Raw genomic sequence first — 94211 nt, 5'->3', positions numbered from 1 at the left:
CGGTGATCTTAACATGATGGGCCAGCAATACTGAAGTTATTAACGGGCTAATTGCTGTCTTGATGATTTGGCATTGATTTCAAGCTAACCCGGTCAAAAAAATTTCTCTTGGAATAGGGGTAATTTGGATTGCCAAGTATGTCATGTACATGAAATTTCCCATTCATAACATGGGGGGTAAATTCCACACTTTAGATCGAAAGACAATTTTCTCAGAGGCGAAAGCGAAATTTAACTATCGGGCAAAAGGTAATGCGGTTTGCGGAATCACCCGCGTCGCACGTGGTATACGTCAAGTGCTTTATGATTCCCATTTTGCGATGGCCTGCTGTCGGCGCCAAAGCAAGTGGTGAAAGGCGTTGCGAGTCCACCGGGCAATTTTGAGGAGCGGACGTAAGCGGTTGCCGCGCACCCGTATAAGTGGGCGCGCTGCGAGCGGTGCGAGCTCACGGACCACAGCCTCCGGCGTTGTAAACAGTTGGAGACGCCAGTCCCAATAAAGCGGATACCGCAACAAAACTCCAGCTATCAGCATATCGAGAGAGAGGTGGCGCTGACGCCATGGAATAGCTTCGATTGCGTCGTGGGTCAAGCCCCATCCCGCGTAAAAAGGGAGACCATAGGTGTATACGGCTTTGCCTCGCAATAACGCATCAAAGCCAGCGAGCGATGAAAGAGTATGAATCTCGTCAGCTGCGTCGATTAGTGAAATCAGATCTGAGTCGACGTCGACGATATCGGCAAGACGCTGGGCATCGATAAGGCCGTTACGGTTGCCGGAAAGTACGTCGGGATGTGGTTTGTAGACAATGAACACATCTGGATGCCGCTCGCGTACTTCACGTAACAATGCATCGGCGGTGGAAATTGCGCGGGTACCGAGGCGAATGGAGGCGTCATCTGCTACCTGGCCCGGGACCAGAGCAATTCGCAATCCAACGGGCGCTTTCCATGTTGGCGCCCGCCGGCCCAGATTGTATTTGGTCAGGCCGGCCTGAATGATCTGATCGCGCAATGCTGCGGCCCGCGCGAGTTCTGCGTCGTCAAAGGTTGCTTCGTTGAGCAGCGACGTCAAGTCTCCAGGGCGACCTGGATCGAAATAGATGCCGCGCATATCGACCACCTGGCTGCGCGGGGCAATCATGTCTGAACCAAGTCCTGCCGAGTGAATGAAACCGTCTTCGATTCGTACGAGTCCCCCGCCTTCGGGTAGGCCGTCCGCGCTACGTGCGCCCCAGAGGGCTGCATGCTCGCCGGGGTGTATGTCTTTCGCTTTGCGGATCCAGCGCAAAGAGCCGCCGCCGGCGGTCAGGAAAGGTGTCGCAAATGGGCGCTTCCACCATTGAAAGTGTGTGCCGGCTACATTGCGCAGATTCCGGAAGCGGTGCGCGACGGCTCGCTGCAATTCCACGCTATTGAGGAAAGCATCGAGATTGCCTGGGGCGTGCGTTGTCGGGTCGAGATAACGTGAGAGGCGAAGGAGTGCGACGTCAAAAAGAGCCGGGAGGGTGGGGCGCGCGGTACGGCGTGACAGTTCGTCGTGGTCGTCAGTCAGTCCCCATCCGGCGTAAAACGGCGCACCGAATACATGTACCGAAACCCCTGCGAGCAGTGCATAAAATCCCTCGGATGCAGTGATCGTGTACACGTGATCGACGCGGCGCACAGCGGCGCAAACCGAGTATCGAGTGTCCAGGATTCGGGCATCAAGAGGGGGTAGGGATGCGCAAGCCGATAGCCATTTGCCGCGACCTTGGTTGGTCGTGCGGGCGAGCCAGAATTCGGCGTCTGGATACGCGGCGCTCGCGGCTTCGATCATGCGGCGAAATGTCTTGCGACGTTCGTGTGCGGTCGCGCTTGAACCGGGAGTACGCGCGCGTTCGTCGATAAGGAGTACTCGTATTCTGTAAGCCGGCTCGAGTAGATCGGGCGCGCAACAAAGCGACTGCTGGTCCGCGTCCATGGCGTTCGAGTCGAGCACGCGCTGAATCAGTGTTGAAACCTTTGGAGATTCCCCGGCGTGCGGGTCCGCCAGAAGTGCCTTATTGATTTCCTCGGCAATCGTTTGCTCAGGGATCTTCGAGTGCGGCACGACGAACCATGAAACGGGTGGCGCACTTCGATTCCTGCGCGGCAACAAGGGTCCCGATTGGGCCATATTGGTGACGATTTGCATCATTTTCGCTCTGAGTTAGGCGAGGCGACCCGGAAACCCATTATCCAGAGGCTATTTGATTGAATTCCTGACCAAGGGGAAAAAGCGCGTGCCCCGCAGTCATCTTTGGTTATACGCCGTGGAGGGGCCCAAGCCCTTGCGGAGTGCCTGGTCGACTCACCTGGTTCAGCGAATCCAGCAAGATGTCGACACGATCGAAATGGTCAGGCCACGAAGGGGCGCGAAAGCGTTCGATGCGCTTGACTTGAGCTTCGCGTTCCTGACTATCGGGCTGTGCGTATTGTTCGATCCGCGCGAGCCAGCCTGGGCCATCAAGAGGATCGAGGTAGTCTGGGATGTCCGATGCGATTTCGTGAAAGACACTTAGATCGCTAGCCAGCACGGGTACTTTCAAAGCAAGCGATTCGACGAGAGGAATGCCGTAGCCCTCAACGAAGGAAGGAAAAAGTAGTGCCCGGGCATGCTGAATCCACGCTTGAAGACGCTCGTCGGAGCAATTGCCTTCCTCGACAACCGCATCGCGGATACTGGAGCAGCGCTCAAGCATATCGACAACATTTTCACATTCCCATCCGCGGCGCCCGATTATTACCAGCTTTGGTGCTTCGCTTCCATATTTCTCGACTAAAGTGCGCCAGAGATGCAGCATAAACCAGTGATTCTTGCGTGGCTCTATGGTGCCAAGCATAACGAAATATGGTGTGTCAAGCGGACTGCGCAGTGGAGTGGCGGCGATCATACCCGACGCCAGGTGCGCAACCGTGCTGGGGGGAAGCGGTAGTCCGGCGCGATCTGCTTCGGCGGCGAGCGAATCCAGGGTGGCCTGCGAGTTGGCGATCAGGCCGTCGGCATACTGCAATGCTGTGTGGATCCGGGCTCGATGTACCTTATCGACATCTGGCCGGCAGTATTCTGCGTGCGTGAGGGGAATCAGGTCGTGCACCATGAATACCGAGCGGACACCTCGTTTCGCCATCGCTCGGTAATAGCGGGGAAACTCCATGCCATTGTGGCTTGTGTGCAGCAAAATCGAGCGTTCGGCGCTCTTTTCCAGCGGCCGATGAATGACGGCGCGGCTGATAAGACGGCGAATCGCGTTTTTGTTACGGTGGGATGAAAGAAGTAGTTCGAACGCTTGTTGTGATTGCGTTTCCCCTAAAACAACCGTGAATCCCCGCTCACTGAGCACTGCGCGCGCACGCGACCCATATTGCTCTATGTAGGCGAGCCCCACACGATCGACCCCAGTCGGCAGTAAGCCATCGTAGAGACGCGACACCAGGCGAGTAACGTCCAGAATGATCTTTGACACGGAATCGCAATATCTTGTTGTGGTCAACTCATGCTGTAGGACCTACCGCGCCGCTACAGTTGTATTTTTTAACGAACGCATTCTATTTCAAGTAGCAACGTGAGACAATTCAAGATCATCAAAAATCAAGAAATCTTTCAAGAAATGTCGCGTGTATCGGGTAGTGTGTTTTACGTCGCGTGTATCGGGGCAGTGGCTATGCTCGGAGGGTGCGCCGGGATCCCCACCTCCGGACCGAGCGGAGCACAGATCGAGCGGGCTGGGGAATCGTCGAATGTGTCCGGCATTCAAATCGTCGACATCACCGACGAGGTTGCTCGTAAGCTCATTACAGAACGCGATAACAGTGATTTCTCCGGGGCGTTAGGAAGTAGCGCTGCTTTCCAGCAACAATTCGGTATTGGTGACACGATCGAAGTGTCGATTTGGGAGGCACCACCCGCGTTGCTCTTTGGCGGAGGTCAGATCAATGCTGAAGGGGCACCGGGTACCGCGCATGTGACGGTGCTGCCGGATCTGGTGATAGACGGGCACGGCAACATCAGTGTGCCGTTTGCCGGCACGCTGATGGCGGCCGGGCTCACGCCGGGTGAGTTGCAGCGCGACATTGCCGGGCGTCTCCGCGGGATGGCGCACGATCCGCAGGTGTTGGTCAAGTTGTCGAAGAACGTGACGTCATACGTCACTGTCGTCGGTGACGTGACGGCGAGTAGCCGGATGCAACTCACCGCGCGCGGCGAGCGGCTTCTGGATGCCCTGGCGGCAGCAGGAGGCGTACGTCAGCCCGTCGACAAAATCACAATTCAGGTTACGCGCGGTAGCAAGGTAGTCTCGATGCCGCTCTCAACGGTTATCCGCGACCCGCGCCAGAACATCCCTTTGCACGCCGGGGATGTCGTCACCGCACTGTTCCAGCCGTATAGCTTTACGGTACTGGGTGCAACGGGCAAGAACGAGGAAGTCAACTTCGAAGCGCAGGGCATTACGCTCGCTCAGGCGCTTGCCCGGTCGGGTGGTCTGGATGATTCTCGTTCGGACGTTCGTGGCGTTTTCATTTTCCGCTTCGAGGATGCGGATGCACTGAACTGGCCTGTTACGCCGGTGCGTACGACGGCGGATGGAAAGGTGCCGGTGATCTACCGCGTGAATCTTCGCGATCCCAATTCGCTATTCGTTACTCAAAGCTTCATGATGGATAACAGGGACATGTTGTATGTCTCGAATGCTCCGGTGACCGAGATTCAGAAGGTCCTGAATCTGGTGTTCTCGGTTGTGTATCCGGTGGTAACGGGCGTTCAGACTTTCCGATAAGTGGATCAGAGAGGTCGGCGACCATAAGCAGGTGGTGCCCGGTTCCGATCCTCTGAGGCCATTTCGGCACATTCAGAAATTTCCAGAATCTGCCGGTGAATCTGGATTAAACGCTATCGGTCGTTCTTGCATCCGGATACAAGCGATGCATCACAATGACAGGTAGTAGGCGTTGCCTTCGTCAACGTCATCAAACAGCGTCAGTTTGCCGCGATCAAGTACGGCAACCTTTTCGCAGTGCTTCTTGATGAACTCTGCATTGTGGGAGACCATAATCATTGCCCGGTCTTTTCTGCGGGCAAACAACTCGTTTTCGCATTTCTCAACGAAGCGATAATCACCCACTGCGACAACTTCGTCGATCAGATAGCAATCGAACTCAACTACCATCGAGATTGCGAATGCCAACCGCGCACTCATCCCAGATGAGTAGTTTTTGATCGGCTCGCGGATATAAGGTCCTAGTTCGGCAAAATCCTCGACAAATGAAATAGCCTTGGTGAAATCCACGTTGTACGCACGGCAAATCAACTTCAGATTGTCTCGCCCCGTGAGCGAACTCTGAAACGCATCGCCGAACGCCAGCGGCCACGAAACCGACATGTCTCGCGATACACGGCCGGAGCTCGGACGTTCGGCGCCGCTGATCAATCGCACTAACGTGGACTTTCCGGCGCCGTTGCGCCCGAGAATGCCCCACTTCTCGCCGCGCATGATCCGGAAGTTGACATTCGATAAAACCTCTCTGTGCTCCCTGCCGTGACGGAGCGGGTATTTTTTCACCACATTCTGAATGTCAATCACGACGTTTCGATTCTCCGGATCGCTACTACCATCAACGATAAGGCAAAAAAAGTGAGGAACAAGTTTGCGACGATTGTGTAAGGAAGATCGAAATATGTCTTCATTGCGTCACCATAGTAGCCATATCGAAAGTACTCGACGCAGTCCACCAACGGAAACAGCAGCAGGTAATCTCGCAGTCCGGCTGGAATGATGGCCGTAGGAATGAATGCTCCTGATACGGGCAGCATGAAATACAGGATCACGTGAGAAATCTTGTCGATGACGTCATTCATCTCCGACAGGGCACCCATCACTAACACAAAGCCGAACGAAAACCATCCGATCATAAGCCATCCAAAGATCATCGCGAGCAGATCTCTGGGTGGATGCGCAATGCCGAAGACCACGAACGCAACAAAGATGATGAGAAACGTCGTGGTTACGCTGGCGAATTCGAGAATAATGCGCGAATAAAAGAAGTCCATCGGCCGGATCGGTCGATGGTGAAGTAATGGGCGGTTGACTTCAATTGCCTTGGTCACGCGCCCGGTCGTATTGCGCCACATGAGAATTGTCGGATAGCTGACAAGCGCGAATTCTGCAACGCTTCCGGTCGAGATAAGCCGGTGTTCAAAGACGCTCCACAGCAACACAATGCCGAGGATGAACATCAACGGCTCGACAAAGAACCAGAGTATTCCGATGTTTTCGCGGCCATAGCGCGTCACGATTTCCCGAAGCACCAGTGCCCAAAGAACCCGTAACTGCGTTTCCAGGGCGTTTGCGAAATCCGACGCCTTTAGTTGTTTACCGGTCATGATGCTCTTTGACGCCTGCTAGCAGAATGCTCAGAATTCCCCAAACGATTAGCCCAAGGAGAAACACGCCCCCGATGATGCGTAGCCGCTTCGGCTCCGTTGCTTTATCGGGCAGATTCGGTTGCACGATATATTCAATGTAAAGCTGCTTGCGACGAGCTTCGTTCCTGGCTTGATCGAGCGCGGCCATCGAGCTTCCGAGCATTTTGTCGGTGAATTCCTTGTTCAGTTCAAGGCGCTGAAAGGCCGCTGCCTTTTCTGCGAGAGAGCGATCGCCGCCTGCGACCCGTTGCGTTTCGGCCTCGATTTCGCTTTCCAATGCTTTCTCACGCAAGCGCAGCACGGGTAGCTGCGGATTGTCGCTGGCCAGCGTTTCGATCTGCATGATTTGCGTGCGGGTCGAAATCAGGTCGTCCTGCATTTTCCCAATCTGTTGCAAAGGAATGGACGACTGCTTCTCAGGGTCGATAACGTTGTTCTGATTCCGATAGTCTGCAAGCGCAAGCGTAGCGTCGTCCGATGCCTTCTTTGCATCTTGCACTTCCTGAAGCGCGTAACCAATCATGTCCTGTCGTGCTCGCTCGTTGAGCCTGTTGACCAGACTTTCAGCCATCGACAGCAACGTTCTGTTGATCTCGTACGCATCTTTTGCCGTGAACGCATTGGTGGTCAGCGTCGCTATGGACGATGTCGGGTCCTGCTTGACATTGACCATCTTCTTGTAATATTTAAAGAAGTCCTCATTACTCCGGTCTTGTCCGAGGCTTGCGAACCGGCTAAAAATATCGATGTTCTCTAGTGAGTATTTTTTCCTGAGCGCCAGCTTGCCATCGAGTTCCTGCAGCGCGTCGCGAGACAGGATAAAGTCCTGAACACTAAACGAATCGTCGTCGGACTTGGAGATACCAGCGTCCTTGAAAATCGATCCAAGCGGCGACGTTGTCTGTTTATCCGGCGTGCGGATGACGAAATGGGATTCCGAGACATAGATGTCAGAAGCCCAGAATCCAAAGTAGACGAGCGCAACCGAGGTGGGGATAAACGTCGTAACGATAAATAGTTTGTTACGAAATATTCCTCGAATCCAGTTGGATGTTATGGAAAAGAGATGAGTCAAGCTATTCTTCATGTTCGATCTTTATGCTGCAAATCCAGGTAGGGTTTGACCGGAGAGATGTCTATATGGCTTTGTGCCAGAAATATCTCCACAAACAAAACCCACATCTGTCATTTTCCAAAAAGCGGCAGACTTTTGCGCCACGATGCACGCCTGGCTCGATGTCGGTGCGGAATCCAGGTTCCCCACTTTGCCTCGTAAATTTGCTTATTCCTTGCAAATAATTGTCGACGCGCTTTCGTATCCATTTTCATGAACGACGCCGACAAGTGATGGTGAACAAACACATCCCGTGCGCAGACAACGCGCAATCCTAGCTTCTGCACACGCCTGCAATAGTCGTCATCTTCAAAGAAGCCCAATCCGTAGATCTCGTCCAGGGCGCCGACGCGTTCATACACGTCGCGCCTCAACATGACACAGAAGAAAGCCAAAGTGCGCAAATCAAAGATCTGACCGATGTGACTCCGTGTGTAGTCGGCAGACACACGATGCATGTCGCCCAGATCCTTGTATGCCACATCCACCTTCGCTTCATTTCCAATGTTGTTGGTCACCGGGCCTAGAAGTCCAATATCGGGATGCTGCTTGAGGTGACGTAGCATTGTACGCACCCAACCGGATGTCACTACGGTATCGTTATTCAATAGAACAAGGTAGTCACCAGTGGCGACGGCCATCCCCTGATTGTTAGCCGCCGCAAATCCCCTGTTGTCGTCGTTCAGGATGACATGACGGTTGGGGCCGGACGTCTGCCAATTTTGCAGATACGCTTGTGACCCGTCGCTCGATGCATTGTCGACAACAATGACTTCAAGGTTCGAGTGTCCACTGTGAGCGACCACACTATCGAGACATCGCCTGGTGAAGTCGAGATTGTTGAACGTAACGACCACGATACTTACCAGTGGCTCAGTTATCGTCTGCTCGGCGAAGTCGATCAGATCCGCTACCCGATGTTTCCAGGTTTGGCGTTTGGCGAACTGTTTGCGCGATGCTACAAGAGGCTCGGACTGAGGTGTCGCCAGTACATCGGCGATCCTGGAGATGAACTCTTCGCTGTTTTTTGCAACATGTACAAGTTCCGGAAACTCGGCCATTTCGGGTAGATCTACCGAGACCACGGGTTTCCCGGCGCTGAGGTATTCATAGACCTTGACGGGGTTGGTTGCCAATGTAAGGGGAATAATCTTGAATGGCACCAGGCACACGTCGAATGCATACAGAAAAAAGGGCAGGCGCCCGTATTCGACTTCCCCGACAAATCGAACGTTGGCATGGTGCCTGAGCTGCGCGCGCGCGCCGATCGTATCGGCACCGACCAGCAACACCGTACAGTGTGGGAAGTGCTCCGCCACGGACGCGATGAGATCCAGATCGAACCAGTTGGCGATTGCACCGTAGTAGCCGATGACAGGACGCCCTTCGGGATCTCGATACTGGGTTTCAACGTGATTGCTGAAAAAAGCGTAATCTGCCGCGTTGCGAATTACCTCGACCCGATCTGTGCGGGGGGCAGCCATTTCTTTCAGTTTGCCAGACGTGACGATCGTCATGTCAGCATGCCTGAATAACTTATCCTCGAGCGCCAGGACTTCGTCGGAACTGTTGCCGAATCCCGCGTGATCGTCGATGCAATCGTAAATGACGCGATTATTCGGTAACGAGGACGCGACCGGATACCAGAATGGATGCTGGACAATGGAGACGACGTTGGTCGACTTCGACCAGTTCAGGAGTTCACCGATATCCAGGCACAACTGTGACGCAGCTTTCTGGTCGGCCGTGGAGAAGTAGATGATTTGCGGTCGCCGCAAGAAAAGCTTGACCTGGTATAGATTTCCAAGGCCGTTCAAGTCCTCTGCGACAAACCCTGCTCTATGATCGGCCTGAAAATTCGACGATATGTAGAATACGCGGCGGCCGGCTGCAGCGAGTTCGCTCGCAAGGTGCTGCGGCCTTTGGTGCCGAAACTTCCAGTCGATGACGCCCCATACGATGTAATCCGGTAGCGGCTCTTTCTGAGCGATCGGAGTGCGTGCAGGCCTTTGAAACGGCACGATTGCCAGTGCGTATTTCCGCACATTGACGTACGGCTTGACTATCAGTCGCTTCTTGAGGAAACGAAAGGTCGCTGCCAGCTCGTTGATCAGCAACTGCCAGGAGCGGCCGTTCAAGTGTCGAGTTATCTTGCTCATGCAGTAGGTTCTTGGTCTCGCATCGCTGGGGTGAGCTTAATTGCCCTTGGCGCCCGCAGACATTCGTGCAGTCATTTGACGTATCGAAGATGGTAGTGGCGCCTGACTCGCGAGAAGCCAATCACGTCGATAGTGCATGCAGGTCGGGGCGCTATTCGCCAAGGCATTCCCCGATCCTGCAGAACAACCCATCAATCAGCCCTGATGATATCGGTGATGTCCATGCGGGGCGGAGACACACCGAAGCCCTCACGGGTATGCCTCCCATCTCGCTGTTATCGCCGGTTCCGGTCATCAGGGGGAGTCGGTCGTACTTACATCGCCTCCGCGTTGCTCTCCACCTGCACAAAGTAATTGCGAAGGATCTGCGTGATCCGCGCGGAACTTTGACCATCTCCATACGGCGACACGCCTCGCGCCATCTGGCTATAGGCAGCGGGGTTGTCGAGCAGTTCCTGAGCGGCGGTTACGATGGTCTCATAGTCGGTGCCGATCAGCCGCACGACACCTTGCTCGACTGCTTCGGGACGCTCGGTCTCTTCCCGCAAGACGAGAACTGGTTTGGCTAGCGCAGGTGCTTCCTCCTGAACGCCGCCCGAATCGCTAATAATGAAATGCGCGCGCTTCATTGCCGCAATGAACGGCGCGTAGTCCAACGGCTCGCAAAGCGTTACGTTGTCCAGTCCGCCGAGCATTTCGTGCGCCACGTTCCGGACGTTCGGGTTCGGGTGTACGGGGTAGAGGATCGCAACGTCCGGGTTGCGTTCCGCAACCGTGCGCAGTGCCCGGCAAATCGACTGGAACGGTGCGCCGAAATTTTCTCTCCGATGGGACGTGACGAGAATCATCCGCTTGTCCGGGGCGGGAGCAATCGCCAGATCAGTGGCCTGCGATGCTGTCATCAGCAGAGCGTCGATCACGGTATTCCCGGTGACGTAGACGTCGCTGCTCGCGGTACCTTCATTGGCGAGATTGCGGCGCGAGCTCTCTGTTGGAGCGAAGTGCCACTTGGCGAGTCGGCCTGCAATGACCCGGTTTGCCTCCTCGGGGAACGGGCTGCGAAGATCGCCCGTGCGCAGACCCGCTTCGACATGACCGAACGGGATGTCGTGGTAAAAGCATGCGAGCGCAACGGCCATTACGGTGGTCGTGTCGCCTTGTGCGAGTACCGCTGCTGGCTTTTCATCGAGGAAAACCTGATTTAACTCGACTAGCAGGCGTGCGGTCAGTTCCGTGAGGGACTGATTCGGGCGCATGATGTTCAGGTCGATATCCGGAACGATCTTGAAGTGATCCAGCACCTGATCCAGCATCCCCCGATGCTGAGCCGTCGCGAGGACCTTAACATCGGCCCATTGTTCCTCGCGAAGCGCCAGGATGACCGGAGCCATCTTGATCGCTTCCGGACGCGTACCTACTACGCAGATAATTTTCTTTTTCATTGTTTGGCACCAGAGATTTCGAAAGCTTTTTCCATTGCACGCGCACGTTCGATCCATGCGTTTTGATCTGCGAGTTGCGACAGCCGGGCTTTGAACGCTTTGTCGTCCTTGACCCGAAACGCGTTATCTATCGCGGTACTGAGGCCCTTGGCGGAGTTACCGGCGAAGACCTCCGGGAAGGCCACGCATTCGGCCATATCCGACGTAGCGACGACAGGCTTTTCGAGTGCAAAGTACTCGAACAGCTTCAGCGGTGACGTGGTCTTTGCAATCTCGCCGGGCGAGAAGGGGATAAAGCAGATGTCGAATTGACGCGCGTACGCCGGCAGGATTTTATAGTCGATTGCGCCAAGATAGAGGACATTGTCTCGAGTGGCCAGCTTGTCCACCCCACCGTAGTAGTCGGGGCCAATGAAGATGAAACCCAGATCCGGTCGCGCCTTTGTAAGATCTTCGATGGCCTCGTACCACAGCCACGGTGCGATAGCACCGAAATAGCCAACGACCTTCTTGTACTTCTTTCGGAATTGGGTCAACGACTCCGGCAGTACGGTCATCTGATGGGCTGGATTCCGATAGTGATCGGTGTCTACGCCATTTTGAGCAAGAATGACACGATCGACGCCCACGTCTCCTACGGCCTCTTCGTGCAGCTTCTTTGCCGAAGCCACGACAAATTGAGCGCCCCCTGAAAAGGCATAGTCCTTTAGCGCGACGAGTCGTTGGATGTTCTCGGCACTGCCGCTGATCATTGGATCGATATGGTCGATATATTCATAGACGACCACACCCCGTCGTGCCGCAGCTTCAATACGTTCCGGAGTGTTCGCATACGCAGTGCTATAGAAGGAGTACACGGCATTGTCAATCGAACTCGCTTCTTGTCGATTGGTAATCCAGACGTTCCTTTCGACCTGGCGGAATCCGCTTACGTTGTCACCGCCCCAGTTGTCGGTCCGGAAAATGACAAGATAACCAAGTCGACCAAAGGCAGTCGCAATATGCTGTGGTCGTTGATAGAGCGGCACGTTCCAGTCAATAACCAACTCCTGAATGAATACGCCCTTGTATTCATTTCGGCGCGCCAATATCTGGACCTGGAACTGCTCCCAGGAGAGATCGGTTGCGCGCGTGAGTTGCTCCAGTTGCCCGGTGGTCTCGGTCAGCATTTGCCGCGTGCCGGCCAGTTCTGCATCCCTTGCGGCTAGTTGCTGCTGCAACTCGGCGATGAGGCCGGCGTTACTTTCGATATCACGGCTTTTTGCTGCAATTTCACGCTCGAGACGCGGCATATACCGTGTAGTGGCCTGGCCGATCTCGGACAGACTGTGCTCGATAGCTCGCACTTTGTAGTGCGTTCTTTCAGTCCGCGGAGCGAGCCAACCGAGGAGGGGAACCCGGCTCCACTTTGCACGGCGGATGGTTTCATTCAGACGTGGAAGAACACGCCCGCTGGACCTTCCTTCTTCAGATGCGCTAATTTGCGACAAAATCTCAACCTTGCCCACACCCAACTGGAGCCGCCGGAAGTAGTATGACCTGCCGGCGTGATCCGGTTCGCGATCAAGAATGGCGCGATAGGCGGCATCGATGAACTGCGTGCCTTGCAGGGCCAACAGATCATCCACAGTCTTTACATTGTTATTCCCCATAACAGCGTCGTGCACTTTCATTCCCTCGATATCCAACATGTTTAGATAGTTATTCACACCTTGATAGTCCATGCCACTACTGCTTTCCGCGAGTGTCCCGCTGGTGCTTTGCAGCAGTGCTACTTCGACCGGATGCAACTTTGGAAGAGCCTGTCTCGTCCGGCGCGAAAAGCAGCTCAGCAAACGAAAAGCCAGGCTTGCTTCGACGACATATCGCCATTGCTCCAGCATTCCGACGTAGGAGATCAGCGCATGAAGGTTCTCGTCCTTCTGCACAATCATCTCGTTTAACTTAGCTTCACGCGTGCCATACATTTCGATCGCATGCGACTCGCGTGCCTCGAACGCTCCTTGCCTTTCGCGAGCTTCCTCCTGTTGCCGGAAATTGACTTTCTCCAGTTCGTCAATCCTGCCCCTTAGCTCGCTGGCCTGTCGTTCATGTGCATCCAGCTGCTTGTCCAGCAACTTCTGCCATTCGTCGTTTGTCTGCTTGGCCTCGTCTTGCACCGAGGTCAATCGCTCGGACAATTCGTGTTCACGCGCTGCGTATGCGCTTTCGAATTGCTGTAGTTGCCTTGTGAACGCCGCGCTTTGGTCGGCACAACGCTTCTCCGCCGACATCTGAATGAGCTCGACTTCTTGCGCATATGCCTGGGCTTGTTCGTATTGTTCGGTCTTATGCTTTTCTGCCGACAATCGAATAAGCTCAATTTCTTCCGCGTGCGCTTGCATCTGCTCACGCTGCTGCCCTTCCATCAAAACGCGCAAGTCGGCCACTTGTCGTTCAAAAGTCTCCGCCTGTTCAGTCTTTTCTTTCGCTAGTGACGATGCCAGCTGCTGGGTATGGATCAGCTTTTGTTGGAGAGCATTGTGCTTGGCTGCATACAGGCCATCCTGAGCACGGAGCTTACCGAACCACCGTTGTTCGGCGGAACGCAACTCGCCTTGTGCTTTCGACAACTCAGCCTGCAATGCCAGCATCTGGGCTATGTATTTTTCGGTGAATTCTCGCTCCCTGTGTGCAAGCGTATCGAGTCTCTGCGCGTGCTCGCTCGCGGCCGAGACATGATCTCGGTGAAGATCGCTGAGATTCGAGAGTGCGAATCGAATCTCTTCCAGGTAGCGATTCTCTTTTTCACTGGATCTCACATTCGACTCCGCAATCATCGATTTGAGGGAGGCGATCTCCGCATCGTTTGAATCGCCTTCGGTCGAACTGTCGCTCAATGTCAATTGCAGCGTGTCGCCCCAGTCCGTATCGATATACAGCAGGATGATCTGCTCCCCAGGCCAGTAGTTGTCTGGAATTGCCTTGCAATCAATGACTTTGGAAAATACAAGCCGAAATCTCTTGCCGAGGTTGATTGGTATGTTGTTCGGCGTGAACGTGAAAAAATGTTCAGAAATACGTGATACTTCACGATAAGGAAGCGCTAAAAAAATAGCTTTGCGTGCCCGGTTGCAAAGCACATTTAGCACCTTTTGAGGATCGTGAAAGTGCTCTATTACATTCGACGAGAAAACTATGTCGAACTGTTGATCGCCCGCGCAGTCAGTCAGCCAATCTTCTGCCAAAAAACGGACTTTCGGATATCGGTCCCTGGCTGTGCCAATCGCTACTTCGGAGAAGTCGATACCGGTAATTTGCTCGACCGGTGCGTAGGCCGCCCAGACGTCGGTCCCGTCTCCTTCGCCACAACCCCAATCTGCGATCGTCAAGTGGCTTCGACGTATCTCCCCCAGAAGCCATTCCGGCAATATGCGAAGTGCCAGATTTGAAAAAAAACGCGATTGAGCGGGTCCGTCGCATGCGTCCCAGTGCCCGCCGTATCTGCCATCCCAGTAGGCCTTTGAGTTAATGTCAGTCATGGCCGTTCTCCATGCGTACAAAGTCTGTATAGAATCGGTAGAGTTCGGCATCCATTTCGACAAATTGCTCGGGTATGACGCTCTCGTCCAGAAGGGTGTTCTCGGCCGTGTAATCGCCCCGATTCTCGGTCAGTACTTCAATTTGAAAACCAAGCAAATCACCTAGCCGGCGTACATCGGCTTCATAGCTATCAACGTCTCCAACGAAATCCAGATGCATTAGATTCTCTTTCGCCAAATCGAGATCCCGTTGGGTCAAGGTGCCGAGCGGGGCATAGTTCCATCGTCCAGAGAGGTAGCGGACGAGGCAGTTGTCGAAATACAGAAGTTCGTTTCTTTCGACAAATTCCCATATCGAATCGGCGTTGACGATTTCCGGCAAGCCAGGAGAATGCGGACTATCAAGTTCGGAGAAAAATTTGAAATCGTATCTGAGCTGCGAGATGAACCGCTTTCGCGGCTCTCGCAAAAAAGTAAACTCGAACGATTCTCGCTCGCCAAGAATGTGCCGATTGAAGCCGTAGGCAAAGTGCCCCATGACACAGTCCACGTCGTCTGGGTGGCGGGTGTACCTGATTCCCTCTGGAGGGTAATGCTCGTCTATCGCGCTGTAGTGTTTGCGCAATGCAACGCCAAGCGATGTCCCTGCAGTTTTGGGAATATGGATGAAGACTGCCGGCGTCACTTTCATATACGATTCCAATGCAACTTTTCCGTAGACATCCCAGAGCCGACAACAATGGGCACCGGCTGTTGCCGTCCCACTCTTTCGGGAACCTGCCTGATCAAATTTCAATGCCGCGCTTGTGTGTGTCACACCGTCGTCACGGCGCAAGAGCGGCAATATCTACCGTGTTAAGGCAAGGAGACGGGCATTTGCAATGCGCGGTGGGAGTCGTCAGGCGCGTGTACTCCGACGCGGAAAAGGGATGCCGCTCAACATGCAACAGTCGGGCGCAGACCGCTCGAGGCTTATGAAGGAACTATCGTCCCATTTGCGGCCCGCTTCCTGACGGAGATTTCATTGGTGACCGCGCTCTGGGCAGGTCAAACGGATACCTGGCCAGCGGACTGTCTGCGTATATTCGCGACAGTGAAATGTCTAAACGGTGGAAGCTGCGCATTTTTTATGGTAAGTGGCGCCCACTTTGAATCCCCGGGGGCGTTTGCTAGTTGTTGTATAGCTGGTGGCGGTACAGGATGAAACGTCCTCAAGCCGGAACGGAATATCGGCAACGAGCGCGAAATTATCACATATTCCGGTACTTGTGTTCGAGTTGAATGGGGCGGCTTACTATCGCGTTTTTGGCGAATTGCAACACTTGAGGTGTTGCCTCTTGTGGCTGCGTGAGCGGTGGAGTAATGGAGAAGTCGGGAAGAGAATATTGCATGCATATTCAAGCATAGTGACTGGATGCAAACGTTTGCTTTCCCGCTATTTGGTTTGCTTTCCGCCATTTATTCAGCAAAGCGCGCTTATCCGGCTGACCTGGAAGGGGCAAAGTCGTGGGTTGCATTCGAACCAGAGTTAGCGGTTCGGTGTAAGGACGATGAAGCTGGCGCTTCTCAACCGCGAATTGGTTGCACTACGCTAGAAGGGGCGGGGAGTATAGCGAGCTTGCGTGAATTCTGCCAATGCGTCGGGATCGAGAGGGCGCACTTCAAAAAATAGCTCTGTGCTTACATAGATCCAGTGTATTATCTGCCCCCTGACACGATCATCCAAATTTAAATAGATCTGCAGGTCTCATCGCGTCGCAGGCATCCCGGGGTTAGGATGCATGCTGGCGGAGCCCGTGCCCCTTTCAAAGAAGCAGATGTCTCGCTCATTCCTTGCCTTGCAAGGCACGGCTTCTCCCTTCTTTGGTGAGCTTGCCGTTGCGCTAAAAAAACGTGGTCACGCAATCCAAAAAGTCAATTTTTGCGGTGGCGATCTGCTCTATTCCGGCGCTGTTCCGGCGTGGAACTACTCTGACAAGGCTGGCAATTTGCACGAGTGGTATGGCAGGGTAGTGAAAGCCGGCAATTTCACCGACGTAATCATGTTTGGTGATTGCCGGCACGTTCATCTTCCCATGCATTCTGTCGCATCGGACGCAGGGATTCAGGTTCATGTCTTCGAGGAAGGTTATGTTCGGCCTCACTGGCTGACCATGGAGCGACATGGGGTAAACGGCCGCTCGCTATTGCCGCGCGATCCATCCTGGTATCTGGATCGGCGAGCTGCCACGCCGCAAAGTCCGCTCGGTCGGGCCACCGGCTATAACCTTTTCGAACGGGCATGTCACGACATCCGCTACCGGGCGGCAAACACCCTTTGCTCAATGCGGTTTCCGCATTACCGCAGCCACCGACCGAGAAACGGTTTTTTCGAGTATTCGGGTCTTGCATCGCGGGCGCTTCGACAGCGCAGTCATCACCGGGATGCCGAGCGAGTTACGCGGGATCTTCTGGATGCCGGCCGCAGGTATTATCTTTTCCCCCTGCAATTGAATTCCGACGCACAGATCGCCGTTCATTCGCCATTCGATGGCGTTCGAGAGGCGGTAACCAAGGTTATGCGCTCGTTTGCGCTCTGTGCGCCCGGGGATGCGTGGCTTGTAATCAAGAATCATCCCCTCGACACGGGTTTGATCGACTATGCCAGGTACGCTCAGCAACTCGCGGTTGAACTGAATCTGACTGAGCGCTTGCGTTTCATCGACGCTGGCCACTTGCCCACGTTGCTTGACCACGCACAGGGCGTAGTCGTAGTCAATAGTACGGTAGGCCTCTCCGCTCTCCACCACCGCCGCCCGCTAATCGCCCTCGGCACAGCGATCTACGACATGCCTGGCATGACATGGCAGGGTTCGCTCGACGACTTCTGGCGCCACGGTGAACCGCCAGATATGCACCTCTACCAGTGCTTTCTGGATTACATCATTCACCACACGCAGATCAACGGTGACTTTTATACGAAGACCGGCATCGAAATGGCGGTAGCCGGCTCCGTCCATCGCCTCGAGGCTGCCGAGCATGCGTAACGCGTCGTCGCCCCGCCACATCGCCATCACAGGCGCCAGCGCCGGCCTCGGCCGCGCGCTGGCGCTCGCCTACGCCCGTCCGGGCGTCGTGCTGGCCTTGAGCGGTCGCGACTCTGCCCGCCTCGAATCGAGCGCCGCCGACTGCCGCTCCCGCGGCGCTACTGTTGTGACTGCAACGATCGATGTCCGCGATGCCGCCGCCATGCAGCACTGGCTCGACAGCTTCGACGCCACTTACCCCATCGACCTCCTGATCGCCAACGCCGGCGCGGCCAGCACGCTTGCACACGCCACCGACTGGGAGCCGCGCGAGCGCACCGCGTCGATCGTCGATACCAACTTCTATGGCGCGATGCACGCCGTCCTGCCGGTTATCGACCGCATGCGAGCGCGCCGTCGCGGTCAGATCGCGCTCATCAGCTCGATCGCCGCGCTGCGCGGTATGGCCATTTCGCCGGCCTATTGCGCCAGCAAGGCCGCCTTGAAGGCGTGGGGCGACTCGGTGCGTCCGGTATTGGCGCGCGACGGAATTCGCCTCTCCGTTGTCTTGCCGGGTTTCGTCAAGACGGCCATGAGCGACGTGTTCCCCGGCGAGAAGCGCGGCCTGTGGTCCGCCGACAAGGCCGCGCTTCATATCCAGCGCGGCCTCGCGGCCCGGCGTGCCGAGATTGCATTCCCTGGCCTCCTGGCGCTCGGCATGCGCCTCTTGCCGCTTCTGCCGGCTGCTTTTGCGGACGCCATCCTCGGGCGCCTGTCTTACGTGCCGCGCGAGGAGCGATAGCGTGGCGTCCTCGATAACGGTCGCCTTTGCCGTTGCCATCCTCCTGTCATTTGCCGCGGATAGGATCGCGGTCCCGCGCGCCGGCTTTTTCCGCGCGTGGTCTGCGCTCGCCCTGCATGGGGTTAGCGTGCTCTTTGTCGCCTGTCTGATGCTCGCGCTCACGCGTCGGCCGGATTTCGCGGCGTTCGTTGCGCTCGCACTCGTTGCGCTCGTGAGCGCAGTCAGCAATGCCAAGTACGCCTCCTTGCGCGAACCTTTTGTCTTTACCGACCTGAGCCTCTTCAGCCAGTTGTTCGCGCATCCGCGTCTTTATCTGCCGTTTCTGAGCGTATCCACCGTCGTCGCCATTGCGTTGGGTGTCGTTGCGCTGGCCGGAGGCTTCTTCGCCGACAAGACGTTGCCGGCAGTCGCGGCACGCGATGCCGCCGGGGGCGCCCTCGCGTGCCTCGCGCTCGGCTACCTGCTCGCGCCGCGCCTGCGCCTCACGCTGGATCCGCTCGAGGACCAGCGCCGTCACGGCTTTTTTGCGGTCTTCGTGGCTTACCTGCTCAACGGCATGCGGCCCACCACGTTCCGCGCGTTCGCGAACGCCGTGTCGCAGGGGCCCTTCGCTCAAGAGTTCGATCCGCCAAGCCGGCCGGACGTGATCGTCATCCAGAGCGAGTCGTTTTTCGATCCGCGCACGCTCACGGACAAAATCGCGCTGGGGCTTCTCCCGCATTTCGACGAGGCCCGTCGCGAGTCCCTGGAACACGGCACGCTGAGCGTACCGGCCTGGGGCGCCAATACCATGCGCTCGGAATTCGCGCTGCTCACCGGCTTGCCTTCGTCGCGTCTGGGCTATGCGCGCTTCTATCCGTACGCTTTCGTGCGCCGCACCTGTGCCACGCTGGCCGGCTGGTTTCGCCGCGCGGGCTACCGCACGATTGCGGTGCACCCTTACTATGCGGACTTCTTTGGCCGCGATCGCGCTTTCCCGCTGCTTCAGTTCGATCGTTTCCTCGATATCCGCGCCTTCGAGCGCGCCTCGCGCGCCGGACCGTATGTATCGGACAGTGCCGTTCTCGATCGCCTCATCGCGCTGCTCGACGAAAACCGTGCGCAGCCCGCGTTTCTCTTTGCGATGACGATGGAGAACCACGGCCCGCTGCACCTCGAATCCGTCGAGCCCGGCGAGGCCGAGCACTATCACGCCTTGGGCGAAGATCCCGCGTGGCGCGATTTCACGGCTTATCTGCGTCACATTGCAAATGCCGACGCCATGATCGGTCGGCTCCTTGCCCATCTGCGCGAACGTCGTCGAGACACGATCCTGTGTTTCTATGGCGATCACGTGCCGGCATTACCCCATGTATTCGAGCGGCTCGGCAACGTACCGGGCCAAAGCCATTACTTCATCTGGCGGAATTTCGGAGACCGGCCAGCCAGGAAGCAAGACAGAGCCGTCGAGGATCTCGGCGCCGCACTGCTCCACGCCATGGGGCGGGCAGGCGGGCGCGGGGCATCGGCAGGTTCGTCGGAGAAAACAGCGCAGCTATGAATAACACCAAGATTGCAATTGTCGGCATGTCCTGCCGATTCCCGGGTGGGGTAACCGGGCCGGAAGCGTTCTGGCGTCTGCTCGAAGGCGAGCGCGACGTCGTCACGCAAATTCCTGCCGATCGGTTCGGCACGGAGTTCTATCAGCATCCCTCGAAGCGCGAGCCCGGCAAGGCTTATACGTTCGCAGCGGGCGTGATCGACGACGTGGCCGGCTTCGACGCCGGCTTCTTCGGCATTTCGCCGCGCGAAGCCACGCAGATGGATCCGCAGCAGCGCCTCTTGCTCGAGCTGACGTGGGAGGCGTTCGAGGACGCGGGCGTGCATCCGCAGGCCATGCGCGGCCGCAATTGCGCGGTTTATGTAGGCGTGGCCAGCACGGATTACGCCAATCGCAGCATGGACGACCTCAATTCGGTCGATCCGTATTCGGCCACGGGCCACACGCTCAGCATTGCGTCGAACCGCATTTCCTATTTGTTCGATCTGCGCGGTCCCAGCATGTCGATCGATACGGCGTGCTCGTCTTCGCTCGTCGCGCTGCATCAGGCCGTGAGCGCGCTGGAGTCGGGCGACGTCGATATGGCGCTGGCCGGTGGTGTGAATCTGCTGCTGCATCCGTTCGGCTTTGTGGGTTTCTCGAAGGCTTCGATGCTTTCGCCGCGCGGCCGTTGCCGCGCATTCGACGCAACGGGCGACGGCTATGTGCGCGCCGAGGGCGGCGCCGTGGTGGTGCTGAAGACGCTCGAGCGTGCACTGGCGGACGGCGACGTGATCCATGCCGTGATCGCCGGGACCGGCGTGAATTCGGACGGCTTCTCGCAAGGCGGCATCAGCGTGCCGGGTGCGGCCACGCAGGCCGCGCTGCTGCGCAAGGTCTATGCGCGCGCGGGCATCGATCCGCACACGGTCGATTATCTGGAAGCGCACGGCACCGGCACGGCGGTGGGCGATCCGATCGAGGCGCGCGCGCTGATCGAAGTCGCGGGCGCCGGGCGCCCGGCGGACAAGCCGCTCCTCATCGGTTCGGTGAAGACGAACGTTGGCCACCTGGAAACGGCTTCCGGTATGGCGGGGCTTTTCAAGGCGATTCTGTGCCTGAAGCATCGCGCCGTGCCGCGCACGCTGCATTTCGAGCAGCCGAATCCGAATATCGATTTCGAAGGCGGCCGCCTGCGCGTCGTCGATCGCTACACGCCGATCGGCGAGGACGGGCATTCGCTCGTCGTCGGTATCAATTCGTTCGGCTTTGGTGGCACGAATGCGCACGTGGTGCTGACCGAAGCGCCCGCGGTCGAGCGCGAAGCCGCGCCGGCCCAGCCGGGTTTCGAGCCGCTCGTGTTGTCGGCCCGCTCGAAGGCGGCGCTCGCCGCGCTTGCGGCAGACTACCGCGCGCGGCTGGACGCGGGTGTTTCGTGGAATGCGCTTGCGAGCGCGGCGGCGCATCGGCGCCAGTGGCTGGAAGAGCGCGCAATCGTTGCGCCAGCAAGCATCGAAGAAGCGCACGCGGGGCTCGCGGCGCTCGCGCTGCCACAGGGCGACGAGGTGTGCGCGGCCGTCGTGCATGGCGAGGCGCTGGAAGACGAGTCGCGTGTTGCGCTCGTGTTTTCGGGCAACGGCGCGCAGTGGGCCGGCATGGGCAAACAGCTGCTCGCGGAAGATGCAACTTTCCGCGCCGCCGTGGCCGAAGTCGATGCGTTCTGGTGTGCGGACGGCAGCCCCTCGCTGCTGGCCGCGCTGGAGGCGGGTGTCGATGCGGACGTGATTGCCGCGACCGAGCACGCCCAGCCGCTACTCTTCGCGATCCAGGTGGGCGTCGTGCGCGTGATCGAGGCGCGCGGCGTAGCGTACTGCGCGAGCGTGGGCCATAGCGTGGGCGAAGTTGCCGCCGCCTGGGCCGCGGGTGCGCTGACGCTCGAAGATGCCGTGCGTGTCGTGAAGATCCGCAGCCGCGCCCAGGCCATGACGCGCGGCACGGGCCGCATGGCCGCGGCCGGCATTGGCGAGGACGAGGCACGCGAGCTGATCGAGCGTCTGGGTTTGCGCGGCGATATCGAAGTGGCCGGCATCAACAGTCCGCAATCGGTAACGCTCGCGGGTTCGCTGGCCGGCCTGCAGATGCTGGAGGCCGCGGTACGGCCTGGCGGCCAGTTCTTCCAGTTGCTGGAACTCGACTACGCGTTCCACAGCCGCCACATGGATCCGATCGAGGCAGTGGTGCGCGAGCGCCTGGCGGGCCTCGCGCCGCGCGCGGCCGCGCTTCGCTACGTTTCGACGGTGACGGGCGCGCCGCTCGACGGTACGGCGCTCGACGCCGAATACTGGTGGCGCAATATCCGCGAGCCGGTGCGCTTCGGCGAGGCCATCGCGCGGCTCGTGGACGAGGGCGTGCATATGTTCCTCGAAGTCGGTCCGCACTCGATCCTGCGCACCTACGTGAAGCAGTCGCTTGACGCGCTGAAGGTGCAAGGCGTGACACTTGCCACGCTCAAGCGGCATCACGACAGCGCGCTCACGCTGCACCGCGCGATCCTTTCCGCCGTGGCGCACGGCGCGCAGGTGGATCGGGCGCGTCTCGTCGCAGCTTCGCCGTCTTCGGCCGAAGTCGCGCTGCCGCGCTATCCGTGGCAGCACGAACGTTACTGGATCATGCCGACGGTCGAGGGTTATGGTCTCGCCAATCGCCGTCGTGAGCATCCGCTGCTGGGCTATCGGCTGCACGAGCATGCATTTGCGTGGGAAAACCATATCGATCCGGTGCGTCTGCCGTTTCTCGCGGACCACGTTGTCGACGGCGGCGTGACCTTCCCCGGCGCGGGCTTCGTGGAAATGGCGCTGGCCGCGGCGCGCGAATTCTTCGGCACGGCCTCCTGTGCGCTCGAAAACGTCGAGATTCGCCAGCCGGTGGTGTTCCAGCCGCAGCATGCCAAGCTGTTCCGCCTGTCGATCGATGCCCGTACAGCGGCGTTCACGATCGAGACGCGCGACCGCATGAGCGAAGACGCGTGGGCGACGAACGTGGTCGGCCGGTTGCTCGTGAGCGGCACCACGCTCGATGCGCACGCAACCGTCTCCGCTGCGACACTCGATTCGCTGCTCGCGCAGCCGTCACTCGACGCACAAACGCTCTACGCGAACACGGAGACGATCGGCCTCTCGTATGGCCCGGCCTTCCGGCTCGTGCGCGAGGTGCGTGCGGCGCGCGGCGTCGCATTGGCCGAGCTCGCTGCACCGGCTGCTGCACCGTATCTGCTGCATCCGGCCTTGATGGATGCCGGTTTCCACCCGCTTTTCGCGTTGCTGGCCGATCGTGCGGCTGGCGCGGATCGCGCCGCCTACGTGCCGGTGCAGATTGCTCGCGTCGATTATTTGCGCGGCGATAGCGTGGAGCGCGTGCTGGCCACGATCGAGCGCCGCAGCCCGCATTCCGTGGTGGCTTCGTTCGATTTCCTCGATGCGCAGGGGCATGTGGTGGCACGCCTTGCCGCCTGCCGTTTCCGCCGCGTCGATCTGCTTTCGCGCCGCCAGGTGGCGCCGTCGCGCTATGCGTACCGTCTTGAAGCGCGGCCGCTGGCGGGCGGTTTCGACGCCTCGTCGTTGCCCGCGAGCGCCGTGTTGCTCGATGAGGCAGTGCACGCGCTCGCCGCAGGCGACGCCGAAGCGCGCCGCACGATGCATCTGACCGAAGTGCTGCCGCTGCTCGACGTGCTTGCGAGCGGCTACGCCCTGCGCGCGCTCGAAGCGACCGGCGCGTTCGATGTACCGGAAGCGCTTTCCGCGGGGCCGCTGGTGACGCTGGAATCGTCGCTTGCGGCCATGCTGGTCGAAGACGGGCTCGCGCGCTGGGAAGGCGAGCGTCTCGTTCGGGACGACGAGGCCTGCAACGCACTCCCGGGCGTCGATGAATTGTGGCGCAGCCTGCTGGAGCAGTCGCCTGCGCACGTCGCCGAACTGACGCTGCTTGCGCATTGCGGTGCTTCGCTGCCGGCGCTCCTGAAGGGCGAGCTGGCGCCGGAGCGGTTGATGTCGCCGACGAGCCAGAGTCTTGTCGAGCACTTTTTCGAAGCGTCGCCCACCTGGTCGCATGTGCGCGCGCTGATCGGTGCGTTCACGTCGCGCGCGGTGCAGGCGTGGCGGTCGCCGCGGCGCCTGCGCGTGCTCGAAATCGGCCGGACCGACGTGGACGTGCCGCGCCCGCTCGAAATGGCCTTGAATGCGGCGCGCTGCGACTACGCGATTGCATGCACGGCGCCGCAACTGGCGGCGCTGGCTGCCGAAGGGGGGCACGCCGCGCGCCTCGTCACGCTTGCGGCGGCCGACCGGCTCGCGCTCAAGACCGAAGATGACGCGCCCTACGACGTGGTGATCGCGAATCAACTGCTGTCCGGCCAGCGCGATGCGCCTGCGGCGCTCGCCGCGCTGCGCGGCTGGCTCGCGCCGGGCGCGTTCGTCGTGCTCGCCGAGCCGCGCCGCAGCCGGTTCGGCGATATCGTTTTTGGTCCTGGGCGCGCTGCTGCCGAGACCTCGTTTTCCGCCGCGCAGATCGTGCGATTGCTGGAGGAGGCGGGATTTGCCGATGTGGTGTCGTTCGCGGAGCAGGGTTTCGAACTCGAAGGCACGCCAACGCTGATCGTTGCGCGAGCACCGTCTTCCGTTGCGCTGGCGGCCTCCACCAATGCAACGCCGGCGACGCAGGCCACCTGGCTGCTGATTCACGCCGACCCGAAGGCGGACGCGCCTACCGAGGCACTCGCGGCAGCGTTGCGCGCGCGAGGCGGTGAGGTTGCACTCGTGGCGCAGGCAGACCTCGCACCCACGTTGCACGAAGCGGATGCGGCGGCACGCCTGGACGACGACAACGCGCCGTTGCGTCTCGTGTTCCTCGCGCCCGATGTCACGGTATCGGCCGACGCGGACGGCGCCGCGCTCATGCAGACGCAACACGCCACTTCGGTCGCGCTCGCGCGGCTCGTGCGCGAACTGGGCGCCGGGTCGCCGCCAGTACAACTGAACATCGTCACGCAGGACGGCGCGCCTTTCGCGAGCCTCGCAGCGGATGGCGCAGTGCGCCGCCCCGGTCAGGCCACACTGTGGGGCCTGGGGCGCGTGCTCGCCAACGAACATCCGGAACTGGGCTGCCGCCTGATCGACGTGTCCTCGGCTTGCGAAGGCGCAGCCGAAGCGCTGGCCGACGAACTCGTTGCCGCAGACGTCGAAGAGGAAGTGCTGCTGAGCGCACGCGGCCGCTTCGTGCCGCGCATGCTGGACGCCGACGAAGCGCACCTGCGCTCTGCCGCGGCTAACGCCGAAAGCGCACCTGCCGTGCTGGCCTTCGATACGCCGGGTTCGCTGCGCAACCTCGAATGGTTTGCGTTGCCCGGGCGCGCGCTCGAAGACGACGAAGTGGAGATTCAGCCTGTCGCCACGGGCCTCAATTTCCGCGACGTCATGTACGCGATGGGCCTGCTTTCCGACGAGGCCGTGGAAACCGGCTTTGCGGGCGCAACGGTGGGTATGGAGCTTTCCGGGCGCGTGACGCGCGTGGGCGCGGGTGTGAATGCGTTCAAGCCCGGCGATGCGGTGCTCGGTTTCGCACCGGCTTCTTTTGCAACGCACGTCCATACGCGCGCGGGCGCCATCACGCACAAGCCGGGCTCGATGACGTTCGAGGAAGCCGCAACCATCCCCACCACCTTCTTTACGGCGTACTACGCACTTGTCGAACTGGCGCGCCTGCGCCGCGGCGAGCGGGTGCTCGTGCACGGCGGCGCGGGCGGCGTGGGCATTGCTGCTATTCAGTTGGCCCGTCACCTGGGTGCCGAAGTATTCGCTACGGCAGGCAGCCGCGAGAAGCGCGAGTTCGTGCGCCTGCTGGGCGTGGACCGCGTGTTCGACTCGCGCAGTCTTGCGTTTGCCGACCAGGTTCGCGAGGCCACGGGCGGCGCGGGCGTGGACGTGGTGCTGAATTCGCTCGCGGGCGAGGCCATGGTGCGCAGCATCGACACGCTGCGACCGTTCGGCCGCTTCCTCGAACTCGGCAAGCGCGACTTCTACGAGAACAGCCGCATTGGCTTGCGTCCGTTCCGCAACAACATCAGCTATTTCGGCATCGACGCGGACCAATTGATGGGCGTGCTGCCCGAACTGACGACACGTCTTTTCGGCGAAGTCATGCAGTGCTTCAGCGACGGGGTGCTGCACCCACTGCCTTATCGCGTGTTCCCGGCGGTGCACGTGGAAGAGGCGTTCCGCTACATGCAGCAGGCGCGCCAGATCGGCAAGGTACTCGTCGGCTATCCGGCGGGTGCGCCCGCGCCGAAGCGCGGTCTCGCGCAAGGCCGCAGTCTCCAGCTCGATGCGCAGGGCGCGTATCTCGTGATCGGCGGTACCGGCGGCCTCGGCTTTGCGAGCGCGCGCTGGATGGTGCAGCGCGGCGCGCGCCACGTGACGCTGGCGAGCCGCAGCGGTGTGCTCAATGCCGTAGCGCGTGACGAGGTGGCGCGCTGGCGCGACGAGGCCGGTGTGCAGGTGCATGTGGTGTCGTGCGACGCCACCGATGCGCGAGCCGTTGCCGCACTGGTTGCCGCCATCGACGCACGCGGCACGCCGGTGAAGGGCGTGCTGCATTCGGCCATGCACATCGACGACGGTCTCCTGCGCAATCTCGACGACGCGCGTTTTGCGGCCGTTCTTGAACCAAAGGTAGCGGGTGCATGGAATCTGCATCGTGCGACCCTGGGCCACGATCTGGACTTCTTCATCGTCTATTCGTCGGCCACGACCGCGCTCGGCAACCCCGGGCAGTCGAATTACGTCGCCGCGAACAGCTTCCTCGAAGCGCTCGTGGAAACGCGCCGCGCTGCGGGCCTGCCGGGCACGTGGATGGGTTGGGGGCCGCTCGAAGACGTGGGTTTTCTTGCACGCAACGAGAAGACGCGCGAGGCGCTGCAGTCGCGTATCGGCGGTGCTTCGATTACGTCGGACGAAGCGCTCGCGGCGCTCGAACGCGTGCTGCTGGAGGGCGGTGCGGGCGAAGCGGTCGTGCGCCTCGACTGGCAGGCGCTTTCGCGCGGCATGCCGGCGGCGGTTGCCCGGCGCTACGCGTCGATGCAGGCGCACGGCGCGCAGGAACCCGCACGCGAAGGCTCGCATCAACTACGCGACCGCATGCGCGTGATGCCGCGTGACGAAGCGCTCGCGCTCGTCGAAGAGGCGCTGCGCGCGCAGATCGCGCGCATTCTGCACCTCGCGCCCGAGCGTGTGGACCTCGAGCGATCCGTGCTCGACATGGGTATGGATTCGCTGATGGGCATGGAACTCGGCATGGCTGTCGAGGAGATGTTCGAAGTGAAGCTCTCGGTGATGGCCATCGCCGAAGGCGCGACGGTCCGCTCGCTGGCGGCGCGTATCGTGGACTCGGTCGAGGCCGACGAAGCGGGCGAGGACGAAAGCGTGCCCCAGGCGAATACGCAGGAAGCGCTGGCGCAACTCGCGAGCCGTCACGCACTCGAAGGCGAACTGCAGGAGGCGGCGCGTGCCGCCTCGCCGCTGGCGGCTGGTCAGGCGGAGCTCGTGGAATGAGCACGCCGGCCGGCTGGCAAAGCACGCAGGGCACGCTCGCGCGCGAGCTGACGATGCGCGGTCACGGACTGCACACAGGGCGCGCCGTGAACGTGCGTATTCTGCCGGTCCACAATGCAGCGGCGTCGCCGGGCATCGTGTTCCGCCGGGTCGACAGCCAGGGCCGCGAACTGGCGCGGCTGCGTGCCGACCCAGCGCTGCGGCGCGCGCAGCCGTTGTGCACGATGCTGCGCTCAGCGGACGGCCAGGGCGTGCGCACGGTCGAACACGTGCTTGCCTCGCTGCTGACCTGCGAAATCGATCACGCGATCGTGGAGCTCGATGCGGAGGAAGTGCCGATTCTCGACGGCAGCGCGCAGCCGTGGATCGAAGCGATCCGCACCTGCGGGCGGCGTGCGCTCGCGCAGCCCAAGCGCTTTATTCGCGTGCTCAAACCGGTGGTGGTGAGCGACGGCAGCGGCGGCCAGCGCCGCGAAATGCGCGTCGAACCTGCCGCGCGCTATGAAATGTGCGTGCGCAACGATCTCAAAGGCTTTGGCGAAATGACGTGGGAGGGTGCGCTGACCCCCGACGTTTTCGCCAGCGAGATCGCGCCGTCACGCTCGTACGGCCGGTTGAAGTGGGCCGTGCCGGCCATCATCGCCGGCTATGTGCGCGGCATGCCGATCCTGCGCGGCGCGCGGCCTTCGTGCACCGCTTCGATCGTCGGCAATCGGGTGCTGGGCGGCATGCGTCTGCCCGACGAGTTCGTGCGCCACCGCGTGCTCGATCTGGTCGGCGACCTGGCGCTTGCGGGCGCACCGCTTCTGGGCCGTGTGAGCGCGCTACGACCGAGCCATGAAATGAACTACCGTCTGCTGAGCGCATTGCTGGCCGACCGCGATGCGTGGGAATGGACCGAATTCGAAGCGTAAGCGATTGACGTAACAGAGCGACGCAACTGCGCTGGAACGCGCGTACGAACTACCGTTGAAGGAAAGAGCAGCAGATGGGAATGGGTGATCAGATCCGCAAGCAGCTTGCAGCCGCAGCGCTGAAGCGCCAGCTCGAACGCGTGTCGGGCGAGGCGGCGGCCAGCAACGCGCACAAGGTCGAGGCGCCGGCGGAGGACAAGCCCTGGAACGCACGCGCGCGTTTCGAAGCAATGCCGCTCTATCAACAGGTGAGCCTCATGCGCCAGATGGGCGACACGCTGCGTGTGCAGTCGCCGTTCTTTCGCGTGCACGAAGGCGCGGCGGGTGCCACGACGACCATCGGCGGACGCGAGTACATCAATTTCGCCAATTACAACTATCTCGGGCTTTCCTCCGATGCCCTCGTGACCGCGCGGGCGAAGGACGCCATCGACCGCTATGGCATGTCGGCTTCGGCGAGCCGCATGGTCGCGGGCGAGCGCCCGGTGCAGCGCGAGCTGGAGCGGGCGATTGCGCAGCTGTACGACACCGAAGATTGCGTGGCGTTCGTGAGCGGTCACGCAACGAACGTCACGGTGATCGGTGCCTTGTTCGGCCACGGCGATCTGATCGTGCACGACGCCCTTGCGCACAACAGCATCGTGCAGGGTGCGCAACTGAGCGGGGCCAAACGCCTCGCGTTCCCGCACAACGACTGGCGCGAACTCGACGCGCTGCTTGCACGCGTGCGCCACGAATATCGCAACGTGCTCGTGGTGATCGAGGGCCTCTACAGCATGGACGGGGACTTTCCCGAGCTTGAGCGGTTCGTGGAGATCCGGCAGCGTCACGGTGTGTTCCTGATGGTCGATGAGGCGCATTCGCTGGGCGTGCTGGGCGCGAGCGGCCTCGGTATTCGCGAGCACAGCGGCGTGGCCCCCGACGACGTGGACCTCTGGATGGGCACCATGAGCAAGACGCTGGCGGGTTGCGGCGGATTTATCGCCGGTTGCCAGCCGCTCGTCGACATGCTGCGCCATCTAGCGCCAGGCTTTCTCTATAGCGTGGGACTCGCGCCGGCGCTGGCCGCGGGCTCGCTCGCCGCGCTCGAACGCATGCAGGCCGAGCCCGAGCGCGTGGCGGCGCTGCAGGCGCGCGGGCAGCAATTTCTGTGCGAGGCGCGCGCGGCCGGGTTCGATACCGGCACGAGCGCGGGCTATGCGGTGGTGCCCGTCATCACGCGCAGCTCGCTGAAAGCCGCGCAATGGGCGAATGCGCTCTTCGAAGAAGGCATCAACGTGCAGCCGATCTTTTATCCGGCTGTTGAAGAGCGGGCGGCGCGCCTGCGCTTTTTCATCTGCTCGACGCACGAGCCGGACCAGATCACGCGCACGGTCGAAACCCTCGCGCGTATCGCAAAACGTTAGAAGGACTGCATTGTGGCGACCGAATTTGCCGATCCGCTCGACGCGTGTATCGAGGCGCCCCTTGGCGCCGGGGCGCGAGAAGCGCTGACTTTTCGTCCGGCTCGCGCCGACGATGCCGCCGCGGCCGCGCCGCTCGTCTTCGCTTCCGGCGAGCGCGAATTCGGCTTTTTTCTGGGCGTCGCGCCGCAGGCCTGTATCGCATTCCTGCAATATGCGTTTGCACTCTCGGCAGGCCGCTTTTCCTGGCGGCGGCACCGTGTGGTGGTGAATGCGGTCGGTCAGGTGGTGGGCGTGCTAGCCGCGCATGATGGCCGCGACATTCTTCCCGATGATCCGCACATCGCCTGGACGCTCATGCGCTACTTCGGCGTATGGCGCACGGTGCCCATGCTGTTGCGTGGCCTCGTGCTCGAACAGGAGCTGCCGAAGCCCAAACGGAGCCAGACGCTTGTCGCGCACTGCGCCGTCGCGGCGGCCACGCGCGGTCAGGGCGTATTCAGTGCGCTCTTCGGCGATGCGCAGCAGGCCGCCATGCGTGGATTCTCAACCGGCGGCTCGCAGGAACAGGGCAGCCGCGAGATTCTGCTCGACGTGCTCGTGAGCAACACGCGTGCGGCCGCGCTCTATCGGCGGCTCGGTTTCGTGGATGTGCCGCGTCGCCGTCCGCCTTCGCGCCGTCTGCCTGCCGAACTCGAATCGATCCGTATGCGGTTCGATCCCAGCAAGACGCGCCGCTAATCCTGAACCCCAGCGCCCGTCACTCCGGTGACGTTGCGGATTCCGAAGCATCGGCTATCGGTTCGCCCAGCGCGAGGGCATACGCGCGCAGAATATCGCGCCAGCTAACAATCCCCACCGGTCGCGATTCGCTGTTCACAACAGGAATGCACGATACCCCACGCGCGAGCAGTAATCGGGTGGCCTCGGCCACCTCCGCGTCGGGCATGAGCGTGATCGGCTTGCGGCTCATGATCTGATGCACGCGCTTGTTCAGCGTGCCGGTATCGCGCTGGGTTTCCACCACGCTGTCGATGAACGGGCTCAGCGCGCGCAACAGGTCGCGGTCCGACACTACGCCCTGCAGTTCCCCGTCTTCCACCACGAGCAGGTGATGGAAGGTCGCTTCCCTGAAGATCTCCTGCACGGTTTCGAGCGTGTCGTCGAAGCCCACCGTCACGAGCCGCGTCGTCATGAGGTCTGCTACTTTCATGGCTGCACTCCTTGCTTGCTCCGGGCGTTAGCGATCTTGTGCAGACCGCCAGCGGACCCTCAAATCAGTTCGTACTTCTCGAGCAATTCCCGCTTGCGCGATTCCTTGCGGCGGCGTTCTTCGCTGGCTACCGGAGTCGGTTTCGTCTCCGGCCGGGCGGCGAGGGTGGCGTCGTAGCGTTCGGTTTCGGCAACCAGCGCCATCAGCTCGCGCAGGTCCGTTTTCGCGCGCGCGAAAACGGCGGGCTGTCCGTTGGCGATCGCCGCATGCACGCCGGCATCGCGCTGCGCAGCACGCCTAGCCCCTAACCGCTGCATCGTGACGGACAGCCTGTAGCGGTGCTTGGTATAGCGGCGCCACCATTTCTCGTGGAAGCCGATCGTCCGGTCGCGATCGTCCACGCGTCCTTCGATGGTGGTCGGCAGATTCATGATTCGGGCCGCCACGGGATAGACGAGCTGAACCTTGCGCGAATGCACCCAGCAGCGGTCGACGTCGTAATCCACCGGTCCGACGATCGTGCTCGTGGCGTGCAGCATTGCCCGCGCCGCTTCTTTGGTGATGGTGTAGCAGCCCATGCCGAGCGCGGTGCGCTTGGTCCAGTACACCCTGCGGCCGATGCCGAGATCGACATGCATGTAGCTGCGCTCGTGCGGTCTGAGCGGCCCGAGGCGAACCAGGTCGAAATCCCATTTGCCGCTCAGCACGGTTTCCACCGTTTCGCGAAAGCCGTCTTCGAGGACCATGTCGTCTTCCATGATCACGAAGGCGTCGCAGTTCGACTCGACGAGGGCCCGCCAGAGGCGGCGGTGGCTGAAGTAACAGCCCAGTTCCCCACGAGTCAGGCTGCGCGCGAATTTGCCGAGCGACACCCCTTCCGCTTCCGCTGCGGCGCGCGGGTTGCCTTCGGGAATCAGAATGCCGTCGAAGAACTCAGCTTCGATCCCCGCCTTGTGGAACTGGTCCATCATCAGTTTCCTTCGATCTACGGAAGATCGAAGGGAAATGCAAAAATAACGGTGTATTAACATTATGATTTTATTTCGTTTTTATATATTCTGGTCGTTGACGCGACACGATATGCAACCCCGAAGCCGCGCCCCGATTATCCCAAATCCGTTACCCCGATTTCAACGCTTTTGTGATGTGGTTTTGGGCGATTTTTTGAGTCGCCAATGTGTCATCGCGGCGTAATGAATTCGCCACGCGCCAGGTATGCGCTCAAGTGGCGAGAGGCGAGAAAGAAGAGAGAAAAATCCGCGAACGCAATCGGCTCGCGGATTGCGTTGCATGCCTATGCAGTCGTTTTCGACCACGTCACGAATACCTCGCCGGCTTCGCGCAATACGGCCTCGCGCAGCGTCATGGAGCTGCCAGGCGCGTCGTAATAAGCCGCGACGATGAGCGGTGCGCGGCCGGGCGGTCGCACGATCGAGTAGTCGTTGGTTTCTTCCTCCACGCTCGTGCCGGGCCGGTCGCCGGCCAGCCAGTCGGCGGGCAGTGCCGCGCGAATCCGGTTGAGTCCCGGCTTGCACGCGATCATCCAGTCTTCGAGCTGCCGGCGCGATGGTGGGCTCAGCACGTTGCCCAACAGGATCCGGTTCACCGATTGGCTGATGGCTCTTGGCGTGGTGGTGTCGAGCACGCCGCTGTACTGGTTCGAGTCGGGCTCGTAGCGGTCGGAGCGGGTGACGGTGTCGCCCAGGCCGCGCACGAAGCGGGTCAGGCCTTCCGGGCCACCGGCGCTTCGCATCAAGAGAATGGCGGCGGTGTTGTCGCTCACCTCCACGGCAGCCCGGCACAGGGCGCCCACGGTCATCGTGCCTTCACTAACGTGTGCCTTGGTGACCGGCGAAGTGAAGACAAGATCCTTTTCGGTGTAATACACGGGGCGCGTCAGGCTTTCTTGTCCGGCATCCACGTGCGCGAGGATTTGCGCAGCCAGCAGGCCCTTGAAGGTGCTGCACATGAGAAAGCGCTCGTCGGCGCGATGTTCGAGTGTGCGTCCCGATCCTGTGTCGATGGCGAATACGCCAAGGCGGCCGCCGCGACGGCTTTCGATGTCGGCAAACGGCGCGTCGGCGGCAAAGGCGGGGCTCGCCACACTCGCCATGCCGCCCATGCCAAACAGGAACGGAAGCCCGAGGGCGAGTTTTCTACGTGTCCGTGAAATCGTCACTGTGTTGTCCTTTCGATTCTTATGGTAGTTAGGAATAGGAAATAGTTCGAGGAGCTGAAGAGCCCAAGCCCGTGCGTCGATGGACGCATGCCAACGCGCACCGTCACTTCTTCGCTTCGATACGTCTCGCGAGGCTGGCCGCACGCTGTTCCCACCCGAGCGTAATACCTTGGCCCGTGGGGCGCAGCGCATGGGCGGCAATGCCGCCGCCCGTTTCCAGCGTACTGGCCAGATGCTGGGCAAAGGCGCGTGCGCGGGCGCTCATGTCGCGCCGCGATGGATAGACAATGAAGAGGTCCGACTCCGGTGCCGCGGCGCCAGGCTCGACGATCTCGACAAGCTGTCCGGCCGCCACGGCTTCGCTGCACAGATGCACGGGCAGCAGTGCCGCGCCGGCTCCATCGATCGCAAGCTGGCGCAGGAGCGCGAAGCTGGTCGCCGTAATGCGCACGTAGGCGCCGCCGTTGCGGGGACGATCGGAGAACGAGGGTGCAAAAGCGAGGCGCTCGGTGCGCGGCGGATGCACCGCGAGCCAGTCCGGGCTCGCAAAGGTGCCGAGCCGGAACCCGGCGATGCGCCGCGCCACGGCTTCTTCGCTGCCGGGTCGCCCGCCCCGCACGGCGAGATCGAAATTGCCGCCCACGAAATCGACCACTTCGTTGCCCACGTGCACGTCGATCTGCACCAGCGGATGTTGTTCGAGGAACGAGGTGATCGCGCGGCTCAGGAGATCGTTGGGGAAGTCGAGCGGAACGCTCAGGCGAATCGCGCCGGCGAGTGCCGCATGGCCCGCGAGACCGCGGCGGTCGGCTTCGCGCAGCGTGCGGATGGCATCGGAGACGGTGGCGTACCAGGCTTCGCCGTCGGCCGTGGGCGCGACCTGGCGGGTGGTGCGCCGCAACAGCCGCGCGCCCAGCCGCGCCTCGAGCGCAGCGACGCGCGCACTCACCGTGGAGCGCGGCAGCCCCAACTCACGTGCGGCGGCAGCGAACGATCCGCGCTCGACGACTGCGACGAAGGCAAGACACCCGTTGATATCCATTGTCCATTCCATTGGCGAGTCCCGCCATTCTAGCGATCTTCCGGTTGGCGAACGCGGCGCGCACACTCCCTCCAGGGCCGCGTGAAGCGGCTTGGCTCAACCCGACCAACACGCAGGACGGCAGGACGCTCACTCATGCAAACCGACATTCTTTCAACATCCGAAATCCTCGAATTCGGCGGCATGCGCACGCGCGTGCTCGCCGGCCTGCCCGATGCGCCCTCGACCGTCATGGAAATGCACGTCGAGCCGGGCGGCGGCGCGCCGGCCCATCGCTCGCACGACTGCGACAAGGTATTCGTCGTGCTGGAGGGGCGGCTCGTATTCCGGCTCGGCGACAAGGATGGGATCGACGTAAGCGCGGGCGAGGCCGTTGCGGTTGCGCGCGGCGACGTGCACGGCTTCACGAACCCCGCGGAGGAGCCGGCACGCCTCCTGCTGACGGGAACCCCGGCAGCCCATGACGCGTTCTTCCGCGCGATGGCCGCGCTGCCTGTGCCGCACGCACTCGACGACGTGCGCCGCGTTTGCCGGATCTGGCAGCAGGAGATCGTCGGGCTCTGAGCGAAGGCGGCCTTAAAGCCGGTGGATTGTTCACGTTTCGTGTTGAATGACTCCACGCCGGCGCGGGTTATTTCTGCGGCGTTTTCAGGCATGCTGGCGGAAATGAAGCGCGGGCCAATGCCGGTCCGCGCCGGCAACGGAGAACGGGACATGAGCAAGACATTCAGGATCGCCGCCATTCCAGGCGACGGCATTGGCCAGGAAGTGATGCCCGAAGGCGTGCGCGTAGTGGAGGCCGCCGCGGCGAAATTCGGCCTTGCGGTGGAATTCACGCACTTCGACTGGGCGAGCTGCGACTACTACCTCGAGCACGGCAAGATGATGCCCGACGACTGGTTTGCCACGCTCTCCGGGTTCGACGCGATCTACTTCGGCGCCGTGGGCTGGCCGGAGAAGGTGCCCGACCACATCTCGCTGTGGGGCTCGCTTCTCAAGTTCCGCCGCGAATTCGACCAGTACGTGAACCTGCGCCCGGTGCGTCTCCTGCCCGGCGTGCCGTGTCCGCTGGCGAACCGCAAGCCCGGCGACATCGACTTCTTCGTCGTGCGCGAGAACACCGAGGGCGAATACAGTTCGGTGGGCGGCAAGATGTTCGAGGGCACGGAGCGCGAGTTCGTGCTGCAGGAGTCGGTGTTCACGCGGCACGGCGTGGACCGCATTCTCAAGTACGCGTTCGAGCTGGCCAGCACGCGCGGGCGCAAGAAGCTCACGGCGGCCACCAAGTCCAACGGCATTTCCATTAGCATGCCTTACTGGGACGAACGCGTGGCCGCGATGGGCGAGCAGTATCCGCAGGTGCGGTGGGACAAGCAGCACATCGACATTCTCTCGGCGCGCTTCGTGCTCAACCCCGACCGTTTCGACGTGGTGGTGGCCTCGAATCTGTTCGGCGACATTCTTTCGGATCTCGGGCCGGCCTGCACGGGCACCATCGGCCTCGCCGCTTCGGCGAACCTGAATCCGGAGCGCAAGTTTCCCTCGCTGTTCGAGCCGGTGCATGGCTCGGCGCCGGACATCTTCGGCAAGAAGATTGCCAATCCCGTGGCGATGATCTGGTCGGGCGCGATGATGCTCGAGTTCCTCGGCAACGGCGACGCGCAGTTCAAGGCGGCCCACGACGCGATCATGCGTGCGATCGAGCAGGTGCTCGTGGAAGGGCCGCGCACGCCGGATATGGGCGGCACGGCGAACACGAGCGCGGTGGGCGAGGCGATCGCAGCCGCGCTTTAAGAGAGAAGAGCGGCATGGCGCGCCCAGGCGGATTGCGGATCTCGCGTCGCATGTGTGCCTCGCGATCAAGGCGCGCGACCATCCGTTCGGCATGTGGCGGCTCGACTTCAAGGGGAAAGCCGGGCGCGAGTGCTGAGACTGGTGGGGGCCGTCGGCCCTCACTCGCCGTCGGTGTTTTCGAGCGCTTTGCGCTCGCGGCGCTCTTCATTGCCGCGGCGCGCGCGCATGCGCTGGCGCGAAAGCACGGCGATCACCTCGCCGGTGCTGGCGTGAGCGGGAAGTTCGTTGCGGATCACGTTGGCCACCATCGGCAGCCCCTGGCGCTGGCGCTTCAGCGCGCGTGCAATGGCGGTACGGCACTGCTGGCCGTGACAGTCCCATTCGTCACGCATTTTTCCGCAGTAACGGCATGTGTCCATGAAGCAAGTTTAACCGGAATTGCCGGCCGCTTTCGGGGCGGGATCGCCGCTCCGGCGCGCGGGCGATTGCAACGCGTGCGCGTGACGGAGCACGATGCTGGCGAGCATGTTCGCCGCGTCGCCCATCTGGCGCGGGTCGCGGTGGACGAGCCCGATATCGCGGTGAAACGTGTGCTCGCCCAGATCGATGGCGCGCACGCCCGCCGGCCAACGGCCGTGCGGGTCGGTTTGCGGCAGCAGCGCCACACCTACCTCGTTGCCCACCAGCCGCACGATCGCCTCGAGTTCGTCGAGCTCGCAGACTTCGCACACGGCAAGCTGCATCCGGCGCAGAAATCGGTCCACCTGGCGGCCGCCGAACGAACTGCGGTCGTAGCGGATGAACGGCAGCGTCGTGGCCAGCTCGATCCAGTCGCGCCCGCGCACGGCGCGCGGCACGATGAGCCGGAAGGGTTCGTGGGCGAGCGGCGTCCAGCGCAGGTCGCTTTGTAGCGCAAAGGGCGGCCGGATCACGGCGGCCAGATCGAGGTCGCCGATATCCACCATATTGATGAGCTCCGACGACAGGCCCGGCACCACTCGCGCCTGCGCGCCCGCACATTGCCGGAAGAAGTCGGCGAGCGCATCGGGCAGCAGCGAGCGCTGGACCGAGGCAATCGCGCCGACATTGAGCCGCACCGCCACCGCCGGGTCCACGGTCACGTCGCTGAGGCCGGCATAAAGGCGCAGGATTTCCTGCGCCTGCACGAGCAGTTGCTGCCCGCGCGCGTTCAGGCGGGCCGTGCGGCCTTCACGGTCGAAGAGAGCGAAGCCCAGTTCCGTTTCGAGGCGCTGCATCTGTGCGCTCACGGCCGCCTGGGTGAGGCCGATTTTCTTGCCGGCGGCGGCGAAGGTGCCTTCGCGAGCCACCGCGGTCAGTGTTTTCAGTTCCCGGATCATTCATAAATTCTATTTGTATTTCTGAAAACTATATATTGATTTTATTTTTCGTTGACGGCTTCTACCATCTCCCCATTTCCTCGTCGCGTCCGGCCGCGTTGCAGCCGGTACGGCACGGCATCCTGCGGAGCGCACCATGAGTCTTTCCCCGTTTCACCTGGCCATCCCCGTCTATGACCTTGCCGCCGCGCGCGACTTCTACGGGCGCGTCTTCGGGCTGCCGGAAGGCCGTTCCAGCAGCACATGGGTGGACTTCGACTTCTACGGGCACCAGCTCGTCATTCACGAGCACCCGAAAACGCCTTCCCAGGAACACGCGCACACGAATCCCGTGGACGGCCACGACGTGCCGGTGCCGCACTTCGGCATCGTGCTGCCGTGGAACGAGTGGGAGGCGCTGGCGGAGCGGCTGCGGCAGTTCGGCACGCAGTTCGTGATCGAGCCGTACATCCGTTTCCAGGGGCAGGTGGGCGAGCAGGCCACGATGTTCCTGCTCGATCCCTGCGGTAACGCGCTGGAGTTCAAGGCATTCAAGGATATCGGGCAGTTGTTCGCCAGGTGAGCGGGGCCGCGTTTCGGCTGTCGTGCCGTGCCGATATTTGACAAGGCACAATAGGCGCTCGAGCCAACCGCCGCCGCCCCGGTTTTCGCCTCGGGCGGCGGCATCGTCCGGCGGGCAATCCGGCAGGAGCGGCACATGGCATCGGCGATCAGCGTCGTCTTGTTCGACATGGAAGGCGTGTTGACCCACTACGACCGCAACGCGCGCACCGGGCGCCTCGCGGCCTTGACCGGGGCCACGCCCGAGGCCGTGCGCCATGCCATCTGGGGCTCGGGGCTGGAAGCTCGGGCAGATGCCGGCGAACTCGCTCCGGACGACTATCTGGCCGCGCTCGCCGGCTTGCTGGGCTGCGCCGTCACGCGCGAGGCCTGGCTGGATTCGCGGCACGCCTCGATCATGCCCAACGAGGAGGCGCTGGTTCTCGCGCGGCGGGTTGCCCGGCGCCATCGCGTCGCCGTGCTGACCAACAACTGCAGCCTCGTGACGGACTATCTCGAGTACCTCAACCCGGCGGTGGCCGAACTCTTCGGCAGCGATATCTATGGGTCGGCCATGTTCGGCGCGGTGAAGCCGGCGGCACAAACCTACCTGGGCTGCGTGCGCCACCTGGGTGCGCAACCGGCCGAAACGCTCTTCATCGACGATACCGAGGCCAATGTGCAGGGCGCGCTCGACGCCGGATTGCAGGGATACCGTTTCGTGGATGCCGACGCGTTAGGCGCGCGGTTCGTGCAGCTTGGCCTGATCGACTGATCAGGTATGCAGAATAAATTGCGCGCGAATCGCGAACCGTCTTACGCAGGCACCTCGGCAAGCCGCTCGCCCAGCAGCGCTTCCAGCCACTCCGCGAAGACCTGAAGCCGCCGCGACAGATGCTGGCGGTGCTGGTAGAGCAGGGTCATCGGCATGGGCGCCGCGCGCTGCGTGCCGAGCACCTCCACGAGTTCTCCGGCGCGCAGATGTGTTTGCACGTCGTAAGCCGGAATCTGGATCAGGCCGAGCCCCGCGAGGCAGCAGGCGATATACGCTTCGGCGTTGTTCACGGTCACGCGGCCCGGCACGGCCATCGTGCGCGTGGTCTCGCCTTCGCGCCACTCCCAGGGCGCGATGCGTCCGCTCGAGGGCGAAGCGTATTGCACGGCCCAGTGCGCCGCGAGATCGGCGGGTGTGCGCGGCGTGCCGTGCCGGGCGAGATAACCGGAGCTCGCGACGTTGATGAGCGTGAGGTTGCCGATCGGCCGCGCGATCATGCTCGAATCGTGCAGCGCGCCCACGCGCAGGGCGCAGTCGATGCGCTCTTCCACGAAGTTCACGGCGCGGTCCGTGGTGCCGAGCTCGATGTCGATCTTCGGCCAGGCCGCGAGAAACGCGGGCAGCGCGGGCGCGACGACCAGCCGCCCGATCCGCCCCGGCACGTCTACGCGCAGCCTGCCGCTCGGTCCCACGGCGGTCTGGCGAAACAGGTTCTCGGTTTCCTCGACATCGGCAATGAGGCGCAGGCAGCGCTCGTAGAGCGCGGCGCCATCCTGCGTGAGCGAAACGCTGCGCGTGGTGCGATGCAGAAGCCGTGCGCCCACGCGCCCTTCCAGCTCCTGCACGGCCGCCGAAACCGACGAGCGCGGCAGCCCCAGCGTATCGGCGGCACGCGTGAAATTCGCGCATTCGACCACGCGCGCGAAGACACGAAAGAGTTCAATGCGATCCACGAATGCTTTCCGGCAGAAGGCGGCAGGTTATACCCAAGGTAGGGAATCGGTGTTCGTCATTCCTGGATGGTGATTCCATAAATAGCGGCTTTATGCCTGATTTCTGGACTATATCATCGACGACATTGAGCAGCCGCATGGGGCGGCTGCGGTACGGAGGAATGAGTCATGGCGAACCACAGCATCGAAGGCAAAACCGTCCTGATCGCGGGCGGCGCGAAGAACCTGGGCGGCTTGATCGCGCGCGATCTGGCGAAGCACGGTGCGAAGGCGGTGGCGATCCATTACAACAGCGCGGGCACGAAAGCGGCCGCGGACGAAACAGTCGCGGCGCTCAAGGCGGCAGGCGCCGAGGCGGTGGCGATCCAGGCCGACCTTACGTCGGCGGCGGCGGTCGAAAAGCTCTTCGCCGATGCGGTGGCCGCCGTGGGGCGCCCGGACATCGCGATCAACACGGTGGGCAAGGTGCTGAAGAAGCCCTTTACCGAGATCACCGAGGCGGAGTACGACGAAATGGCCGCCGTGAATTCGAAGACGGCGTTCTTCTTTCTGCGCGAAGCGGGCAAGCACGTCAACGACAACGGCAAGGTCGTGACGCTCGTGACGTCGCTGCTGGGCGCGTTCACGCCGTTCTATGCGGCCTACGCGGGCATGAAGGCGCCGGTGGAGCACTTCACGCGCGCGGCGGCGAAGGAATTTGGCGCACGCGGCATTTCGGTGACGGCGGTGGGTCCGGGCCCGATGGACACGCCGTTCTTCTATCCCGCCGAAGGCGCCGATGCCGTGGCCTATCACAAGACGGCCGCCGCGCTCTCCGGTTTCTCGAAGACCGGGCTGACCGATATCGAAGACGTGGTGCCGTTCATTCGTCACCTGGTGAGCGACGGCTGGTGGATCACGGGGCAGACCATTCTGATCAACGGCGGCTACACCACGAAGTAACGGCAGCGTTGCGGCACGGGCACCTCGGGCGGTCATCCGGCGAGAGCCCGGCGCCCGGTGCGGGCAGAATGGCGGCATGGCCATCTCTTTGCCTGGAGCGTTCGATGACGGGTTCGCGTAGGTTCGGTCTTGCCGGTTTGCTGATCCTGGCCTGGGCGGCGCTTTTCGCGCTCACGGCCAAGGCCCAGGGCACGGGCGCGCCGCCCGCGCCAGTGGTGTACGTGAGCGACTTCGAGCTCGACACGGCCGAGGTCACGCAGGATACCAATCCCGTCGATCAGGCGCGCCGCTTCGCGGGCGGCATTTTGCCCGGCGGCGGCCTGCTGCGTCGGCGCGACCCGGAGATGAGCGCGCCGGAGATCGTCGCCACGATGTCCGAAAAGATCGTCGAGGATCTGCGCAAGCAGGGGATCGACGCGCGCCGTCTGCCGGCGGGCGGTGCCGCTCCCGCCCAGGGCTGGCTCGTGCGCGGCGTGTTCCTGAGCGTCGACGAAGGCAACCGCGTGCGGCGCGCGATGGTGGGCTTCAACTCGGGCAAGAGCCAGTTCGAAGTCGCCTTTGCCGCCGACGACCTTGCGGTGCAGGCGACGCCCACGCCGCTCTATCAGGAAGTAGAAGGGCAGTCGGGCCAGCATCTGCCGGGCGCGGCCGTGGCGCTCAATCCGTATGTGGCGATCGCGAAGTTTGCCCTGTCGCGCGGCGACGAGCGCAAGGCGCTGACGAACGCCGCGAAGCAGGTGGCCGATGCCGTGGCGCTCAAGGTGCGGCCGCCGCAATGACATCGCGGGACCTGAATGGCCAACGCATTAGTTGCGCATTACGTGCGCGTGATCGTCGCGATGTCGCGGTAAGCCGAGGGCGTGAGTCCGCAGGCCTGATGCCACGCATGCGTCAAATGGGCCGAATCGTAGAAACCGGCGGCATGCGCCGTGGCCGTGATGGACTCGGCGCGACTGCGCATGCGTTGCCCGGCAATGGTCAGGCGTACGGCCTGACGCAGCACGCCGAACGCGAGACCGCCGCGTGCCAGCTGGCGCTGTAGCGTGCGCGGTGTGACGGCGAGTTCGGCGGCGCAGGTTTCCAGGCTGGCTTCGGGTTCGGTGTAGAGCCGGGTAGTGACTTCATGAGCGGCACTGCGCTCCTCTCCGAGCCGTAACGAGAGCGAGACCAGGGCGTACTCGCCCGTATGGGCGTCCGCGTCCGCGCGCGTGGCGAGCCACGCTATGCAGCTCTCGCTGAGCGCCGCGCGCAGCGGATCGTCGTGCTCCTGGGTGCGAGGGGTGCGGCGGATCGCCGCCGTCTCCGTCCCGGGTGCCGCCACCATGGTCGCGACGCCAAAGCGCGCCGCCTCGTTCAAGGCATTCCACCGATGTTCGAAAGCGCGGGTCGCAAGTCCGGCTGGAAAAAGCGCGGCCAGCGGATTCGCGTCGCAGGCCGCGGCGCGCGCCAGATTCGAGCACGCCTGCCGGGACGTGAGCCCGCTTTCCGATGCCGCACTCGCGGCGCTCGCATAGGTCTCGTGAGAGACCAGACCGTTGACCACGCGTCCCACGGCCTGAGCAAACTGCGCGGCCGGATGGCAGGCCTCGGCGCGAGACGGCGCAAGCGCATCGAAGAGCGCGCGCGAGGCCATCAGATGGCCAGCGGGTTGTGGGGCGAGGAATGTCGCGTTCATACAATCGTCGATAGGTCGGCCGGCGCATCATCCGCCGTGTTCAACCCACGGAGGACACCTCGATGCAGCAGGAAACATGGCCATCCTATTTTATCGGCGACGCACGTGTCGATTCGACGCTGCACCGGCTCTATGCCGATGCGCTGCGCGTGGACCCCGTCGCGCGCGCCGCCGCGACGGGCCGCGGACTCGACGAGGGCGCACCGGCCTTCTACGGCGCGATGAAAGACGCCTACATGCCCGTCACGCCCGACCTCGGCATGCTGCTCTACGCGCTCGCCCGGGCTACGGCGGCGCGCGAGGCCGTGGAGTTCGGCACCTCGTTCGGCATTTCGGCGATCTGGCTGGCGGCGGCCCTGCGCGAGAACGGCGGCCGGCTCGTCACGGCCGAACTGGACGAGGCCAAGGCGCGCCGCGCCGCCCTCAACCTGGCCGAGGCCGGCCTCGCCGAGCGGGTCGAGATCCGCACCGGCCCCGCACAAGCGAAGCGACGCTGGCCGCAGGCCTGCCCGACACCGTGGATCTCGTTTTCCTCGATGGTGCGAAGTCGCTCTATCTGCCGGTGCTGCAGCTCGTCGAGCCGCGTTTGCGACGCGGCGCGCTGATTGTCGCGGACAACACCGGCATGCCCGATGCCCGGCCATTTCTCGATTACACGGACCGGGAGGCGAGCGGCTATCGGGCGGCGGCATTGTTCACCGAGGCGCTGGGCAGCCAGCATCCCTGCCGCCTGCTCGTGCGCACAAGGTAAGCGGCGCTTGCGCGATCGCGCACCTTTTCAAGTCGACGAAAGCTTTCCGTTTGCGATCAGTAACCCGGCGGCAGACGGAAAATCCCCTCGGGGAAAAGCTGCAATTAATCGGACAAATCTAACAAGTAATCAGTGGTAATATGAGCGACCTTAAAATTTAACGATCGATCCCCGGTGCTTTGCGTGAACGAGACGCACACCGTGGCACAAGCTTCAAGTCTTCGGGGTCACACCGCGGGTCATACCGCTTTCTTACCGATTACAACGCAAGGCCTGCCGCCTGCGGGGCATCGTTCGTCCGCCGCGGCCCAGATATAGGCCCGTTTTCAACAGATCATGAAAGTCCGTAATGCCAGGCATTGGGCGCCGCGGGGAAGGCGCCGGTGGCTCCTTGCACTCTGCGCGCTCGTCGCGGCCAGCGGCCTGCGCCTCGCGCTCCATCCGTTCCTCGGTTCCGTGATGCCCAGCACGACGTTCGGCATCGCTGCGGCACTGGTCGAGTATTTCCTCGGCCTCGGGCCCGCCTTGATGGTCATGACGCTGGGTCTCGGCATTGCCGACTATCTGTTCGTGCCGCCGTACGCGAACATCACCTACTTCGATCATCGCGACGTCATCCTGGTGATCGCTTATCCGCTCGTTTCCCTCATCGTCATTACGCTGATCGAACGCCTGCGGCGCGAGCAGTTTCGCGCGCAGTTGATTGCCTCCGTGGCGCAGTCGCGCTACGAGATGCTGCTGCGTCACGACAACGAGCGCGCGCTCGCGCGGCGTGCCGTCGATGAAACCCACCGGCTGCTGCACCATCTCGCGCAGCATCACCACGAATTCATCCTGATCAAGGCGCTCGAACGCGATGCAGCTGCGCGCGCGAGCGTGGGCCAAAGCACGTCCTGGACGCTGCCGCGCGCAGAAGAAGTCGCGCCCGGCCCGCTTTTCGATGCCGTGCATCCCGAGGACATCCAGCGTCTCACGAATGCGCTCTGGCCCGGCAGCCACCGGGTGCGCCTGCGCCGGGCGCAGCACGAGAACGAATTCCGGTTCACCCACTGCCGGTGCGACCGGTTCACGACACACGCGGGCGATTTTCTCGTCCTGCGCACGGAGCAATGATTTGGCAACCGTAGCATTCGAACCGGCGGCCATCGAGGCTTCTTCGTCCACGCCGTCGGCCCAGTCCACGCGTTTCTTCAGCGAAGGGGACGGCCATGCGGTCCTGCTGCTGCACGGCCTTTCGAGCTCGCCGCTCGAACTGCGTTATCTCGCGCGCTATCTGCAGGGCGAGGGCTTTACGACCTGTGCGCCCGTGATCGATGGCTACAGCGCCGGCTCGGGCGAGCTGCCGATGGAGCGCTGGGTCGAAAGCGCGGTGCGCGAATTCGACGCGCTGGCGGCGCGCTACGAACGGGTGTCGATCTGCGGCCTGTCGATCGGCGGCGCGCTCGCGCTGCGGCTGATCCGCGCCCGCCCCAATGCCCAGGCGCTCGTGCTGCTTTCGCTCACGCTCAGCTACGACGGCTGGGCGATTCCCTGGTACCGCTTCGCGCTCGACTGGGCCTATTACACGCCGCTGCGCAGCCGTTACCGCTATCGCGAAGCCGAACCGTTCGGTCTGCGAAACGAAGCGCTGCGCGCGAAGATTGCCCGGGCGATGCAGCGCAACGCGTTCAGCGAAGTGGGGCCGTCCACGATCTCGCTGCCCGCGCTGCACGAGGCCCTGCGTCTTGCGCGCGCCGCGCGCAAGGAAGTGGCGGCCATTGAAAACGATACGCTGGTGATTCACGCCATCGACGACGAAACCTCGAGCCCGCGCAACCCGCGCTACGTGATCGACCACATCGGCGCGAGCTTTCTGCGCACCGTATGGCTCGACGACTCGTACCACATGATCACTTCGGACAACGAGCGCGAGATCGTTGCGCGCGAAACCGCACTGTTCCTGCGCGAAAGCGAAGTGGCGCACGGCGCGGGCAAGGAGGGCGGCCAGCCGGTCGTCTCGAAGGCGCTGGCCCGGCGTCTGCGTCAACTGGCGGCGGTGGGCCAGCGATGACGCGATTCGAAGGGATGAAACGGCTGGCGTGCGTGGCTGCGCTGGCGATGGCGCAGCATGCCTGGGCCGATGACGCCACCACGGCGTCGGCGAGCGGCACGAGCGCGGGTGGCGGCACAGGCACCCCCGCAACCACGAACGCCGATTCCGACTGGAAGATCGCGATCGGCCCCGGCTTCTATCTCGCGCCGCAGTATCCCGGCGCCAGCCGCCTGAAGGTCTATCCGTTCCCCGCGCTCGACATTTCCTGGCGCGACCGCATCTTCTCGCAAGGGCCGGACGTGCTCGGCGTGAACGTGATTTCGTCGGAGAACTACCATGTGGGCGCCTCGCTGAGCTTCGACTTTCAGTCGCGCACGGCTTCCGACGACCCGCATCTGCGCGGGCTCGGCAACGTGGACGACGGCCCCAAGCTGCGCCTCTTCGCCGACTATACGGTCTGGGCGTTCACGGGCGCCGTGGCGGTGTACCAGGACATCAGCGGCGACGGCCAGGGCACGACGGCGAGCGCGGATCTCTACGCGTCGCTGCCGCTGCCGGGCTGGCTCTTCTCGGTGGGCCCCGGGCTCACGTGGGCGAGCGCCGTCTACACGCGCACGCTGTTCGGTGTTTCGGCGGCGCAGAGCGCGGCGTCCGGGCTGCCGCAATACGAAGCCGGCTCCGGCATTCGCGATGTGCACGTGACGTTTGCCGCGACGCACGACTTCTCGAAGCACTGGGTGGGCTCGGTGAATGCGACGCTCGGCCGTCTCGAACACTACGCCGGGGGCAGCCCGGTGACCGAACGCCGCCGGGAGTTGACGACCTTCGGGGCGCTGAATTACCGTTTCTGAGTGCCCTGAGCGGGCGAGGCACGCTGCCTTGCCCGCTGCGAACGCTGGCTGCCGCCATGCGCAGGCGTTGCCCGGAGACTGTGACCGTATGCCCGCGACTGTCCGCAATTCCTTGCTGTGGATCTTCGAGCCACTCGAGCGCGAAGCCACCTACCTCACCAGGCGGATGTTCGGATCCGACGCCGCGTACCTCGACGGCTTGCTCTGCCCCACCGCCGGCGACGGCGACGAACCCTGGAACGGGCTTCTGGTCTGCACGTCGAAGGAGCATCACGCTGCGCTCATCGAAGAACTGCCGGTTTTGAAGCCGCATCCGGTGCTCGGGAAGTGGCTCTATATCTCGCAGGCCGATGCGGCCTTCGAAGACACCGTGGAAGCGATCGTGTCGAGGGTGCTGGCGCGCGACCCGCGCATCGGCGTCGCGCCGACGCCGCGCAAGCGCGGGCGCAAGAGTGTTCTGCCGAAGGGCGAGGGCTGAGACGCGCTTTGCGTCCGCCTTTTCGAGTGAGCGCGCTCAGGCGGCGACGCGCGTCGGATTGACCTCGACCGTCACGTGCGAAAGTCCCTTGAAGCGCTTGAGCGCCGCGTGGTAGAAGCTCGGACTGCGCCGGGCATCCGGCGTGACGACCGATACGACCGCGCTCATATGGCCCGGGCCGATACGCCACACATGAAGGTCGAGCACCGTGTCGCCGTTGTTCTCGATGACCTCGCGCACGTTCTCGGCCATCCGGCGGTCCGGGTTCATGTCCAGCAGAATGCCGCCTGTATCGCGCATCAAGCCCCATGACCAGTTCGCGATCACCAGCGCGCCGATCACTCCTGCGAGCGGGTCCATCCAGAGCCAGCCGAAAGCGCGGGCGAGCAGCAGGCCGATGATCGCCAGGACGGAAACCGCCGCATCCGCAATGACATGCACGTACGCCGCGCGGATGTTGTGGTCGCGGTGTGCAGCAGATTCGGTATCCTGATGATCGTGTTCTTCGAACTCGAGTGAATGTTCGCCGTCGCTCAGGCAGACCGTGGCCCGGAATGCGTGCGGTTCGGCAATGGTCTCTTTCGACTGCAGATAGCCGCCGTGGTCCGCAAACGAGAACGTCTGGCGGGCGCCGTCGGGACGTATCGTCGTGATCGTGACGGCATCGGCAGCCAGTTTCGACGACGCTAACTCGGGCGCAATGCGGAACACGGGCGACACGCCCTCTTCGAAAATCGAAACGGCAAAGACACCGGCGCTGCAAAAGAGGCGTTGTGCCTCTTCCTCATGGCTGTGTCCGTCGTCATGGGCGTGGCCATGGACATGGCCATGCCCGTGGCCGTGATGGTCGCCGCCCAGCAGCCAGACACTCGCCAGATTGACCAGCAGGCCCGCCACGGCGGTGGGAATCGCCTCGCCGAAATGGATCGGCACGGGCGAGAAAAAGCGCGAAACCGCCTCGTAGCCGATCAACAGCGCGATCATGGCAAGCACGATCGCGCTGGTAAAGCCCGCGAGGTCACCCAGCTTGCCGGTGCCGAACACGAAGCGGCTGTCGGTCGCGTGCCGGCGCGCGTAGGTGTAAGCCAGGGCGGCAATGAGCATGGCGCCGGCATGGGTCGACATGTGCAGGCCGTCGGCGACGAGGGCCAGCGAACCAGACAGGCTGCCGCCGACAATCTCCGCCACCATCATGACACTGCACAGCGCAATGACCATCCAGGTCCTGCGTTCGTTGTCCTCATGGGCCGCGCCGAGGAAGATATGGTCGTGCCCCGCCCCGAAGGCAACGTTCTCGAACTGACTCATGTTTCTTTCACTTGAAATAGCTGTGCACGACTTCGACCAATTGTTCAATTCCGCTGCCGTGGTCGTCGCCATGGTCGTGGTCATGCCCGGCATCGACCAGATGGGTACGGATATGGTCTTCAAGGACAACGGCGAGTAACCCGTTCATCGCGCCACGGCAACTCGTGACCTGCTGGAGGACTTCCATGCAGCCGCGCTCCTCTTCGAGTGCGCGCTCGATGGCTTCGACCTGCCCTTTGATTCGACGAATGCGGTTCAGCAGCTTTTGCTTTTCGCGGATGGTATGACTCATGCCCGTTCTCCTGTCTGCGGGCGCAGTTTAGCATTGATAGGGTAGGGGGGTATACTAAATTCACCAGATCAGATGCTAGGCAAAAGGGCTGTTTGACTTTTAAGACGACCGGTCATATTATTCGGCCATGTCACGAACCGCCGACAAAACCGATATCCCGAACCGCCTCGTCAAGGCGGGACGCGAGTTGTTCTCGCGCCAGGGCTACAACGCCACCGGCATCCAGCAGATCACCGATCATGCGGGCGTCCCGAAGGGCTCGTTCTACAACCACTTCGAGAGCAAGGAAGCGTTCGCGGTGGAGATCATTGCGCAGTACGCGGCCTATCTGCAGCGGTCGTGGGAAGCGATGATGGCGAGCGCGCCGCCGCAGCCCATGGCCGCAATCCGCTATGTGTTCGAGCAGATGATCGCGTATCACGAGCGCAGGACGATGCAGTCCGGATGCCTCGTCGGCAATTTCGCGGCGGAGATTGGCCTTGCCAGCGAACCGTGCCGCGTCGCGCTGCTCGATGCGCAGCTCGAATGGCGCGATCGCCTGGCCGGCATGATCAGCCGCGCGCAGGCGCACGGCGACATTCGCGCGGATGTCGATCCGGCCGCGTTGTCGGGTCTCGCGTGGGACGCCTGGGAAGGCGCGTTGCTGCGCGTGAAGCTCGAGCGCTCGGTAGCGCCGCTGCGCCAGAGCGTCGACCTGATTCTCGACCGTCTTTTTCCGCCGCCCGTCCGGGCGGCCACCCCCGTCACGCCAACTTTGGAGTAGTCCTCAACATGGGTGTCCAGACCGAAACCGGCCTCACCGACGTTCTGTTCCAGCCGATCAAGCTGGGCAAGCTCGAACTCGCGAATCGCATGGCCATGGCGCCGCTCACGCGCAGCCGCGCCGACGACAGCCTTTCGCCCACCGACATGGTGGTCGAGTATTACAGCCAGCGTGCGAGCGTCGGCCTCATCATCGCCGAGGCGACGCAGATCTCGGGCACAGCCCAGGGCTACACGCATACGCCGGGTATCTACACCGACGACCAGATCGCGGCGTGGAAGAAGGTGACCGACGCCGTGCACGCGAAGGGCGGCAAGATCTTCGTGCAGCTCTGGCATACGGGCCGCATGTCGCATACGCACTTTCAGCCCGGCAATCAGGCGCCGGTCGCCCCCTCGGCCATTGCGGCGAAGGCGAAGACCTATATCGTCGATCAGGGCTTCGTCGATTGCTCGGAACCGCGTGCGGTGGCTACGGTCGAGATCGCCGGGATCGTCGACGACTTCCGTACCGCGGCGGCGAAGGCAATTCAGGCCGGCTTCGACGGTGTGGAGATTCACGGCGCGCACGGCTATCTGATCGACGCCTTCCTGCGCGACGGCTCGAACCACCGCACCGACGCGTACGGCGGCAGCATCGAGAATCGCGCCCGTTTCCTGGTGGAAGTCATGACGGCCGTGATCGGCGAGATCGGTGCGGATCGCGTCGGCATTCGCCTGTCGCCGGTTTCGCCTGTGAACGATTCGTCGGAAAGCGACCCGCAGCCGCTGTTCGAACACGTGGTGCGCGAACTCGAAAAGCTGCACCCGGTGTATATCCATGTGGTCGAAGGGCATACGGGCGGTCCGCGCGATAACGCGCCGTTCGACTACGAGGCGCTGCGCCGCCTCTACTCCGGCGTCTGGATGCTGAACAACGGCTATACGAAGGAAATGGCGATCGACGCGCTGCAGAGCGGGCGCGGCGACATGGTCTCGTTCGGCCGTGCCATGATTACGACGCCGGATCTGCCGCGTCGCTTCCGCGAGAATGCGCCGCTCAATCCGCCGTTCAAGGACGCTTCGCTTTACGGCGGCACGGGCGCGCACGGATACGTCGATTATCCTGCGCTGGCGTGAGCCGGGGCGCGTGAAGGTCACGTTCGATTCGAGGGCAGTACAAAGCAACTGACAGGAGAAACGCGATGTCGATGGACTGGAAGCATGGTTATGCATTCACGAACGGCATTCGCGTTCACTACGTCGAAGCGGGAACCGGGCCGCTCGTGCTGCTGTGCCACGGCTGGCCCGAATCGTGGTTCTCCTGGCGCCATCAGATTGCGCCGCTCGCCGCAGCGGGCTTTCGCGTGGTTGCCATGGACCAGCGCGGTTACGGCGAAACCGACGCGCCGCTCGCCATCGACGCGTATCACGCGCTCAATCTCGCAGGCGATCTGGTTGGGCTCGTGCACGCGCTTGGCGAGGAGGAGGCGATACTTGTCGGGCACGACTGGGGTTCGATGGTCGTGCAGTACGCCGCGCTGTTGCGTCCCGATGTGTTCAAGAAGATCGCACTCCTGAGCGTGCCATATCTGCCGCGAAACAAGCTGCGGCCGGCGGTGCGCTTCGAGGTCGCCACGCAGGATCACCACTTCTATCAGCACTATTTTCAGGAACCGGGCAAGGCCGAGCGGGAGTTCGAGCTCGACATTCGCCGCTCGCTCCTCGGCGTGCTCTACAGCGCATCGGGTGACGCGCAGTTCGACGAAGCACACAGGCGGATCAGTTTTGCGAGGTTCGCGAAAGGCACGCGGCTCATCGACAACCTCGCGATTCCCGCCACGCTGCCCGACTGGCTGCCCGCCGAAGATCTCGACTATCTGACCGGGCGCTTCGAGTTGTCCGGCTTTCGCGGCGGGATCAACTGGTACCGGAATCTCGACCGGAACTGGGAGCTGACGCCGTTCCTCGATGGCGCGAAGCTTCGGCAGCCAACGGTGTTCATCGCCGGCGAGCTCGACGGTGTGCTGAAAATGACCAAAGACGAGTACGCGAATCTGGCGGCCAACGTCCCCAATCTTGTCGGCAATCATCTGATTCCGCGTGGCGGGCATTTCATCCAGCAGGAGAAGCCCGAAGCCGTGACGGAATTGCTGCTGTCGTTCTTGAACAAGCGGTAGCGCACAACGATGAACGGCGCTTCGAACGCGCCGTTCATCGTTTGAGCAAGGCTTGCCGCATCAGCGTCACGAACTTTTCCGTCACCGCAGGCAAGGTTCTGCCTCTCTTCTTTACGATCGCGATCGGCCGCACGAAGGCCGGATGCGCAATGGGCTTTGCGACGAGCTCCGGCTCGGCCTGCACCTCGCGCGCGGTTTCCGGCAGGATCGTAATGCCGAGTCCCGCCCGCACCATGGCGACAGCAGTCATCATATAGGTCGGCTCGCAAGCGATATCGAGCGCTTCGCGCGACGCACTGAGCGCGGCATCGACCACCGAGCGCACGCTCGTGCCCGGCGCGGTCAGCACCAGTGGCGAGCCCGTGAGATCGTCGAGCACGATCCGCCGTTTCTTCGCGAGCGGATGCGCGCGCGGACACACCGCCACGAGCCGGTCCACGCTGGCGTGCAGCACCTCCAGCATCGGATCGAGCACTTCGCCGCCGGTCAGTCCGATGTCGGCCTCCTCGTTGCGCACCAAAGCATTGACGCTGCTCGCCACCCCGTCGCGGACCTGGAACGCGACGAGCGGCACCTCGCGTTTCATCTTCGCGACGAGTTCGGGCAACACACTCGCGGCAAACGTCGGCAGGCACGCGATGCGGACCGTGCCGCTTTCCCCTTCGCCCAGCGCGCGCGCGTCGCGCAACACAGCCTCCATGTCGCGCAGCGACTTGCGCAGGAGCGGCAGCAATTCGCGCCCGGTCTGCGTCAGCGCAACGTTACGACTATTGCGGTCGAACAGCCGCACGCCCACCGCTTCCTCGAGCCGACGTATCTGTACGGTCAAGGCCGGCTGCGAGAGGTGCAGCCGCTCGGCTGCACGCGTGAAGCTCCCGGCCTCGGCCACGGCGATAAGCGCGCGAATATCGCGGAGATTGAGATCCATAATGGTTCGTGATAGCTGCGATCAAATCATTTTAATTGTGTTATCGCCGCTTCGACCATACGCTGACGAGCATCAGAAAACAAGATCCGGAGACAGACTCATGCTGCCTTTATTGGGGCTTGCCACCATCGTCGTCCTGCTAGGGGCGATCCTTTCGAAGCGCATGTCGCCGCTGGTCGCCCTCATCATCGTGCCGATCGTGGCGTCGCTAATTGGCGGCTTCGGCTTGCAAACCAGCAAATTCGTCATCGAGGGGCTCAAGAGTCTCGCGCCCGTGGTGGGCATGTTCGTGTTCGCGATCCTGTACTTCGGGACGATCACCGACGCCGGCACGCTCGATCCGATCATCGACCGCATCCTGCGCACCGTGGGAACGAAGCCCACGCGTATCGTGATGGGGACCACGCTGCTGGCCCTGCTCATTCATCTGGACGGCTCGGGTGCCGTGTGTTTCCTCGTGACGATTCCGGCGATGCTGCCGCTCTACGAGCGTCTCAACATGGACAAGCGGGTGCTGGCGGCGGCGGTATCGATGGCCGCCGGTATCAATTTTCTGCCGTGGACAGGGCCGATGATCCGGGCTTCGGCTTCCCTGCATCTGCCGATTTCGGCGCTTTTCAATCCGCTGATTCCCGTGCAGGCGATCGGCCTCGTCTTCGTGTTCGGCATGGCGTGGTGGCTGGGCCGACGCGAAGAAAAGCGCCTCGGCTATTCGAGCACCAACGGTTCGATTCCCATGCCGAAGCGCGAACTCACGCCGGAAGAACAGGCACTGCGCCGCCCGAAGAACTTCTGGTTCAACATCGTCCTGACCGTCGCCGTGCTTGGCACGATGGTCGCGATGGGCGAAAAGATTCCGCCCGCGATCATGTTCATGGTGGGCCTGTGCATCGCGCTGATGGTGAACTACCCGAACGTCGATATGCAACGCAAACGCATCGACGCGCACGCACGTGCCGCGCTGATGATGGCGGGCATTCTGCTCGCGGCGGGCGTGTTCACCGGCATCATGCAGGGCAGCGGCATGCTCAAGGCGATGGCGCAGGCGGCCGTTGGCTTCGTCCCGCCCACGATGGCGGGGCATATTCCGGTTGTGCTCGGCCTCGTGTCGATGCCGCTCTCCATGTTGTTCGATCCCGATTCGTTCTATTTCGGAGTACTTCCGGTAATTGCCGAAGTGGCCTCGCAGCTTGGCGTGCCGGCGGTGCATGTCGGTCAGGCAGCGCTGCTCGGCCAGATGACAACCGGATTCCCCGTGAGCCCGCTCACGCCCGCGACGTTTCTCGTCGTCGGACTGTGCGGCATCGATCTCGCGGATCACCAGAAGTTCACATTTCCGCTGCTGTTCGGCGCCTCGATCGTGATGACGATTGCGTGCGTCTTACTGGGCGTATTTCCGCTGTAATCAGGCATGGTCGATCTCATGAATCCAATCCCTGCACAGAAGCGCGTGCGCATTGGCGCGGGCGCCGGTTATTCGGGAGACCGAATCGAGCCCGCGGTCGAGCTCGCGGAGCACGGCGCGCTGGACTATCTCGTGTTCGAGTGTCTGGCCGAGCGTACCATCGCGATCGCGCAGCAGGCGCGCCGCAGCGATCCGCAACTGGGCTACGATCCGCTGCTCGAGGCGCGCATGCGCGCGGTACTGCCGGCCGCGGTGAAGAATCGCGTGCGCATCGTTTCGAACATGGGCGCAGCCAATCCGCACGCGGCGGCGAAGAAGACGGCGCAGATTGCCCGCGAGCTCGGCTTGTCCGGCCTGAAGATCGCCGCCGTGACGGGCGACGACGCGCTGGAGGCCGTGCTGCGTTCGCCCCTGCGTTTCGAAGAGTCCGGCGACGAGGTGAGCGGCTACCGGGAGCGCATCGTTTCGGCGAACGCGTATCTCGGCGCGGCGGCGATCGTCGATGCGCTCGCGGCCGGCGCGGATATCGTGCTGACGGGGCGCGTTGCGGACCCGTCGCTCTTCATGGCACCGCTCATCCACGCATTCGGCTGGCACTTCGACGACTGGAACACACTCGGGCAGGCGACCGTGGTCGGGCATCTGCTCGAATGCGCGGGGCAGGTGACGGGCGGGTATTTTGCCGATCCGGGTTACAAGGACGTGCCGAATCTTGCGCGCCTTGGCTTTCCCATCGGCGAGGTGAGCGCGGACGGCACCGTTGTCGTGACGAAGGTGCCGCATGCAGGCGGCTGCGTGACCGAGGCGACGTGCAAGGAGCAACTGCTCTACGAGATTCACGATCCGGCGCGCTACTACCAGCCGGATGTCGTGGCGGACTTCACGCAGGTGCGCGTCGCGCAGGAGGCGACGGATCGTGTGTGCGTGACCGGCGGGCTCGGTCAGGCGCGCACCGGTACGCTCAAGGTTTCGGTCGCGTATGTCGATGGCTATATCGGCGAAGGGCAGATCTCCTATGGCGGACCGGGTGCCGTTGCACGGGCCCGACTTGCGCTGGATATCGTGCGCGAGCGCCTCGTGGCCACCGGGGTCGATACGAGCGAATTGCGGTTCGATCTGATCGGTGTCAACGCGCTTTACGGCGATACGCTGGCGGCCAGTCATGGCGAGCCGTACGAAGTGCGCGTGCGCGTGGCGGGGCGTGCGGCGAACGCGAGAGAGGCGGCCCGCATCGGCAATGAAGTCGAAACGCTTTACACCAACGGGCCGGCGGGCGGCGGCGGCGTGACCCGGGCGACGCGGGAGGTGCTCGCCGTACAGTCGGTGCTGCTGCCGCGCGAACAGGTGAAGCCCGTTTTCGAAATCGTGGAGGCATGCGATGAAGCTGCGTGAACTGGCTCACGGCCGAACCGGCGACAAAGGCAATACGCTCAATGTTTCGGTGATCTGCTACGACGGCAAGCACTACCCCTATCTGCACACCATCCTGACGCCGGAGCGTGTCAAGGCGCATCTCGCCGATGTTGTGCGGGGCGATGTGGTGCGTTACGAATTGCCGTTGCTGGGTGCGTTCAATTTTGTGCTGGGTCACGCGCTGGGCGGCGGTGTCACGCGTTCGCTGGCGCTCGATGCGCATGGAAAATCGATGAGCTCGGCGCTGCTCGATATGGACATCGGCGAGCCCCCGGGCGATGCGTCGTGATAGTCGGGGCCGAAGCGCACGGTCGACAGTGGCTGGCGAATGCAGCGAGGGCGCGCTGTGTCGGAATAGCACGGTTTGCTATTTCACGGGGAAGGGCGCAAAGGCCAGGCTGCAATCCACAGGCGGATTCGCTGCACCGCTTGCTGTCTGCGTGACCGTTACACCGTTGCCTGCGCCTCCCAGCGGCAGGGTCGTGCCGCCCTGACCGAGCGCGATCTGCGCATCGGATGCAGTGATGGACAGCGGTGTTGCGTCAGCCACGACATTGTTGAGCACAATCTGCAGCGGATTGACGACCGGCGGATCCGGCAGGCCGTTGGCGCCAGCCGACCAATCCGGGCTGGCGAGTATCGGGCTCGCCGAATTGAACCCCTGGAACGTATAGTTCGACGCGTTGACGATACGAATGCCGTCGAGCGTGATGTTCGCGAAGTTCGGATAAAGACCTGCGTTGGTCGTCGGGCTGTAATACGGCGAGAAGATCAGCGCCTGCGGTTGCAACGAGTTGGTCGGCGTGGCGGTACGGATGCAGACGTTTGTATAGTGGATGTTCGCTACGAGACCGCCGCGGCTCCAGTCCGACTTGATCCGCAAGCCGTTGTCCGGGCCGTTCAACGAAAGATCGTAGACATTCACATTGCTTACGCTCGGGAACTGCCCATTCACGGCGCTCACGCTCGCGTTGACCGCGCCATTGTCCGAACCCGCGGACTCGCTGCCGATCGACATGCCGTGTCCTTCATAGAAGTGGCTGTGTGCGACCGTCACATTGTAGGTGCGACCGTTGACGGGGGCGGTGCCGCCCTTGATCGCCACGTTGTCGTCGCCGGTGCGAATCGAGGTATAGGCGATCAGGATGTTGCTCGCGTCGCCGGTGAGTACGCCTGGATTGCCCGGATTGCTTGTGATCGGGCCCGAGCTTGCAGGGTCGATGCCATCCGTGTTCTTCGCGGTGAGCGTGCTGTACGGCGCGCCGAGATAGTTCGTCATCGCCTCGTAGGCCGCGGTAGGTGTATAGATCTTGACTCCCCAGGCGACGAAGTGATCGGTGCCGCTCGGCACGACGTGAAACTTCGGCGCGTTCTGCAGCGTGATGCGGTACAGCGTGAAATTGCGGCCGTTGTTGATCTGAATGAGGCGCGGGTTGTTCTGCGAAGCCTTCATTACGATATTGGCTTGCCAGCCGATGTCCCACCAGCTCATCGCCGTACCGTCCGGGCGCTTGAGCAATGCGGGATCGTTCGGCAGGCTGCTCACGAGCGGACTGCCGCCGCGACCATCGATGGTGCCGTCGCCTACCACGGCGCTGTTGCTCGTCTTCGCGGCAGTAATGAGCGCGTTGCAGCCGTTGTCGCTCGCCGTGATGAGGCCGCAGCTTGCCGTACCTTTGGTCTTGTCGTACTGACGCGGGTCGCGTGAGGCGAACAGTGTGATGCGCCGGTCGATCCAGAGCGTTACGCCGCCCGGCAGCGTGAGCGGACCGGAAAGGAATGCATTGGCGCCGTCCGCACCAGAGGCGAGATGTACCACCTTGTTGGTGGCGAGACCGGTACTGCTCGCGTTCGTGCAGCTCGTGAGCGCGGCCTGGATGCGGGAGGTGTCGGGCGCTGTGTTCGCCGCATCGGCGCTATCGGGCAAGAGTCCGTTGGCTTGCGTTGTCAGGCTCGCGGTGAGCGTCGCACAGATTTGCGAAGCGGAAGGCAGCGTCGGTTCGGGCGGTAAGCCGCTGTCGTAGGTCGTGGTGCCGACCTGAAAACCGGGCGCGACTGGAGTTGGCGTGCTGTTGTCCCCGCCGCTGCTGTCGTTGGAAATGGCGCCGGAGGTATTGCCTGCCGTGTTGCTGTCAGGAGAGGTGGGGCTTGCCGAAGCCGGCGCAGTGCCGTCGTTGCCGGCGGCGCTGCTGTTGCTGGTCCCGCTGTTTGATCCTGATCCGCCGCAGGCGGAAAGCACCATCGAAGTAATAAGGAAACCGAATAAAATGCTGGACTTTATTGCGGTGAAGACACGCGCGGCTATTGACCGCACGTCTTCACGTAAGCGAGAGGACGTATGCATGTAAGGATGCGTTCCGTATGAGATGGCTTAGGACTGCTGGAGAAATTTATCTGACAACAAGATTGAATTTGTCTTTTTGTCAAACAACGACGCGTAGTGTAGTGACCCGAGGCTTCTTGCTCACACCTGGTGAAAGCCCTGAAAAGCCGTTTAAAGATTGCCCTTGGCGTTATTTTCAAGATTGGTGGTGAGAAGATGTGCAGCCTGAAATGCCTTTCCGGGCACCGTGTACCCTTGTGCTTTCGGCGCATGGAGCCGCGTTCACAGGATTGCCCGTTGCGTGGCAGCTTGCCCGATCAGCTTGCATCGAAGCGCGATGAGGGAGATAACGAGATAAATGACGGAGTGGGCGGCAGTTCGGCCCAAGCCAATTGGGATGCCCGTTTTATTGATCTTGCGCAAGTTCGGCGACCTGGCAAAGTGGCAAGTCATGTCGGCCGCGGGATGGTTTTTCAAGATTGACCTCGGCGAGCCTATGCGAGGATAACCGCCCCTCTTTGCTGCCCGCCGTGACGATGAAACTTCCACTGCTTTTTGCTTCCCTGTTCGAGGACAAGCGAATCAAGACGACTTGCACTGATATCGAACCGGAGCGCACCGCTCAAGACGCCGCGTCGCAACCGGCCGCGCAGGCCGCCCGGACTGCCGAAGTAGCGCATCATCCCGACGCGCTACTTGATGGCATCGACCGGTTAGGGGAACTCATACTGGAACTGGGTGCGCAGCTTCGAGCCGAACGCACAAACAATGCGAAACTTCGCAAGCAACTCTACGCGGAGCTCAGCACACTCTCGCGAAGACTTCATGGACCGCCGGATGGTCATTGACGGCAATGCTTTGGCACGGCAAACTGCCTCGATGAACTCCTGCACGCTCAATTCCATGATGTGCGCCATGACCGCCATTGGCGAGTCGTGGGGAGCGTGACGTTCAGATATCGCGCACAGTTTTTCTCTACGGCCCCGCCAGTCAAGACGGGGCCGTGTCTTTTCCAGCTGCTCCGTATTGTTTGGCACAGACAGGTTTTGGCACAGACAGGAGTGGTTGCATGCACTACGTAGGTGTTGCCTTCCGCCGGAACGTTGCCGGCACACCAACCCGGTTGCCCGAACCGTGGAGCGTGACATGTTGACGATACGAAAAGCGAACCGCGACGACGGCGTCGACGCGTGGGAAATCCGCAGAACCTCGGTACTAGCTGCGTGCGCCGGCCACTATCCCGAATCAGCGCTGGCTCAATGGGTCGAAGGCACGGTCACTGAGAAGTGGACGAGCGTCGTGGAGCGTGACTTCTACGTCGCCGTCGATGACGGATTGGTCGTGGGTACCGGCATGCTGACCGTGGAAAGCGGGCAGGTAGACGCCATCTTCGTCCGGCCGTCTCACATGGGGCGCGGTGTTGGCGGCAAGATGCTGCGGTTTCTCGAGGCGCTGGCCGCCCGCCATGGTGTTGTCGAAATGCGCCTCGATGCCACGTTAAACGCAGCACCGTTTTATCGTAGCCTCGGTTGGGTGGGGGATGCGGTTTCGATCTATCGAACTGCGCGCGGAGTGAAATTGGCCTGCGTACCGATGACTAAACGCGTGCCTCCCGGCTTCGTTGTCCTCTATCGTTGGCGCCTGCACGCGGGCAGTGAAGATGCCTTTATTCAAGGCTGGACACGTCTATCGGATCAGCTTCGATCGCGCGGTTCGCTGGGCGCGAGGCTTCATCGAGGGTCTGATGGCATTTGGTACAGCTACGCGCAATGGCCCAGCGCGCAAGTGCGCGCCGATGCCTTGTCTATGGGAAATCTGGACGAAGCGGCGAAGAAAAAAATGCGTGCCGCAATTGCCGAGTCGTACCCGGAGATCATTCTCGAGCCGGTCTCGGACTCCCTCGGTTCCCCGGGCACGCCGGATGCTCACTCGAGGAGCCGCGACGTTTGTCGCTGAAACCGGAGAGGGATCATGAACAAGGACCATGTGAAGGGAACCGCCGAGAAAGTCAAAGGCAAGGTGAACGAGACTGTCGGTCGCGCGACCGGTAATCCGGAACGGGAGCTCAAGGGCGATCTGCAACAGGCCCGGGGCGAAGCCCAGAAGAAGGTCGGCGATTTGAAGGACGCCGCCAAGGATGTTACCCGGCACCACTAACCGTCCAGCCGGTTAGGCACCTCGCCTGGCTTGCGTCAGGCGGGGTTCACGAATGCCTCGCGAGCCGGCTTCATACTGTTTCATAGGGCGACGAGCACCACGCCTTTGAGCTTGCCCGCGCACGCTTCCTGCAGGGCCGCAGGCGCTGCGTCGAGACCCGTGATCATCGTGTGTGCAAGATGAAACGTTCCGTCTTGTTGCCAGGCTTGCTGGCGCGCGATCCATTCGTCAAAGGCGTTGCCGTCTTCCTCGTCTTCGCAGGCGCTGTAGCCACGTAATGTGATGCCTTTGATGGGCAATTGAAAGGCATCGATTTCGGTCGGCGCGACAGATGTAGAACCCGCCACGTGTAGTTCTGCGCTCAGCGCACCCAGAATCGCGAAGCGCGCGCCTTCCCGAGCCTGTGCCACCGCAGCAGTCAGTTGCTCGCCGCCGACCATGTCGACGAACACGTCGATGCCATGTGGGGCGGCGTCTGCGAGTTGTGTCGCGAACGGCTTGCCGTCGTGCACGATTACGGTGTCGTAGCCGAGTGATGCTTTCATCCATTGTGCTTTGGCTTCGCTGCGGGTCGTACCGATGACGCGTGCGGCGCCGAGCCGGCGCGCGATCTGTCCGGCCATCGATCCGATGGCACCGGCGCCGCTGGAGACGAGTACCGTGTCCCCGCTCCGCATCTTGATGCCCCGGGTCAACGCGGCATAGGCTGTCCAACCATGACCGAGCCAGGCCGCTGGATCGATCGGCCCGTGTGGCAATGTCTTGCATTGCCGCTCGTCGACAACGGCGTAGTCGCGCCAGCCGAGCGGGTGGGAGACGGTAGCGCCCGGGCGTAGCCCGGTGCCGGGGCCGGCTGCTATGACCTCGCCGATTGCTCCATCGGAGAGGGCATCACCGGGTTTGAGCGTCGGAAACGGAATACCTTTGATGTCCTGAGCATCGGGGCTGGCCATCAACCGCGTGGAGATCGAGATACGGAACCACTGGTTTCGTATTAGCACCTGATGCGGCGCGAGTGGGGCGAGCGGTGTCTCGGTAAGGGCGAAGTCCGATGCCTTGAGTGCGCCTTGCGGGCGACCGGCAAGCGTGACTTGACGGGATGAGCGAGGGAGTAGCGTCATTCAGGAATCCTTCCATGAACAGGCCGGCGGGGATACCGGGACTGATCTTGCTTAGATAGATGGATGGAAATTTTCGCCCGGACTCGTTTCTGTGGCTACTCGCCTTCCCATGCAGTGTTGAGCGGCGCGCGCAGGCCCGTTATGGCAGCGTTTGCGTGCACGGGCGGGGCTGTTACGGTGGCGGCGACTCGCGTTCCAGCCGTGTGCTCTAGAATGGCTGCTCTTTCTGCAGCACGTCGGGACGCTTAACGAGGGGACTTCCTCACGTTCGAATTGCTCGTGGTGCAGATACTGCAGCTGTCCAGTAGTTGTACCGTCTTCGAGAATCAAAAACCTTACCTGAGCCTGTAAGCGCGATGCTCACACTTCATTTGATTGACCGCCAGTCGCCGAACGACATTGAACGTCTACAAACCGTGCTCGAAGGTGCTCCGGGTTATAGCTTGGCTGTGGAAGGCAAGCTGCCCGCTCCCACTGCTGCCATTGAGGTACTTGAGGCACTGCCGCCCGGAAAAAGTCACGCAGACAAGTTCGTCTACGAAATCACACAAGATGCCGAGGCGATTGGATGTATTGAGCTGGTGCGTGGCTATCCGCAAGCCGGGATCGCTTTCATCGGCCTGTTGCTGTTCCGCGAGAGTTCGCAGGGGCAGGGCCTGGGTCCGCAAGTCCTGCGTCTTACTGAAGCGATCGCGCTGGGCTGGCAAGGCGGCGCTTTGCGCATTGCCGTGCTCGACACAAACCCACGAGCCCTCAAGTTCTGGGAGCGTGAAGGCTTCATCGAACTGCTACGCAAGCCCGCGATGGATTTCGCTGGGCAGGCTATTGTGATGGAGCGCGCTTTACTGGCTGAGTCCTCTTCGTAAGGCACGGTATTTTCCTGGCGATGCTTTGAATTTCGTCAAACAAAATGCGTCATGGATTGAGGCGTAAGCTGCTTCCGCTGCGGATCTCAGTATGCTAACCGTATAGTCGATGACGCTCGCACGCCTGCAACGCAGCGATTTGAAATGCTAACTTCGGTTCGTTAAAGGCGTTCTACTTTGTCCCGGGTATGGCCGCACAAGAAGGGAACATGGCACTTGAGGAAAAGGCCGGGCGAGAATTCGGCGTCGCTTTCCGGATCATCGATCATTGCCCGGCGGCGTGCTTCGGTAGACTATGGATCGTGCCTACTTCGCGACAACAACATGGACACTCAGCTTTTGATCATATGCGGGCTCACGTTCGTCATCCATGTGATCGCGACGCTTGCCTATGCCGTGCGTATTGCTGGAGTTCGCACGCGCCGAATCGCCGTGTCATTCTCTTTGTTCGGGATCATCGCTTTGGTTTCGCGAACGGCAAATTCCTTTCAGGGGCCATTCATAGCAAAGCGGGTTGAACTGGATATCGCTCGTCACATGGGGCACGGGTTGCTCGGCGACTTTCGGCTTTTCCTGCTGACGGCTACGCTGGCAAGCATTGTCGGTGCGTTCCTGATTCCCACCTTCCAGCGCTATTTCAGCCGCGCTGTTGAGCACTTTCAAGCCAATCGCTCAATACCGCGTCTGCTGCTCCATATCTTCAGCCGCGGCGGCGTCAACTACATCCGGATCGGAGCGCGACTCCCGTCCCGGCACAATGTAACCCAATTGGCATCCGGCGCAGGCGTTTCCCGGAAAGTCATCGGGCTGAACGTTATCGCGATGGCGATCTGGACAGTGGGTGTTTTCGCGTCGCTGTACGCCGGGTATCTAAAGCCAGATTTGCGCGTGACCTGTGCGAATCTGTCGTCGGTGATCAACGGGTTTGCGACCGTAGTGCTGGCGGTCGTCATCGATCCACAGGTGTCGGTGATGACAGACGATGTCATCGAAGGTCGCATTTCAGAAAACAGCTTCCGGCGGGCCATTACAACGCTCGCCGGCGCGCGTGTTCTTGGGACGCTCTGCGCACAGGTTGTTTTGGTGCCTGCGGCCTTGATCATCGTTCGCGTCGCGGAACTTATATAGCGAGCTGCGACAGAGGAAACGTCGCACGCAATGAGATCAACACGGGGGAACGAGGCATGCTTTCGGAGCTCACTATTCCTTGCTGGACACGCGGCCGCATTTGGCCCACGTTGTCATACATGGCAGCGGTTTCCGCGAGCAGCCTGAAGCTATACAAGGCTGGCCATGCGGCCGGCCCCTGGATCATGGCGATGCTCGCGATACTAATGGGTGTTCCGATTTGCAGGCTATGCCTGAAAAAGCAGTTTGTCTTTTCTCGTCAGCCGAGAGCCTTGCGGCGCGAACTCTGCTTTCTCGGCATACGGGTGCGGACTGAATCGATGGACCCCAATCCGTTCAAGTGGGTTCGCTCGCGCATGGGGTCATTCGAACCCCGGGACACAATCATTGAACTCGGGATGGAGCATTCCTACGATGCGCTTACTGTTCAAACGATAAAGTATGCGATGGGAGAAACGCCGGATGTGATTGCGATCCGCGGGCAAATTGCCGATGTACTTGGCGTCATGGATCGCGGTCACGAACGTTTGCCGCCGCAACGGAAGATCATCTGAATACCCTGGCTTAGGTAATCCAGTCTTCGTGCGCAATCCACGCTGTTTGAAAGGCCGACTGTCCGCTTCGGCGTGATCGCAATTTCTTTTGGATACCCTTTGCCTTACTGGCCTCTCTTTTTCGTTAGGAACTGAAGCCTCAGTCTCTTACTGTCGAATAGACTACCTTTTCCCCATGCCATCGTCCGCAACCGTCATTGAAACCCAGCGCCTTATATTGCGACCTCCCGAAATCGGCCACTTTGAAGACCTCTACAGCATGTGGTCGGATCCCGAGGTTGTCGGGCACGTCACCGGACATCCGCTCACACGCGAAGACACCTGGGCACGACTGCTTCGAAGCGTGGGGCACTGGGCGGCACTCGGCTTCGGGCATTGGGTCGTGTTTGAAAAGCTCAACGGAACGTTCGTCGGTGAAGTCGGTTTTGTGCGGCACATGCGAGGCATTAGCGACGACTTTGACCGCGCCCTGGAAATCGGCTGGATGTTGGCCAGACGAGCGCAACGGCTCGGCTATGCATCGGAAGCAGTCGCGGCCGCTCTGGGGTGGGCCGACGAAAGCTGGCCACAAACCGACACCGTTTGCATCATCTCACCCAACAACGTCGCTTCCTTGAAGCTGGCGAGCAAATTCGCGTATCAAGCGGAGTACGAAGCGCTCTACAAAGACAAACCGGTATTGGTCTGCCGACGTTCAACGAACCTTCACCTATAGGTTTTCCAGTGGAGTTCGGTCCATGACCCGGTTCGCCTGGCGTCGTATCAACACCGTCGATGCCCCCGGACGCAGCCGGGCGCGTCACGAAGCCTGGCTCGCAAGCCGCCTCTGTTGCGTGCTGCGATTCGACGAAGATCAGGCCATCGACGCACGAGTCGAGCAGATTGTCGAGCTTATCTGACGTTCTGCAGCATCGCGCCAGTGCCCTTCAATGCGTCACCAGCCCATTGAACTGCGCATTCCCCGCACCCGCGGCGATATTGATGCCGATATTGCCGCTCGAAGCCGCGAGTGAACCCGCCCCGAGTTGTGCGACGCCACCGCCGGTCATATGCACGACGGCATGCACGTTCTGTTGCGTGACGATTTCCGCTTGATGCGTGGTAGCCAGTGCAATCTGATTGGCCTGCGCGTTGAGTGCCCCAGCCGCGAGGTTCACGCCGATATTGCCGCTTGCGTTTCGCAACACGTCTGCGTCCACGTAAGCAGACGGCGCGTCGAGTTTTGCGTTGCCGCTAATGTTCTGCAGCATGCTCAAATTCGCCGACGCAAATACGGCGGTACTGTCGTCCTCGGGCGACGTGACCGCACTTCCCGCAAACGCCGATGCGGCACCCGCGCATGCCGTAGCATAGATAACGGCGGCGACTAACGAACGAACTCTCATCGGCGGCTCCTCAACGTGTTTTAACAACACGGATAGCCGCGATATCGACCGAGAACAGGCAAGTTGAAGAGAGGGTTTTCCCAGGGCTGCCGGGTTATTATTCGGCAGACAAATCCTTCAATCCCTTATGCACAAGAAGGTGCAGCCGGCCAAAATCATTCTGCTCAATGGCGTCGGCAGTTCGGGCAAGACGTCTCTGGCGTGCGCATTTCAGGTGGCCGCAGCCGATGTTTTTCTCCACGTCCAGATGGACACGTTCCTCGGCATACCCAGGCAATGCGCGTAGATAATACGGGCGCAAGCCGACTACGGGAGACTACGCACCGCCGTTGTGCAGCAATGTTGCGAGTTGCAATGGGCATGTCACGCTCGCGCTCTAACGTGTGATTCCGTCCCTGATTTGCTTCTCCGACGCCCCCGGCCTAAGGCTGGGGCGGAATGCTTTGAAACGCGCCCTTTATTCTGTACGCTGTTGTCAGGAGGCTGGCCGCAGATCAGCCCATATCAGGAGAACCAGCGTGACCAGACGGGCCGTCCCCTTGCGGGCGGCGTACCGTTCGCTGGCAGAGGGGCTCACCCACTGAGAAGGAGGCATTCATGGAATCGTCTTCAGGCCCGCATGCGGGTGCCCAGGCCGGTCACGTCGACAAATCAATGACCATGCTGGCGCTGGCCGCCATCGGCATCGTGTTCGGCGACATCGGCACCAGCCCGCTTTACACAATGGCTACAGTTTTCGACTCGGGCCACGGACTCATGCTCACTCGTGCCAATGTGGTGGGCGTGGTGTCGCTCATCATCTGGTCGCTGATGATCGTCGTGACGCTAAAGTACGTCACGCTGATCATGCGCGCCCACAACCACGGCGAGGGCGGCATCATGGCGCTGCTGGCGCTGGCCTCCAGCTCGGTGATGGACAAGCCGCGGCTGCGCAACGGGCTCCTGCTCGCCGGTGTATTCGGCGCGGCGCTGTTCTACGGTGACGGCGTGATTACGCCCGCCATCTCGGTGCTCAGCGCCGTGGAAGGGCTGCAGGTGGCGGAGCCGAAGCTCAAACCTTTCGTCGTGACGATCGCGCTGGCCGTGCTGATCGTCCTATTCCTGGTGCAGCGCCGCGGCACGGCGGGGATCGGCGCGGTGTTCGGGCCGGTGATGGTGCTGTGGTTCGTCGTCATTGCGGTGGCAGGACTACTAAATATTGGCCGGGCACCGGCTATCCTCGATGCTTTCAATCCGTTCGTGGGCCTCGAATTCCTGCTGCGCAACGGCTGGGTAGCCTTTGTCTCGCTCGGCGCGGTGGTGCTGGCGCTGACCGGCGCCGAGGCGCTGTATGCCGACATGGGGCACTTCGGTGCGCCGCCTATCCGTCTTTCGTGGTTCGCGCTGGTGCTCCCCGCCCTGGGGCTCAACTATCTGGGGCAGGGCGCGCTATTGTTGTCGGACGCGAAGACCGTGGACAACCCATTCTTCCACCTCTTTCCCTCGATCACGTTGTTCCCGATGGTGTTGCTGGCCACGGTGGCGACCGTGATCGCGTCGCAAGCGGTGATCAGCGGCGCCTTCTCCATGACGAGGCAGGCCATGCAATTGGGCTTCATGCCGCGTATGGGCATCATCTACACCTCCGAGCGCGAGGTCGGTCAGATCTATGTGCCGGCTATCAACTGGCTGCTGCTGATCGCCGTGGTGGGGGCGGTGCTGGGCTTCGGTTCCTCCACGGCGCTGGGTTCGGCCTACGGGATCGCGGTGACGGGCACCATGATGATCACCACCTTCCTCACGTTTTACGTGGTGCGCTACGCCTGGCACTACAACTGGTGGCTGTGCGTGCTGGCGACGGGCTTTTTCTTCGCCATCGACTTCACGTTCTTCTCGGCCAACCTGCTCAAATTCGTGGATGGCGGGTGGTTCCCGCTGTTGCTGGGCGTCGTCATGTTTACGGTCATGTCCACATGGCACCGCGGCCGCGCAATGATGATCGAAGAGGCCCGGCGGCATGCAGGCACGCTGCCGCTCTCCGACTACCTGAACGGTCTGTTCGCGAAGGACACGATACGCGTGCCCGGCACCGCCGTGTTCCTGAACATCGACATCAATGCCGTGCCGCATGCGCTCGTCAACAACCTGGAGCACAACCACGTGCTGCACGAACGCGCACTGTTTGTGCACGTGAAAAATCTGGATGTGCCGTATGTGCCGCGCAAGCAACGCGTGGAGATCAAGTCGCTGGGCCACAACTGCTACGCCATCGTCGTGGCTTATGGTTTCAAGGACGAAGCCAACTTGCCGAAAGCATTGCGTGACTGCGAACCGGCGGGTCTGGTGATCGATCCGGCGCAGGTGTCCTGGTTCCTCAGTCATGCCACGGTCGTGGCGACCGGAGGCAAGGGCATGCCCGTATGGCGTGAACGCCTCTTCAGCGTCATGGCGCACAATATCGGCAACCTGGCGGCTTATTTCAAGCTGACAGCAAACCGCGTGATCGAGCTGGGGTCGCGCGTCGAAATATGAACTGAGCTACCCCCGATCAAGAGGAGTCTGGTTATGCCGTGCGGTGTCAAAGCAGTCGCAGTGGGTAGTGCTCTGAGTTTGTTTTGCGCCGTTGGCGTGAGCGTGCGCCCGGCACGGATTTCAGCTACGCGAGCATCGAAACGGAGGTGCTCGGGCTCGTATTGAGCCATGCAACGCATAGGTCCGTTGCGCAGTACACGAGCGAGCGCATCTGGAAAAAAATGGGCATGGAATCCGATGCATCGTGAGGGCGCGACGCGACCGGACAGAACATTACCTATTGCTGCGTGAGCGCTACGCTGCGCGACTGGGCAACGCTGGGACTGATGCTCGCGAATGACGGCCAGTGGAACGGCCAGCAGATCGTGCCGCGAGACTGGGTATTGCAGGCGACCAGTGTCGCCCCGGGCGATGGTTTTCTGGCACCGGGCAAGGCCAATCCAGTTTTCGGTTACGGGTATCAAGTCTGGATATTGCCGGGCGAGCAACGCATGTTTGCACTGCAAGGCATGGACGGCCAAAGAATCATCGTCGATCCGGGCTCGAAACTCGTACTCGTGCAAACAGCGGTCTGGACGAGCGACCACGACCCGGGCATGCGGGAGATTTATGCCTTGTGGTATGCGCTCGTCGCCCAGTATGGAACCTGGGGGCTCGCCAGCGAATGACGGGTGGTTTTCGGGCAAGGCGACGAAGCAACATATCGCAAGTTGCTTCTGTTCGCGGCCTTAGACCTCGGTTTCGTAAAGCAGGCTGTATTTCCCTCTCGTTCGCTTGATTCGGGCGAAACCAGGCTCTCCCAGATGCATGCCGGCAATCAACAGTCCTTCCGAACTGGCCATGTCGAGGAGTCGTGATCGCGTGCCGGCGGCCAGAGACGGGTCCTGATCGAATGCAATCGATACGTCTGGTCTCTGGATCTGGATGTGGGGGAAATGAACGATATCCCCCCAGACCAGCGCGCTATCGCCACGGGATTCGAGGAGGTAGCCGGTGTGCCCTTCCGTGTGCCCGGGCAACGGCATCGCGCGAATACCGGCAAGCACTTCCCCCTCCTCGAAAGTACGGAGCCTGTAGCGGTAGCCGTCGAACACCTGACGCGCTACCAGGAAGTTACCGCGTGCCCGCTCGCTGGCGCGGCTCAGATTTCCATCGTCTTGCCAGAATTTGACTTCTTGCTGATGCGCGACGAGTTCCGCGTTCGGAAAAGCCACGTGTCCCGTTGCATCCACCAGACCGCCTACGTGGTCGGGATGGGCGTGCGTGAGCAAGATCGTGTCGATCGCGGACGGTTCGATGCCGGCAAGTAACAAATTGGCCTTCAACTGGCCACCCCATTGCTTGATGCCTCCGGCCCCGCCGTCGATGAGGATGGTGCGGCCCGATCCGTGCACTACGTAGCAGTTGATATGCACGGCGCAGGGCGTCTGCTGCCCGGCGGCATGCTGCATTCTGGAGGCCTCGGACGGGTCAATATTCGAAAGGAAGTCGAGGCTCGCAGTGAGGTAGCCATCGCTGATTGCCGTAATCGTGAAGTCCCCGGCCCGCTGGCTCGGAAAGGTCAGTGTGGACACCCTGTTTCTCCAGCCCGGTCAATTGCGGGCATAAATGTTCGATGCGGCATAGCCAAAACAGCGGATGCGCGCCGTAAGGCCCGTGTGCCGGGCGATGGCGTTCTCCATGGCTTCCATGAACGGGTTCATTACCGCGGGTGTACGAAACGTCTCCAGGCGATACTGGATTTCCGCGAAGACGGGATGTCCATGACCCCGCCGAACAGCTACATAAATGACGTGAACGTTTTTGAGCGCCGCTTCAAGGACATTCGTACAGAGTGCGATGCAGTCACCGGAGAGTGCGGTAAGGCATTCCTCGGATGGCATGTTTTCCGCGTGAATATAGAAAGTCAGGTTGGGCATCGCGGATCTACTGTTCCGGTTTTTCAAAATTAAGAGGATGACTTACCAATTGCTCCGTCATCGGTGCATAAATGTAAACCTCCTTCGGGATATCCCCTGTGAGCGGCGTATTGTGCCGGGGCAGGACTGCGAACCAACGGTGTTCCGGAAATCTCTCCAGCCCAACGGCGTGCACGGCCAGCGGTTCGAGGCCCATCTGGATTAGCGGATCGGGGCCGCCTGCGCCCAGTACGAGGAGTTCGTCGGCAGCGACGGCTGGCGCCGGGCCGATTTCGCTATAGAGATTCCGGTGCCAGTCGGTGATGTGTTGCTGCCACCTCGCGAAATTGCCACCGCCTTTGCGTCGATATTCCTCTCCGGTCAGGATGTCGGGTCCGTCGATCGTGTGGATGGCCAGATAGACGGGGCAACCTTCGTTTATCGCCCGGAAACGCTGCGACGTGTGAAAGCCCGTAACCGAAATGAGGGCGGGCAGCTTTTCGAGGCTATAGAAGTCGTTCCATTCGGCTTCGCTATGGGGATCGGCGAAGCTGCATTCCACGGTATAGATCATCGGATTGTCCTTCGTAACGGATGAGCATCTTCGTGCGAACGATGCCTTTTCACTGCAATGATGTAATGATAGGAGGATGTATCTCGCACAGATATCGAGTTAAAGTCACTCTTCAGTGATATTTACTCAATCTGGCGTCGAGCGAGTTTTGACCGGAGAAAGACCCATGCGACGTAAGATCCCCAGCCATTCCGCGCTCCTCGCTTTCGAGGCCGCGGCGCGACACGGAAGCTTCGCCCGCGCCGCCGAAGAGCTGGCGCGGACCGAGGGCGCCGTCAGTCGCCAGATTGGTCGCCTGGAGGCGTTTTTGGGTGTTGTGCTGTTCGAGCGAGTGGGAAATCGCGTGCGGCTTGTACCCAACGGCACGCGATATGCCGCGCAGGTTCGCGAGACCCTGGACCGGCTGGAACGGGACAGCCTGTACCTGATGGGGCAGCCCGTCGAGGGCGCGAGTCTCGATATCGCCGCCATTCCGACCTTCGCCACGCGTTGGCTGATCCCGAGGCTGAAGCGCTTCCAGCAGCAGGATCCGAACGTCACCGTGCATATCGCCGAACGGATGGATCCCTTCCTTCTTGCCGGCAGCGGGTTCGATGCGGCGATTCATTTTGAGCATCCGGCATGGGCCGGTATGCATCTCCATCCGCTGCTGGAGGAGGTGCTGGTGCCGGTCTGCAGCCCGGCGCTACTCGCAGGCGCGGTTGCGAACCCATCGCTGGATGAACTGCCGCGTCTTCACAGGCGACAGAATCCGGATGCCTGGCAGATCTATGCACAGGAGTCCGGCATCGTGCTGACCAACTCGGCAGTGGGCGCACGTTTCGATCTCCATTCCATGTTGATCGAGGCAGCGCTTGCCGGCCTGGGGGTTGCACTGGTGCCGCGCCTTTACGTCGGGGCCGAGCTGGAGCAGGGCCGTTTGGTCGCGCCGTGGCCCGAGAGCCAGGCGGTCGCCAAAAACTTCTGCCTCGTTCTTCCTGAACCGATCGAATTGAGCGAGGCGCCGCTAAAGGCATTTGCAAACTGGATGCTTGACGAAGCGCGGGAGCGGACGCCTTGAATCGTTCATGCGTCAATTGCGCTTTATTGCGAGTGCGAGTTGTGCGATACACGTCGTTCGACAAAGCCTGAGCTATACTTGCGCCGATGAAAATCATCCGGACATTCCTCGTGCTGCTGCTGTGCGCGATGCTGCCCCTGAGCGGGCTGGCAGCGAGCGGCCTGACCGGGCAGTGTCCGCTGCAGGCTGCGATGGGCGACGACACCGCCGCGATGTCGCAAAACATGCCCGGTTGCGATGGAATGAAATCCGCCTCGGCGGGTCATGGCAAGTCGGGCGGCATGTTCTGCAAGATGACGGCCCAGTGCCAGGCCGGCAGCCTTTACCATCCTGTTTCCCTTCCTGCTCTTTCGCGGCCCGCCGGGCGCCCCAGTCCGGTCCGCTTCCACTACGCCGTTGCATGCCCCGCGCGCAGCCCCGACGGGCTGTGGCGCCCGCCGCGCGCGCTCTGACTCCCCCTGTCCGGTACACCGCCTCTTCGCGGTGATGTCGTCCCCATCCGGGACGTGAGACCCGTTGCCGATTCTCTGGCCGTTTGACGGCCGGCACGGGCTCGACCCTACGGAGTTCATCATGCATCCAGTCCACGCCATGCCGGCACGCCGGCCTGGCCGGCTGCGGCTGCGCGCGCCCATGCTCGCGTTCGCGCTGGGGTACGCCCTGGCCGGCCACGCCCAGACGCCGTCCCAGTCTGTGCCCCAGACGCTTCCCCAGACTGTCTCGCAGACGGTGCCTTTCACGCTTGAGGCCGCGCTGCAATCGGCGGCCCTGCACAACACGGCGATCCAGGCCGCACAGGCATCGGTCGATGCCAGCGCCGAGTCCGTGGTGAGCGCGGGCCAACTACCCAATCCGAACCTGACTGCCGGTATCGACGCTTTGCCGATCAACGGCGATCAGGGTTTCACCATCGGACAGAACATTCTCACGATGCGCCGCATCGGCATCGAGCAGGAATGGGTATCGCCACACAAGCGTACGCTTCAGTCCGATCTCGCCAGCCGCATGGTGGACCGCGAGCAGTCCGGTTATCTCGCGCAGCTTGCCGGTGTGCGCGAGCGCACGGCCATGGCCTGGCTCAATGCCACCTATGCGAAGCAGGCTGTGACACTGCGCGAGGCGCTGGTCGCCCACATGACGCACGAGCTTGCGGCCACCGAGGCGTCGTATCGCGGTGCAAAAGCGACTGCTGCCGACGTGATGCAGGCAAGGCTCATGCTGGCGCAGGCCAATGACGAACGCCTCAAGGCCCGTCAGCTGTTTCAGACTTCGCTCATCGACCTGTCGCGCTGGACGGCCACGCCCGTTGTCGACGTAACGGGCGATCCGCCGGCTCCGCAATCCGCCGTTTCCACGCTGCCCGCGGAGCAGCTTCGCACGGTCGAGCCTGCACTGATCGCAGCGGCGGCCGATATCCGCGTGGCCGACGCGGACGTGGCCGTTGCCGAAAGCCGGCGCAGTCCGAACTGGACCTGGAACGTCTCGTACCTGCAAGGCGGCGGCAATGCGCGGTTTGCGTCCGTGGGCGTGAGCATTCCGCTGCCCATTCATCGGTCGAGCGTCGAGGACCGGGACGTGTCGGGCAAGGCAGAGCTCGCGACGAAGGCCAGGTTGACCTATGAGGACACGCAGCGCGAGGTGGATGCGCAGATCCAGACCCTGTCGACCACGCTCGCAAGCGGTCGCGAGCGTCTTGCCGGCCTGCAGGCGTCGCTTCTGCCCGCCGCCGATGCGCGGGTCGATCTCGCGGTAGCCGCCTGGCGCGCGGGAGCCGGTTCGCTGGCGGACACGTTCGCCGCACGGCGTGCGCAGCTCGATGCCCAGCTCCAGATTCTCGACCTGCAACGGGACGTTTCGCTGACCTGGGCTCAGCTCGAATACCAGGTCGTGCCCCCCGCTCTTGCCATCAGCCAATGAAGCCCGTGAGAACAGACATGAACCCGAAACCCGTCGTACTCGCGGTGGCGGCCATGCTGGCCGCGGCCGCACTGATCGGCGCCGGCTATGTGGCCGGCGCGCATCGCACATCGTCCGCAACCTCCGCGGCCAGTGACCGCGTCGAACCACAGGCGGCTCGCAAGGTGTTGTACTGGCATGACCCGATGGTGCCGAACCAGCATTTCGACAAACCCGGCAAATCGCCCTTCATGGACATGCAACTCGAACCCGTCTATGCCGACGAGGGCGCCTCGGACGGCATCAAGGTCGATCCCACGCTGCAGCAGAATCTTGGCATTCGTTATGCAACGGTGCGCCAGGTGAGTGCGCCCGACGGCTTCGATGCGATCGGCACGACCCAGTTCGACGAATCGACGGCGGACGTCGTGCAGTCGCGCGTGACGGGGTATATCGACCGCCTGGTTGCGAGCGCACCGATGCAGCACATCGCGAAAGGCGCACCGATCGCATCGCTGTATGTCCCGGACTGGCTTGCGCCGCAGGAGGAATATCTCGCACTGCGGCGCAGCCGCATGGACGACGGGCTCATTGAAGCAGCGCGTGCACGCATGAGAGCGTTGTCGATTCCGGATACGCTGGTCGCCGCGCTTGATCGCACGGGTCAGGTCCAGACCCACCTGACGCTGAGCGCAGCCGAAGCCGGCGTGATCAGCGAACTGGACGTGCGCGAAGGCGCGATGGTCACGCCGGGGCAGACGATCGCGAAGATCACCGGCCTCGCGAAGCTCTGGCTGATCGTCGAGATTCCCGAGTCGCAGGCATGGCAGGTGCGGCCGGGCATGCGCGTCGACGCGACCTTTGCGGGCGATGGGTCGCGGCACTTCGGCGGGCGCATCCGCGAGATTCTGCCCGGTATCAGCACGGACAGCCGGACCCTTCAGGCCCGCCTCGAAATCGACAACGCGGACGGCAGACTGACGCCGGGCATGCTGATGCGCGTGCGGGTCAGTTCCGCCACGCCGTCGCAGCAACTGATCGTCCCTTCGGAGGCCGTGATCACGACCGGCAAGCGTTCGCTCGTCATCGTGCGCAACGGCGACGGGCGGTTGCAGCCGGTGGAAATCAGCATCGGCCGCGAGACGGGCAACGATACGGTTGTCACAGCCGGGCTTGCGCAAGGCCAGCAGGTTGTCGCATCCGGCCAGTTCCTGATCGACTCGGAGGCCAGCCTGAAATCGGTGCTGCCGCGTCTCGAAGCAAGCGACGGCAGCAACGGCACCATGCCCGCTTCCAGTGCGACGGGCGCTGCACCGACCTATGAGACGACTGGCAAGGTCGAGAAAGTCACGGCCGGCGACATCACGTTCTCGCACCAGCCGGTGCCGGCGCTCGGCTGGGGTGCCATGACGATGGCCTTCGGCAAGCCGTCTCCCGACGCGTTTGCGGCAATCCGGCCGGGCGACACCGTGCGCTTCGCGTTCCGGCAGACCGATGGCGGCTACCAGCTCACGAAGGTCGACCTGCTGGGAGGCCGGAAATGATCGCGCGCCTCATTCGCTGGTCGATTCACAACCGGCTTCTCGTGCTGCTCGCGACCGTGCTGCTCGCGGCCTGGGGCGGGTACTCCGTCACACAGACGCCGCTCGACGCGTTACCCGATCTTTCGGATACCCAGGTGATCGTCAAGGCCTCATACCCGGGCAAGGCACCGCAGGTGGTCGAGGACCAGGTGACGTATCCACTCACCACGACGCTGCTCGGCGTGCCGGGCGCCACGACCATTCGTGCGTACTCGTCGTTTGGGGATGCGTTCGTCTATGTGCTGTTCGACGACAAGACGGACCCGTACTGGGCGCGCTCGCGGGTGCTCGAATACCTCAATCAGGTACAGAGCCGCCTGCCGCCGGGGGCCACCGTGTCGCTCGGACCCGACGCGACCGGCGTGGGCTGGGTCTATGAATACGCGCTCGTCGACAGGACCGGGCAGCACGATCTCGGGCAGTTGCGGGCGCTGAACGACTGGTTCCTGAAGTTCGAGTTGAAGGCGGTGCCCAACGTCTCCGAGGTCGCGAGCATCGGCGGCATGGTGCGACAGTACCAGGTCGTGCTCGATCCCGACCGTCTGCGCGCCTTTGGCATCACGCCGGATGCCGTGGCGGACGCGATCAGGAAGGCGAATCAGGAGTCGGGTGGCTCCGTTGTCGAACTGGCCGAGTCCGAGTACATGGTGCGCTCGTCCGGCTATCTTCATTCGCTCGATGACTTCCGCCGCATCGTGCTGCGCACGAACGCGGCCGGCACGCCGGTACTGCTCGGCGACGTGGCGCGCATCCAGATCGGCCCGCAGATGCGCCGCGGTATTGCCGAGCTGAACGGAGAGGGCGAAGTGGCCGGCGGTGTCATCGTGATGCGCTCCGGCAAGAACGCGTTGACGACCATCGACGCGGTCAAGGCGAAACTCGCCGATCTCAAGCGGTCGCTGCCGCCCGGCGTGGAAATCGTCACGACCTACGACCGCTCGCAGCTGATCGAGCGCGCGGTGGGCAACCTGAAGGACAAGCTGATCGAAGAGTTCATTGTCGTTGGCATTGTCTGCGCGATATTTCTGTTCCATTTGCGCAGTGCGTTTGTCGCGATCCTGTCGTTGCCGCTCGGCGTGCTTGCCGCATTTATCGTGATGCGTTATCAGGGCGTCAACGCGAACCTCATGTCGCTCGGCGGCATCGCGATCGCAATCGGCGCGATGATCGACGCGGCCATCGTCATGATCGAGAACGCGCATAAACATCTCGAAGCGTTCGAGCATACGCATCCCGGCACATCGATTACGACTGCGCAACGCTGGGAGCTGATCGCACGGTCTGCAGCCGAGGTCGGTCCGGCGCTGTTCTTCTCGCTGCTGATCATCACGTTGTCGTTCATCCCGGTGTTCTCGCTGGAAGGTCAGGAGGGCAAACTGTTTTCGCCGCTGGCGTTCACGAAGACCTACACGATCGCAGCGGCAGCGGGCCTCTCGGTGACACTGGTGCCGGTGCTCATGGGCTACCTGATTCGCGGGCGCATTCCGCATGAAGCGTCGAACCCGATCAACCGGGTGCTCGTGCGCGCATACCGGCCGCTGCTCGAGGCGACGCTGCGGCGCCCGTGGTTCGTCATCGGCCTGGCGGCCGTCGCGCTCGCGCTCACAGCGGTACCCGTCTCGCGGCTCGGCGAAGAGTTCATGCCGGCGATCGACGAAGGCGACCTGCTGTACATGCCGACCGCGCTGCCGGGCATTTCGGCGGAAAAGGCGGCCGAACTGCTGCAGCAGACCGACCGCCTGATCAAGACGGTGCCTGAAGTCGCCACCGTGTTCGGCAAATCGGGGCGTGCGGACAGCGCGACCGATCCCGCGCCGCTCGAGATGTTCGAGACCACGATCCAGTTCAAGCCGCGCAGCCAGTGGCGTGCGGGCATGACGCCGGAGAAGCTGGTCGACGAACTCGATGCGCGCGTGAAGATTCCCGGTCTCTCGAACGTCTGGGTGCCGCCTATCCGCAACCGGCTCGACATGCTCTCGACGGGCATCAAGACGCCGGTAGGCGTGAAGATCTCCGGACCGGATCTCGACGGCATCGACCGGATCGCGACGCAGGTCGAGGCCGCAGTGAAGGACGTGCCCGGCGTGACCTCAGCGCTGGCCGAGCGGCTGAACGGCGGGCACTACATCGACGTCGATATCGACCGGCTGGCCGCTGCGCGTTATGGGCTTTCCGTAGCCGATATTCAGTCAGTCGTCTCATCGGCGGTGGGCGGCGACGACGTCGGCGAGGTCATCGCCGGCCGGGAGCGGTTTCCGATCAATATCCGCTATCCGCGCGAGATCCGCGACTCGGTCGACAACATCAGGCAGTTGCCGATCGTGACCGATCGTGGGGCGCAAATCACGCTCGGGGATGTTGCGAGCATCCGGATTGACGATGGGCCGCCGATGATCCGCAGCGAGAATGCGCGGCTGTCGGGTTACGTGTACGTCGATATCCGCAATGTCGACCTGGAGTCCGCCGTCAAGGCGATGCAGCGGGCGGTCGCACAGAAGGTCGCATTGCCGCCCGGCTACTCGATTGCATGGTCGGGACAATTCGAATATCTCGAACGCGCTTCTGCGAAGCTGCGCACGGTGATTCCGGTGACGCTCGTGGTGATCTTCGTCCTCCTGTTCCTGACTTTCAACTCGGTCGCGGATGCGTTGCTGCTGATGTCGACCGTGCCGTTCGCGCTCGTGGGCGGGTTCTGGTTGATCTGGCTGCTGGGTCACGCAGTCTCGGTCGCAACCTCGGTCGGGTTCATTGCGCTTGCGGGCGTGGCGGCCGAGTTCGGTGTCGTCATGCTGCTGTACCTCAAAAGTGCGCTTGAGCGCCGGATTGCCGAGGGGGCGCCGTTGACCGAGGCAACGCTCATCGAGGCGATTCGCGAGGGCGCGGTCCTGCGCGTGCGACCCAAGGCCATGACCGTTGCGGTCGTGCTGGCTGGCCTGATCCCGGTGATGCTCGGGCACGGTTCCGGGTCCGAGGTCATGCAGCGCATCGCGGCACCCATGGTCGGGGGCATGGTGACCGCACCGCTTCTGTCGATGTTTGTCATTCCTGCCGCCTGGTTCCTGTTGCAGCGGCGGCGCGCGCGAAAGCTCGGGCTCACGTCGCTCCCTTATGCAGTTCCTTCCGGCACGAACGTGCCGTCAATCCCAACCGGAGAAAACCTGTGAAGAAGTTTCTTGTTGCCGCAACTATCGTTTGTGCGTCGGGCGTGTTCGTGTCGTCTGCTTTCGCGGGCGACGATATGTCGGGGATGAACATGGCGATGACACCGTCGTCATCGAACAAGACGTCCGATTCGGCGCTCACCGATGCAGAAGTCGTCAAGGTCGATTCGTCTACCGGTATGGTGACGCTCAAGCACGGGGAACTCGCCAATATCCACATGGCCGCCATGACGATGGCGTACAAGGCAAAGGATGCTGCGATGGCCCAGCAGGTGCATCAGGGGGAAAAGGTTCGCGTGCGTGTCGAGAACGTTGGTGGCACCCTGACGATCACGAGAATGGTCAAGGCATCGTCGTGATGAGGTAAGTTTGTGCGTGCGGAATCTGTTCGTCGGAGGGCAGATTCCGCAGCGCGATAAGGGCGCGGGCGTCTGCGTTTGACGTGCCGCTTTTGCAAAAGCGCCTGCCGCTATCTGCTCCTGATAAACGCAGATACGATTGCGGCCCGAGCGCTCTTCAGAAGTTTGCCCACGGTGCCGATATCGTCTGGGAGGGCAGGTGTCAGACTTTGGGTATATCGACTAAATCATGAAGCGAATTCTTCTCCTCCCGATTCTGTTTCTGTTTGCCTCAATGGCGCACGCCGGACTGGACGTCACGGCATACAGTGGATTGACGAATGTCGAATCGCCTGTTTTGTCATCCGACGGCAGGCCGCAGGGAAAGAATCAGGTCATTCTGTCTCCAGTGGATTTCCCTGAGCGTTTTCAGGGGCTTGAGAGCGGCAAGGTATACCAGTTCAAATCGTCTTTCGATTTCAGGGCTGGCTCCTACCTCGGCTACAACATATGGCGAGATGAACTGGCAAAGCTGGCGGGATATCAGCCGAGCCTGTCCACCCGGAACAATGTGGTCGAAATGAGATACGACGAGACAGTGTGGAAAATGGACCACGGCCCGTTTTGGGAGTTGATCGACTTCTCCGACGCAGAAGGTGTTATCGGCCCGGAAGTGTGCCGGAAGGTCTACCAGGATTTCGTTCAGTACCGTAGTCAGGCAGCACAAGTACCGGATGCTGGCTTCTTCGAGTCTTATGGCGACTGGATGAAAGCCTTTGAGATGTGCGCGGACAACGGCGCGATCGTGTTTCATTAGAAGTTGCATGTCCATGCGCGTTGCATAAATTGGCGCGAGGCACAACGGACATTCGACAACGCCGTGTGTATCGTCAACAATTCGACGATTATCCTCGTCTATTCCAAGGACATTGCCGGTGAAACCATCCGGGCGCGTTAACGAAATCGATCTCCTTCGCTTTCTCGCCGCAATGGCCGTTGTTCTGTTTCACTACGCATTTCGGGGCTATGCGGCGGATGGCCTGTCATCGATGAACTACGCGCTGCTGGCGCCTGTCGCCAGGTATGGGTATCTCGGCGTCGATTTATTCTTCATGATCAGCGGATTCGTGATTCTTGCGGCCGCTACGAACGCAGGCATCAAGGGTTTCGTCGTTTCACGATGTGTACGCCTGTATCCGGCATTTTGGGCCTGCTGCACCATTACGTTCTTGATGACCCTCCTGTTCGGTAGGGGGCGTTTCTCCGCATCGGGGATGCAGTACATCGTCAATATGATTACTCTCGGCGGCGAAGTCTATGGCTTTAAACCGATCGATGGGGCGTATTGGTCATTGCAGGTTGAACTGCGGTTCTACGCGCTCGTTGCAATCGCTTTACTGGCTGGAAAGATGCACCGCGCCCAGATGCTTCTATGGATATGGCTGGTAGCGACAATTTTCACTAACATCGCAGTCCTCATTACCCTGAACAGTTTTCTCCTCGTTACCTTCATCAAGCTCTACGACTTTCTGGTGGCGGGCTATTCGAGCTTCTTCATCGCGGGCGCTGCTTTCTGCCTTGTACGGCAGTACGGGCTCTCCCTGAATCGTGCGGCACTACTGGTTGCGGCCTGGGGCCTTGCCGTTTTAACGAGTATCGCCCCGTTGCCCACCATGAACGACCACTATGGCGTGGAAGTAAGCCGGTCGATCGTTGCTCTTTCGATCACGGCATTCTTCGGTATCTTGCTGCTCGTCTCGCTGCGTTGCACGGGTTGGTGGGGGCGCCGTGACTGGTTCTGGTTAGGATCGCTGACCTATCCGCTCTATCTGGTTCACCAGAACGTGGGCTTCATGATCTTCAATATGGCGTATCCGGCGATGAACCAGCACGTGTTGTTCTGGGGCACCGTTTTCCTCACACTTGGATTGGCCTGGGGCGTTCAGGTGGGTATAGAGGAAAGGTATGCGCCTGTGCTGAAGAGGTCGTTTATGCGCGTTCTCGATCTGAAAGGTGGTCGGGCCGTTCGCAAGGAGGCGATCAATGGGGAATGAGTTTCTCCTTGGCGAGTTCCTGCGGTAGGTCTTCCCATGGAATGCCCGTTTGCAGGACAGACATACAGGATGCCGTTCAATGCTGTGCGGTCATCGACCGCGCGGCGTCGGCCACCTTGAGTGATGGCATGAATACCGGAATCAGCGGTTCCAGCGCTGCCCAGAACTCGTTACCGATTTATTAGCCATGCCGACTCGATGTATGCCACTATTGTCGCGTTCTACCGGAATCCTGGCAGTGGCGAAGGCTGCAAATATGTGATCGCGAAGAGCGCGCTCGATGCAGATAATCCTTTGAAACTCGAACTGCCCGATCAACTGTTGCCTACGGGCGGCGATGCGTCCCGGAAAGGGGGGCCTGGTGACGCACAGGCTACCGGCTTCTTGCGCGCTGTCACCATGCATGCGCTTACGATCGGGTAGCCGAGCGCGCGGCGAGGCTGCGCGTCCAGTTTCCTAATGATAGTCGGTCTCCACAATAGCGCTCGCGGGCGAGTTCGACGTACCACTGTTTCTCGCGACTAGCGACAGGACACCGCCCATGCGTTTCAAGTGGAAAACACCCGTACTGTCGGGGCTGAGCTGGTGCCCTGTGCCATCCATGAAGCGTGCGGCGACCGATATCGAAGCCTCTGAACGGTCTCCCGAGTTCGCCTCACCGATAGCATGCACCGAGACATCAGCTATCGGCGCTGAATTGTGCTCGGCTACGTAAGTTACCGTTACCGCGCCTGCAGCGCCGTCTGGCCTATTGAGCGGCGCTGCCAGAACAGCGGGGGGCGCCGCTTCGATTTCCGAAACGACCGTAAACGGTGGTGCGACGATTATTCCGGTGAAATGGATCGTGCCGCCCGCCGGCGCCGACGACACACTGGGTGCGAAAACGCATGCTGCCACGAGCACAGCAACTAGATTCAACGACGATCTTGCACGTCGATAATCTGCTTTCATAGCACTCATCGCGACCTCCGTTTGAGAAATCCTTAAGCCGCCTGGCGGCCTACCGGTTCAGAAAATCTCTTAACTAACGGCACATTACGAATAAGTCTTGAGCAAGATTAACTATAGGCGCTGCTCGGGGGAAAGCGCTAGTAGTGCATGTAGGGATCGTAATATGACGCGCCGCAGGACCGACACATATCACGGGATCGAATGCTGGCGGCGATCCGTTTGAATCCGGAAAAATGTTAGTTATCGTTCATCGAAAGCGGTAACGTGAGATTGCGTTATGCATTTTGAGTGCAGAACTCAAACGGCATTCATTGGCCGTGTAACGCGCCGCCGGGCTAGCACCGTGAACGGATCAGTTTTCCAGGCAACACTTCCTCAGTTTGGTAGACCGGCGAATTGTATTGCGCGTGAGGTCGCCACACTCTTGGACGGCTATCTCGCTGCCTGGACGTTCGGCTTGCCCCAGCTCTTCGCCACCGAATAGCTACCGCCTGTCGAAATGGCGCAGAGTAGTCTATTTTTCGCATCGATCATGGGATATGCGCGATGTCTTTCGGACCTATCTTATCGATGAATGCATTGTCTTCAACTACACTTACGCCTCTTTCTCTTAGCCAGAAAGATACCGGCCCTCTTCATCTAATAGCAGGAAACGTTTTCGCCCGCTCTACTCAGAGCAGGATTTTTCTCGCTGGTGACCGCTCCCCTATAGAAAATTCAGTGTCAAATTCCAGCGATCACGTGCTGATATATTTAATTAGCATTGCGTATGTTTTAATTATTTATTGTCGAGATATAAATTATTAAAATAAATGGCATATGTCGATATTATGTTGGTAATATATTGCGCGATCAGACAGGCCACATATCCTCCAGATTTGGTGGCGTTGGTCGACAATCCCCAGTTCCGCTGCCATCGCTCCAATCGACACTACTTAGTAAGGTTGGATGTCTATTGTTGTCAACTATGTATATTTTATTCGTTTGCTTTACAAGTTTTCTCGTTTTGTTGGCTGGTGGTGGCGCCGCAGTAGTCGTCCGCGTTCTGTTGCGCGAGTTGTGTAGTCCCGCCGACTCGATCATTGCGCAATGCGACTGGCAGCAATACGAGCACGAATGTGACGCATATTATCCGCACCCTCTACTGGGCCGCGGCGAGGAAGACACTTGCGAAATTCCTGAGCCGAAGGCACCGTAACCAACACAGTGCACGGAGCAGGCCTTGAATTGGTCAAACGCAACCTCAAGTTGTCAACTATGTATATTTTATTCGTTTGCTTTACAAGTTTTCTCGTTTTGTTGGCTGGTGGTGGCGCCGCAGTAGTCGTCCGCGTTCTGTTGCGCGAGTTGTGTAGTCCCGCCGACTCGATCATTGCGCAATGCGACTGGCAGCAATACGAGCACGAATGTGACGCATATTATCCGCACCCTCTACTGGGCCGCGGCGAGGAAGACACTTGCGAAATTCCTGAGCCGAAGGCACCGTAACCAACACAGTGCACGGAGCAGGCCTTGAATTGGTCAAACGCAACCTCAACAGGCAATAGCTTCGCGCGTTGAGCCTTGAATGCCGACCAATCGTTGAGGCGTGCAGCGGGCGGCATCGCGCCATGATGAAGTTTGGGGCGCTGGAAAAGGGGGAAGTGAGGCGGGTTCTTCGACGATACGGCGGATGCAGAGCGGTCCGCAAAGGCTGAGGCGGGTGATGAACACTTCGCTGTCGAATGCCAGCACGCTTGCAGGGCAGGTGGAGGGGACGCAGCAACTGTCGGTTCAGGATCTCGTTCGCGACCGCAGTGGCGAACATTTGCGCTTGATGGTGGTGGACGGCGTATCAGGATCCGCGTCGAAATCTGATGGGGATTCGAATGTGGGCGAAGCGTGCAACGGGAGTCGCTCCTAGTTTGCTGCGGCGCCCGCTGACGCTTCTTTCATGAGTTCTGCGATGATTTCCCGGCGTCTTTTCGGGGAGGAGAGAAGCAGGGCATTCATCGTGATGATGAATCGCCGCTGTTAATTTTTAGGAAGACTGAGGAATGAAAAGAGTGCCTGCGCTGTTTCATGTCGCTCGGTTTTTGACACTTACGATTTCCTTTGATCGCTACACGACATTAAGGTCCGTAAAGCGCGGAGCAAGGGGAATAATCTGGTGAGACTTATGCAAATCCGATAGACGTCAATCACGGTCCAAGAGCTAGATCACCGCACAGTAGACACTCGACAACGTATTCAACCGTTCTATATTGCTGCTGACCGCGTCGGCCAAAAAAGCGGCACGGCCCGCCGTGAATGGCAAGGCCGTGCAGTGTTTCCGAACGGTGCCCGTGTACAGCCTCGTGCGCCGTTCGTACTTCCCGATCAGAACTCGTAGCCAACCTGGGCACGAACGCCTGCGTCGCCAGTCGATGTGACCGAGACAGCGCCATTCACGAGCCAATTGCCGTTGCGCGAGCGGTAGGTTGCGCCCACTGCCGCAGCACTGCCACCCTTGTAGGTCGCGCCACCTGCCGCGACGATCGTGCGACCGGGGCCCGACGGCGTCATGTTCGGCATGGCCATCGCTGCTGCGATACCGGCATAGGCGTTCCTGGCAACGTCGTTGATGGCCTGGTTCGTCTGGTTGAACAACTGGTCGCTGTAGCTCTTGGCATCGCTTACGCCTTGCGCGACCGAGCTGTTCATCTGACCAACATTGACCGCATCCGTATCCGCCGTACCGGCCGCCACGTTCGTGATCTGCCGTTGCTGCGTGGCCGAACCCACCGACACCGAGTTGTCGCGATCCGTCACCGAACCTTGACCCAGTGCCACCGAGTTCGTGTTGACAGCCTGCGCGCCAGCACCCACCGCAGTCGAGCCCGTGCCGGTCGCTGATGCGCTGGCACCGACCGCCGTCGCGTAGTCGCTCGAAGCCACGGCGCCTGAGCCTGCTGCCGTGCTGCCTACGCCCGGCCCTGGCACCGCAGCATTGACCACCGCAGCGTTGGTGCTACCACTGTTGCCGGGGCTGGCGTTCGCCGACGACGTATCCGTAGCATTGAAGTACGGGCTGTTCGACTGGCCGTTCGATACCTCGGAGCTCAGGTCCGTCATCTGGCTCATGATCGTCGAGATGTCGGCCGTGTTCTGTGTCACCCGGCCATCGAGGTTCGTCAATGCGCCGCCTACGTTGTTGAACAGCGTACCGCCGATGTTGTAGCTCGGCGCGCCGATCGTGCCGTCGGCATTGACCGTCGAGCCGCCGCCGAGAGCCGACGCCGTGCTCGAAGCCGTGCCATACAGCTGGCTACCGTTGATCGCATCAACGCTTGCTGCACTCACCGAGCCTGCTGCCACGCCCGTCACCGTGCGGGCGCCTTCCGTGCCCGTCATGTCGACCACGGTGCCGTCGGTGTCCTTGCCCACGGTAAGGTTGCCCGTGGTCGGATCCTGCTGTACAAGACCGATCGAGCCATCGCTGAGCTGGTTCTGCATGTTCGTGATGTCGGTCGTGTTCTGCGTCGTGCGGTTGTCGATGTTGGTGATTGCATCGCCCACGTTGTGGACCGTGGTGCCGCCCACGCTGTAGCTCGGCGCGCTGATCGTGCCGTCGGCATTGACCGTTGCGCCACCACCCAGAGCCGACGCCGCGCTCGAAGCCGTTGCGTACAGCTGGCCGCCGTTGACCGCGTCAACGCTCGAGGCGTTCACTGCACCCGCTGCCACGCCCGTCACCGTGCGCTCGCCCGCCGTGCCGGCCATGTTCACCAGCGTGCCGTCGGTGTCTTTGCCCACCGTGATGTCGCGGGTGGCCGGATCCTGCTGCACGAGACCGATCGAGCCGTTGCTGATCTGGTTTTGCACGTTCGCGATTTCGGTCGTGTTTTGCGTCGTACGGCCGTCGATGTTGGTGATTGCGTCACCTACGTTGCTGACCGTGGTGCCGCCTACGCTGTAGCTCGGCGCGCTGATCGAGCCGTCGGCATTGACCGTCGAGCCACCGCCCAGAGCCGATGCCGCGCTCGAAGCCGTTGCGTACAGCTGGCTGCCGTTGACCGCATCCGTGCTGGCCGACGACACATCGCCTGCGGCCACGTTGTGCAGTGCCACCGGTGCGCTGGCATTCGAACCGCCGAGCGTCACGCTGTCGTGCGCCGGCGAGTCATACGCCACTGCGTCAGCCATCTGACCTTGCAGGTTCGTGATGTCGCTCGTGTTCTGCGCGATGTTCGTCGTGTTCTGGGCGATGTTCGTCGTGTTCGTGGTCGTACGGCCGTCGATGTTGGTGATGGCATCACCCACGTTGCTGACCGTGGTGCCGCCCACGCTGTAGCTCGGTGCGCTGATCGAGCCGTCTGCATTGACGGTCGAGCCACCACCCAGAGCCGAAGCTGCGCTCGAAGCCGTTGAGTACAGCTGGCTACCGTTGACCGCGTCAACGCTCGAGGCGTTCACTGCACCCGCTGCCACGCCCGTCACCGTGCGGTCGCCCGCCGTGCCGGCCATGTTCACCAGCGTTCCGTCGGTGTCCTTGCCCACGGTGATGTCGCGGGTAGTCGGATCCTGCTGCACGAGACCGATCGAGCCGCTGCTGATCTGGTTCTGCACGTTCGCGATGTCGGTCGTGTTTTGCGTCGTACGGCCGTCGAGGTTGGTGAGTGCGTCACCCACGTTATTGACCGTGGTGCCGCCCACGTTGTAGCTCGGCGCGCTGATCGAGCCGTCGGCATTGACCGTCGAGCCACCGCCCAGAGCCGATGCCGTGCTCGAAGCCGTTGCGTACAGCTGGCTGCCGTTGACCGCATCCGTGCTGGACGACGAAACCTCGCCTACCGCCACGTTGTGCAGTGCCACCGGCGCGCTGGCGCCCGAACCGCCGAGCGTCACGCTGTCGTGCGTCGGCGAGTCATACGCCACCGCGTCGGCCATCTGGCCTTGCAGGTTCGTGATGTCGCTCGTGTTTTGTGCGATGTTCGTCGTGTTCTGGGCGATGTCGTTCGTGTTCGTGGTCGTACGGCCGTCGATGTTGGCGATGGCGTCACCCACATTGTTGACCGTCGTGCCGCCCACGTTGTAGCTCGGCGCGCTGATCGTGCCGTCTGCATTGACCGTCGAGCCGCCGCCGAGCGCCGAAGCCGCGCTCGAAGCCGTTGCGTACAGCTGGCTGCCGTTGACCGCATCCGTGCTGGACGACGATACGTCGCCTGCCGCCACATTGTGCAGTGCTACCGACGAGCTCGCACCCGTGCCGCCGAGCGTCACGCTGTCGTGCGCCGGCGAGTCATACATCACCGCGTCGGCCATCTGGCCTTGCAGGGTCGTGATGTCGCCCGTGTTCTGTGCGATGTTCGTCGTGTTTTGCGCGATGTCGCTCGCGTTCTGCGCGATGTTGTTCGTGTTCGCGGTCGTGCGGCCATCGATATTGCCCAACGCAGCACCGACGCTATTGAACGTCGTGCCGCCCACGCTGTAGTTCGGCGCGGTGACAGTGCCGGTTGTCGGATCGTAGGTCGCCCCGCCGCCCAGTGCCGCTGCTGTGCCTGCACCGAGGGTGTTCGACTTCACCGCTTCCGACTGGAGCTGGCTCACGTTGACCGCATCCGTTGCGGCCGAACCGGCGGCCACGTTCGTCAGACGACGTTCGTTGCCCGCCGAGCCCACCGAGACTTCGCCTGCCGGCGCGGTGCCGGAAAGGCCGGTTGCACCGGGGTTGTACGCTGCTGCGTTCAGATTGGCCGTGGTGGTCGAGTTCGCACCGAGAGCAACCGAATTGTCGGCCGCCGCGTTCGCTTTCTGGCCAATCGCGATGCTCTGGTTGCCGGATGCGATGGAGGTGTCGCCAAGCGCGACGGAGCTTGCGCCCGCAGCCGTGGTGAATTGTCCCAGCGCCGTCGAATTGCCGCCGCTGGCCAGCGCGTTATAACCGAACGCGGATCCAGCATACCCGTTGGCCATGGCGCCGGAGCCGACCGCCGTACCATGACCGGCCGCGACCGTATAGGCGCCGAGCGCCACGCCAAAGAAGCCACTGGTCGACGCCGTATCGCCGAGCGCCGTGCCACCTTGGATGGTGTTGGCATTATTGCCAATAGCGACCTCGTAGATTCCGGTCGTGGTCGTGACCAGAGGATTGTTCCAGGGATTAGTCGTGCCCGGATACGCCAACACCGTTCCGGTAGTCGCGCCGGTACCGGCCTGGTAAGACGCCGGTGCCGCTTGCGCGGTTCTGGCCATACCAAAACCGCCGGCAATCAGTGCGGCCACCACGCCCGCCACGACCTTCGCCTTGCTGCCCTTGCCACGCGCCGATGCGAATTCGGGTGCTGCCACCCAGGTACCCAAAGTTTCATTCCAGATGCTGCGATGCGACTTGTTCATGGTCTAAATCTCGAAAAGTGAAAAAATTAATCAGTAAAACGAAGCAAGTTGAAAACATGGGCATCGACGTGCTTGTTCATCACTTGCTCCGCACCGGGATGACGGGTTCGGAGGCGTGCGTTACGCGGCGTGCCAGCGTTGAGGAAATCAGACTTGCCAACCTTCAACGGAGAGCGAATCTGCATCCGTTCGCCTTGATTACATTCTATTTTTTTGAGGGATTGAGAAAAGGCGACCAGTTATAGATCGCAACGAAATCGAATCAGACTGGTCTGAAACGCGAATGGGGTCAAACCAGGAGCGCCAGGAAACCAAGGCTTCTTCTATTCCTTCGGTCAGGCCGGCATGGGCGCTGCGACTGGGAAACGGCTGAGATTTCGGGGCCGAAGGAAGCGAGCGCTGTTTGCAGCAGGTAATCGACCGGCGCCCGGTTTGCTGCCGGGCTTGATCGTTCGTCCAGAGGCACGGTGCATGCGCAAAGGGGCATGCCGTGTAGCACTGGAAAAGACAGGCGGGAGATTCGTCAGTCAAATCCAGTCGGCAACCGATAGGCGCTTCGTTCTGCCGAATCGCATGACCCCCGTCGAATGGGGCACCAACGACCTCGAGCCGGGCATTCCCGAGATCAAAAAGGAATCTGGATCCCGGGCCTGGCGTCGGTTACGGCGCTCCGATCGGCGGAGCAGGGCGCGCTTAGTCGTAAAGAACCAGCACGGTTGCGGTTACGGTAAAGGGTCCGATTTTCGGGGCGCCCAGGGAATTGAGCGTCGCGGTAAAGGGAATCGAAACCTGAGTCTGGGTGGCACCGAAGTTCACCAGTTCGAAGGGCTCGCCGATCGCAATCGGGTTGCCGCTGCCATCCTGAATACCGATGCCGAAGTTACTGTCTGATGCGGGCAATATCAGGTTGTTCTGCACCTGATTGGCGGTCTGGAAGTAGCCTTGTATGTTGACCCCCGTATCACACGCCGTCTTCGCCAGAGACAGCGCAAATGGCTTCGTGGGCCTGGCCGGTGAGAATCCCGTCGCCGTTGCCTGAACCTGTCCGAAATCAACGATACCGGGTTCGGGCGTGACTGTAACGTCAACCGTACAAGTGGTCGGGGCGAGGTTACTGAGACCGCTCAGCCAATACTGAAAATTGTGGTTCGCTATGGCGTTGAGACCGAGTTCCCCGTCTAACTGGAAGGCCGCATAGGTGTTCGGCAGAGCGCCAGTCCAGGTCCCCTGTTTCCGTATCACCACCTGATAGGTGAGGCTGACCGTCGTGGTCTGGCATTTCCCCGCGTTGAAGGTGGCTTGATTGCAGGATGGCACGGAAAAACCCGTCGGTAAGCGACTTCCGCCGTAGTAATCCTGCCCCTGGTAGCGGATACCGATCTGAAGCCCCGGCAGGCTCGTGTTCAGCGGGTCAGGATAGAGGTAGATATTGTCTACAGTACTCAGGTTTTGGCCCCCGCCCTGATCCTTTGCGCAAATAGCCGTCGTGGTGCGGGTGGGCGAAATCCAGATCACGGTTCCGTCGGGTGCATTCACCGGATAGGTCTGCACCGATCCAATCGGCTCAGTGTAGGTGACGCCGCCGGTCGTCGAGAGGCATTGCAGCGCCCAGGCGGAATGCGCCGATAAAGTGAGCGCCGTCACGCACAGGATCTTGAAGAGCGCCCGGAAACCCGCGAGCTGTCCTGCTGACCATCCACTCGCGCGCGTCATTGCTGCACGCTCCTGCACGTGCCTGCGTTGCAGGCGTACTTGACCTCGATCTGGCCGCCGTAGTCGTTCATGTGCGTCACGTAAAGCGTCGTCGGGGCCGCGTCCTTGAACGGCACGCTTGACTGGCTCATCGGGGACACCATGACCGCGTCGAACTGAACCGGGGTCTTCTTCTCGCCACTATGCAGATCCACGACGGTCACATGCAGCGGTGTCGGGTTGTCGAACGTCAACTTGTGCGTGTCGGGGTCGATCTGGAGCGTCATCGGCAGCGTCGGATCTTCGTCGCGCTTCGGTTGCACGGCCTTCGGGCGGTAAAAGAGTTTCAGCTTCTCGTGCAGCGCGATCTGCAGGGCGTTGATTGCCTCGGTCTTCGGCGGAATCTCACGGATGTTCAGGTAGAACACCGATTCGCGGTCAGTCGGCAGCGTGTTGCCCGGCAGCATGACGACACGCAGAATATTGCGGTCGTTCGCCTCGATTCGCTGCAGCGGAGGCAACACCATGAGCGGTGCGGTGATCTTCTTGCCGCTCTCGTCTTCTATCCACGACTGGATGAGATAGGGATATTTCTCGCTCTTGTTGGTGACCATGACGCTGGCCGACTGCGCGCCTTCGTCGTAAATGACGCGGGTGCGGTCCGGCACGATGGCCGCATGTGACAACCATGGTGCGGCCAGCAGGGCTGGCGCGCATAAACGAAGCAGAAAGGACTGAAGGAATCGAATGCTCATGAGGAAGATCTCTCGTATCGGAAAGGGCTTGGGCGCGCGGCCTGCACCGGTTGCTTATGGGGTACACGTAACGGGTGTGGCTTGCCCGTCCGCCGGCAGGTTGGCCGGCAGCGCGCCAAGCCGGCATTGCTCGGTGTCGCTCAGTTGCACCACGAGTTCGCTGTCCGGCTGGATCTGCGAGAGATAGGTCACGCCGTGCTCGCCGACGATGCCGATCTCCCTGCCGGTCTTGCGGTCGACCACCGAGGCGCCGAACGGCATGGCCTTGCCGTCCGTGCCGCTCAGGTCGACGAGTGCATTGCGTCCGCGTGCGGTATCGAAATGCACGTAGCCGATGGCGCCGTCGGTCAGCACGAGCCGTTGCACAGGGTTCGTCACCTCCGTGTCGAGCGCGAGCTTGTTGGTGTTCACCTGCGCATAGAAGGTGTCGAATGGCGATATCGAGCCGATCACGGCATAGCCGGCCCCGTTGGTTTTGGCCTGACTCCCGGTCAGCGGCACGCCGGGCACGCCGTCGGTGGACACGAGCAGGCGCGTGTCGCCGTTGTTGCCATTCGAATGAGCGGCAATGCCATGCTTCGTCGCCACGAGCGAGCCATCGAGCTCGAGCGATGCGGCCGCGTACGAATTGACGAGCGTCGAGGCCTGCATGCTGACCTCGTAGGCCGACGTCATCTGGCGCACATTGGCATTGAGAATCGGCCGGCCATCCTGCGAGCCGCCGGATACCGCATAGCTCAGGCCATTGGTATCGCTTCCAGAGAGGCCGGTCGTGACGCTTACGCCACTGCCGGTGCTCGACGACACGTTCGTCGAAACGGTCTGGCGCAAACCGAGCGGAATCGCTGCGGACAGGAAAACCTGCGCGCCGTTGCCGGATGCACCTTGCGTGCGGAACGCGGAGAAGTTCAGATTGATGTTTTTGACCGTCCCGATCGATACCGAGCGCGCGAGCGTGAGCCCGAAGCGATCATCGGACTGGCTGTCCCAGTAGCTCGAATGGTCGTACGACAGAAACGTGGAGACGCCGAAGATCCGCTTCGCGAGCGTCAGCGACAGGCGCTGCTTGCTGCTGTTCAGACCATAGTAGGTCGGGTCGCCGTAGAACTGCTGGAAGGTTGTGTAGTTTCGATCGGAAAAGCGATAGCCGAAAAAGCGCAGATCGGTGTCGAGCGCGTCGAAGTGCTTCGAGTAGTTGAAGCGATAGGACTGGCCGGACTTCTGCTGGCCATTCCACCACATCGTGGCCCTCGATGTCGTCACGTCGACTGACACGGCACCCAGCGCCCCGAGATCCTTACCGACCCCGGCCGCCACCGCCATGTAGTTGTCCGCACCGATTGTGCCGCCATAGATCGTGAAGTCCCTGGGCAAGCCATACGCCATTTCGCCGGTGCCGAAGGTCGGGGTAATGCCGGGGCTGCCGAAGAGGCGTGGCTGCCCGATCGTGAACTTGTAGCGAAGCTCGCCTTCGCGCGCCAGAAACGGGACCGAGGCCGCGATCACGGTGAACTTCTCGACCGAGCCATCTTCTTCCTGCACCGTGACATCGAGCGAGCCCTGAACATTCGCACTGACGTCCTGTATCGCGAAGGCACCCGCGGACACGCGGGTCGTATACAGCACGCGACCTTGCTGCGACACGGTGACGGTCGCATTCGAGTGCGCGACGCCTGTGATCAACGGTGCGTAGCCGCGCATCGAAGGCGGCAGCATCCGGTCGTCGCTCTGGATGGACGCGCCCGTATAGCCGAACGTGTCGAAGATATCCGAGCTCAGGTAGTTGTTGCCGACCGAGACAGTCGAGCGGATACCCGTCAAGGCGCGATAGGCATAGAGACGGTTGATCTGCAGGCTGTTGTTCGAACCGCCGAAGCCGCCATTACCGGAATTGGCCTGCGCCTGATAGTCGGCGCGAAACCGCCACGCGCCCGCATTCGCGCCGAGCGTTCCATAGCTTTGCAGGGAATTGGTCTGGCTTTCGCCGTAGCCCGTGCTGAACTGGCGGTTCGTATTGGCGATGACGTGGTAGTCGAGCATCGCGCCATCGACCCCATCGCTCCAGCGTTCGCGCGGAATATAGTTCGGATCGTCGTACTCGAACGCGATCTGTGGAACGTTGATCTTCAGGCGTGCCGTGCTTTTGTCGTACTTGACGGTGACGCCATCGATCTTTTCCAGATCGACGCACGCGCCGTCGTCGGTGCGCGGCAATGTCTTGAAGAGATCCGGCTTGAGACCGAATCCCTTGATGAGTTCTTCCGGAAGACAGGCGTGGCTCGTGCCGGGCTCGCTGCCCGCGATGAACCGGATCGACTGACGGCCGAAATACTGGTCATTCACTTGCACGTCGAGAAGATAATCGCCCGGCGAGGTGTAACCCGCGCGCGAGAACTGGGTCAGATCAAGGTTCTTCGAGTCGTCAATGTTCAGGAACTGGTCGTTGAATGTGGTCGCATAGGCATGACTGCCTAGCAGCATCGTTGCCAGACACAAGACGGACTTCTTGAGACGGGTGCAAGAGAGATCCTGGTTGCCGGCAGCTGGCGTGGACATGCAGGTCAGCGACTTTTTGTCGGGCACAACCGGTACCTTCTGAAAACGACGTCAATTCGCGGGCGTTAAAAAAGGGGGCGCGCCCCCCTTTTTTTCAGAACCGGGCCAAAGCTTACTGATAACGGACCGTGAAGTTCGCAACGGAGTCAGCCACACCCGGCGTGACCGTTGCTGCGGTGGCTTCGTACATCGCTGCAAACGAAACCGTGTTGTTGCCGTTTTGGATGATCACAGGAGCCTTCTGCTCGCTACCGTTGTCGAGGTATTCGCTGCCCGACTGCAGACGGATGCCCACGTTGCTTGCGGTGCCCGTGGTCGCGAACAGTTGGCTGTTGTTCTGGTCGGTCGTGCCCGTGAACGTGAAGTACGCGTTGTTTGCGGTCGTGGTGTCGCAGTCGGTCAGAACGATGTCGAAATTCTGGGGCGTCGACCGGTCGCCAACCTGCTTGAAGGTGTTGGCCGGAACCTGGCCGAGCGAAACGGTCTGATCGAGCGTGTTGGCGCTGATACCGCAGGCGCCTGCGACGATTTCACCCGTGAAGGTGATTTGACCGGGGTTTCCGGCCGGTGCCGTCTGGGCAAACGCAGAGGAGGAGAGAATGACGAGCGCTGCTGCAGCGAAGAATGCTTTTTTCATTGTGTTTCCTGTATGTCGTTGAATGAGACTATGAAATCATTCATGCACGTGACAGTGCATGCCTGAGCGTGCCGCTGCATGACCGTAGACGTGGTTGAAAATAAGTCATGCTCCAGCGTCGTGAAACATCGAGATTGGTTTCGTGCGGCAAGAACAATGATCTGTTATAGGTACTTAACGCGCAATTTGGAACGATCAGAAAATGAGTTAATTGAATACTGACTGCCGCATTTGAGGAGCCGTCGATATCAGTATTTTTCGGACGCTTTTTTAGTCGACGAGCCTAGGCGGTCAGATTCTGCAATCGGACGCGAGACGGGCAGGAAGAAACGCCTTCACTATGTAGATGACGAGATCCCGAATCGCCATTTCGAAGCCGGGATGAGTCCGCATACTTCGGTTACCCGAAACCGCTCGAAGGCGATTTACCTTTGCGGCAGATCGTGATGATCCGGGCGGTCAACAGCGGTATCAGAACGTTCTGCGGAAATCGAAAGCCCGATTTCGTGTGCGAAGCGGAATAGCTCTGTGTCACGTGAGACGCCCAGTTTGCGCATGGCATTTTGCTTCTGGGCACTGACGGTTTGCTTGGTGCGATTCAGCCGTGCGGCTATTTCGGTAATCGTGATACCCGAGACGTACAGGCGCACGACCTCCGCCTCCCGGCTCGACAGATGCGGAATACGGTTATTGAGCACCTGCATCGGGCCACCTTCGCCGAACGCGTCGTTCAGCGTCGGTGCGTAGAAGGTTGCGCCGGCGTGTACGGCATGAATGGCCGTGATCAGATAGCCGATATCCTTCGACTTGTTGAGTACCGAGTTGATACCCATTTTCCGCATCTCGGCGGCAATGGCAAAATTATCGATTGAAGTGAATACGATGATTTTCACGTCTGGATGGCGTCGACGCAAAAATGACAGCATCGATATGCCGTCCCCATATTCGCCGCCAGGCATGGCGAAATCGGTAATGAGAATGTCGCACGGTACGCGCGACAAAAGATCGACGATTTCTGTCGAGTTATGGGCCGTATCCAGCACGCAGAGGGTGTGGATGCGGGATAATTCGTATTTCAGTCCTGCGATCAGAGCCGGGTGATCGTCGGCAATTATCAGGTTGATTTTCATCACAATCTCGAAGGGTAAGCCGCGTTTGCAAGGTACGCAGAAGTCCCTGTAATGTATCGGCAACCACTGAGCGTGAGTCTCGTACTGACCAGATCTGAGATCGCCAGGCAGTCGGACTGGTCAGAAAAATATCGATTCCCGTCTGATAACGGCATCATTGCGATGCCGGGGCCGGCGTTGGCAGCCGTCGAGACGCAGGAGATTTACGCGGGTGCGCGCCACGTTGCGGTACGCATGCGAAGACCGGGAAAGTGCGAGCAAAAAAACGGCGGCGCGCTTATCAGTTTGCTCAGGATTCCTGCCGGGAGCCGTCGGTCGTGACGGCGAGACCCGATTCGTATGCAAACCGAAACAGATCGGCGTCGCGGTCTATACCAAGCTTGCGCATCGCGCGCGTTTTCTGGGCGCTGATCGTCTGCTTTGTGCGATGCAGTCGGTCGGCGATTTCGCTCACCGACATCCCCGAGACGAAGAGCCGTATAACTTCCGTCTCACGCGTGCTCAACGTCAGCGTGCGCGGGTTCTTCGCGAGGGCGTGACCGGGGAGAGCGTCTTCGGCCTCGCGCTGTGTTGCACGAAAATAGGTGGCTCCGGCATAGACGGCGTGAACCGCTGAGATCAGGTGGCTCGTGTCATGCGTCTTGCCTAGCACCGAATGCACGCCGAGTTTCGCGATTTCGCGTGCGATGGCGGGGTTTTCTATCGTCGTATAGACCACGATCTTGAGCGCCGGCCAGGTTCTGCGCAGA

Annotated in this window: 83 protein-coding genes and 1 pseudogene (1 of these 84 cut by a window edge); 50 read left to right on the top strand and 34 right to left on the bottom strand. The window is 61.4% G+C overall.

Translation table 11 applies throughout. From position 1 onward, the window contains the following. Positions 1-301 precede the first annotated feature (301 nt). Both U5760_RS17910 and U5760_RS17905 read right to left on the bottom strand, forming a co-directional pair. Positions 302-2179, bottom strand: a complete 1878-nt coding sequence (locus U5760_RS17910; RefSeq protein ID WP_322013588.1) for a capsular biosynthesis protein — start codon at positions 2177-2179, stop codon at positions 302-304. A 106-nt stretch (positions 2180-2285) separates the two neighbouring features. Next, positions 2286-3488, bottom strand: a complete 1203-nt coding sequence (locus U5760_RS17905; RefSeq protein ID WP_322013587.1) for a glycosyltransferase family 1 protein — start codon at positions 3486-3488, stop codon at positions 2286-2288. A 144-nt stretch (positions 3489-3632) separates the two neighbouring features. On the opposite strand from U5760_RS17905, the gene U5760_RS17900 reads away from it, so the two are divergent. Continuing rightward, a complete protein-coding gene (locus U5760_RS17900; protein WP_322013614.1) occupies positions 3633-4799 on the top strand; it encodes a polysaccharide biosynthesis/export family protein in 1167 nt (388 codons plus the stop codon). Between the two features lie 150 nt (positions 4800-4949). Here the strand turns inward: U5760_RS17900 and U5760_RS17895 are convergent, their stop codons facing one another. From U5760_RS17895 to U5760_RS17865, 7 genes are all read right to left on the bottom strand, one after another. Then, positions 4950-5603: an ABC transporter ATP-binding protein gene (locus tag U5760_RS17895; RefSeq protein WP_322013586.1), complete on the bottom strand. Its 654-nt coding sequence runs from the start codon at positions 5601-5603 to the stop codon at positions 4950-4952. Continuing rightward, the gene (locus U5760_RS17890; RefSeq protein WP_322013585.1) at positions 5600-6403 is read right to left on the bottom strand and encodes an ABC transporter permease; all 804 of its coding nucleotides are present in this window, start codon (positions 6401-6403) and stop codon (positions 5600-5602) included. Before U5760_RS17890 ends, U5760_RS17895 begins: the two co-directional genes overlap by 4 nt. Continuing rightward, entirely contained in the window at positions 6393-7532 is a 1140-nt protein-coding gene (locus tag U5760_RS17885) for a hypothetical protein (RefSeq protein ID WP_322013584.1), read from the bottom strand. The genes U5760_RS17890 and U5760_RS17885 overlap by 11 nt, the downstream gene beginning before the upstream one ends. A 98-nt stretch (positions 7533-7630) precedes the next feature. Beyond that, a complete protein-coding gene (locus U5760_RS17880; RefSeq protein WP_322013583.1) occupies positions 7631-9718 on the bottom strand; it encodes a glycosyltransferase in 2088 nt (695 codons plus the stop codon). 314 nt (positions 9719-10032) lie between these two features. Then, on the bottom strand, positions 10033-11160 hold the full coding sequence (wecB, locus tag U5760_RS17875) for a non-hydrolyzing UDP-N-acetylglucosamine 2-epimerase (RefSeq protein WP_322013582.1): 1128 nt from the start codon (positions 11158-11160) through the stop codon (positions 10033-10035). Then, positions 11157-14681: a methyltransferase domain-containing protein gene (locus U5760_RS17870; protein WP_322013581.1), complete on the bottom strand. Its 3525-nt coding sequence runs from the start codon at positions 14679-14681 to the stop codon at positions 11157-11159. Before U5760_RS17870 ends, wecB begins: the two co-directional genes overlap by 4 nt. Further along, entirely contained in the window at positions 14674-15372 is a 699-nt protein-coding gene (locus U5760_RS17865) for a sulfotransferase family 2 domain-containing protein (RefSeq protein ID WP_322013580.1), read from the bottom strand. The genes U5760_RS17870 and U5760_RS17865 overlap by 8 nt, the downstream gene beginning before the upstream one ends. A gap of 1126 nt (positions 15373-16498) precedes the next feature. On the opposite strand from U5760_RS17865, the gene U5760_RS17860 reads away from it, so the two are divergent. From U5760_RS17860 to U5760_RS17830, 7 genes are all read left to right on the top strand, one after another. Next, a complete protein-coding gene (locus U5760_RS17860) occupies positions 16499-17707 on the top strand; it encodes a capsular biosynthesis protein (protein ID WP_322013579.1) in 1209 nt (402 codons plus the stop codon). After that, positions 17700-18488, top strand: coding sequence for an SDR family NAD(P)-dependent oxidoreductase (locus tag U5760_RS17855; protein ID WP_322013577.1), 789 nt, complete (start codon positions 17700-17702; stop codon positions 18486-18488). Before U5760_RS17860 ends, U5760_RS17855 begins: the two co-directional genes overlap by 8 nt. A 1-nt stretch (position 18489) precedes the next feature. Next, on the top strand, positions 18490-20028 hold the full coding sequence (locus U5760_RS17850) for an LTA synthase family protein (protein WP_322013576.1): 1539 nt from the start codon (positions 18490-18492) through the stop codon (positions 20026-20028). Continuing rightward, complete coding sequence (locus U5760_RS17845) at positions 20025-27608, top strand: SDR family NAD(P)-dependent oxidoreductase (RefSeq protein ID WP_322013575.1); 7584 nt, start codon at positions 20025-20027, stop codon at positions 27606-27608. Before U5760_RS17850 ends, U5760_RS17845 begins: the two co-directional genes overlap by 4 nt. Continuing rightward, the gene (locus tag U5760_RS17840) at positions 27605-28522 is read left to right on the top strand and encodes a UDP-3-O-acyl N-acetylglycosamine deacetylase (RefSeq protein WP_322013574.1); all 918 of its coding nucleotides are present in this window, start codon (positions 27605-27607) and stop codon (positions 28520-28522) included. Before U5760_RS17845 ends, U5760_RS17840 begins: the two co-directional genes overlap by 4 nt. Before the next feature lie 74 nt (positions 28523-28596). Beyond that, complete coding sequence (locus U5760_RS17835) at positions 28597-29928, top strand: aminotransferase class I/II-fold pyridoxal phosphate-dependent enzyme (protein WP_322013573.1); 1332 nt, start codon at positions 28597-28599, stop codon at positions 29926-29928. A gap of 48 nt (positions 29929-29976) precedes the next feature. Beyond that, positions 29977-30666 carry an N-acetyltransferase gene (locus tag U5760_RS17830; RefSeq protein WP_322013613.1) on the top strand — a complete coding sequence of 230 codons (690 nt, stop codon included), beginning with the start codon at positions 29977-29979 and terminating at the stop codon, positions 30664-30666. A 19-nt stretch (positions 30667-30685) separates the two neighbouring features. Here the strand turns inward: U5760_RS17830 and U5760_RS17825 are convergent, their stop codons facing one another. The 4 genes from U5760_RS17825 to U5760_RS17810 all read right to left on the bottom strand — a co-directional run bounded on the left by U5760_RS17825 (position 30686) and on the right by U5760_RS17810 (position 34359). Then, the gene (locus U5760_RS17825; RefSeq protein WP_322013572.1) at positions 30686-31138 is read right to left on the bottom strand and encodes a CBS domain-containing protein; all 453 of its coding nucleotides are present in this window, start codon (positions 31136-31138) and stop codon (positions 30686-30688) included. Positions 31139-31197: 59 nt separating this feature from the next. Then, positions 31198-32169, bottom strand: a complete 972-nt coding sequence (locus U5760_RS17820; protein ID WP_322013571.1) for a glycosyltransferase family 25 protein — start codon at positions 32167-32169, stop codon at positions 31198-31200. A gap of 263 nt (positions 32170-32432) precedes the next feature. After that, entirely contained in the window at positions 32433-33317 is an 885-nt protein-coding gene (gene bla, locus U5760_RS17815; RefSeq protein ID WP_322013570.1) for a class A beta-lactamase, read from the bottom strand. 103 nt (positions 33318-33420) lie between these two features. Continuing rightward, positions 33421-34359 (bottom strand): LysR family transcriptional regulator, encoded by a 939-nt coding sequence (locus U5760_RS17810; protein WP_322013569.1) that lies wholly within the window; start codon positions 34357-34359, stop codon positions 33421-33423. 135 nt (positions 34360-34494) lie between these two features. On the opposite strand from U5760_RS17810, the gene U5760_RS17805 reads away from it, so the two are divergent. The 3 genes and pseudogenes from U5760_RS17805 to U5760_RS17795 form a co-directional block, all read left to right on the top strand. Then, positions 34495-34923, top strand: a complete 429-nt coding sequence (locus tag U5760_RS17805; protein WP_322013568.1) for a cupin domain-containing protein — start codon at positions 34495-34497, stop codon at positions 34921-34923. Positions 34924-35073: 150 nt separating this feature from the next. Further along, complete coding sequence (locus U5760_RS17800; protein WP_322013567.1) at positions 35074-36153, top strand: tartrate dehydrogenase; 1080 nt, start codon at positions 35074-35076, stop codon at positions 36151-36153. A 10-nt stretch (positions 36154-36163) separates the two neighbouring features. Beyond that, positions 36164-36271: pseudogene (locus U5760_RS17795) on the top strand (LysR family transcriptional regulator); the annotation flags it as partial. A gap of 40 nt (positions 36272-36311) precedes the next feature. Here U5760_RS17795 and U5760_RS17790 read toward each other — a convergent pair. Both U5760_RS17790 and U5760_RS17785 read right to left on the bottom strand, forming a co-directional pair. After that, on the bottom strand, positions 36312-36572 hold the full coding sequence (locus tag U5760_RS17790; protein ID WP_322013565.1) for a hypothetical protein: 261 nt from the start codon (positions 36570-36572) through the stop codon (positions 36312-36314). A gap of 9 nt (positions 36573-36581) precedes the next feature. Then, positions 36582-37511 carry a LysR family transcriptional regulator gene (locus U5760_RS17785; protein WP_322013564.1) on the bottom strand — a complete coding sequence of 310 codons (930 nt, stop codon included), beginning with the start codon at positions 37509-37511 and terminating at the stop codon, positions 36582-36584. A 136-nt stretch (positions 37512-37647) separates the two neighbouring features. Here U5760_RS17785 and U5760_RS17780 point away from each other — a divergent pair, with 136 nt between their 5' ends. Both U5760_RS17780 and U5760_RS17775 read left to right on the top strand, forming a co-directional pair. Beyond that, positions 37648-38073 (top strand): VOC family protein, encoded by a 426-nt coding sequence (locus tag U5760_RS17780; protein ID WP_322013562.1) that lies wholly within the window; start codon positions 37648-37650, stop codon positions 38071-38073. A 135-nt stretch (positions 38074-38208) separates the two neighbouring features. Further along, positions 38209-38826 carry an HAD-IA family hydrolase gene (locus U5760_RS17775; protein WP_322013561.1) on the top strand — a complete coding sequence of 206 codons (618 nt, stop codon included), beginning with the start codon at positions 38209-38211 and terminating at the stop codon, positions 38824-38826. 41 nt (positions 38827-38867) lie between these two features. On the opposite strand, the gene U5760_RS17770 is transcribed toward U5760_RS17775, so the two are convergent. Then, complete coding sequence (locus U5760_RS17770) at positions 38868-39779, bottom strand: LysR family transcriptional regulator (protein ID WP_322013560.1); 912 nt, start codon at positions 39777-39779, stop codon at positions 38868-38870. 168 nt (positions 39780-39947) lie between these two features. Between U5760_RS17770 and U5760_RS17765 the strand changes: the two genes are divergently transcribed. Further along, positions 39948-40721 (top strand): SDR family oxidoreductase, encoded by a 774-nt coding sequence (locus U5760_RS17765; RefSeq protein WP_322013558.1) that lies wholly within the window; start codon positions 39948-39950, stop codon positions 40719-40721. A 104-nt stretch (positions 40722-40825) separates the two neighbouring features. After that, positions 40826-41500: a DUF4410 domain-containing protein gene (locus tag U5760_RS17760; protein WP_322013556.1), complete on the top strand. Its 675-nt coding sequence runs from the start codon at positions 40826-40828 to the stop codon at positions 41498-41500. 38 nt (positions 41501-41538) lie between these two features. On the opposite strand, the gene U5760_RS17755 is transcribed toward U5760_RS17760, so the two are convergent. Continuing rightward, positions 41539-42396, bottom strand: a complete 858-nt coding sequence (locus U5760_RS17755) for a helix-turn-helix domain-containing protein (protein WP_322013554.1) — start codon at positions 42394-42396, stop codon at positions 41539-41541. 62 nt (positions 42397-42458) lie between these two features. On the opposite strand from U5760_RS17755, the gene U5760_RS17750 reads away from it, so the two are divergent. The 6 genes from U5760_RS17750 (at position 42459) to U5760_RS17730 (ending at position 46508) form a co-directional block, all read left to right on the top strand. Further along, positions 42459-43001, top strand: a complete 543-nt coding sequence (locus U5760_RS17750) for an O-methyltransferase (RefSeq protein WP_415914127.1) — start codon at positions 42459-42461, stop codon at positions 42999-43001. Next, positions 42959-43147 carry a hypothetical protein gene (locus U5760_RS31680; protein WP_415914126.1) on the top strand — a complete coding sequence of 63 codons (189 nt, stop codon included), beginning with the start codon at positions 42959-42961 and terminating at the stop codon, positions 43145-43147. Before U5760_RS17750 ends, U5760_RS31680 begins: the two co-directional genes overlap by 43 nt. A gap of 336 nt (positions 43148-43483) precedes the next feature. After that, a complete protein-coding gene (locus U5760_RS17745; protein WP_322013553.1) occupies positions 43484-44260 on the top strand; it encodes a DUF4118 domain-containing protein in 777 nt (258 codons plus the stop codon). Positions 44261-44291: 31 nt separating this feature from the next. Beyond that, complete coding sequence (locus U5760_RS17740; RefSeq protein ID WP_322013612.1) at positions 44292-45197, top strand: alpha/beta hydrolase; 906 nt, start codon at positions 44292-44294, stop codon at positions 45195-45197. Beyond that, positions 45194-46030: a MipA/OmpV family protein gene (locus U5760_RS17735; RefSeq protein WP_322013552.1), complete on the top strand. Its 837-nt coding sequence runs from the start codon at positions 45194-45196 to the stop codon at positions 46028-46030. The genes U5760_RS17740 and U5760_RS17735 overlap by 4 nt, the downstream gene beginning before the upstream one ends. Positions 46031-46118: 88 nt before the next feature. Then, positions 46119-46508 carry a hypothetical protein gene (locus U5760_RS17730; RefSeq protein ID WP_322013551.1) on the top strand — a complete coding sequence of 130 codons (390 nt, stop codon included), beginning with the start codon at positions 46119-46121 and terminating at the stop codon, positions 46506-46508. Between the two features lie 36 nt (positions 46509-46544). On the opposite strand, the gene dmeF is transcribed toward U5760_RS17730, so the two are convergent. Next, positions 46545-47816 (bottom strand): CDF family Co(II)/Ni(II) efflux transporter DmeF, encoded by a 1272-nt coding sequence (gene dmeF / locus U5760_RS17725; RefSeq protein WP_322013610.1) that lies wholly within the window; start codon positions 47814-47816, stop codon positions 46545-46547. Between the two features lie 7 nt (positions 47817-47823). After that, entirely contained in the window at positions 47824-48108 is a 285-nt protein-coding gene (locus tag U5760_RS17720; protein WP_322013550.1) for a metal/formaldehyde-sensitive transcriptional repressor, read from the bottom strand. 127 nt (positions 48109-48235) lie between these two features. Here U5760_RS17720 and U5760_RS17715 point away from each other — a divergent pair, with 127 nt between their 5' ends. From U5760_RS17715 to U5760_RS17705, 3 genes are all read left to right on the top strand, one after another. Further along, positions 48236-48871 (top strand): TetR/AcrR family transcriptional regulator, encoded by a 636-nt coding sequence (locus U5760_RS17715; protein WP_322013549.1) that lies wholly within the window; start codon positions 48236-48238, stop codon positions 48869-48871. Positions 48872-48879: 8 nt separating this feature from the next. Continuing rightward, positions 48880-49989 (top strand): alkene reductase, encoded by a 1110-nt coding sequence (locus tag U5760_RS17710; RefSeq protein WP_322013547.1) that lies wholly within the window; start codon positions 48880-48882, stop codon positions 49987-49989. Between the two features lie 65 nt (positions 49990-50054). Next, positions 50055-51029: an alpha/beta hydrolase gene (locus U5760_RS17705; RefSeq protein WP_322013546.1), complete on the top strand. Its 975-nt coding sequence runs from the start codon at positions 50055-50057 to the stop codon at positions 51027-51029. Positions 51030-51063: 34 nt separating this feature from the next. Here the strand turns inward: U5760_RS17705 and U5760_RS17700 are convergent, their stop codons facing one another. Next, positions 51064-51957, bottom strand: a complete 894-nt coding sequence (locus tag U5760_RS17700) for a LysR family transcriptional regulator (protein ID WP_322013545.1) — start codon at positions 51955-51957, stop codon at positions 51064-51066. A gap of 100 nt (positions 51958-52057) precedes the next feature. Between U5760_RS17700 and U5760_RS17695 the strand changes: the two genes are divergently transcribed. From U5760_RS17695 to U5760_RS17685, 3 genes are read left to right on the top strand one after another with little or no spacing between them, the layout of a single operon-like run. Then, complete coding sequence (locus tag U5760_RS17695) at positions 52058-53362, top strand: citrate:proton symporter (protein WP_322013543.1); 1305 nt, start codon at positions 52058-52060, stop codon at positions 53360-53362. A gap of 18 nt (positions 53363-53380) precedes the next feature. Then, positions 53381-54754 (top strand): acyclic terpene utilization AtuA family protein, encoded by a 1374-nt coding sequence (locus U5760_RS17690; RefSeq protein ID WP_322013542.1) that lies wholly within the window; start codon positions 53381-53383, stop codon positions 54752-54754. Beyond that, positions 54741-55064 carry a hypothetical protein gene (locus U5760_RS17685; RefSeq protein ID WP_322013541.1) on the top strand — a complete coding sequence of 108 codons (324 nt, stop codon included), beginning with the start codon at positions 54741-54743 and terminating at the stop codon, positions 55062-55064. Before U5760_RS17690 ends, U5760_RS17685 begins: the two co-directional genes overlap by 14 nt. 78 nt (positions 55065-55142) lie before the next feature. Here the strand turns inward: U5760_RS17685 and U5760_RS17680 are convergent, their stop codons facing one another. Continuing rightward, entirely contained in the window at positions 55143-56702 is a 1560-nt protein-coding gene (locus U5760_RS17680; protein ID WP_322013540.1) for a glycoside hydrolase family 28 protein, read from the bottom strand. Positions 56703-56841: 139 nt separating this feature from the next. Here U5760_RS17680 and U5760_RS17675 point away from each other — a divergent pair, with 139 nt between their 5' ends. From U5760_RS17675 to U5760_RS17655, 5 genes are all read left to right on the top strand, one after another. Further along, positions 56842-57123, top strand: coding sequence for a hypothetical protein (locus U5760_RS17675; RefSeq protein ID WP_322013539.1), 282 nt, complete (start codon positions 56842-56844; stop codon positions 57121-57123). 125 nt (positions 57124-57248) lie between these two features. Continuing rightward, positions 57249-57581 (top strand): hypothetical protein, encoded by a 333-nt coding sequence (locus U5760_RS17670; RefSeq protein ID WP_322013538.1) that lies wholly within the window; start codon positions 57249-57251, stop codon positions 57579-57581. A gap of 53 nt (positions 57582-57634) precedes the next feature. Then, positions 57635-57946, top strand: coding sequence for a hypothetical protein (locus U5760_RS17665; protein ID WP_322013537.1), 312 nt, complete (start codon positions 57635-57637; stop codon positions 57944-57946). A 298-nt stretch (positions 57947-58244) separates the two neighbouring features. Next, the gene (locus U5760_RS17660; RefSeq protein ID WP_322013536.1) at positions 58245-59054 is read left to right on the top strand and encodes a GNAT family N-acetyltransferase; all 810 of its coding nucleotides are present in this window, start codon (positions 58245-58247) and stop codon (positions 59052-59054) included. A gap of 15 nt (positions 59055-59069) precedes the next feature. Next, positions 59070-59255 carry a CsbD family protein gene (locus tag U5760_RS17655; RefSeq protein WP_322013535.1) on the top strand — a complete coding sequence of 62 codons (186 nt, stop codon included), beginning with the start codon at positions 59070-59072 and terminating at the stop codon, positions 59253-59255. An 80-nt stretch (positions 59256-59335) separates the two neighbouring features. Here the strand turns inward: U5760_RS17655 and U5760_RS17650 are convergent, their stop codons facing one another. After that, positions 59336-60376 carry an NADP-dependent oxidoreductase gene (locus U5760_RS17650; protein WP_322013534.1) on the bottom strand — a complete coding sequence of 347 codons (1041 nt, stop codon included), beginning with the start codon at positions 60374-60376 and terminating at the stop codon, positions 59336-59338. A 356-nt stretch (positions 60377-60732) separates the two neighbouring features. On the opposite strand from U5760_RS17650, the gene U5760_RS17645 reads away from it, so the two are divergent. The 5 genes from U5760_RS17645 (at position 60733) to U5760_RS17625 (ending at position 63823) form a co-directional block, all read left to right on the top strand. Then, a complete protein-coding gene (locus U5760_RS17645; RefSeq protein WP_322013533.1) occupies positions 60733-61242 on the top strand; it encodes a GNAT family N-acetyltransferase in 510 nt (169 codons plus the stop codon). Positions 61243-61566: 324 nt separating this feature from the next. Then, entirely contained in the window at positions 61567-62370 is an 804-nt protein-coding gene (locus tag U5760_RS17640) for a lipid II flippase Amj family protein (RefSeq protein WP_322013532.1), read from the top strand. A 119-nt stretch (positions 62371-62489) separates the two neighbouring features. Further along, on the top strand, positions 62490-62924 hold the full coding sequence (locus U5760_RS17635) for a hypothetical protein (RefSeq protein ID WP_322013531.1): 435 nt from the start codon (positions 62490-62492) through the stop codon (positions 62922-62924). Positions 62925-63099: 175 nt separating this feature from the next. Continuing rightward, a complete protein-coding gene (locus U5760_RS17630; protein ID WP_322013530.1) occupies positions 63100-63639 on the top strand; it encodes a GNAT family N-acetyltransferase in 540 nt (179 codons plus the stop codon). Between the two features lie 22 nt (positions 63640-63661). Then, positions 63662-63823, top strand: coding sequence for a hypothetical protein (locus tag U5760_RS17625; protein ID WP_322013529.1), 162 nt, complete (start codon positions 63662-63664; stop codon positions 63821-63823). A 27-nt stretch (positions 63824-63850) separates the two neighbouring features. Here U5760_RS17625 and U5760_RS17620 read toward each other — a convergent pair whose 3' ends face one another. Continuing rightward, positions 63851-64174, bottom strand: coding sequence for a hypothetical protein (locus U5760_RS17620; RefSeq protein WP_322013527.1), 324 nt, complete (start codon positions 64172-64174; stop codon positions 63851-63853). A gap of 262 nt (positions 64175-64436) precedes the next feature. Here U5760_RS17620 and U5760_RS17615 point away from each other — a divergent pair, with 262 nt between their 5' ends. The 4 genes from U5760_RS17615 (at position 64437) to U5760_RS17605 (ending at position 67488) form a co-directional block, all read left to right on the top strand. Further along, positions 64437-64595 (top strand): phosphotransferase-like protein, encoded by a 159-nt coding sequence (locus U5760_RS17615; protein WP_322013526.1) that lies wholly within the window; start codon positions 64437-64439, stop codon positions 64593-64595. Positions 64596-64906: 311 nt separating this feature from the next. Next, positions 64907-66820 (top strand): potassium transporter Kup, encoded by a 1914-nt coding sequence (locus tag U5760_RS17610; RefSeq protein WP_322013525.1) that lies wholly within the window; start codon positions 64907-64909, stop codon positions 66818-66820. 83 nt (positions 66821-66903) lie between these two features. Then, on the top strand, positions 66904-67068 hold the full coding sequence (locus U5760_RS31675) for a serine hydrolase (RefSeq protein WP_415914125.1): 165 nt from the start codon (positions 66904-66906) through the stop codon (positions 67066-67068). A gap of 39 nt (positions 67069-67107) precedes the next feature. Then, positions 67108-67488 (top strand): hypothetical protein, encoded by a 381-nt coding sequence (locus U5760_RS17605; RefSeq protein ID WP_415914124.1) that lies wholly within the window; start codon positions 67108-67110, stop codon positions 67486-67488. A gap of 60 nt (positions 67489-67548) precedes the next feature. Here U5760_RS17605 and U5760_RS17600 read toward each other — a convergent pair whose 3' ends face one another. Genes U5760_RS17600 through U5760_RS17590 form a run of 3 tightly spaced genes read right to left on the bottom strand, consistent with a single transcriptional unit; the run spans position 67549 to position 69292 of the window. Then, on the bottom strand, positions 67549-68394 hold the full coding sequence (locus tag U5760_RS17600) for an MBL fold metallo-hydrolase (protein ID WP_322013524.1): 846 nt from the start codon (positions 68392-68394) through the stop codon (positions 67549-67551). An 18-nt stretch (positions 68395-68412) separates the two neighbouring features. Further along, positions 68413-68739 (bottom strand): hypothetical protein, encoded by a 327-nt coding sequence (locus U5760_RS17595; protein WP_322013523.1) that lies wholly within the window; start codon positions 68737-68739, stop codon positions 68413-68415. A gap of 7 nt (positions 68740-68746) precedes the next feature. Continuing rightward, positions 68747-69292 carry a sugar ABC transporter gene (locus tag U5760_RS17590; protein ID WP_322013522.1) on the bottom strand — a complete coding sequence of 182 codons (546 nt, stop codon included), beginning with the start codon at positions 69290-69292 and terminating at the stop codon, positions 68747-68749. A 166-nt stretch (positions 69293-69458) separates the two neighbouring features. On the opposite strand from U5760_RS17590, the gene U5760_RS17585 reads away from it, so the two are divergent. The 8 genes from U5760_RS17585 to U5760_RS17550 all read left to right on the top strand — a co-directional run bounded on the left by U5760_RS17585 (position 69459) and on the right by U5760_RS17550 (position 79384). Further along, a complete protein-coding gene (locus U5760_RS17585) occupies positions 69459-70352 on the top strand; it encodes a LysR substrate-binding domain-containing protein (protein ID WP_322013520.1) in 894 nt (297 codons plus the stop codon). Between the two features lie 86 nt (positions 70353-70438). Continuing rightward, a complete protein-coding gene (locus U5760_RS17580; protein ID WP_322013519.1) occupies positions 70439-70804 on the top strand; it encodes a hypothetical protein in 366 nt (121 codons plus the stop codon). Positions 70805-70925: 121 nt separating this feature from the next. Next, positions 70926-72269, top strand: a complete 1344-nt coding sequence (locus U5760_RS17575) for a TolC family protein (protein ID WP_322013518.1) — start codon at positions 70926-70928, stop codon at positions 72267-72269. 17 nt (positions 72270-72286) lie between these two features. Then, on the top strand, positions 72287-73792 hold the full coding sequence (locus tag U5760_RS17570) for an efflux RND transporter periplasmic adaptor subunit (protein ID WP_322013517.1): 1506 nt from the start codon (positions 72287-72289) through the stop codon (positions 73790-73792). Next, the gene (locus U5760_RS17565) at positions 73789-76995 is read left to right on the top strand and encodes an efflux RND transporter permease subunit (RefSeq protein WP_322013516.1); all 3207 of its coding nucleotides are present in this window, start codon (positions 73789-73791) and stop codon (positions 76993-76995) included. The genes U5760_RS17570 and U5760_RS17565 overlap by 4 nt, the downstream gene beginning before the upstream one ends. After that, positions 76992-77351 carry a copper-binding protein gene (locus U5760_RS17560; protein WP_322013515.1) on the top strand — a complete coding sequence of 120 codons (360 nt, stop codon included), beginning with the start codon at positions 76992-76994 and terminating at the stop codon, positions 77349-77351. The genes U5760_RS17565 and U5760_RS17560 overlap by 4 nt, the downstream gene beginning before the upstream one ends. 229 nt (positions 77352-77580) lie before the next feature. Next, positions 77581-78147, top strand: a complete 567-nt coding sequence (locus U5760_RS17555; protein ID WP_322013514.1) for a hypothetical protein — start codon at positions 77581-77583, stop codon at positions 78145-78147. A gap of 118 nt (positions 78148-78265) precedes the next feature. Then, positions 78266-79384, top strand: a complete 1119-nt coding sequence (locus tag U5760_RS17550; RefSeq protein ID WP_322013513.1) for an acyltransferase — start codon at positions 78266-78268, stop codon at positions 79382-79384. A gap of 456 nt (positions 79385-79840) precedes the next feature. Here the strand turns inward: U5760_RS17550 and U5760_RS17545 are convergent, their stop codons facing one another. Then, the gene (locus tag U5760_RS17545; RefSeq protein ID WP_322013512.1) at positions 79841-80344 is read right to left on the bottom strand and encodes a hypothetical protein; all 504 of its coding nucleotides are present in this window, start codon (positions 80342-80344) and stop codon (positions 79841-79843) included. Between the two features lie 1696 nt (positions 80345-82040). On the opposite strand from U5760_RS17545, the gene U5760_RS17540 reads away from it, so the two are divergent. Beyond that, positions 82041-82238 carry a hypothetical protein gene (locus tag U5760_RS17540; protein ID WP_322013511.1) on the top strand — a complete coding sequence of 66 codons (198 nt, stop codon included), beginning with the start codon at positions 82041-82043 and terminating at the stop codon, positions 82236-82238. A 455-nt stretch (positions 82239-82693) separates the two neighbouring features. On the opposite strand, the gene U5760_RS17535 is transcribed toward U5760_RS17540, so the two are convergent. The 7 genes from U5760_RS17535 to U5760_RS17505 form a co-directional block, all read right to left on the bottom strand. Then, positions 82694-86692, bottom strand: a complete 3999-nt coding sequence (locus U5760_RS17535; protein ID WP_322013510.1) for an ESPR-type extended signal peptide-containing protein — start codon at positions 86690-86692, stop codon at positions 82694-82696. Between the two features lie 693 nt (positions 86693-87385). After that, positions 87386-88405 carry a fimbrial protein gene (locus tag U5760_RS17530; RefSeq protein WP_322013509.1) on the bottom strand — a complete coding sequence of 340 codons (1020 nt, stop codon included), beginning with the start codon at positions 88403-88405 and terminating at the stop codon, positions 87386-87388. Further along, positions 88402-89139: a molecular chaperone gene (locus U5760_RS17525; RefSeq protein WP_322013508.1), complete on the bottom strand. Its 738-nt coding sequence runs from the start codon at positions 89137-89139 to the stop codon at positions 88402-88404. Before U5760_RS17525 ends, U5760_RS17530 begins: the two co-directional genes overlap by 4 nt. Before the next feature lie 54 nt (positions 89140-89193). Continuing rightward, positions 89194-91620 carry a fimbria/pilus outer membrane usher protein gene (locus tag U5760_RS17520; RefSeq protein WP_415914129.1) on the bottom strand — a complete coding sequence of 809 codons (2427 nt, stop codon included), beginning with the start codon at positions 91618-91620 and terminating at the stop codon, positions 89194-89196. 187 nt (positions 91621-91807) lie between these two features. Further along, on the bottom strand, positions 91808-92332 hold the full coding sequence (locus U5760_RS17515; RefSeq protein WP_322013506.1) for a fimbrial protein: 525 nt from the start codon (positions 92330-92332) through the stop codon (positions 91808-91810). A 425-nt stretch (positions 92333-92757) separates the two neighbouring features. Further along, entirely contained in the window at positions 92758-93462 is a 705-nt protein-coding gene (locus U5760_RS17510) for a response regulator transcription factor (RefSeq protein ID WP_322013505.1), read from the bottom strand. Positions 93463-93751: 289 nt separating this feature from the next. Then, a protein-coding gene (locus U5760_RS17505) for a response regulator transcription factor (protein WP_322013504.1) crosses the window boundary here: on the bottom strand, positions 93752-94211 show its 3' portion. Its footprint extends 224 nt past the window's final position; only the last 460 of its 684 coding nucleotides appear in the window; the start codon falls outside the window, past its right edge; the stop codon is at positions 93752-93754.

The organism is Paraburkholderia sp. J12 (assembly GCF_905220215.1).
GTDB lineage: Bacteria > Pseudomonadota > Gammaproteobacteria > Burkholderiales > Burkholderiaceae > Paraburkholderia.
This window is presented reverse-complemented; position numbering and strand designations above follow the sequence as displayed.

Bases quoted from the DNA above. Each gene is read 5' to 3' on its own strand.
- U5760_RS17785 (WP_322013564.1), bottom strand. From the start codon at position 37,511: ATGATCCGGGAACTGAAAACACTGACCGCGGTGGCTCGCGAAGGCACC.
- U5760_RS17640 (WP_322013532.1), top strand. From the start codon at position 61,567: ATGGACACTCAGCTTTTGATCATATGCGGGCTCACGTTCGTCATCCAT.
- U5760_RS17910 (WP_322013588.1), bottom strand. From the start codon at position 2,179: ATGATGCAAATCGTCACCAATATGGCCCAATCGGGACCCTTGTTGCCG.
- U5760_RS17845 (WP_322013575.1), top strand. From the start codon at position 20,025: ATGAATAACACCAAGATTGCAATTGTCGGCATGTCCTGCCGATTCCCG.
- U5760_RS17695 (WP_322013543.1), top strand. From the start codon at position 52,058: ATGCTGCCTTTATTGGGGCTTGCCACCATCGTCGTCCTGCTAGGGGCG.
- U5760_RS17710 (WP_322013547.1), top strand. From the start codon at position 48,880: ATGGGTGTCCAGACCGAAACCGGCCTCACCGACGTTCTGTTCCAGCCG.
- U5760_RS17540 (WP_322013511.1), top strand. From the start codon at position 82,041: ATGAACACTTCGCTGTCGAATGCCAGCACGCTTGCAGGGCAGGTGGAG.
- U5760_RS17595 (WP_322013523.1), bottom strand. From the start codon at position 68,739: ATGCCCAACCTGACTTTCTATATTCACGCGGAAAACATGCCATCCGAG.
- U5760_RS17825 (WP_322013572.1), bottom strand. From the start codon at position 31,138: ATGAAAGTAGCAGACCTCATGACGACGCGGCTCGTGACGGTGGGCTTC.
- U5760_RS17690 (WP_322013542.1), top strand. From the start codon at position 53,381: ATGAATCCAATCCCTGCACAGAAGCGCGTGCGCATTGGCGCGGGCGCC.
- U5760_RS17720 (WP_322013550.1), bottom strand. From the start codon at position 48,108: ATGAGTCATACCATCCGCGAAAAGCAAAAGCTGCTGAACCGCATTCGT.
- U5760_RS17555 (WP_322013514.1), top strand. From the start codon at position 77,581: ATGAAGCGAATTCTTCTCCTCCCGATTCTGTTTCTGTTTGCCTCAATG.
- U5760_RS17760 (WP_322013556.1), top strand. From the start codon at position 40,826: ATGACGGGTTCGCGTAGGTTCGGTCTTGCCGGTTTGCTGATCCTGGCC.
- U5760_RS17885 (WP_322013584.1), bottom strand. From the start codon at position 7,532: ATGAAGAATAGCTTGACTCATCTCTTTTCCATAACATCCAACTGGATT.
- U5760_RS17580 (WP_322013519.1), top strand. From the start codon at position 70,439: ATGAAAATCATCCGGACATTCCTCGTGCTGCTGCTGTGCGCGATGCTG.
- U5760_RS17655 (WP_322013535.1), top strand. From the start codon at position 59,070: ATGAACAAGGACCATGTGAAGGGAACCGCCGAGAAAGTCAAAGGCAAG.
- U5760_RS17855 (WP_322013577.1), top strand. From the start codon at position 17,700: ATGCGTAACGCGTCGTCGCCCCGCCACATCGCCATCACAGGCGCCAGC.
- U5760_RS17900 (WP_322013614.1), top strand. From the start codon at position 3,633: ATGTCGCGTGTATCGGGTAGTGTGTTTTACGTCGCGTGTATCGGGGCA.
- U5760_RS17625 (WP_322013529.1), top strand. From the start codon at position 63,662: ATGACCCGGTTCGCCTGGCGTCGTATCAACACCGTCGATGCCCCCGGA.
- U5760_RS17800 (WP_322013567.1), top strand. From the start codon at position 35,074: ATGAGCAAGACATTCAGGATCGCCGCCATTCCAGGCGACGGCATTGGC.
- U5760_RS17615 (WP_322013526.1), top strand. From the start codon at position 64,437: ATGCACAAGAAGGTGCAGCCGGCCAAAATCATTCTGCTCAATGGCGTC.
- U5760_RS17545 (WP_322013512.1), bottom strand. From the start codon at position 80,344: ATGAGTGCTATGAAAGCAGATTATCGACGTGCAAGATCGTCGTTGAAT.
- U5760_RS17685 (WP_322013541.1), top strand. From the start codon at position 54,741: ATGAAGCTGCGTGAACTGGCTCACGGCCGAACCGGCGACAAAGGCAAT.
- U5760_RS17840 (WP_322013574.1), top strand. From the start codon at position 27,605: ATGAGCACGCCGGCCGGCTGGCAAAGCACGCAGGGCACGCTCGCGCGC.
- U5760_RS17570 (WP_322013517.1), top strand. From the start codon at position 72,287: ATGAACCCGAAACCCGTCGTACTCGCGGTGGCGGCCATGCTGGCCGCG.
- U5760_RS17790 (WP_322013565.1), bottom strand. From the start codon at position 36,572: ATGGACACATGCCGTTACTGCGGAAAAATGCGTGACGAATGGGACTGT.
- U5760_RS17865 (WP_322013580.1), bottom strand. From the start codon at position 15,372: ATGAAAGTGACGCCGGCAGTCTTCATCCATATTCCCAAAACTGCAGGG.
- U5760_RS17630 (WP_322013530.1), top strand. From the start codon at position 63,100: ATGCCATCGTCCGCAACCGTCATTGAAACCCAGCGCCTTATATTGCGA.
- U5760_RS17635 (WP_322013531.1), top strand. From the start codon at position 62,490: ATGGCAGCGGTTTCCGCGAGCAGCCTGAAGCTATACAAGGCTGGCCAT.
- U5760_RS17575 (WP_322013518.1), top strand. From the start codon at position 70,926: ATGCATCCAGTCCACGCCATGCCGGCACGCCGGCCTGGCCGGCTGCGG.
- U5760_RS17535 (WP_322013510.1), bottom strand. From the start codon at position 86,692: ATGAACAAGTCGCATCGCAGCATCTGGAATGAAACTTTGGGTACCTGG.
- U5760_RS17820 (WP_322013571.1), bottom strand. From the start codon at position 32,169: ATGTTAATACACCGTTATTTTTGCATTTCCCTTCGATCTTCCGTAGAT.
- U5760_RS17665 (WP_322013537.1), top strand. From the start codon at position 57,635: ATGAAACTTCCACTGCTTTTTGCTTCCCTGTTCGAGGACAAGCGAATC.
- U5760_RS17650 (WP_322013534.1), bottom strand. From the start codon at position 60,376: ATGACGCTACTCCCTCGCTCATCCCGTCAAGTCACGCTTGCCGGTCGC.
- U5760_RS17620 (WP_322013527.1), bottom strand. From the start codon at position 64,174: ATGCTGCAGAACATTAGCGGCAACGCAAAACTCGACGCGCCGTCTGCT.
- U5760_RS17750 (WP_415914127.1), top strand. From the start codon at position 42,459: ATGCAGCAGGAAACATGGCCATCCTATTTTATCGGCGACGCACGTGTC.
- U5760_RS17515 (WP_322013506.1), bottom strand. From the start codon at position 92,332: ATGAAAAAAGCATTCTTCGCTGCAGCAGCGCTCGTCATTCTCTCCTCC.
- U5760_RS17700 (WP_322013545.1), bottom strand. From the start codon at position 51,957: ATGGATCTCAATCTCCGCGATATTCGCGCGCTTATCGCCGTGGCCGAG.
- U5760_RS17890 (WP_322013585.1), bottom strand. From the start codon at position 6,403: ATGACCGGTAAACAACTAAAGGCGTCGGATTTCGCAAACGCCCTGGAA.
- U5760_RS17775 (WP_322013561.1), top strand. From the start codon at position 38,209: ATGGCATCGGCGATCAGCGTCGTCTTGTTCGACATGGAAGGCGTGTTG.
- U5760_RS17585 (WP_322013520.1), top strand. From the start codon at position 69,459: ATGCGACGTAAGATCCCCAGCCATTCCGCGCTCCTCGCTTTCGAGGCC.
- U5760_RS17590 (WP_322013522.1), bottom strand. From the start codon at position 69,292: ATGATCTATACCGTGGAATGCAGCTTCGCCGATCCCCATAGCGAAGCC.
- U5760_RS17510 (WP_322013505.1), bottom strand. From the start codon at position 93,462: ATGAAAATCAACCTGATAATTGCCGACGATCACCCGGCTCTGATCGCA.
- U5760_RS17525 (WP_322013508.1), bottom strand. From the start codon at position 89,139: ATGAGCATTCGATTCCTTCAGTCCTTTCTGCTTCGTTTATGCGCGCCA.
- dmeF (WP_322013610.1), bottom strand. From the start codon at position 47,816: ATGAGTCAGTTCGAGAACGTTGCCTTCGGGGCGGGGCACGACCATATC.
- U5760_RS17765 (WP_322013558.1), top strand. From the start codon at position 39,948: ATGGCGAACCACAGCATCGAAGGCAAAACCGTCCTGATCGCGGGCGGC.
- U5760_RS17755 (WP_322013554.1), bottom strand. From the start codon at position 42,396: ATGAACGCGACATTCCTCGCCCCACAACCCGCTGGCCATCTGATGGCC.
- wecB (WP_322013582.1), bottom strand. From the start codon at position 11,160: ATGAAAAAGAAAATTATCTGCGTAGTAGGTACGCGTCCGGAAGCGATC.
- U5760_RS17735 (WP_322013552.1), top strand. From the start codon at position 45,194: ATGACGCGATTCGAAGGGATGAAACGGCTGGCGTGCGTGGCTGCGCTG.
- U5760_RS17715 (WP_322013549.1), top strand. From the start codon at position 48,236: ATGTCACGAACCGCCGACAAAACCGATATCCCGAACCGCCTCGTCAAG.
- U5760_RS17730 (WP_322013551.1), top strand. From the start codon at position 46,119: ATGCCCGCGACTGTCCGCAATTCCTTGCTGTGGATCTTCGAGCCACTC.
- U5760_RS17860 (WP_322013579.1), top strand. From the start codon at position 16,499: ATGTCTCGCTCATTCCTTGCCTTGCAAGGCACGGCTTCTCCCTTCTTT.
- U5760_RS17705 (WP_322013546.1), top strand. From the start codon at position 50,055: ATGTCGATGGACTGGAAGCATGGTTATGCATTCACGAACGGCATTCGC.
- U5760_RS17805 (WP_322013568.1), top strand. From the start codon at position 34,495: ATGCAAACCGACATTCTTTCAACATCCGAAATCCTCGAATTCGGCGGC.
- U5760_RS17810 (WP_322013569.1), bottom strand. From the start codon at position 34,359: ATGGATATCAACGGGTGTCTTGCCTTCGTCGCAGTCGTCGAGCGCGGA.
- U5760_RS17835 (WP_322013573.1), top strand. From the start codon at position 28,597: ATGGGAATGGGTGATCAGATCCGCAAGCAGCTTGCAGCCGCAGCGCTG.
- U5760_RS17530 (WP_322013509.1), bottom strand. From the start codon at position 88,405: ATGACGCGCGCGAGTGGATGGTCAGCAGGACAGCTCGCGGGTTTCCGG.
- U5760_RS17660 (WP_322013536.1), top strand. From the start codon at position 58,245: ATGTTGACGATACGAAAAGCGAACCGCGACGACGGCGTCGACGCGTGG.
- U5760_RS17880 (WP_322013583.1), bottom strand. From the start codon at position 9,718: ATGAGCAAGATAACTCGACACTTGAACGGCCGCTCCTGGCAGTTGCTG.
- U5760_RS17780 (WP_322013562.1), top strand. From the start codon at position 37,648: ATGAGTCTTTCCCCGTTTCACCTGGCCATCCCCGTCTATGACCTTGCC.
- U5760_RS17610 (WP_322013525.1), top strand. From the start codon at position 64,907: ATGGAATCGTCTTCAGGCCCGCATGCGGGTGCCCAGGCCGGTCACGTC.
- U5760_RS17520 (WP_415914129.1), bottom strand. From the start codon at position 91,620: ATGCTGCTAGGCAGTCATGCCTATGCGACCACATTCAACGACCAGTTC.
- U5760_RS17565 (WP_322013516.1), top strand. From the start codon at position 73,789: ATGATCGCGCGCCTCATTCGCTGGTCGATTCACAACCGGCTTCTCGTG.
- U5760_RS17645 (WP_322013533.1), top strand. From the start codon at position 60,733: ATGCTCACACTTCATTTGATTGACCGCCAGTCGCCGAACGACATTGAA.
- U5760_RS17745 (WP_322013553.1), top strand. From the start codon at position 43,484: ATGAAAGTCCGTAATGCCAGGCATTGGGCGCCGCGGGGAAGGCGCCGG.
- U5760_RS17870 (WP_322013581.1), bottom strand. From the start codon at position 14,681: ATGACTGACATTAACTCAAAGGCCTACTGGGATGGCAGATACGGCGGG.